Annotated in this window: 112 protein-coding genes (2 of these 112 only partly in view); 64 read left to right on the top strand and 48 right to left on the bottom strand. The window is 72.6% G+C overall.

Going from position 1 to position 110,134, the window contains the following annotated elements; all coding sequences use genetic code 11:
- Together ACIQWX_RS25255 and ACIQWX_RS25250 are read right to left on the bottom strand one after the other, a co-directional pair.
- On the bottom strand, positions 1-87 hold the beginning of the coding sequence (locus tag ACIQWX_RS25255; protein ID WP_400875614.1) for an RluA family pseudouridine synthase. The gene continues 849 nt to the left of window position 1, outside the view; the window shows 87 of its 936 coding nt (coding positions 1-87); its start codon is at positions 85-87; the stop codon falls past the left edge of the window.
- 16 nt (positions 88-103) lie between these two features.
- The gene (locus tag ACIQWX_RS25250; RefSeq protein ID WP_400875908.1) at positions 104-481 is read right to left on the bottom strand and encodes a DUF5313 domain-containing protein; all 378 of its coding nucleotides are present in this window, start codon (positions 479-481) and stop codon (positions 104-106) included.
- A gap of 79 nt (positions 482-560) precedes the next feature.
- Here ACIQWX_RS25250 and ACIQWX_RS25245 point away from each other — a divergent pair, with 79 nt between their 5' ends.
- The 3 genes from ACIQWX_RS25245 (at position 561) to ACIQWX_RS25235 (ending at position 3,935) form a co-directional block, all read left to right on the top strand.
- Complete coding sequence (locus ACIQWX_RS25245) at positions 561-998, top strand: MarR family winged helix-turn-helix transcriptional regulator (RefSeq protein WP_400875611.1); 438 nt, start codon at positions 561-563, stop codon at positions 996-998.
- Between the two features lie 35 nt (positions 999-1,033).
- Entirely contained in the window at positions 1,034-1,915 is an 882-nt protein-coding gene (locus tag ACIQWX_RS25240) for a TIGR03854 family LLM class F420-dependent oxidoreductase (protein WP_400875608.1), read from the top strand.
- Positions 1,916-1,979: 64 nt separating this feature from the next.
- Entirely contained in the window at positions 1,980-3,935 is a 1,956-nt protein-coding gene (locus tag ACIQWX_RS25235) for a HelD family protein (protein ID WP_400875605.1), read from the top strand.
- Here the strand turns inward: ACIQWX_RS25235 and ACIQWX_RS25230 are convergent.
- Positions 3,932-5,449, bottom strand: coding sequence for an MDR family MFS transporter (locus tag ACIQWX_RS25230; protein ID WP_400875602.1), 1,518 nt, complete (start codon positions 5,447-5,449; stop codon positions 3,932-3,934). The two genes, ACIQWX_RS25235 and ACIQWX_RS25230, sit on opposite strands and share 4 nt — an antisense overlap.
- A 125-nt stretch (positions 5,450-5,574) precedes the next feature.
- On the opposite strand from ACIQWX_RS25230, the gene ACIQWX_RS25225 reads away from it, so the two are divergent.
- The gene (locus ACIQWX_RS25225) at positions 5,575-6,735 is read left to right on the top strand and encodes a DUF1015 family protein (RefSeq protein WP_400875599.1); all 1,161 of its coding nucleotides are present in this window, start codon (positions 5,575-5,577) and stop codon (positions 6,733-6,735) included.
- Positions 6,736-6,793: 58 nt separating this feature from the next.
- Here ACIQWX_RS25225 and ACIQWX_RS25220 read toward each other — a convergent pair whose 3' ends face one another.
- Together ACIQWX_RS25220 and ACIQWX_RS25215 are read right to left on the bottom strand one after the other, a co-directional pair.
- On the bottom strand, positions 6,794-7,735 hold the full coding sequence (locus tag ACIQWX_RS25220) for a squalene cyclase (protein WP_400875596.1): 942 nt from the start codon (positions 7,733-7,735) through the stop codon (positions 6,794-6,796).
- Complete coding sequence (locus ACIQWX_RS25215; RefSeq protein ID WP_400875593.1) at positions 7,735-8,241, bottom strand: DinB family protein; 507 nt, start codon at positions 8,239-8,241, stop codon at positions 7,735-7,737. The genes ACIQWX_RS25220 and ACIQWX_RS25215 overlap by 1 nt, the downstream gene beginning before the upstream one ends.
- Before the next feature lie 72 nt (positions 8,242-8,313).
- On the opposite strand from ACIQWX_RS25215, the gene ACIQWX_RS25210 reads away from it, so the two are divergent.
- From ACIQWX_RS25210 to ACIQWX_RS25200, 3 genes are read left to right on the top strand one after another with little or no spacing between them, the layout of a single operon-like run.
- Positions 8,314-9,393 (top strand): ATP-dependent DNA ligase, encoded by a 1,080-nt coding sequence (locus ACIQWX_RS25210; protein ID WP_400875590.1) that lies wholly within the window; start codon positions 8,314-8,316, stop codon positions 9,391-9,393.
- Positions 9,390-10,394: a non-homologous end-joining DNA ligase gene (gene ligD, locus ACIQWX_RS25205; protein WP_400875587.1), complete on the top strand. Its 1,005-nt coding sequence runs from the start codon at positions 9,390-9,392 to the stop codon at positions 10,392-10,394. The genes ACIQWX_RS25210 and ligD (ACIQWX_RS25205) overlap by 4 nt, the downstream gene beginning before the upstream one ends.
- Before the next feature lies 1 nt (position 10,395).
- Positions 10,396-10,842, top strand: coding sequence for a GNAT family N-acetyltransferase (locus ACIQWX_RS25200; RefSeq protein ID WP_400875584.1), 447 nt, complete (start codon positions 10,396-10,398; stop codon positions 10,840-10,842).
- On the opposite strand, the gene ACIQWX_RS25195 is transcribed toward ACIQWX_RS25200, so the two are convergent.
- Complete coding sequence (locus tag ACIQWX_RS25195; protein ID WP_400875582.1) at positions 10,839-11,993, bottom strand: MFS transporter; 1,155 nt, start codon at positions 11,991-11,993, stop codon at positions 10,839-10,841. The genes ACIQWX_RS25200 and ACIQWX_RS25195 overlap by 4 nt on opposite strands.
- A gap of 91 nt (positions 11,994-12,084) precedes the next feature.
- Between ACIQWX_RS25195 and ACIQWX_RS25190 the strand changes: the two genes are divergently transcribed.
- Positions 12,085-12,645: a TetR/AcrR family transcriptional regulator gene (locus tag ACIQWX_RS25190; RefSeq protein WP_400875579.1), complete on the top strand. Its 561-nt coding sequence runs from the start codon at positions 12,085-12,087 to the stop codon at positions 12,643-12,645.
- Here ACIQWX_RS25190 and ACIQWX_RS25185 read toward each other — a convergent pair.
- Positions 12,642-12,923 carry a hypothetical protein gene (locus ACIQWX_RS25185; protein WP_400875577.1) on the bottom strand — a complete coding sequence of 94 codons (282 nt, stop codon included), beginning with the start codon at positions 12,921-12,923 and terminating at the stop codon, positions 12,642-12,644. The genes ACIQWX_RS25190 and ACIQWX_RS25185 overlap by 4 nt on opposite strands.
- A 67-nt stretch (positions 12,924-12,990) precedes the next feature.
- Positions 12,991-13,995 (bottom strand): CobW family GTP-binding protein, encoded by a 1,005-nt coding sequence (locus ACIQWX_RS25180; RefSeq protein ID WP_400875574.1) that lies wholly within the window; start codon positions 13,993-13,995, stop codon positions 12,991-12,993.
- 418 nt (positions 13,996-14,413) lie between these two features.
- Here ACIQWX_RS25180 and ACIQWX_RS25175 point away from each other — a divergent pair, with 418 nt between their 5' ends.
- From ACIQWX_RS25175 to ACIQWX_RS25165, 3 genes are all read left to right on the top strand, one after another.
- On the top strand, positions 14,414-15,565 hold the full coding sequence (locus ACIQWX_RS25175; RefSeq protein WP_400875571.1) for a nitric oxide synthase oxygenase: 1,152 nt from the start codon (positions 14,414-14,416) through the stop codon (positions 15,563-15,565).
- Positions 15,566-15,674: 109 nt separating this feature from the next.
- On the top strand, positions 15,675-16,181 hold the full coding sequence (locus ACIQWX_RS25170) for a flavodoxin domain-containing protein (RefSeq protein WP_400875568.1): 507 nt from the start codon (positions 15,675-15,677) through the stop codon (positions 16,179-16,181).
- A gap of 79 nt (positions 16,182-16,260) precedes the next feature.
- Positions 16,261-17,556, top strand: coding sequence for an MFS transporter (locus ACIQWX_RS25165; protein ID WP_400875565.1), 1,296 nt, complete (start codon positions 16,261-16,263; stop codon positions 17,554-17,556).
- Positions 17,557-17,590: 34 nt separating this feature from the next.
- On the opposite strand, the gene ACIQWX_RS25160 is transcribed toward ACIQWX_RS25165, so the two are convergent.
- From ACIQWX_RS25160 to ACIQWX_RS25150, 3 genes are all read right to left on the bottom strand, one after another.
- Positions 17,591-18,106, bottom strand: coding sequence for an STAS domain-containing protein (locus tag ACIQWX_RS25160; protein ID WP_400875562.1), 516 nt, complete (start codon positions 18,104-18,106; stop codon positions 17,591-17,593).
- A gap of 131 nt (positions 18,107-18,237) precedes the next feature.
- Complete coding sequence (locus ACIQWX_RS25155; RefSeq protein WP_400875559.1) at positions 18,238-19,734, bottom strand: exo-alpha-sialidase; 1,497 nt, start codon at positions 19,732-19,734, stop codon at positions 18,238-18,240.
- Positions 19,735-19,854: 120 nt separating this feature from the next.
- Positions 19,855-20,823 (bottom strand): YeiH family protein, encoded by a 969-nt coding sequence (locus tag ACIQWX_RS25150; RefSeq protein ID WP_400875557.1) that lies wholly within the window; start codon positions 20,821-20,823, stop codon positions 19,855-19,857.
- A 70-nt stretch (positions 20,824-20,893) separates the two neighbouring features.
- Here ACIQWX_RS25150 and ACIQWX_RS25145 point away from each other — a divergent pair, with 70 nt between their 5' ends.
- Both ACIQWX_RS25145 and ACIQWX_RS25140 read left to right on the top strand, forming a co-directional pair.
- On the top strand, positions 20,894-21,778 hold the full coding sequence (locus ACIQWX_RS25145; RefSeq protein ID WP_400875554.1) for a LysR family transcriptional regulator: 885 nt from the start codon (positions 20,894-20,896) through the stop codon (positions 21,776-21,778).
- 126 nt (positions 21,779-21,904) lie between these two features.
- Entirely contained in the window at positions 21,905-22,675 is a 771-nt protein-coding gene (locus ACIQWX_RS25140; protein ID WP_400875551.1) for a PadR family transcriptional regulator, read from the top strand.
- 210 nt (positions 22,676-22,885) lie between these two features.
- Here ACIQWX_RS25140 and ACIQWX_RS25135 read toward each other — a convergent pair whose 3' ends face one another.
- Entirely contained in the window at positions 22,886-24,205 is a 1,320-nt protein-coding gene (locus ACIQWX_RS25135) for a M14 family zinc carboxypeptidase (protein ID WP_400875549.1), read from the bottom strand.
- Positions 24,206-24,358: 153 nt separating this feature from the next.
- Between ACIQWX_RS25135 and ACIQWX_RS25130 the strand changes: the two genes are divergently transcribed.
- A complete protein-coding gene (locus ACIQWX_RS25130) occupies positions 24,359-24,916 on the top strand; it encodes a hypothetical protein (protein ID WP_400875546.1) in 558 nt (185 codons plus the stop codon).
- 62 nt (positions 24,917-24,978) lie between these two features.
- Here ACIQWX_RS25130 and ACIQWX_RS25125 read toward each other — a convergent pair whose 3' ends face one another.
- A complete protein-coding gene (locus tag ACIQWX_RS25125; RefSeq protein WP_400875543.1) occupies positions 24,979-30,453 on the bottom strand; it encodes a biotin carboxylase N-terminal domain-containing protein in 5,475 nt (1,824 codons plus the stop codon).
- Positions 30,454-30,749: 296 nt separating this feature from the next.
- Positions 30,750-30,989: a hypothetical protein gene (locus ACIQWX_RS25120; RefSeq protein ID WP_086684296.1), complete on the bottom strand. Its 240-nt coding sequence runs from the start codon at positions 30,987-30,989 to the stop codon at positions 30,750-30,752.
- Between the two features lie 112 nt (positions 30,990-31,101).
- On the opposite strand from ACIQWX_RS25120, the gene ACIQWX_RS25115 reads away from it, so the two are divergent.
- From ACIQWX_RS25115 to ACIQWX_RS25105, 3 genes are all read left to right on the top strand, one after another.
- Positions 31,102-31,419 (top strand): hypothetical protein, encoded by a 318-nt coding sequence (locus tag ACIQWX_RS25115; RefSeq protein ID WP_400875540.1) that lies wholly within the window; start codon positions 31,102-31,104, stop codon positions 31,417-31,419.
- 81 nt (positions 31,420-31,500) lie between these two features.
- Positions 31,501-33,009: a CehA/McbA family metallohydrolase gene (locus ACIQWX_RS25110; RefSeq protein ID WP_400875537.1), complete on the top strand. Its 1,509-nt coding sequence runs from the start codon at positions 31,501-31,503 to the stop codon at positions 33,007-33,009.
- A 122-nt stretch (positions 33,010-33,131) separates the two neighbouring features.
- Positions 33,132-33,917 (top strand): hypothetical protein, encoded by a 786-nt coding sequence (locus ACIQWX_RS25105; RefSeq protein ID WP_400875905.1) that lies wholly within the window; start codon positions 33,132-33,134, stop codon positions 33,915-33,917.
- Positions 33,918-34,029: 112 nt separating this feature from the next.
- Here ACIQWX_RS25105 and ACIQWX_RS25100 read toward each other — a convergent pair whose 3' ends face one another.
- Genes ACIQWX_RS25100 through ACIQWX_RS25090 form a run of 3 tightly spaced genes read right to left on the bottom strand, consistent with a single transcriptional unit; the run spans position 34,030 to position 36,741 of the window.
- Positions 34,030-35,055, bottom strand: coding sequence for an NAD(P)-dependent alcohol dehydrogenase (locus tag ACIQWX_RS25100; protein ID WP_400875534.1), 1,026 nt, complete (start codon positions 35,053-35,055; stop codon positions 34,030-34,032).
- Positions 35,052-35,726, bottom strand: a complete 675-nt coding sequence (locus ACIQWX_RS25095; RefSeq protein WP_400875531.1) for an iron-sulfur cluster assembly protein — start codon at positions 35,724-35,726, stop codon at positions 35,052-35,054. The genes ACIQWX_RS25100 and ACIQWX_RS25095 overlap by 4 nt, the downstream gene beginning before the upstream one ends.
- A gap of 1 nt (position 35,727) precedes the next feature.
- Positions 35,728-36,741 (bottom strand): amidohydrolase family protein, encoded by a 1,014-nt coding sequence (locus ACIQWX_RS25090; RefSeq protein WP_400875528.1) that lies wholly within the window; start codon positions 36,739-36,741, stop codon positions 35,728-35,730.
- Between the two features lie 162 nt (positions 36,742-36,903).
- On the opposite strand from ACIQWX_RS25090, the gene ACIQWX_RS25085 reads away from it, so the two are divergent.
- Positions 36,904-38,349: a helix-turn-helix domain-containing protein gene (locus tag ACIQWX_RS25085; protein ID WP_400875525.1), complete on the top strand. Its 1,446-nt coding sequence runs from the start codon at positions 36,904-36,906 to the stop codon at positions 38,347-38,349.
- Between the two features lie 557 nt (positions 38,350-38,906).
- Here ACIQWX_RS25085 and ACIQWX_RS25080 read toward each other — a convergent pair.
- Positions 38,907-40,127 (bottom strand): MFS transporter, encoded by a 1,221-nt coding sequence (locus ACIQWX_RS25080; protein WP_400875523.1) that lies wholly within the window; start codon positions 40,125-40,127, stop codon positions 38,907-38,909.
- A gap of 80 nt (positions 40,128-40,207) precedes the next feature.
- Here ACIQWX_RS25080 and ACIQWX_RS25075 point away from each other — a divergent pair, with 80 nt between their 5' ends.
- Positions 40,208-41,611 (top strand): PLP-dependent aminotransferase family protein, encoded by a 1,404-nt coding sequence (locus tag ACIQWX_RS25075; RefSeq protein ID WP_400875521.1) that lies wholly within the window; start codon positions 40,208-40,210, stop codon positions 41,609-41,611.
- Here the strand turns inward: ACIQWX_RS25075 and ACIQWX_RS25070 are convergent.
- Together ACIQWX_RS25070 and ACIQWX_RS25065 are read right to left on the bottom strand one after the other, a co-directional pair.
- Positions 41,539-42,972 (bottom strand): MFS transporter, encoded by a 1,434-nt coding sequence (locus tag ACIQWX_RS25070; protein ID WP_400875518.1) that lies wholly within the window; start codon positions 42,970-42,972, stop codon positions 41,539-41,541. The genes ACIQWX_RS25075 and ACIQWX_RS25070 overlap by 73 nt on opposite strands.
- Positions 42,973-43,520: 548 nt before the next feature.
- Positions 43,521-43,991 (bottom strand): SRPBCC family protein, encoded by a 471-nt coding sequence (locus ACIQWX_RS25065; RefSeq protein ID WP_400875515.1) that lies wholly within the window; start codon positions 43,989-43,991, stop codon positions 43,521-43,523.
- Positions 43,992-44,153: 162 nt separating this feature from the next.
- Between ACIQWX_RS25065 and ACIQWX_RS25060 the strand changes: the two genes are divergently transcribed.
- Genes ACIQWX_RS25060 through ACIQWX_RS25015 form a run of 10 tightly spaced genes read left to right on the top strand, consistent with a single transcriptional unit; the run spans position 44,154 to position 54,067 of the window.
- On the top strand, positions 44,154-44,666 hold the full coding sequence (locus ACIQWX_RS25060; protein WP_400875512.1) for a bifunctional nuclease family protein: 513 nt from the start codon (positions 44,154-44,156) through the stop codon (positions 44,664-44,666).
- Positions 44,667-44,679: 13 nt separating this feature from the next.
- Positions 44,680-45,645 (top strand): sigma-70 family RNA polymerase sigma factor, encoded by a 966-nt coding sequence (locus tag ACIQWX_RS25055; protein WP_400875903.1) that lies wholly within the window; start codon positions 44,680-44,682, stop codon positions 45,643-45,645.
- A gap of 48 nt (positions 45,646-45,693) precedes the next feature.
- A complete protein-coding gene (locus tag ACIQWX_RS25050; protein WP_400875509.1) occupies positions 45,694-46,131 on the top strand; it encodes a MarR family winged helix-turn-helix transcriptional regulator in 438 nt (145 codons plus the stop codon).
- Complete coding sequence (locus ACIQWX_RS25045) at positions 46,128-47,519, top strand: MFS transporter (protein WP_400875506.1); 1,392 nt, start codon at positions 46,128-46,130, stop codon at positions 47,517-47,519. Before ACIQWX_RS25050 ends, ACIQWX_RS25045 begins: the two co-directional genes overlap by 4 nt.
- Positions 47,512-48,096 carry a cysteine hydrolase family protein gene (locus tag ACIQWX_RS25040; protein ID WP_400875503.1) on the top strand — a complete coding sequence of 195 codons (585 nt, stop codon included), beginning with the start codon at positions 47,512-47,514 and terminating at the stop codon, positions 48,094-48,096. The genes ACIQWX_RS25045 and ACIQWX_RS25040 overlap by 8 nt, the downstream gene beginning before the upstream one ends.
- Before the next feature lie 9 nt (positions 48,097-48,105).
- The gene (locus ACIQWX_RS25035; protein ID WP_400875500.1) at positions 48,106-49,749 is read left to right on the top strand and encodes a fatty acyl-AMP ligase; all 1,644 of its coding nucleotides are present in this window, start codon (positions 48,106-48,108) and stop codon (positions 49,747-49,749) included.
- The gene (locus tag ACIQWX_RS25030) at positions 49,742-50,005 is read left to right on the top strand and encodes an acyl carrier protein (protein ID WP_400875497.1); all 264 of its coding nucleotides are present in this window, start codon (positions 49,742-49,744) and stop codon (positions 50,003-50,005) included. Before ACIQWX_RS25035 ends, ACIQWX_RS25030 begins: the two co-directional genes overlap by 8 nt.
- Positions 50,002-50,319 carry a hypothetical protein gene (locus ACIQWX_RS25025; RefSeq protein WP_400875494.1) on the top strand — a complete coding sequence of 106 codons (318 nt, stop codon included), beginning with the start codon at positions 50,002-50,004 and terminating at the stop codon, positions 50,317-50,319. Before ACIQWX_RS25030 ends, ACIQWX_RS25025 begins: the two co-directional genes overlap by 4 nt.
- A complete protein-coding gene (locus ACIQWX_RS25020; RefSeq protein ID WP_400875491.1) occupies positions 50,319-53,663 on the top strand; it encodes a WXG100 family type VII secretion target in 3,345 nt (1,114 codons plus the stop codon). Before ACIQWX_RS25025 ends, ACIQWX_RS25020 begins: the two co-directional genes overlap by 1 nt.
- Positions 53,664-53,671: 8 nt before the next feature.
- A complete protein-coding gene (locus ACIQWX_RS25015; protein ID WP_400875489.1) occupies positions 53,672-54,067 on the top strand; it encodes a hypothetical protein in 396 nt (131 codons plus the stop codon).
- A gap of 57 nt (positions 54,068-54,124) precedes the next feature.
- Here ACIQWX_RS25015 and ACIQWX_RS25010 read toward each other — a convergent pair whose 3' ends face one another.
- Complete coding sequence (locus ACIQWX_RS25010; RefSeq protein WP_400875488.1) at positions 54,125-54,919, bottom strand: class I SAM-dependent methyltransferase; 795 nt, start codon at positions 54,917-54,919, stop codon at positions 54,125-54,127.
- Positions 54,920-54,945: 26 nt separating this feature from the next.
- Between ACIQWX_RS25010 and ACIQWX_RS25005 the strand changes: the two genes are divergently transcribed.
- The 6 genes from ACIQWX_RS25005 to ligD (ACIQWX_RS24980) all read left to right on the top strand — a co-directional run bounded on the left by ACIQWX_RS25005 (position 54,946) and on the right by ligD (ACIQWX_RS24980) (position 59,347).
- Positions 54,946-56,520 (top strand): alpha-amylase family glycosyl hydrolase, encoded by a 1,575-nt coding sequence (locus tag ACIQWX_RS25005; protein ID WP_400875486.1) that lies wholly within the window; start codon positions 54,946-54,948, stop codon positions 56,518-56,520.
- Positions 56,521-56,619: 99 nt separating this feature from the next.
- Positions 56,620-56,808, top strand: coding sequence for a hypothetical protein (locus ACIQWX_RS25000; RefSeq protein ID WP_400875483.1), 189 nt, complete (start codon positions 56,620-56,622; stop codon positions 56,806-56,808).
- A complete protein-coding gene (locus ACIQWX_RS24995) occupies positions 56,808-56,993 on the top strand; it encodes a hypothetical protein (RefSeq protein WP_400875480.1) in 186 nt (61 codons plus the stop codon). Before ACIQWX_RS25000 ends, ACIQWX_RS24995 begins: the two co-directional genes overlap by 1 nt.
- Before the next feature lie 52 nt (positions 56,994-57,045).
- A complete protein-coding gene (locus ACIQWX_RS24990) occupies positions 57,046-57,600 on the top strand; it encodes a hemerythrin domain-containing protein (RefSeq protein WP_400875478.1) in 555 nt (184 codons plus the stop codon).
- A 5-nt stretch (positions 57,601-57,605) separates the two neighbouring features.
- Positions 57,606-57,752 carry a hypothetical protein gene (locus tag ACIQWX_RS24985; RefSeq protein WP_400875475.1) on the top strand — a complete coding sequence of 49 codons (147 nt, stop codon included), beginning with the start codon at positions 57,606-57,608 and terminating at the stop codon, positions 57,750-57,752.
- Positions 57,753-57,769: 17 nt separating this feature from the next.
- Positions 57,770-59,347, top strand: a complete 1,578-nt coding sequence (gene ligD, locus ACIQWX_RS24980; RefSeq protein WP_400875472.1) for a non-homologous end-joining DNA ligase — start codon at positions 57,770-57,772, stop codon at positions 59,345-59,347.
- Between the two features lie 82 nt (positions 59,348-59,429).
- Here ligD (ACIQWX_RS24980) and ACIQWX_RS24975 read toward each other — a convergent pair whose 3' ends face one another.
- Positions 59,430-60,362 carry a PfkB family carbohydrate kinase gene (locus tag ACIQWX_RS24975; protein WP_400875469.1) on the bottom strand — a complete coding sequence of 311 codons (933 nt, stop codon included), beginning with the start codon at positions 60,360-60,362 and terminating at the stop codon, positions 59,430-59,432.
- Positions 60,363-60,584: 222 nt separating this feature from the next.
- Between ACIQWX_RS24975 and ACIQWX_RS24970 the strand changes: the two genes are divergently transcribed.
- Together ACIQWX_RS24970 and ACIQWX_RS24965 are read left to right on the top strand one after the other, a co-directional pair.
- Positions 60,585-61,340 carry an ANTAR domain-containing protein gene (locus tag ACIQWX_RS24970; protein WP_400875466.1) on the top strand — a complete coding sequence of 252 codons (756 nt, stop codon included), beginning with the start codon at positions 60,585-60,587 and terminating at the stop codon, positions 61,338-61,340.
- A gap of 107 nt (positions 61,341-61,447) precedes the next feature.
- Complete coding sequence (locus ACIQWX_RS24965; RefSeq protein ID WP_400875463.1) at positions 61,448-61,834, top strand: anti-sigma factor antagonist; 387 nt, start codon at positions 61,448-61,450, stop codon at positions 61,832-61,834.
- A 93-nt stretch (positions 61,835-61,927) separates the two neighbouring features.
- Here the strand turns inward: ACIQWX_RS24965 and ACIQWX_RS24960 are convergent, their stop codons facing one another.
- Together ACIQWX_RS24960 and ACIQWX_RS24955 are read right to left on the bottom strand one after the other, a co-directional pair.
- A complete protein-coding gene (locus ACIQWX_RS24960) occupies positions 61,928-63,310 on the bottom strand; it encodes a PP2C family protein-serine/threonine phosphatase (protein WP_400875460.1) in 1,383 nt (460 codons plus the stop codon).
- A gap of 7 nt (positions 63,311-63,317) precedes the next feature.
- The gene (locus ACIQWX_RS24955) at positions 63,318-64,049 is read right to left on the bottom strand and encodes a GAF domain-containing protein (protein ID WP_400875458.1); all 732 of its coding nucleotides are present in this window, start codon (positions 64,047-64,049) and stop codon (positions 63,318-63,320) included.
- Between the two features lie 86 nt (positions 64,050-64,135).
- Here ACIQWX_RS24955 and ACIQWX_RS24950 point away from each other — a divergent pair, with 86 nt between their 5' ends.
- Entirely contained in the window at positions 64,136-64,876 is a 741-nt protein-coding gene (locus ACIQWX_RS24950; protein WP_400875455.1) for an ANTAR domain-containing protein, read from the top strand.
- 3 nt (positions 64,877-64,879) lie between these two features.
- On the opposite strand, the gene ACIQWX_RS24945 is transcribed toward ACIQWX_RS24950, so the two are convergent.
- Entirely contained in the window at positions 64,880-66,319 is a 1,440-nt protein-coding gene (locus tag ACIQWX_RS24945) for a non-reducing end alpha-L-arabinofuranosidase family hydrolase (protein WP_400875452.1), read from the bottom strand.
- A 238-nt stretch (positions 66,320-66,557) separates the two neighbouring features.
- Here ACIQWX_RS24945 and ACIQWX_RS24940 point away from each other — a divergent pair, with 238 nt between their 5' ends.
- Positions 66,558-67,574: a LacI family DNA-binding transcriptional regulator gene (locus ACIQWX_RS24940; RefSeq protein ID WP_400875448.1), complete on the top strand. Its 1,017-nt coding sequence runs from the start codon at positions 66,558-66,560 to the stop codon at positions 67,572-67,574.
- A gap of 27 nt (positions 67,575-67,601) precedes the next feature.
- On the opposite strand, the gene ACIQWX_RS24935 is transcribed toward ACIQWX_RS24940, so the two are convergent.
- Entirely contained in the window at positions 67,602-68,513 is a 912-nt protein-coding gene (locus ACIQWX_RS24935; RefSeq protein WP_400875445.1) for an alpha/beta hydrolase, read from the bottom strand.
- A 58-nt stretch (positions 68,514-68,571) separates the two neighbouring features.
- Here ACIQWX_RS24935 and ACIQWX_RS24930 point away from each other — a divergent pair, with 58 nt between their 5' ends.
- Positions 68,572-69,099 (top strand): helix-turn-helix domain-containing protein, encoded by a 528-nt coding sequence (locus ACIQWX_RS24930; RefSeq protein ID WP_400875442.1) that lies wholly within the window; start codon positions 68,572-68,574, stop codon positions 69,097-69,099.
- 7 nt (positions 69,100-69,106) lie between these two features.
- On the opposite strand, the gene ACIQWX_RS24925 is transcribed toward ACIQWX_RS24930, so the two are convergent.
- From ACIQWX_RS24925 to ACIQWX_RS24905, 5 genes are all read right to left on the bottom strand, one after another.
- A complete protein-coding gene (locus ACIQWX_RS24925; RefSeq protein ID WP_400875439.1) occupies positions 69,107-70,768 on the bottom strand; it encodes a phospholipid carrier-dependent glycosyltransferase in 1,662 nt (553 codons plus the stop codon).
- A gap of 74 nt (positions 70,769-70,842) precedes the next feature.
- Complete coding sequence (locus ACIQWX_RS24920) at positions 70,843-71,517, bottom strand: response regulator (RefSeq protein WP_400875436.1); 675 nt, start codon at positions 71,515-71,517, stop codon at positions 70,843-70,845.
- Positions 71,514-72,653 carry a sensor histidine kinase gene (locus ACIQWX_RS24915; protein ID WP_400875433.1) on the bottom strand — a complete coding sequence of 380 codons (1,140 nt, stop codon included), beginning with the start codon at positions 72,651-72,653 and terminating at the stop codon, positions 71,514-71,516. The genes ACIQWX_RS24920 and ACIQWX_RS24915 overlap by 4 nt, the downstream gene beginning before the upstream one ends.
- A gap of 122 nt (positions 72,654-72,775) precedes the next feature.
- A complete protein-coding gene (locus ACIQWX_RS24910; protein ID WP_400875430.1) occupies positions 72,776-74,311 on the bottom strand; it encodes an alpha/beta fold hydrolase in 1,536 nt (511 codons plus the stop codon).
- A 146-nt stretch (positions 74,312-74,457) separates the two neighbouring features.
- Positions 74,458-75,150, bottom strand: coding sequence for a TetR/AcrR family transcriptional regulator (locus ACIQWX_RS24905; protein ID WP_400875427.1), 693 nt, complete (start codon positions 75,148-75,150; stop codon positions 74,458-74,460).
- An 89-nt stretch (positions 75,151-75,239) separates the two neighbouring features.
- On the opposite strand from ACIQWX_RS24905, the gene ACIQWX_RS24900 reads away from it, so the two are divergent.
- Both ACIQWX_RS24900 and ACIQWX_RS24895 read left to right on the top strand, forming a co-directional pair.
- A complete protein-coding gene (locus ACIQWX_RS24900) occupies positions 75,240-76,139 on the top strand; it encodes an SMP-30/gluconolactonase/LRE family protein (RefSeq protein WP_400875424.1) in 900 nt (299 codons plus the stop codon).
- A 26-nt stretch (positions 76,140-76,165) separates the two neighbouring features.
- Positions 76,166-77,155: an LLM class flavin-dependent oxidoreductase gene (locus ACIQWX_RS24895; protein ID WP_400875421.1), complete on the top strand. Its 990-nt coding sequence runs from the start codon at positions 76,166-76,168 to the stop codon at positions 77,153-77,155.
- Positions 77,156-77,166: 11 nt separating this feature from the next.
- On the opposite strand, the gene ACIQWX_RS24890 is transcribed toward ACIQWX_RS24895, so the two are convergent.
- Entirely contained in the window at positions 77,167-77,388 is a 222-nt protein-coding gene (locus ACIQWX_RS24890; RefSeq protein WP_400875418.1) for a hypothetical protein, read from the bottom strand.
- Positions 77,389-77,447: 59 nt separating this feature from the next.
- Between ACIQWX_RS24890 and ligD (ACIQWX_RS24885) the strand changes: the two genes are divergently transcribed.
- From ligD (ACIQWX_RS24885) to ACIQWX_RS24855, 7 genes are all read left to right on the top strand, one after another.
- Positions 77,448-78,368, top strand: a complete 921-nt coding sequence (ligD, locus tag ACIQWX_RS24885) for a non-homologous end-joining DNA ligase (protein ID WP_400875415.1) — start codon at positions 77,448-77,450, stop codon at positions 78,366-78,368.
- A 25-nt stretch (positions 78,369-78,393) separates the two neighbouring features.
- Positions 78,394-78,585, top strand: coding sequence for a hypothetical protein (locus tag ACIQWX_RS24880; protein WP_400875412.1), 192 nt, complete (start codon positions 78,394-78,396; stop codon positions 78,583-78,585).
- Between the two features lie 29 nt (positions 78,586-78,614).
- Positions 78,615-79,019: an STAS domain-containing protein gene (locus ACIQWX_RS24875; RefSeq protein WP_400875409.1), complete on the top strand. Its 405-nt coding sequence runs from the start codon at positions 78,615-78,617 to the stop codon at positions 79,017-79,019.
- Between the two features lie 55 nt (positions 79,020-79,074).
- Positions 79,075-79,494: a DUF6292 family protein gene (locus ACIQWX_RS24870; RefSeq protein ID WP_400875406.1), complete on the top strand. Its 420-nt coding sequence runs from the start codon at positions 79,075-79,077 to the stop codon at positions 79,492-79,494.
- 32 nt (positions 79,495-79,526) lie between these two features.
- Positions 79,527-80,519: a non-homologous end-joining DNA ligase gene (ligD, locus tag ACIQWX_RS24865; RefSeq protein WP_400875404.1), complete on the top strand. Its 993-nt coding sequence runs from the start codon at positions 79,527-79,529 to the stop codon at positions 80,517-80,519.
- On the top strand, positions 80,516-80,980 hold the full coding sequence (locus ACIQWX_RS24860) for a GNAT family N-acetyltransferase (protein ID WP_400875401.1): 465 nt from the start codon (positions 80,516-80,518) through the stop codon (positions 80,978-80,980). The genes ligD (ACIQWX_RS24865) and ACIQWX_RS24860 overlap by 4 nt, the downstream gene beginning before the upstream one ends.
- A gap of 94 nt (positions 80,981-81,074) precedes the next feature.
- On the top strand, positions 81,075-81,416 hold the full coding sequence (locus ACIQWX_RS24855; RefSeq protein WP_400875398.1) for a DoxX family protein: 342 nt from the start codon (positions 81,075-81,077) through the stop codon (positions 81,414-81,416).
- On the opposite strand, the gene ACIQWX_RS24850 is transcribed toward ACIQWX_RS24855, so the two are convergent.
- Positions 81,374-82,231, bottom strand: a complete 858-nt coding sequence (locus ACIQWX_RS24850; protein WP_400875395.1) for an alpha/beta fold hydrolase — start codon at positions 82,229-82,231, stop codon at positions 81,374-81,376. The genes ACIQWX_RS24855 and ACIQWX_RS24850 overlap by 43 nt on opposite strands.
- A complete protein-coding gene (locus ACIQWX_RS24845; RefSeq protein ID WP_400875392.1) occupies positions 82,228-83,250 on the bottom strand; it encodes an alpha/beta hydrolase-fold protein in 1,023 nt (340 codons plus the stop codon). Before ACIQWX_RS24845 ends, ACIQWX_RS24850 begins: the two co-directional genes overlap by 4 nt.
- Positions 83,251-83,385: 135 nt before the next feature.
- Here ACIQWX_RS24845 and ACIQWX_RS24840 point away from each other — a divergent pair, with 135 nt between their 5' ends.
- Genes ACIQWX_RS24840 through ACIQWX_RS24830 form a run of 3 tightly spaced genes read left to right on the top strand, consistent with a single transcriptional unit; the run spans position 83,386 to position 85,053 of the window.
- Positions 83,386-84,069: a hypothetical protein gene (locus ACIQWX_RS24840; RefSeq protein WP_400875389.1), complete on the top strand. Its 684-nt coding sequence runs from the start codon at positions 83,386-83,388 to the stop codon at positions 84,067-84,069.
- Positions 84,069-84,614 (top strand): DUF6529 family protein, encoded by a 546-nt coding sequence (locus tag ACIQWX_RS24835; RefSeq protein ID WP_400875386.1) that lies wholly within the window; start codon positions 84,069-84,071, stop codon positions 84,612-84,614. Before ACIQWX_RS24840 ends, ACIQWX_RS24835 begins: the two co-directional genes overlap by 1 nt.
- Positions 84,615-84,624: 10 nt before the next feature.
- Entirely contained in the window at positions 84,625-85,053 is a 429-nt protein-coding gene (locus ACIQWX_RS24830) for a Rieske (2Fe-2S) protein (RefSeq protein ID WP_400875384.1), read from the top strand.
- Positions 85,054-85,258: 205 nt separating this feature from the next.
- Here ACIQWX_RS24830 and ACIQWX_RS24825 read toward each other — a convergent pair whose 3' ends face one another.
- Entirely contained in the window at positions 85,259-86,728 is a 1,470-nt protein-coding gene (locus ACIQWX_RS24825) for a hypothetical protein (protein WP_400875382.1), read from the bottom strand.
- A gap of 130 nt (positions 86,729-86,858) precedes the next feature.
- Here ACIQWX_RS24825 and ACIQWX_RS24820 point away from each other — a divergent pair, with 130 nt between their 5' ends.
- On the top strand, positions 86,859-87,776 hold the full coding sequence (locus ACIQWX_RS24820) for a DUF3800 domain-containing protein (RefSeq protein ID WP_400875379.1): 918 nt from the start codon (positions 86,859-86,861) through the stop codon (positions 87,774-87,776).
- Here ACIQWX_RS24820 and ACIQWX_RS24815 read toward each other — a convergent pair.
- Positions 87,766-89,211 carry a serine/threonine-protein kinase gene (locus ACIQWX_RS24815; protein ID WP_400875376.1) on the bottom strand — a complete coding sequence of 482 codons (1,446 nt, stop codon included), beginning with the start codon at positions 89,209-89,211 and terminating at the stop codon, positions 87,766-87,768. The two genes, ACIQWX_RS24820 and ACIQWX_RS24815, sit on opposite strands and share 11 nt — an antisense overlap.
- A gap of 81 nt (positions 89,212-89,292) precedes the next feature.
- Between ACIQWX_RS24815 and ACIQWX_RS24810 the strand changes: the two genes are divergently transcribed.
- Complete coding sequence (locus tag ACIQWX_RS24810) at positions 89,293-90,198, top strand: NAD-dependent protein deacetylase (protein WP_400875374.1); 906 nt, start codon at positions 89,293-89,295, stop codon at positions 90,196-90,198.
- Here the strand turns inward: ACIQWX_RS24810 and ACIQWX_RS24805 are convergent.
- From ACIQWX_RS24805 to ACIQWX_RS24795, 3 genes are all read right to left on the bottom strand, one after another.
- On the bottom strand, positions 90,137-90,736 hold the full coding sequence (locus tag ACIQWX_RS24805) for a TIGR03086 family metal-binding protein (RefSeq protein ID WP_400875371.1): 600 nt from the start codon (positions 90,734-90,736) through the stop codon (positions 90,137-90,139). The genes ACIQWX_RS24810 and ACIQWX_RS24805 overlap by 62 nt on opposite strands.
- 161 nt (positions 90,737-90,897) lie before the next feature.
- Positions 90,898-91,353: a group II truncated hemoglobin gene (locus ACIQWX_RS24800; protein WP_400875369.1), complete on the bottom strand. Its 456-nt coding sequence runs from the start codon at positions 91,351-91,353 to the stop codon at positions 90,898-90,900.
- A 40-nt stretch (positions 91,354-91,393) separates the two neighbouring features.
- Positions 91,394-92,326, bottom strand: coding sequence for an NAD(P)/FAD-dependent oxidoreductase (locus ACIQWX_RS24795; RefSeq protein ID WP_400875367.1), 933 nt, complete (start codon positions 92,324-92,326; stop codon positions 91,394-91,396).
- Between the two features lie 77 nt (positions 92,327-92,403).
- Here ACIQWX_RS24795 and ACIQWX_RS24790 point away from each other — a divergent pair, with 77 nt between their 5' ends.
- The gene (locus tag ACIQWX_RS24790) at positions 92,404-92,988 is read left to right on the top strand and encodes an XRE family transcriptional regulator (RefSeq protein WP_364615146.1); all 585 of its coding nucleotides are present in this window, start codon (positions 92,404-92,406) and stop codon (positions 92,986-92,988) included.
- Here the strand turns inward: ACIQWX_RS24790 and ACIQWX_RS24785 are convergent.
- The gene (locus tag ACIQWX_RS24785) at positions 92,985-93,596 is read right to left on the bottom strand and encodes an LUD domain-containing protein (protein ID WP_400875363.1); all 612 of its coding nucleotides are present in this window, start codon (positions 93,594-93,596) and stop codon (positions 92,985-92,987) included. The genes ACIQWX_RS24790 and ACIQWX_RS24785 overlap by 4 nt on opposite strands.
- A 120-nt stretch (positions 93,597-93,716) precedes the next feature.
- On the opposite strand from ACIQWX_RS24785, the gene sigJ reads away from it, so the two are divergent.
- Entirely contained in the window at positions 93,717-94,586 is an 870-nt protein-coding gene (sigJ, locus tag ACIQWX_RS24780; protein ID WP_400875361.1) for an RNA polymerase sigma factor SigJ, read from the top strand.
- Here sigJ and ACIQWX_RS24775 read toward each other — a convergent pair.
- Both ACIQWX_RS24775 and ACIQWX_RS24770 read right to left on the bottom strand, forming a co-directional pair.
- A complete protein-coding gene (locus tag ACIQWX_RS24775) occupies positions 94,583-95,572 on the bottom strand; it encodes a sigma-70 family RNA polymerase sigma factor (protein WP_400875358.1) in 990 nt (329 codons plus the stop codon). The two genes, sigJ and ACIQWX_RS24775, sit on opposite strands and share 4 nt — an antisense overlap.
- A gap of 20 nt (positions 95,573-95,592) precedes the next feature.
- The gene (locus ACIQWX_RS24770; RefSeq protein ID WP_400875355.1) at positions 95,593-96,072 is read right to left on the bottom strand and encodes a GNAT family N-acetyltransferase; all 480 of its coding nucleotides are present in this window, start codon (positions 96,070-96,072) and stop codon (positions 95,593-95,595) included.
- A gap of 18 nt (positions 96,073-96,090) precedes the next feature.
- On the opposite strand from ACIQWX_RS24770, the gene ACIQWX_RS24765 reads away from it, so the two are divergent.
- From ACIQWX_RS24765 to ACIQWX_RS24750, 4 genes are all read left to right on the top strand, one after another.
- Entirely contained in the window at positions 96,091-96,675 is a 585-nt protein-coding gene (locus ACIQWX_RS24765) for a cupin domain-containing protein (protein ID WP_400875353.1), read from the top strand.
- 136 nt (positions 96,676-96,811) lie between these two features.
- Entirely contained in the window at positions 96,812-98,302 is a 1,491-nt protein-coding gene (locus ACIQWX_RS24760) for a glycoside hydrolase family 28 protein (RefSeq protein ID WP_400875900.1), read from the top strand.
- Between the two features lie 139 nt (positions 98,303-98,441).
- A complete protein-coding gene (locus ACIQWX_RS24755; protein ID WP_400875350.1) occupies positions 98,442-98,705 on the top strand; it encodes a hypothetical protein in 264 nt (87 codons plus the stop codon).
- Positions 98,706-98,766: 61 nt separating this feature from the next.
- Entirely contained in the window at positions 98,767-99,168 is a 402-nt protein-coding gene (locus ACIQWX_RS24750) for a hypothetical protein (RefSeq protein ID WP_400875348.1), read from the top strand.
- Position 99,169: 1 nt separating this feature from the next.
- Here the strand turns inward: ACIQWX_RS24750 and ACIQWX_RS24745 are convergent, their stop codons facing one another.
- Positions 99,170-99,364: a hypothetical protein gene (locus tag ACIQWX_RS24745; protein ID WP_400875346.1), complete on the bottom strand. Its 195-nt coding sequence runs from the start codon at positions 99,362-99,364 to the stop codon at positions 99,170-99,172.
- Between the two features lie 159 nt (positions 99,365-99,523).
- Between ACIQWX_RS24745 and ACIQWX_RS24740 the strand changes: the two genes are divergently transcribed.
- Entirely contained in the window at positions 99,524-100,423 is a 900-nt protein-coding gene (locus ACIQWX_RS24740; protein WP_400875344.1) for an acetaldehyde dehydrogenase (acetylating), read from the top strand.
- Entirely contained in the window at positions 100,420-101,445 is a 1,026-nt protein-coding gene (gene dmpG, locus ACIQWX_RS24735) for a 4-hydroxy-2-oxovalerate aldolase (RefSeq protein ID WP_400875342.1), read from the top strand. Before ACIQWX_RS24740 ends, dmpG begins: the two co-directional genes overlap by 4 nt.
- Here dmpG and pip read toward each other — a convergent pair.
- On the bottom strand, positions 101,442-102,359 hold the full coding sequence (gene pip / locus ACIQWX_RS24730) for a prolyl aminopeptidase (protein ID WP_400875340.1): 918 nt from the start codon (positions 102,357-102,359) through the stop codon (positions 101,442-101,444). The two genes, dmpG and pip, sit on opposite strands and share 4 nt — an antisense overlap.
- Positions 102,360-102,476: 117 nt before the next feature.
- Between pip and ACIQWX_RS24725 the strand changes: the two genes are divergently transcribed.
- Positions 102,477-103,496 (top strand): hypothetical protein, encoded by a 1,020-nt coding sequence (locus tag ACIQWX_RS24725; RefSeq protein ID WP_400875338.1) that lies wholly within the window; start codon positions 102,477-102,479, stop codon positions 103,494-103,496.
- 46 nt (positions 103,497-103,542) lie between these two features.
- Here the strand turns inward: ACIQWX_RS24725 and ACIQWX_RS24720 are convergent, their stop codons facing one another.
- Positions 103,543-105,060 carry an FAD-dependent monooxygenase gene (locus tag ACIQWX_RS24720; protein WP_400875336.1) on the bottom strand — a complete coding sequence of 506 codons (1,518 nt, stop codon included), beginning with the start codon at positions 105,058-105,060 and terminating at the stop codon, positions 103,543-103,545.
- Between the two features lie 65 nt (positions 105,061-105,125).
- Between ACIQWX_RS24720 and ACIQWX_RS24715 the strand changes: the two genes are divergently transcribed.
- The gene (locus ACIQWX_RS24715; protein WP_400875334.1) at positions 105,126-105,758 is read left to right on the top strand and encodes a TetR/AcrR family transcriptional regulator; all 633 of its coding nucleotides are present in this window, start codon (positions 105,126-105,128) and stop codon (positions 105,756-105,758) included.
- Between the two features lie 66 nt (positions 105,759-105,824).
- On the opposite strand, the gene ACIQWX_RS24710 is transcribed toward ACIQWX_RS24715, so the two are convergent.
- The 3 genes in view from ACIQWX_RS24710 to ACIQWX_RS24700 are tightly spaced (at most 25 nt apart) and all read right to left on the bottom strand, a layout consistent with a single transcriptional unit that may run on beyond the window.
- Positions 105,825-108,899 carry a helicase HerA domain-containing protein gene (locus tag ACIQWX_RS24710; protein ID WP_400875331.1) on the bottom strand — a complete coding sequence of 1,025 codons (3,075 nt, stop codon included), beginning with the start codon at positions 108,897-108,899 and terminating at the stop codon, positions 105,825-105,827.
- Positions 108,896-109,507, bottom strand: a complete 612-nt coding sequence (locus ACIQWX_RS24705; protein ID WP_400875328.1) for a hypothetical protein — start codon at positions 109,505-109,507, stop codon at positions 108,896-108,898. Before ACIQWX_RS24705 ends, ACIQWX_RS24710 begins: the two co-directional genes overlap by 4 nt.
- A gap of 25 nt (positions 109,508-109,532) precedes the next feature.
- Positions 109,533-110,134, bottom strand: the 3' portion of a protein-coding gene (locus ACIQWX_RS24700; RefSeq protein WP_400875326.1) for a hypothetical protein. It continues 487 nt past the right edge of the window; only the last 602 of its 1,089 coding nucleotides appear in the window; its start codon lies off the right edge, out of view; the stop codon is at positions 109,533-109,535.

Here is a 110,134-nt window from a genome sequence, read left to right as displayed (position 1 = left end):
GGTCGGCCACTCGCCGTCGGGCAGTTTCAGCCGGGCGGGATCCAGCCCGTGGCGGGGCGGGATCGGGGGCCGGAGCTTGCGTCTCATCGTCCCCCGACTGTAGCTAACCCTCCGACGGCGTCCGGTAGCGCGCGACGTAGCGGGCGGTCGCCTCGGCGTTCTTCGCTTCGGCGGCCTCGGCGCGGATGCGGCGGCCGGTGTGGTGCGGGAAGCCCTGCCTGCCCAGCCGGTGCTCGACGCTCTCCTCCATGTACGCGCAGGAGTAGAAGTACGCCACGAGCGCGGCCATCAGGACCAGCGAGAGCCGCAGCCAGATCGAGCCGGGCAGCAGCAGCCACACCGCGCACAGCGGCACGATGCCGACCGAGCGCTGCAGCACGTACCGGGCCCGCCAGTGCTTCGACGTCGCGTCGTGCAGTGCCCAGTCGTTGTAGCGGGCCGGCAGCTTGACCCCGACCGCGTAGCCGAACCAGCGGAGCACACCAGGTCGTTCCATGAGGTCTAGCGTACACTAATGATTAGTGTACTAACTGTCTCGTGGGCCACGTTAGGATCGCGCCATGATCGACCTGGGTGAAGACCCGCTGAAGCTGGACCGGCAAGTGTGCTTCGCGCTGTCGGTGGCTTCGCGCAGCGTGATCGCGATCTACCGGCCGCTGCTGGAGCCGTACGGCCTGACCCACCCGCAGTACCTGGTGATGCTGGCGCTGTGGGAGCGCTCGCCGCGCTCGGTCAAGGATCTCGGGACAACGCTGCGCCACGAGCCGGCGACGCTGTCCCCGCTGCTCAAGCGGGTCGAGGCGCTCGGGTACGTCACGCGCAGCCGGAGCCGCGAAGACGAGCGGCAGCTGACGGTCGAGCTGACTGACAAGGGCCGCGCGCTGCGGGCCGAGGCGGAGAAGATCCCGTACAAGGTGGTCGAGACGCTCGGGATGGACGTCGCCGAACTCGAGGAGCTCCACGGTGTGCTGACCCGGGTCATCGACGCCACGGCCTGAGGAATGCCCCCGCGCCGCGTGGGGTTGAGCACAGTGTGCTGAAGATCAGGCTGGGCGTCGCGCCGGCGGCGGGGACGGGGCCGCCGGCGTTCGCCGGGCTGGCGGAGCGGCTCGAGGACGCCGGCGTCGACTCGCTGTGGCTCTCCGAACTGGTGTACTCATCCGAAGTCGACCCCATGATCGGCATGGCGCACGCACTCGCGCGGACGTCGAAGCTCAAGGTCGGCACCGGCGTCGCGATCCTGCCCGGACGGCACCCGGTGCTCGTCGCCAAGCAGCTGCTGACGCTGGCCGGCCTGGCACCGAAGCGGGTCTTGCCGGTGTTCGGCCTGCGCCCGGCGCGTCCGGCGGAAAACGACCTGTTCCCGGTGCCGGCGGGCAAGCGTGCTGCGGTGTTCGACGAGTCCCTGACCTTGCTACGCCGTCTCCTCGAAGAGGACGAAGTGACCTTCGACGGCGAGTTCTTCCAAGTCTCCGAAGTAAGGCTGGGTCCGCGTCCGGCGAAGCGCCTGGACGTCTGGCTGGGCGGCTCGGCTCCGGCGGCCCTGCGCCGCACCGGCCGGCTGGCCGACGGCTGGCTGGGCAGCTTCCTCACCCCGGCCCAGGCGCGCGACGCTCGGCTGGCGATCCAGGAGGCCGCGGCCGAGGCGGGACGCGAAATCGAGGAAGACCACTTCGGGCTGAGCCTGGCCGTCGCGGAACACGGCCTGCCCGGCGAGCTGACGGCCGCCGCGGCCCGGCGGAATCCGGGCGCGCCACTCGAAGACCTCGTCGCGACGAGCTGGGCCGACGCCCGCAGGCTGGTAGAGCAGCACATCGAGGCCGGCCTGTCGAAGTTCGTGATCCGCCCCGGCCACGGCGACTTCGAGGACTTCCTGGAGAAGTTCCAGGCCGAGCTGGCGCCGCTCCAGAACTGACGGCTGAGGCTGTCAAGAAGAACAAGACTGCACTTCGCGCGAGTTCGCGGGCACCCTCGTCGGCATGCGTGAACTCGCCGCCGAGCAGGACCACCTGAACACCCTGTACGCCCGCCTCGACGCGTTGCGCGCGGAAGCGGCCGCCGCCCTCGCCCGCGGGCACGCGGCAGACGTGTGGCAGGGGGAACTCGCTCGGCTGAAGGTGGTCGAAGACGGGCTCTGCTTCGGGCGGCTCGACCTCACCGGCGGCCGGCGGGTCTACATCGGACGGCTCGGCCTGTTCGAAGACGACGAGGCCCTGCTGGTCGACTGGCGCGCACCCGCGGCCCGGCACTTCTACACCGCCACCGCCGCCGAACCCGGCGACGTCGTGCGCCGGCGGCGGATCAGCACGCGCGGGCGGACCGTCGTCGCCCTCGACGACGAACTGCTCGACCCCGACGCACCCGGTGACGACCTCGTCGGCGAGGCCGCGCTGCTCGCCGCGGTGACGGCCGAGCGCACCGGGCGCATGCGCGACGTCGTCACGACCCTGCGGGCCGAGCAGGACCGGATCGTCCGCGACGGCGCCCGCGGCGTGCTCGTCGTGCAGGGCGGCCCGGGCACCGGCAAGACGGCCGTCGCCCTGCACCGCGTCGCCTACCTGCTCTACACCCACGAGCACCTGCGGACCCGCGGCGTGCTCGTGCTCGGCCCCAGCCGGGTGTTCCTCGACTACATCGGCCAGGTGCTGCCCGGGCTCGGCGAAAATCGCGTGGTGACGGCGACCGTGCCCGACCTCGTCCCCGGCGTAGTCGTGAGCGAGGTGGACTCGGCCGAGGACGCCGTCCGCAAGGGCCGCGCGGACATGGCCGCCGAGCTTTCCAGGCGGGTACGCGCGACCGTCCGGGTGCCGGACGAACCGGTCGACGTCGAGTTCGAGCAGCAGGTGCTGCGGCTGGAAACGGCGGTGGTCCGCCGGGCCGTCCGGAAGGCGCGGGAGACCGGGTTGCCGCACAACCCGGCGCGTCAGGTGTTCCACCGGGAGGTCGTGGGGACGCTCGCCGGGGAGCTGGTCGACCGCATGGAGGCGGTCGTGTTCACCGAAACCGGGGAAGCACTCGACGGCGGCAGCGCCGACGGCCGGCTCAGCGATGCCGACCTCCGGGCGCTGGCCGGTGCGGGCGTGGTCCTCGGCGCCGAGGACGACGGCCCGCGCGTCCTGCTGGATGACGTCGATCGGGAAGCCGTGCGGACGGCGCTGCTCGCCGACCCCGGCGTCCAGGACGTGCTCGACGACCTGTGGCCGCCGCTGACCCCGGCCGACGTCGTCGCGGGGCCGTGGAGCGCCGCGGACGTCCCGTTGCTCGACGAAGCCGCCGCCCTGGTCGGCGCGAGCGTGCCGGTGTTCGGGCACGTGGTGGTCGACGAGGCGCAGGAACTGTCCGAAATGGACTGGCGGATGCTGGCGCGCCGCTGCCCGTCCCGGTCGATGACCGTCGTCGGGGACCTGGCGCAGACCGGGACCGCGGCGGGCGCCACTTCGTGGGACCGCGTGCCGCGGCCGCACCGGCTCGCCGAGCTGACCGTCAACTACCGCACGCCGGCCGAGATCATGGCGGTCGCGGCCGAAGTGCTCGCCGCGCACCACCCGGCGGTGCGGCCGCCGCGGTCGGTGCGCGAGAGCGGGGAACGGCCGTGGCGCGTCGGGACCGCGGACGTGCCCGGGACACTCGCCGCGCTGGCCCGCGCGCACACCGGCGGCAAGCTGGCGATCATCGCGCCGCGGACGGACGAGCTGGCGGCCGCACTCGCGCTGCCGGTGCCGCCCGACCTCACCGACGACGTCGTCCTGCTGACGCCGGCCGAGGCGAAGGGGCTGGAGTTCGACGAAGTCGTCATCGCCGACCCGGCGGCCATCCTGGCCGCCGGCCCCGCCGACCTCTACGTGGCCATGACCCGCGCGACTCGCGGACTCGGCGTCGTGCACCCCGGTCCGGTGCCGGCGGAGCTGCGTTCGCTGGCCGTCCGAAGCGCTTAGAACTCCAGCTGTTCGGTCTTGCGCGGCATGAGCAGCAGCGCGACCACCGAAACCACCGCCACGACCAGCAGCCCGACGAAGACGTAGTGGGTCGCCTCCGCCAAGGCACCCCGCACGAACGTCGCCACCGGGGAGTTGTCCGGGTGGCCGCTCAGCACCGTGCTCGTCGCGTCCACCGAGGGCGGGAGCTTGCCCGCCACCTCGGGCGGCGGCGACGCGAACCGCGAGGCCAGCGTCGCGTTGGCGATCGCGCCGAAGACCGCCGCGCCGACCGCGCTGCCCAGGGAACGGCTGAACAGGTTCGTCGCCGTCACCACGCCGCGGCGGTCCCAGCCGACCACCGACTGGACCGCCACCAGCGTCGGGCTCGACGTCATGCCCAGGCCCAGCCCCAGGACGAACGCCGCCAGCGCCGCCGCCCAGATCGACGACGACGCGTCCAGCAGCGCCACCAGGACGCCGCCGCCGACGACGAACACCGTGCCGATCAGGGCCGTGTCGCGGAAGCCGATGCGCAGGTAGACCTTGCCGGCCAGGGACGCCGAGATCGGCCAGCCGACCGTCAGCGCGGCCACCGCGAACCCGGCGACCAGCGCGCCCGCGCCGAGGACGCCCTGGGCGTACGTCGGCAGGTACGACGTCAGGCCCATCAGGACCGCGCCGACCACCACGGCCAGGAGGTTGCCGCCGACCAGGATCCGGCGGGTGAACACCCACAGCGGCAGCACCGGCTCGACGGCACGCTTCTCGACCAGCACGAACGCGACGAGCAGCAGCGCGCCCGCGGCGAAGATCGCCACGCTCGGCACCGAGCCCCAACCCCACGCGACGCCGCCTTCGAGCAGGCCCAGGATGACCAGCGAGCAGCCGATCGTCAGCAGCGCCGCGCCCGTGTAGTCGACCTTGTGGGCCTTGCGTTCCACCTTCTCGGCGAAGTTGCGGTGCAGCATCAGCGCGGCGATCGCGCCGAGCGGCAGGTTGATGAAGAAGATCCAGCGCCAGTCGAGGTACTCGGCGAACACACCGCCGAGCGTCGGGCCGACGACCGACGCGATGCCCCAGACGCTCGCGACGTAGCCCTGCACCCGGGCGCGCTCCTCGACCGTGTAGAGGTCGCCGATGATCGTCATCGACATCGGCTGGATCGCGCCGGCGCCGATGCCCTGCACCGCGCGCGCCGCGATCAGCACCGGCATGCTCCACGCGGCGCCGCACAGCACCGAGCCGACGAGGAACGCCGCGACTCCGAAGAACATCACCGGGCGGCGGCCGAGGACGTCGGCGAACTTGCCGTAGAGCGGGACGGTGACCGCCTGGGTCAGCAGGTAGATCGAAAACAGCCACGGGAACTGCGAAAACCCGCCGAGGTCGCGCACCACCGACGGGACGGCGGTCGCGATGATCGTGCTGTCCAGCGCGACGAGCGCCGTGCTGAGCATGACCGCGATCAGCACCGGGCCGCGCTCCGACCGGAAACCGACCCCTTTCACGCTGGTGGCGGCGTCGGTCGTCATCGGCGGGCTGCTCCTCGGGAGGGTCATGACCGGGGTCAACTACTTTGCTCTCCTAAGCATTCCATCCGGGTCCCCGGGACCCCAGTGAATTTCCGTCACAGTGCGCATCCCGGAAGATGGGTCGGATGAGCGACTGGATCCGCCCGATCGGGCAGGGGTGGGTGGTGCGCGACGCGGTGCCCGGCCCCGACGTCGACGAGTTCGCCGAGCCCGACCGCGTGGTCGCCGCGCTGGCCGAGCCCGGCGCCGCCGACAGCCTGCTGGCCGTGCAGCACCCGGCCCGGACGCCGGCGGCGCTGGCGCGCGGGCTCGACCTGGCCGCCGCGGTCCCGGTCGCGCGGGCCGTGCTCGAACGGCTCCGCAAGCGGTCCTACCGGCCGGTGCACGAGTTCGTCGCGCCCTACCGGATCGAAGGGCCGGACGGCGTGGCACTCGGCCTGCTGTGCCTGGTCGACCCGGCGGCCGTCACCGACGACGGCGCCGCGCGGGTCCGGCACACCGAAGACGTCTACGCCGACGTCGTGGCCGAACGCGCCGCGGTGCTGGCCGGGCTGGGCTGCGCGACGAGCGCCGCGATGCTCGTCCCGGCCTCGGGCGGCGACCTGCTGACCGAGCAGGTCGAACGCGCCTGCGCCGGCCTCGGTCTGCCCGATCTGTCCACAACGGACGCGGCCGGGCGGCGGCACGAGCTGTGGGTGGTGCCGCCGGGGCCGTTGCAGAACCGGCTGCTGGCCGCGGTCGCGGCGGCCGACCTCCTGGTGGCCGACGGCAACCACCGGGTCGCGGCGGCCGCGGCGGCCGGCCACGGCGCGCTGCTGGCCCTGGTCACGGCGGGCCCGCAACTGCGGATCGGCGCGATCCACCGGGTGCTGACGGGCACCGGGCTCGGCCCGGAGGACCTGGTGACACGCTGGTCGGCGGCCGGCTTGGACGTCCGGTACGACGAGCACGCGGTGCCCGTCCCGGGCGAGGTGGTGGTCCGCGCGGGTGCGGCGGTGCTGCGGATCCCGCTGCCGGTTCCGGACGGGCCGTCGCCGGTGATCGACCACGAGGTCGTCGAGCGGGTCCTGTTCGCCGGCGCGCTGGGCGTGGACCCGGACGGGCCGTGCGTCCGGCCGCTGCCCGCGGGACGTCCGGTGCCGGCCGGCGCGGACGCGGTGGTCCTGCTCGCGCCGGTGCGGTTCGCGGACGTGCTCGCCGTGCACGCGGCGGGGCGGCGGATGCCGCGGAAGGCCACCTACTTCACGCCGAAGCCGCGCAGCGGGCTGGTGCTGGCGGAGCTGTGACGGGTCCGAAATGACGTGAATGACTCATTCATGTCGCCTGACGACATGAATGAGTCATTCACGTCAGGCAGGGGAGCGGCCGGGCGTCCCACCAGCTGAGGACCCGGGTCGCGAACAGCGTCAGCCACTTCGACGGCTGGCCCGCCGGCACGTCCACCTCGAACCACACCCGGCCGGTGTGCCGCTCGGTCTGCAGCCACGTCCCGTCCGGCTGCCGGGCCGCGCGGATCAGGTCGATCGCGTCGGTCAGGCGCGGGTCGGGGCGGTCCGCGTCGCGGAAGTACGAAGCCGCGTTGAGCACGTCGTAGTGCCAGCGGATCGGGTAGGAGAACTCGCCCACACCGGGCACGATCGGTTCGCCCGTCGACAACCGCCGCAGGAGGCGGCGCTCCAGCAGGTACTCCTCGCCGGCGAGGCGGGCTTCGCGCACCGCGTCGGTGCCGCCGGTGGCCTGCTCGAACGCCAGCAGGCCCTTGAGCGAGTTGAGTGTGGAGTGGACGGACGAGCGCGTCGAACCCTCGACCCACTCGCAGTTCCAGCCGCCGTCCGGCAGCCGGTGCGTCACGAACCACTCCGCGATCCCGGCGACGTCCGCGCCGAGCCACACGCCGTTGGCCAGCGTCCACGCGTTGATGCAGCAGTCGACCTCGCCGGCCCAGTAGGGCAAGTTCTCGTACTCCCACCGGCTGTTCTCGGCCAGCCGCGAGGCGGTGTCGCCGAGCACCGAAGCGTCGAGGCCCCATTCGCGCAGGGAGTTCAACGTCCACGTCGTCGCCGTCCAGGGCTGGGCCTCGCCGCCGCGGAAGCCCGCCGGGAAGAACGCGCCGCCCGCCCACTGGCCGTCCGGGTCCTGCAGGGACAGCAGCCGCGCGCCGAAGCCTTCCGTGGCGACCCGGGCGCGCGTCGCCTGCCAGACCTCGGGCGGCTCGCCCGCCAGGTCGCGCTCGACCTGCCAGCGCAGCGCCGGATCGGAGTCGCGCAACCAGGCGAGCACGTCCATCAGGCGCCCGTGACCCCGTCGATGGCCTCGCGCAGGAAGTCGGCGTGACCGTTGTGGCGCGCGTACTCGTGGATCATGTGCAGCATCACCAGCCGCAGCGAGACGTCCTCGCCCCAGCGCGCCTGGTGCCCGGTGACGTCCAGGGACTCGGCCGCTTCTTCGATCTTGCGCGAGTGCTCCACTTCGGCCTGCCACGCTTCAAACGCTTCCGCGCGGGTCGAACCGCTCGCGTCGTAGGCGGCCTGGAAGTCCCCTTCGGGTGACCACCGCAGCGGGACGTCCTCGGCGTTGATCACCCGCCGGAACCAGGTGCGCTCGACCTCGGCCATGTGCCGCACGAGGCCCAGCAGGGACAGCGTCGACGGCGGGCTCGACGCCCGGCGGAGGTCCTCGTCGGACAGCCCGTCGCACTTCATGGCGAGGGTGGCGCGGTGGAAGTCGAGGAACGTGCGCAGCATTTCGCGCTCGCCCCCGGTCAGCGGCGGTTCGGGTCGTTCGGTGGTCACCGGACAGTGTCTATCACGCCGAGCTGCGTCTTTTTCCAAGAAGTGTCGTACCGGTGATTTAAGCTCGCCGACGTGGACTTGCCCGTGATGCCGCCCGTGCGGCCGATGCTCGCGAAAGCCGTGCACGAGGTGCCTCGTGACCCGGGGCTGCTGTACGAGCCCAAGTGGGACGGCTTCCGCTGCGTCGTGTTCCGCGACGGCGACGAGATCGAGCTCGGCTCCCGCAACGACCGCCCGCTGACCCGCTACTTCCCGGAGCTGGTGGAGCTGCTGGCCGCCGCGCTGCCGCCGCGCTGCGTCGTGGACGGCGAGATCGTGCTGGTCACCCCGGCCGGGCTCGACTTCGAGACGCTGCAGCTGCGGCTGCACCCGGCGGCTTCGCGCGTGCGCAAGCTCGCGGAGGAGACGCCGGCCAGCTTCATCGCCTTCGACCTGCTCGCCCTCGGCGACACCGACCTCACCGAGGCGCCCTTCCGCGAGCGGCGCGCGCAGCTGGAAAGCATCCTCCGCACCGACGCCGAAGGCCTCCAGCGCGTCCACCTGACGCCGTTGAGCGAAGATCCCGCCCAGGCCGAGGACTGGTTCACCCGGTTCGAGGGCGCGGGCTTCGACGGCGTCATGGCCAAGCCCGGCGACCTGCCGTACGAGCAGGACAAGCGCGTGATGCTGAAGGTCAAGCACGAGCGCACGGCCGACTGCGTCGTGACGGGGTTCCGCTGGCACAAGGACGGCGCCGGCGTCGGTTCGCTGCTGCTCGGCCTGTTCGACGACGAAGGCGTGCTCCACCACGTCGGGGTGGCCAGCAGCTTCACGAAGACGCGGCGGGCGGAGCTGGTCGAAGAGCTGGCACCCCTGCGGGAGAACGCGCTGGAAGGGCACCCGTGGCGGTCCTGGGCCGAGTACGAGCCCCCGGCCGGCAGGCAACCGGGCGCGAACAGCCGCTGGGCGCCGCAGAAGGACCTGTCCTGGGAGCCGCTGCGTCCGGAGTGGGTCGCGGAGGTCCGTTACGAGCACCTGCAGGGCGGCCGGTTCCGCCACGGCGGGCGGCTGGTCCGGTTCCGGCCCGATCGCACGCCGGAGTCGTGCACGTACGCCCAGCTCGACGAGGCACCGCCCGCCGAGCTCGCGAACCTGTTCGGGGAGGCGAGATGAGCGAGGCGATGCTGCTCGACGTCGACGGCGTCGAGGTCAAGATCAGCAGCCCGGACAAGGTCTACTTCCCGGAGCGGGGGCAGACGAAGCTCGACCTCGTCGAGTACTACCGGGCGGTTTCGGGGCCGTTGCTGGCGCGGCTCGGCGGGCGTCCGCTGCTGCTGGAGCGCTACCCGGACGGCGCGGGCGGCAAGAACTGGTTCCAGAAGCGCGTGCCGAAGGGCGCGCCGCCGTGGCTGAGCACCACGGTCGTCTCGACGCCGAACGGCACGACGAGCGACGCGCTCGTCGCCAAGGACCTGGCCCACATCCTGTGGGCGGTCAACCTGGGGTGCCTCGGTTTCCACGTCTGGCCGTACCTCGCGGACACACCCGAGGTGACCGACGAGCTGCGCGTCGACCTCGACCCGTCGCCGGGGATCGGGTTCGACGAGCTGCGCGAAGCCGCCCTGTTGACCAAGGACTTCTTGGCGGAGCACGGTATCGAGGGCCACCTGAAGACGTCCGGGTCGCGGGGCCTGCACCTGTACGTGATGCTCGAACCGCGCTGGGACGGCTTCCAGGTGCGGGCCGCGGCCGTCGCGCTGGCGCGGGCGCTGGAGCGGCGGCACCCGGAGAAGATCACCGCGCAGTGGTGGAAGGAAGAACGCGGCTCGCGCGTGTTCGTCGACTTCAACCAGAACGCGCCGCACAAGACCGTGTTCGGCACGTGGTGCGTGCGGCCGCGGGTGGGCGGCCAGGTGTCGACGCCGATCGCGTGGGACGAGCTGGACGGCGTCGAGCCGGACGCGTTCACGTTGAGCACGGTGCCGGCGCGGGTGGCCGAGCGCGGCGACCCGTGGGCGGGGGCGGGGGAGCGGCCGCAGTCGATCGAGCCGCTGCTGGCGATGTCCGAAGCGGACCTGGCGAACGGGCTGATGGACGCGCCCTGGCCGCCGGTGTACCCGAAGATGCCGAACGAGCCGCCGCGGGTGGCGCCGAGCCGGGCGAAGAAGGCGTGAGGTGGCGACGGTCGCGGAGTGCCCAGCCGACGACGGGTTCCTGCTGGCGCTGCTGACGGCGATGACGGCCGAACTGGTGGTCGTTTACGACTTGCCTCCGGACGCCCGCCCGCGACCGCTGGCCCCGGCGAGCCGCTTCCTGTTGGCCCGCGAGGGTTCCCGCGCGATCGGCTGCTGCGCGGTCGAGCCGGTCTCGCCGGGCGTATATGAGCTGAAACGGATGTTCGTCGCGCCGGACGCCCGCGGCACGGGCGTGTCGACGGCGCTGATGGCGGAGTCCGAGCGGCTGGCCCGCAGCGGGGGCGGGGTGCGGATTCGCCTCGAGACCGGGGTCCGCCAGCCGGAGGCGATGCGCTTGTACGAGAGGGCGGGGTACCGGCGGGTGCCGAACTTCCCGCCGCACGAGGGTGACCCGGAGTCGGTCTGCTACGAGAAGGAATTGGCCTAGCCGGGGAGTGATTCGACCGGCGGTGCGAGCCGGGGTGAGAGCTGGCTCCAAGCGACCAGAGCCACCAACGCCGTCACCCCGAACACCGCCGCCTGCCCGATCCCGGCCGCCGCGGCGCCCGCCAAGGGAGCCGCGGCCGTCTGGCCCGCGCCCAGTCCCGCGAACGACCACGTCACCCCGCGGGCCGGCCGCTCGGGGAACAGCCGCGCGGCCCACAGGATGCACAGCCCGGTCAGCGCCATGTACGTCAAACCGAACAGCGCGCTCGACACCAGCGCCCCGACCAATCCGAGCTGGGGCAAGGCCAGCAAGCCGATCCCCGCGGCCGCCAGCGTCCACACCGCCACGTTCGCGATCCGCAAGCCCACCCGCGAGGCCCACCGGCCGGCCAGGCCGCCGAACAACCCGGCCAGGCCGATCGCGCACCAGCAGCACGTGACCGCGACCGGACTCAGGCCCGCTTCGGTGAGCCGCGAACTCGAGAAGGTCCAGTACGGCGCGCTGGTCACCCCGATCAGGACCGAGTTGACCACCAGCGGTGCCATGCCACGGGCCGAGCCGGAATCCGGCGCGGCGGCCGGTGTCCGGGGCAGCACCCGCCACGCGAGCAGCGTCACCACCACGCCGAGGGCGGCGAACGCGGCCCAGATCGCGGGCCAGCCGAACGCCAGCAACGGTGTGAACGCCGATGCCGCCAACCCCAGCCCGGTCCCGGTGTTGGCCCAGGTCTGCGCCCGGTCGCGGACGCCCACCCCGACCGTCCGGCCGATCAGCTGGGCGACGCCGGGCGAAACGAGCCCGGCGCCGGCGCCCGCGACGACGATGCCCGCCCCGAACACCACGACCCCCGGGGCCGCCGCCATCAACGCCAGGCCGAGCGTCGCCGACACGCCGGCCAGGACGACCGTGCCGTGCGCGGACCTGCGGGACGTCGACGGCGACAGCAGCAGGCCGAGACCGTACCCGGCGGTGGACAAGCCGCCGAGGACGCCGACGCCGACGGTCGTCAGCCCGAACGTCTCGCTGAACCGCGGCACGAACAGCCCGTACGCGTAGCGCGCGAAGCCGTAGCAAAGGGCGATCACACCAGCTCCGGCCGCGGCGGTCGGCCACCACGCGGCCGTGGGCTTCCGTTCCGTTTCGAGGGCCATGACCTCCACCAAACAGACAGGTCTGTCTGTTGTCAATCGATGGTACAATCAGTGCAGGCCAGAGCCATACCGACCAGTGGGGAGAAACGCCGTGGGTCGCACGCCTCCCGGCGCCGCGCGAGCCAAGGTGCTCGAAGCCGCGTCGACGCTGTTCTACCGCGACGGGATCCACGCCGTGGGTGTCGACACGGTCGCGGCCGAGGCGGGCGTGACGAAAGCGGCCCTCTACGGCAACTTCGGCTCCAAGACCCGGCTCGTCGTCGCCTACCTGCGGGAACGCGACCGGCGGTGGCAGGAGGAGATCGACCGGATCACCGACGGGCACGCCGACCCGCGAAGCCGCGTCCTGGCGGTGTTCGACGCCTACGAAGACTGGCTGGCCCGCGACGACTACCGCGGCTGCGCCTTCCTCAACGCGACCTCGGAGTTCCCCGACCCCGGCGACCCGGTCCGCGAGGTCGTCCGCCACCACAAAACCGCGCTGCACGGCTTCCTGCGTGCCCAGCTCGACCGCGGCGGACGCGCCGACGCCGGAACGCTCGCGGACGAGCTGATGCTGCTGCTCGAAGGCGCCGCGGTCACCGCCGTGGTCGTCCGGACCGCGCAGCCGTTCCGCACGGCGAAGCGGCTCGCGGAGACCTTGACGGCTTAGACCCCCAGGTCCAGCGAGAGCTGGCCGAGGTCATCGCCGGACGGCGCCACGCGAATACCCGCCGGCGGCGCGGGCAGCGTCGCCACGCACGCCGGGCAGGGCGCCACCTCCGACGTCGTCAGGTCCACCGGCTTCCAGCTGCGGGACTCGCGCTCACCACACGCCGAACGCCGGTAGCGCAGGTCGCCGGAGCGGGTCATCAGGTGCGCCAGCGGCACTTCTTCGGGCAGCACACCGACCAGGTACCAGCGTGGTGCGCTCACCGCGGTGGTCGTCATGGCCGTCAGTCTCCGTCGCCGCTCCCGCGACCCGGGCGCATTTGCCGATCTTCGGCGTGGCGGGGTGTCAGGCCTCGTCGGGCAGGTACCGGAGGATATGCAGCAACCCGCGCTCGTCGACCACCGACGGGTCCGGCGCGACGCACGCGGCCAGCTCGGCGAGCACCACACCCGCGTCGATGCCCGCGCCGATCAGCACCAGCTCCGTGCGCCGGGGTTCGCCCGGCGGCCACGCCGAGCGCTCCAGCTGCACGAACCCGCCCACCGTGTGCAGGTGGAAGCGCGCGTCGGCGGCGAAGTCCGCCCGGCCCTTCATCCGGTACAGCCCGGCCGGGCGCCGCTCGAGCCACTCGACGAACGCCTTGGGCGCCAGCGGCGTCTGCGCGGTGAACGTCACCGTCTCGTACGCGGCGTGCAGGTGCTCGCTGTGTTCGTGCTCGCGCAGGTCGTCGAACGACAGCTGGCCGACGCGCTCGCCGCGGGGCTCGGGGTCGAAGAACAGCCGCGGGTCGACGCGCCCGTGCGAGGTGACCAGCAGCGGACGGCCGGGCGCGAGCTCCTCGACCGTCGCGGTGACCTTCGCCAGCTCCTCCGCCGGCACCCGGTCGGCCTTGTTCAGCACCACCAGGTCGGCCAGCCGCACGTGGTCGGCCAGCTCGGGGTGGCGCTCGCGGGCGGACTCGAACTCGGCCGCGTCGACCACTTCCGCCAGCCCGCCGTAGCGGATGTCCGGGTTCTCGCTGGCGATCATCAGCCGGATCAGGTCGCGCGGCTCGGCGATGCCGCTGGCCTCGACGACGATGACGTCGATCCCCGCCTCGGCGCTCGAGAGCCGGCCCAGCATGGCGTCGAGCCCGCTCGCGTCGACCGCGCAACAGAGACACCCGTTGCCGAGCGAGACCATCGTGTCGACCTGGCCGGCCACGGCGAGCGCGTCGACGTTCACGCTGCCGAAGTCGTTGACCACGACGCCGACCCGCGCGCCCTCGCGGTTGGCGAGCAGGTGGTTGAGCAGCGTCGTCTTGCCCGCGCCGAGGAACCCGGCGACGAGGACCACGGGGATCTTGCGCACAAAACGACTCTAGCGCCCGCGCGCGGGCGCGGGCATACACGGGGGACCGGCGCCGGGAAAGACCATTCGGCGAATACCCTCGAACAGCCGAAACTCCTCCGTCGGCAAAGGATCACTCCGGTGCGACTGTCCACAGTGATCGATTCACGGGAAATGCGTTCCGGCATGTCCGGATAACGCTTGGTAGCAGTTATTTTTCCGGCGTTTCCGCTGGCGGGAACGGAATTGCGGGTCATGTCGGAAGGCCGTTCACGTCCGGGGGATTGCGCTGGCGAGAACGTGGGGTACTCTCCCCGGCCTGGCCGGAGGTGCTGCGGTGGCAGCGACTTCCGGCCTGTCCCGTTGCGGCGAACATCGGAGGAACGGTGCACCTTTCGGCCGGAAAGCAGGACACGATTCCGGAGAGTGGGGAAGCGCGATGACGGTTACACCCGAGCGGGTGACGCCCCCGCTGCCTATCTACCAGCGCGTCTCGGGGGAGCAGGACGTCAATTCCGCTGCGGCGGAGGAATTCCTGGACCGGATGTTCGCCGAAGGCGCCGCCGAAGAGGGCGACCGCTTCGAGACCCGGCTCGCGGAGGTCCGTGCGGAAATCGCCGAAACGGGCACCTACCGGCACACCGCGGCCGAACTCGCGTACGGCGCGCGGGTCGCGTGGCGCAACTCCGCCCGCTGCATCGGCCGCCTGTACTGGAACAGCCTGCGGATCCGCGACCGGCGCCGGGTCACCGACGCCGCCGGGATCGCCGGCGAGTGCGTCGCGCACCTGCGCCAGGCCACCCGCGGCGGCCGGATCCGGCCGACGATCACGGTCTTCGCCCCGGACACGCCCGCCGAGCCGGGGCCGCGCATCCACAACGAGCAGCTGATCCGGTACGCCGGGTACCGCCTCGACGACGGTTCGGTCCTCGGCGACCCGCGCTACGCCGAGTTCACCGAGCGGGTGCGAAGACTCGGGTGGCGGCCACCGGAACGCCGAGGCTCCTTCGACGTCCTGCCGCTGCTGATCGAGGCCGCCCCCGGCGAGCCGCGGCTGTTCACGCTCCCCGCCGACGCCGTCCTCGAGGTGCCGCTGACCCACCCTGACCACCGCTGGTTCGCCGGGCTCGGCCTGCGCTGGCACGCCGTGCCGGCGATCAGCAACATGCCCCTCGAGATCGGCGGCGTCACCTACCCCGCCGCGCCGTTCAACGGCTGGTACCTCGGCAGCGAGATCGGCGCGCGGAACCTGGCCGACGAGCAGCGCTACGACCTGCTGCCGGTCGTCGCCGAGCTGATGGGCCTGGAGACGGCGTCCGAGCGGACGCTGTGGCGCGACCGGGCGCTGGTCGAGCTGACGCTCGCCGTGCAGCACTCGTTCGACGCGGCCGGCGTGACGATGGCCGACCACCACACGGAATCGCGGCGCTTCCTGTCCCACCTGGACCGCGAAGAGCGGTCCGGCCGGCGGTGCCCGGCCGACTGGAGCTGGATCGTCCCGCCGCTCTCGGGCGGCCAGACTCCCGTCTTCCACCGGTACTACGACCCGCCCGACCCCGAGGAGCGGCCCGCGTTCCTCTCACCGGACTGAGTTGCGTCGGCGAGCGGGGCGCCACGGAGAGCAACGTCGGAGCGCCCGTATGGCGGATCGTGGGCGGCCCGCGGCGCAAGACCGCGCGGCAGGGCCGACAATGGACCGCATGACCGCAGTCCTCGTCGCCTACGCCGGGCGCCACGGCGGAACCCGGCAGATCGCCGAGGTGATCGCCGCCGAGCTCGGCGAAGCCGGCCTGAGCGTGGACGTGCGCGACGCCGCCGACGTCGCCACGGTCGACCACTACGGCGCGGTCGTCGTCGGCAGCGCCCTGTACTACCACCGCTGGCGGCCCGAAGCCGTCCGGCTGCTGGAGCGCAACGCCCGGGCCCTGTCCGAGCGTCCGGTGTGGCTGTTCCACAGCGGACCGTGCGGCCCGGGCGCCGCCACCCACCAGGTCAGCCTGCCGGCGAACGTGGCGCTGCTCGCCGCGCGCATCGACGCCGAGCGCACCGCGACCTTCGGCGGCCGGCTGGACCCGGCGACCGTGCGCGGGCTGATCCCGCGGCTGATGGCGTCGGGGCAGCGCGCGGGCGACTTCCGCGACTGGGACCGGATCAAGGCGTGGGCCCGCGACGTCGGCCGTCGCGTCCGCACGCGCGTGGCGCTGTAGACCCCTTGCCCGCTCGGGCCGGTGAGTGCTAGACCAGCCCTGAGGTCTTCCGGTGAAGAACCGACGGGACGGGGCAAACGTGACGGAACGGGAAGCGGCACCGGCTCAAGGCAAGAAAGCGCTTACATCCGATCAGCGCAACGCGTTCCTCGCGGCGCTGCTCGGCTGGAGCATGGACTCGTTCGACTACTTCCTCGTCGTCTTCGTCCTCGCGGACATCGCCAAGGACAAGTCGTTCGGCGCGACGGCGACCCAGCTGGCGTTCATCACCACGGCGACGCTGGTGATGCGCCCGGTCGGCGCCCTGCTGTTCGGTCTCTGGGCCGACCGGGTGGGCCGGCGGATCCCGCTGATCGCCGACGTCCTCCTGTACTCGGTGGCCGGTCTGCTCTGCGCGTTCGCGCCGAACTTCACGGTGCTGCTGGTCCTGCGGTTCGTCTACGGCGTCGGCATGGGCGGCGAGTGGGGCCTCGGCGCGGCGCTGGCGATGGAGAAGATCCCGGTCGAGCGGCGCGGGTTCTTCTCCGGCCTGCTGCAGGTCGGCTATTCCATCGGGTACCTGCTGGCCGCGCTCGCGTACCTGCTGTTCCACTCCGCGCTCGGCCTCGAGTGGCGCTGGATCTTCGTGCTGAGCATCTTCCCGGCGCTGATCACGCTGCTGATCCGCGCGCGGGTGCGCGAGTCGGAGGTGTGGGAGGCGACCCGGGAGAAGCTGAAGGTGACGCGGACGTCGGTCAAGGACGTCCTGCTGAACGGGAAGGTGATCCGCCGCTTCGGGTACCTGATCCTGCTGATGACGGCGTTCAACTGGATGAGCCACGGCACCCAGGACGTCTACCCGAGCTTCCTGAAGGCCCACGACAACGGCGGCGCCGGCCTGAGCGCGTCGACGAGCACGTGGATCGCGGTGCTGTACAACGTCGGCGCGATCATCGGCGGCCTCACCTTCGGCACGCTGTCGGAGCGGCTCGGCCGCCGCCGGACGATCGTGACGGCCGCGGTGCTGGGCCTGCCGGTGATCCCGATCTTCGCGTTCGACCACGGCGCCGGGATGCTGGCGCTGGGCTCGTTCCTGATGCAGATCATGGTCCAGGGCGCGTGGGGCGTGATCCCGGCGCACCTGACGGAGATGTCCCCGGACGCGATCCGCGGCTTCTACCCGGGCGTGACCTACCAGCTGGGCAACCTGCTCGCGGCGCTGAACCTGCCGATCCAGCAGGCGATCGCGGAGTCACACGGCTACTCGTCGGCTCTCTTGTGGACAGTCGTGCCGGGGCTGGTGGTGGTCGCGGTCCTGACGGCGATCGGCAAGGAGGCCAAGGGAATCCGGTTCGGCGAGACGGCGGTGACGACGGCCCCGGCCGGATCTCAGTAGACCCGCGCGGCGACGGTCTTCGCGTGGAGCACGGTCACCGGGAGGTCTTCAGCTGCTCCAGCAGCTTGAGCCACTCGATCGCCTCGGCCGTCGTGAAGTGCAGCGAGAGCGCGTCGCCCAGGCCGAGCGCCTCGATGGCGCGGCGGACCACCGGTGCGCAGCCGGCGATGGCGAAGGCGACACCGGCCTCGCGGGCGTCCGCGGTGGCTTCGACGAGCACCGCGACGCCCCGGGCGGAGCAGTGGATGGCGCCGGTCAGGTCCAGGACGAGGACGGCGGGCGCCAGGCCGAGCTCCTCGGTGAGCCGCGAGCGCAGCCGCAAGCTGCCGTCGAAGTCGACGTCCCCGTGCACGGCGAGCACGCTGGCCTCGGCGGTGGCGGTGAGGACGAGGCCCATCCCGGGGTCGCCGCGCAGGCTGTCGTAGTAGCGGGCCATCAGGGCGTCGATGTCCAGGCCGGCGGGGTAGGGGACGGCGTCGATTTCCCGGGCCCAGGCGCGGAGGGCCGCCAGCACCTCGCGGTGCCGGGCGTCGTCCTCGGGCCAGACCATGACGGTTACATCGCTGCCGGGCGTCGAATCGCTACAGGGGCGTCACCCACACGGCGCAATTGAGCCGTTACGGGAGGGTGGTGGACGAATGTCCACGGGCGGCCGGGAAACCCGGCCGCCCCGCGAGCCGCTCAGCTGCAGTGCTCGAACTCGCTGTTGAACGCCTGGCCGTCGACCGCGCCGCCCCACTTGACGCACTTGTCCGCCGCGGCCGCCGCGACCGGGCCGGCGAAGTACGAGTACGCGCCCGAGTCCGTGATCCGCGTCGACCCCTTGACCTCCAGGTAGGCCGACGTCTGCGTCGCCGTCCCCGCGGACGTGCTCTTCATCGCGCTCACGCAGTTCTTGCCGTTCGACGCGTTGTACGACAGGAACACCGTGCCCGCCGTGCCGAGCGGGGCCTGGTCGATCACGCCGTACCCGCCGCCGCACGCCGGGGCGCCGAGCTGGTCGTCCGTCACCGCGGCGTAGCGGATCGTGTCGTTGGCGTGGAACTCCGGGCCCGCCTCGAACAGCACGCCCACCGACGCCTGCGACAGCTGCACCATGTCCGAGTACGCCGCGTCCTGGCCCCACACGAGCAGGCTGCCCGCGGTGCCCGTCCAGTTGGCGCCTTCGTCGAACGACGAGTGGATGCGCAGCTCCTTGCGACGGTCGCAAGTGGACGGTGCGGCGAAGACGACCCGGTTGTACTTGCCGCCGGTGTCGGTCGCGCTCATCCGCGCCGTCGAGCCCTCGACGGTCGGGGTGACGAGGTCGGTCGCGAAGGCGAACTTCGAGCTGAACGTCGCACCGCCGTCCGAGCTGATCGCGAACGCGCGGTTGTGCGTGCCGTCCGCGAGGCATTTGTTGTCGCCATTGGCGTCGTTGCGCGCGGCGGCGTAGATCCGGCCGTCCTTCAGCTCGGTGACGCTGATCTCCTGCGGGTTCATCAGGTCCGAAGTGGACGTGTCGGTCGCCCCGCGGTGCCAGGTCGCGCCCTGGTCGTCGCTGTACACCAGCGAACCGGTGTTCTTGCCGCCGATCGTGTAGCTCATCCCGGCGACGATCCGCCCGGCGTGCGCGCCGCGCGTGAGCACGATGCCGTGCGACGGGCCCGTGGCCAGCCAGCCGGGCGCGCTCGTGAACCCGAGCTCGGTCGTCAGGACCCTCGGGGCACCCCAGGTCTTCCCGTTGTCCTCACTGATCGACACGCGCGGGATCCGCCCGCAGGAGGGGTTGGTGTAGCACTGCATCGTCGACAGCAGCACGATCCGGTTGCTGCCCGGGATGACGATCGGCGCCGGGTTGCCCTTGGTGTCGCCGTTGGCCTTGATGACGGTCTGCAGCGCGCTCCACGTCTTGCCGCCGTCGGTGGAGCGCTTCAGCACGAGGTCGATCTCGCCGAGGTCGGCGCAGTTGGCGGCGCCGCCGTTGCGCCCTTCGGCGAAGGCGAGCAGGTCGCCGTTGTTCCCCTTGACGATGGTCGGGATGCGGTAGCAGTCGTGGCCTTCGGTGTTCTTGTTGAACACCAATGTACTGGCGACGTCGGCCGATGCGGTCGCGGCGCCGACGGCCGCCGGGACGGCGACGGCGGCGCACCCCAGCAGCCCGGCCAGCAGGCCCTGGGCGAGTCGGGTGATCTTCACGGTGAAAGCTCCCTACGGATTCGTTCTACGTCCTACGTCTCGGCGGTAGCGTCGACTCGGCCCGTACAAGACCCGTACAACCCGGCGCATAACGAACTATTCATGGCCGGGTGGAAAACATCAGGTGAACGCGGTCAGCGTCCCGAAACCGGTCGCCAACACGAGCAGCGTCGACAGGAGACCCAGGAGCAGCGCCCGGCCGCCGCCGCGGAGCAGCGAACCGAGCCGGACAGCGCAGCCGAGGCCGAACAGCGCGCCGGCGAGCAGGAGCGTCGACGCCGTCTTCGCGACGTCGAGCGCGAACGCGGGAACGAGCCCGGTGCCGCGGATCGCGACCATCGCGAGGAACCCGAGGACGAACAGCGGGACCAGGGGGGTGTGGCCGCCGCGGCGGGTGCGTTCGGCGGCGCCGACGAGCGCGACCACCGGCGCCAGCAGGACGACGCGGCTCAGCTTGACCACGATCGCGATCGCGACCGCCGCGGCGCCCGCGGGCCCGGCCGCCGCGACGACCTGCGCGACTTCGTGCACCGAGATCCCGGCCCAGCTGCCGGTGCGGGTCGCGTCGAGGCCGAAGACGTGGGCGAGCAGCGGGAGCACGCCGAGGGCGAGGCTGCCGTAGCAGGTGACGAGCGCGACGGCCGTCGCGACGTCTTCGTCCTCGCGCTCGACGACGCCCTCCATCGCCGCGATCGCCGACGCGCCGCAGATCGAGAACCCGGTGGCGACCAGCACGGCGAGGCCGCGCCGGACCCCGACCAGCCGGCCGAGGATGAGTGTGCCGAGGAAGGTGACCGCGACCGTCACCACAACGGCGGCGAGGGTGCCGGCGCCGAGCGCGAGCACGGCCGGGACCGCGAGCTGCAGCCCGAGCAGGACGACGCCGGCGCGCAACAGGCGTTTCGTGAGCCGGGCGACGGCTTGGCGGTGCTCGTCGGTGAGCAGCGGGGTGCTCCCGGCGACGATGCCGAGCACGACGGCGACCGTCAGCGCGCCCGCCACCGGCCAGAGCGAGCTCAGCGCGTATGCCGCGGCCACCCCGGCTCCGGTGATCGCGAAACCGGAGATCTTCGTCGACGTCATGGCCATGCTCCCAGCGTCGCCGCGTTCGCGTGCGCGCGGTAGCCGCCGGTCGGTGAGGAGGTCATAGACTGAGGCTATGACCGGACCGGATCTGGACTCGTTGCGCCTGCTGGTGCTCGTCGACGACCTCGGCAGCATCGGCCAGGCGGCCGCGGCACTCGGCATCGCCCAGCCGTCGGCGAGCAAGCGTTTGTCCACTTTGGAGAGACAATTAGGATTGTCGCTAGTGGATCGGACTCGACGCGGTTCCGCGTTGACCCCGGACGGCCGGGTGATCGCGGGCTGGGCGCACCGCGTCCTGACCGAAGTGGACGGACTGCGCACGGGCGCGGAGGCCCTGCGTACGCAGCGCGGCGCGAAGCTGCGGGTCGCGGCGAGCATGACGCTGGCCGAGCACTTCGTCCCGGCGTGGATCGGCGAGGTGAAGCGGACCGGGCCGGACACGTACGTCGGGCTCGAGGTGGTGAATTCGGAGCACGTCGCCGACCTGGTGGCGCACGGACGCGTGGACTTGGGGTTCGTCGAGTCGCCGGGGCCGTGGCCGGGCTTGGCGACGCGCCGGGTGGCGACGGACCGCCTGGTGGTCGTGGTCCCGGCGGGCCACCCGTGGGCGCGCCGGCGCCGCCCGCTGACGGCGGCGGAGCTGGCGGCGACGCCGTTGGTGGTGAGGGAGCCGGGTTCGGGCACGCGCGACACCGTGGAGGCGGCGTTGCGCCGGGCGGGGGCGGGGCCGGTGACGCCGTTGCTGGAGCTGGGGTCGGCATCGGCCGTGCGGAACGCGGTGATCGCGGGGGCGGGGCCGGCGGTGATCAGCGAGCTGGACGTGGTGCGGGAAGTGGCGGGGCGGCGGTTGGTTCCGGTCGCGGTGGCGGGGGTGGAGCTGGGCCGGGTGCTGCGGGCGGTGTGGCCGGCCGGGCGGCGGTTGACCGGGCCGTCGGCGGAGCTGTTGACCTGGCGGTGAAGTCGGGGGTGGCCTGACCAGGTGTTTTCGAGGGGGTCGGCTTCGGCTCGAAGGGCTTCCTTGCGGCCGATCGGACGGCGATATATCGTCGTAGTGTCGGCGATACGGCGAACTGAGGAGGCAACCATGGAGATGAGCGCAGGCGCGAACCGGATGTTCGGCGGCTTCGGGGGTGCGGTGTTCGGCGGGCACGGTCACCCCGGTCACGGGCGTGACCACGGCTTCCCCGGCCACGAGGACTTCGACCCCGGCCCCGACCTGGCCCGCGGCGGCTTCCCGCCCCACCCACCGCACCCACCCCAGCAGCCGGGGCCGCCTGGAGCGCCGGGGTTCCCCAGCTTCCCCGGTGGTCCCGGCTCCTTCGGTGGTCCCGGGGGCTGGTTCGGCGGCGCGGGTCCGTTCCAGCGAGTCCAGGAGTTCCGCGGCGGCGGGCGCGGTCCGAGCCGTCCCGTGCGGCCCGCCGTGCTCGCGTTGCTCGCCGAAGAACCCATGCACGGCTACCAGCTCATGCAGGAGATCCGGCGCCGCACCCACGATCGGTGGCGACCCAGCCCCGGTTCGGTCTACCCGATCCTGCAGCAGCTGGAAGACGAAGGCCTGGTGCGCACGGCCGAGACCGGCGGCCGCCGCGTCGCGGAGCTGACCGACGCCGGGCGGGAGCACGTCGCCGGGCGGGAAGCCGAGTTCGCCGCCCTCTGGGAGGAACCCGAGGAGGCGCCCAACGCCGACCGCTTCGCCGCCCTGTGGCACGCGCTGGGCGAACTGTCCGGCGCGACCGCCCAGGTCGGCCAAAGCGGCACGGAAGCGCAGGTCGCCGAGGTCAAGAAGATCCTCGCCGACGCGCGGCGCCGCGTCTACGCGGTGCTCGCCGACGCCGGCCTGGAGGACGAGGACTGACCGGGGCCGGGCGGACGGCCCGAGCGGGGGCTCGACCGGTCCGCGGCTCGGTCGGCTGGAGCCGCCGGGTCGTCCGCGTCGCGCCGGACGGATCGTCCACTTCGGACGGTCCGCCCGGCGGACAGGCTTCTGCCGCATGGAGGAAAAGGACTTCGCGGTGACCCTGACCGGCAGCGCCCTGACCGTGCGTCTACGTCTGCCGGCCGTGACTCACTGCTGGTACGGCGCCGCCGCGGCCTTCGCGGCGGTGATCAGCGCGCCCTTGTTCTTCGGCCAGAACGTGCTGTCCACACACGTGTACCTCGGCAGGAAGCCGCCGCAAGTCCCGCTCGAACCGCCGACCTCGAACGTCACGCTCGCGACACCCAGTTCGCCGTACGTGAAGTCGTCCGTCGTGCCGCTCGTGTCGTAGCCGACCGTCTCCTCGTTGGTGCCGACCAGGTACCCGTTCGACGCCGCGTACTTCGCTCCCAGCCTGCGGTACTGCGCGTCGTTCGGCGACGTCGCCGGGGTGAAGCCCCACGGGATGATGATGTCGTTGCCGTAGCTGTGCAGCGTGATCATCGTCCCCTTCGCGGTCGACGGCGCGGGATCGTTGTTGCCCGTGCCGCGCTGGTCCGGGAAGATCGCGCGGGCCAGCTTCTCCAGCGCTTGGACCTCGGGCTCGGAGCCGGCGCTCACGCCCTGGTAGGTCTCGGAGCAGGCGGAGTTCGAGTCGCCGCCCCACTTGAACGTGGAGTTGCGGTTGAGGTCGATGCCGATGTTCGTGCCCGTGCAGCTACCCCGGGAGTTGTTCGCGTTCTTGCGCTGCAGCTTCGGCGAGTTGCCGCCGGAGGCGACGATGTCGACGCCGTCGGGGTTCGCGATCGGGACCACCCACACCTCGGTCGTGTCCAAAATGGACTTCGCGGTGGCGTCGGTGGCGTAACCATCGGCCAGGTAGTCGATCCAGCGCCAGGCGAGCTCACCCGTCGACAGCTCGCGCGCGTGGATCTGGGCCATCAGGAAGAACTTCGGCTTCGGCGACGTCGTCGAGAGCGAGCAGTCGCCCGCCTGCTTCTTGGTGAGGCAGAGGGCCTGGACATCGTGCCCGCCCTGGCCCTTCGTCTTCTTCCACGACTGGCCGATCGTGTACTTCGTGGCCAGGTCGGGGTGCGCGGCGGCGACGGCGGTGAGGTGGTTCTCGTGCGCGGTGACCGTGCGGTACCCGCCGTAATACGTGTCCGCCGCCAGGGAGTTCGACTGCGCGGGGAGTTCTTTGTAGACGGTGTCGTGGAACGACGGCGCGAAGCCGCGGGCCCGCAGCTGGTTCGCGACGGCCTGCCCGCCGACGACGAGGACCGCGCCCGCGTCCCCTTCCTCGACGTCGAACCCGGCCGCCTCGAGGGCCTGCGCCTGGGCGGCGGTGGCCGGGACGCGCCAGAAGACCGGCGTGTCGGCCGCCTGAGCGGTGGCGGTACCGCCGAGCAGGGACGCGAGCAGGACACCGGTCGCCGCCAGGGCGAGCCGGGACAGGGACCTCGACGCCATCAGGATCTCCTCACGCCGCACGGATGGAGGCTCGGCCGGCACCCGTGGTCACCGTACCGGCACGCACAGTGTGTCGGCGCGGACAAAACCGCCATACCCCCGAAAGTCGCGAAGCGCCGGAATGCCGAAGGGCCGGGCTCTACGCTGGTCGTCGTGCAGACGGTGCTGATCAGCGTGCTCACATCGGCTCTCGTCACGCTGCTGATCGAGTACTTCGCCAAACCGAGCCTCGAGGTGCGCAAAGATCGGCTGCTGGCGCGTGCACGGGTCCAACGTGAATGTCTGGTGACGATCGAGCTGCTCTCGACGACCGCGGGCAACATTCGGGCCCACGGCGAATCACATCAGCTTCTCGAGGTCAAGGAAATCCTCGCGAAGGAACTGGACGAGCAGTCGATCGAGTTGATCCGGCAGCTCACGCACCTCGGAGTGCAGATGCCCAAGTCCGTGCGTCCGACCCTTGATTGGGTCAGCGAGTACGTCGACCGCTTGCGCTTGTCCATACGACGGGAGATGGACGAGGTTGACGCGGCCGAGGACGTTCCACCGCGATTGATCCTCGACGCCCGGTTCCTCGTGGACTGCTTGACGAGGATCACCGTCGTCTTCACCGGCCTGCCCCGTTGGATTCCGTTCCGCATCCGGTTCGGCGCGCAGTACGCCCTGGAAGACCTGCTTGAGATCGAAGAGAAATTTCGGGCTGAACGCTGATCGGGGGTTTCCGCCGCCGAGCGGCGACGGAAACCCCCGATCAGGTCATCGGAACCCCGCTGCTAGCGCTTCAGGCCGTGTTCGATGGCCTCGATGATGCGCGGCCGCAGTTCGGCCGTCGAGATGATCGCGTCCACCGAGCCGACCTCCACCGCTCGCTGGATGCTGTGGACCTTGTCGAACTCCGCCGCGATCTCGCTGACCTTCTCCGCTCGGACCGACGACTGGACCTCCGCCAGCTTGGCGCTCAACGCCGCTCGCGAGGCCGCGTCGGCCGCCGTGACCTGGGTCTGCAGCTCCGTCACCCGCGGGTCGTTCGCCGTGCGCTTGGCCACCTCGCCGGCGAACACCACCGCCGCCGCCGGGGCGCCGCCCAGCACCGAGGCGAACGAGCCCTCCAGGGCCAGCACCGTCATGTTCGGGTTCAGCGCCTTGGAGAACACCACGAACGCGCCGCCGTGGTAGCGGGAGATCACGGTGAACACGATCGGGCCCTCGAAGTTGACGATCGCCCGGCCGATCTCCGCGCCGTACTCCAGCTGCAGCTTGCGCAGCGACTCCGGCGAGCCGTCGAAGCCGGACAGGTTCGCCAGCACGACCAGGGGCCGGTTGCCCGAAGCCGCGTTGATCGCCCGCGCCGTCTTCTTCGACGACCGCGGGAACAGCGTGCCCGCCGTGTAGGTGTCCGGCCCGTCGGTGGGCGGGAAGCCGCGACGGGGGACCGACCGCGACTCGATGCCGACCAGGCAGACCGGGCGGCCGCCGATGTGCACGTCCTGCACCGCCGCGGTGTCCGCGTCGGCCATGCCCGCCCAGCGCTCCAGCACCGGGTGGTCCTGGTCGGACAGCGCGCGCATCACCGTGCGGATGTCGAACGGCTTCTTGCGGTCCGGGTTGTGCTCGGCCGAGAAGATCTCCCCGACCGTGCGGAAGTCGCTGTCGGCGATCGCGTGCGGGAACGGCGAGACGTCGCGGTCGACCGGGTCGTTCGTGCCCACCTTGCGCGGCCCGGCCTCGCCCGGCACCACGTACGTGTGGTCGTAGTGCGCCATCAGCACTTCCCGCGCGGCGGGCAGGTTCGGCGCCCAGTACTGCGCCTGGCCGTTCGGGCCCATCACGCGGTCGTAGCCGCCGATGCCGAAGTTGTCCTCGGCCGACACGCCACCGGAGAAGTCGAGCGCCTGCTTGCCGGTCAGCACCATGGCCGAGTCCGGCGTCATGATGAGAACGCCCTTGGTGTGCATGAGCATCGTGGCTTCGGCGTTCCAGTACGGCTGGGCGCCGACGTTGATCCCGTTGACCACGATGTTGATCTCGCCGCCGTCCTGGGTGAACGTGACGATCCGCTTGAGCGCCGCGGCGACCCAGTCCATGTTCTCGGTGCCCGAGGACATCGAGATCCGCGCGCCCGAGGACAGCGCGAACCACTCCAGCGGCACCTGCATGCGCTCGGCCAGGTCGAGCGCCGCGATGACGCGCGAACACTCCGGCTCCGACAGCGCGCCCAGCGACTTCGTCGGGTCGCCGAGCAGCACGACCCGGGTGACGCCCTCGGGGTGCCGCTCACTCGGTGTCGTGACGACGCCGGCGACGATCGCCGCGGTGTTCCCGCCCTTCGGCCGGTCGACCGGCACCAGCGCCCCGGCCTCCAGGTCGTGCTCGACGAACGTGCCGGCCGGCCCGGCGAGCAGGTCGGTCAGCTCGTAGGGGTAGACGTTGCCGCGCCGCGCCGCGCGCAGCACCTTCAGGCGGTAGTCGTCGAGGGGCTTGACCGGCTCGGTCGACGGCGGCCCGACGTGCAGCCGCGCGCCCTGGCTCGGGTCGAACGTGATCCGGACGGCGAGCTCGGTCAGCTTGCCCGCGTCGGTGCGCCGGCGGGCCAGGAACTGGACCTCCTCGAGACCGGCGCCCACCGAGGTCGGCAGGATGCGCTGGACGAGCGTGTTCAGCTCTTCGGTCGTCAGGTCCGTCTGCGGCCAGACGTACATCATGATCCGGTTGGTGTCGAACCGCTTGTTCTGCGGCCGCTGCGCCTGGATGTTGCGGATGGCGTCGAGGCACGCGGTGACGGCGTCCTCGAGCGCGGGCAGCGCGACCAGCCGGCCGTCGGCCTCGCGCAGCGGCGTCAGGTCGCGGACCTGGCCCATCGCGATGAGCCGCTCGTCGGCCGGGTTGCTCTTCGCCACGGCCTTGAAGAGGTAGATCTCCTCGTCCGCCGACGGCAGCCGGGTGAGGTCGAACTCGTGCAGCCGCTGCAGCTGCAGGCGCTGCGCGATCTGCGGGTGCAGGCCGCGGATCAGCCGGTCCTCGGCGAAGCCGGTCAAGCCACTGTCGTCGCGGCGGAAGGTGAAGTGGTGGTGCATGACCGCGCCGCCGGTGCCGGCCACGGTGACCACGATCCGGCGGACGCTCGCCGGCACCACGTGCTCGGCGAGCAGCGCGCCGAGCCGCTCCGCGGTCGCGTCGACGTCCGGCTGGTCCTCCCAGCGCAGGTACAGGTCGGCGACGACGCCGTCGGTGGCCACCTCGCCGAGCGCGCGCAACGCGTCGGGCAGGGCGGCGAAGTCGACGGCCGTGGTGACCAGCGGCAGCGCGCCGTCCGGGGTGTCGAGCGCGGCGGTCAGCCACCGGGAGCCACCCGCGTCGCGCACGGCGACGCCGGACAGCCGGCGGTTGCCGTAGTAGCGGCGGGTCAGGACCTCCAGCAGCGGCGCGTGGTCGCGGCCCGGCCGGCCGATCCGCTGCCCGATCAGCCGAACCAGGGGCTGGGAGCCGGTGATCATGGCCTGGATCCGGTCGGCGCGGTCCGCGGCGTCCGGGTGCTGGTCGAGGTAGCGCAGCTCGGTGCGGACGGCCGCGTAGACCTCGGCGCGGTTGCGGCGCAGCAGCGGCTGGGCGAACCAGCGGAAGACCACGCCGCGGGCCAGGTCGGACACCGCGGGGAAGCGGACCTGCGTGGCCTCGACGACGTGTTCGAGCGTCCGGCCGGCGCGGTCGCTCAGCGCTTCGGTGGGCGGCGGCCCGGTCAGCCACTGCCGCAGCAGCTCGGAGACGACGGCGACGTCGGCCGAAGTCCGTTGCTGCGCCAGGAAGATCCGGAAGACCGCGGCCTCCAGCTCCGGCGTGCGCTCCAGGTCGGCGACGCCGTAGTGGGCGAGGACCTTGGTCAGCTTGGCCTGGAAGCCCTCGGTGACGCCGGCGCGTTCGACGTCGAGGCTCTGCAGGTAGCTGTGGAAGAACTCGCGCGGGCTGTGCACCGCGCCGTTCGGGACGGTGTCCTCGCCGCCCGGGGTGTTGCGGCTCAGCTCGGACAGGTCGGCGAAGACGGTGAGCAGCTCCAGCTCGCCTTCCACCGGACGGCCGCCCAGCTCGGCCCGCGCGGCGGAGTACGCCGAGAGGACGCGCTTGCGTTCCGCCGGGTCGACGTCGTAGCCGAGTAGGAGGCTGCGCAGGTCCTGCAGGCCGCGCTCGACGCGGTCGGCCGCGGAGACGTCCGCCGCCTCGGCGGGCAGGTCGATCTCGACGGTCTCGGTCTCCTCGGCGACCTCGTCCTCGGCGCCGTCGGCCAAGGGCTCCAGGCGCATCAGCGGCGCACCGGTCTCGACCTGGCTGCCGACCGACACCGGGCATTCGCGGACGCGGGCGCGGAACGGCGCGCGCAGCACCGTTTCCATCTTCATGCTCTCCAGCACGAGGATCGGCGCGTTCGCCTCGACCTCGTCGCCGACGGCCAGGGGGGTCGCGACGACCAGCGCGGGCGCGGGGGAGCGGACGACGCCGCCTTCGTCGCGGCTGACGCGGTGGGTGACGCCGTCGACCTCGACGAGGTGGATCGGGCCGTGCGTGGCCGCGACCAGGCGGAAGCCCTGGCCGTTGACGCGGATCCGGCCGCTGTGGGCGTCGAAGCGGTCGATCTCGACGTCGGCGTGGTGCACCTCCGACGTCCCGGCCGAAACGCCGACGCGGAAGCGCTTCTGGCCGATGCGCGCGACGCTGACGCGGTAGCCGACGCCGCGGAGCTTGAGGTCGAGCGGGCGGCCGGTTTCGTGCTGGACCTGCGGGCGCCCGCCGTGCGCGGTGGACAGCAGCCGCTGGACGGAGACCTCTTCTTCGTCTTCGTAGGCCTCGATGGCGGCCGCGGCGAGCGCGACCGCGGAGTGCCGGTGGGTGACCAGGCGGCCTTCGGCGCGGACGCGGTCGATCCAGCCGGTGTCGGCGCTCGCGTCGATCACCTCGGGCTGGTCGAGCAGCTCGAGCACGAAGCTCTTGTTGGTCGCGCCGCCCTCGATGATGACGGTGGTCTCGCCCATGGCGCGGCGCAGGCGGCCGAGCGCCTCGTCGCGGTCGCGGCCGTAGGCGATGATCTTGGCGATCATCGAGTCGAAGTCGGCGGGGATGGTGTCGCCCTCGCTGACGCCGGTGTCGACGCGGATGCCCGGGCCGGCGGGCAGCGCCAGCCGCGCGATGCGGCCCGGGGAGGGCGCGAAGTCGCGGTCGGGGTCTTCGGCGTTCAGGCGCGCTTCGACGGCGTGGCCGAGCTCGGCCGGCTGGGCGCCGTCGAGCTTGCCGCCGCCGGCGACGTGCAGCTGCAGCCGGACCAGGTCGGTGCCGGTGGTGATCTCGGTGATCGGGTGCTCGACCTGCAGGCGCGTGTTGACCTCGAGGAAGGCGAACAGCTTCTCGCCCGGGTGGTAGAGGAACTCGACGGTGCACGCGCCGCGGTAGCCGACCTTCACCGCGAGCCGCTCGGCCGACGCCTTCAGCTCGGCGGTCTGCTCCGGCGCGAGGACGGGGGAGGCCGACTCCTCGATGATCTTCTGGTTGCGCCGCTGCACCGAGCAGTCGCGGACGCCGAGCGCCCACGCCGTCTCGCCGTCGGAGATCACCTGGACCTCGACGTGCCGGGCGCCGGTGACCAGGCGCTCGAGGAACACGACGCCGGACCCGAAGGCGCGCAACGCTTCCTGGCTGGTGCGCTCGTAGGCGTCGGCGAGGTCCTCGCCGGAGGCGACCATGCGGATGCCGCGCCCGCCGCCGCCCGCGGTGGCCTTGAGCATCAGCGGGTAGCCGATCCGCTCGCCGGCCTTCAGCGCGTCTTCGAGGGTGGCGACCTCGCCGCGGCTCCACGGCGCGACCGGCACGCCGACCTCTTCGGCGATCAGCTTGGCGCCGATCTTGTCGCCGAGCTTGCGCATCGCGTCGGCGCTCGGCCCGACGAAGGTGATGCCGACCTTCTCGCACAGTTCCGCGAAAGCCGGGTCTTCGGCGACGAAGCCCCAGCCGACCCACGCGGCGTCGGCCTTCGTCTCGACGAGGGCCTGTTCGAGCTTGGCCAGGTCGAGGTAGGGGCGGGCCGAAGCGGGCCCCAGGTCGTAGGCCAGGTCGGCCTCACGGACGAAGGTGGCGGTGCGGTCGGCGTCGGTGTAGAGGGCGACCGTCTCGATCTTCGTGCCGGTTTCCGCCGACAGATCCCGGACGGCGTGGATGAGCCGCATCGCGGCCTCTCCGCGGTTGACGATGGCGACACGATTGAACACCGGCTGAGCCTCCCAAGTACCCACGCACAGAAGGCGACGCACCTGTCCTGGGGCGTCGCCTGCACCTGTCTACACCCTGCTGGATGACGGAGGGGTAGACCAATGTCCGCCATGGCGCATGCCGAGGCGGCTGCGTTGTGGAGACCCCACAAAAAGCGACCCGCGCCACACCGCGGGGGCCGCATTTCTCGCGAGGACTCTCACAAAGCACGCTGCGCAGCTTACGGCGGCGACGGGTGGGGAAACATCCGGTGACGCGGAAGTACGGGCCCCTGTTCGCGGGCCCGCGGCAGGGGTCAGGAAGCCAGCAGGACGTCCGGGCCGAGGACCTGGCCCAGCTCACGCCGTTCCGCTTCCGAGAGGGGAACGGCCGCGACGCTGCACCGGCCGTCCGGGCCGGGGGCCGTCGTGATGGCCAGCACCGGCTGCCCGTCGATCTCGCGCAAGGTCACCCGGCCGCCGCAGGAGAGGTCGACGCTGATGCCCGGGCGGTCGCGATGCCTGCCCAGCCAGCGGCCGACGAAGTCGAACGTCATCGCGGTCTCCCCTCGGTACGCACTCCCCGTGAAGCACAGGTGTCCCTGGTTGATGCCCCGGATACACCGGGTTTACACCCGATGGTGGAGAAAAGTCCGCCATGATGGCCTGATGAAGCTGGGGCAACTGGCCGCCACCGCGCGGGAGCTGTTCACCGCCAAGCTGGTCTACGGCGATCCGGTGGAGCGCGACGGGGTCGTCGTCATCCCGGCCGCCGCGGTGTTCGGTGGCGGCGGTGGGGGCGCGGACGACACGGCCGCGCTGCCCGTCCGGGAAGGGGCCGGGTTCGGGGTCTTCGCCCGGCCCGCCGGTGCGTTCGTCGTCCGCCGCGACGCCGTGACCTGGGTGCCCGCCGTCGACCGGACCCGGCTGGGGCTCGCCGCGGCCGTCACCGTCGTCGCGCTCGCCAAGATCCTTTCGCGGCGCTGACGCCGGAAGTTCACCGCCGGTTCGCGCCCGCGTTCGTGTAGCTCACTTAGCGTCGGGGCGTCTTTCGATGCGGAGGTACGCATGAGTACTGGGGACTTCAGCCGGCGCACGCTGCTGCGCGCGAGCGGGGTGGCGGCCGCAGCGGGACTGCTTCCGGGCGTCGCGTTCGCCGACCAGCCGGGCGGCACCGGCAGCCAGACCCGGACCGTGACCGGCACGCTGAAGCCGGACGTCCCGGACTGGTACTACCTGCCCGTCGACGTCCCGCGCGGGGTGCGGCAGATCGACGTCGTCTACTCCTACGACAAGCCGTCGGTGCCCGCCGGGACCCGCGGGAACGCCTGCGACATCGGGATGTTCGGGCCGGAAGGCCACGACCTCGGCAACGCGCGCGGCTTCCGCGGCTGGTCGGGCGGCTTCCGCGACCGGTTCTCGATCAGCGCGTCCGAAGCCACGCCGGGCTACCTCGCCGGGCCGATCAAGCCGGGCCGCTGGCACGTCATCCTCGGGCCGTACACGGTCGCGCCGCAGGGCCTGAACTACCAGGTGGACATCACGCTGACGTTCGGGGCGGACGCGGCGCCGTTCGTGCCGAAGCCGGCGCCGGAGTTCGCGCCCGCCCGCGAGCGCGGCCGGGCCTGGTACCGCGGCGACGGGCACCTGCACACCGTCCACTCCGACGGCCGCCGCACCCCGGACCAGCTGGTCGCCGACGCGCGCGCCGCCGGGCTGGACTTCATCGTCTCCACCGACCACAACACGTCCAGCTCGCAGCTCGTCTGGGGCGACTACGCCACCGACGACCTGCTGATCCTCAACGGCGAGGAGGTGACGACGCGGTCCGGGCACTGGCCCGCGATCGGCCTGCCCGCCGGCACGTGGATCGACTGGCGCTACCGCGCGGCCGACCCGCGGGACTTCCGCCGCTTCACCGACCAGGTGCACCGCGCGGGCGGCCTGGTCACCGCGGCGCACCCGTTCGCCAACTGCTTCGGCTGCACCTACGAGTTCGCGTACGAGATCGCCGACCTGGTCGAGGTCTGGAACGGCCCGTGGACCCAGGACGACGAGGCGAGCGTGATCCACTGGGACGGGCTTCTCCGCGGCGGCCGGTTCATCCCGGCGATCGGCGACTCCGACGCGCACAACCCGGACCAGCGCGTCGCTTTGCCGCACACGGTCGTCCTCGCCGACCGCTTGAGCCGAAAGGAGCTCCTCGAAGGGCTGAAGGCGGGCCGGTCGTGGCTGGCCGAGTCGTCGGCGGTCCAGCTGGACTTCACGGCGTCGGGCGGCGGCCGCACGGCGGGCATCGGCGACCGGCTGCCGGCGGGTACGGGCACGCCGGTGACGGTGCGCGCGGTGGTGGGCGGCGTCCCGGGCACGACGGTGACGTTCCTCGACCAGCTCGGCCCGGAGCACGTGGAGACGATCGGCGACGGCGGCGCGGCGACGGTCACGTGGACGACCTACCCGAGGTACTCGCGGTGGGTGCGGGTGGAGGTCCGTCGCCCGTCCGGAGGGCCGAACACCACCCAGCCGAACGCGATGGTGGCGATGTCGAACCCGATCTTCCTCGGCACGGACCACTGACGCACGCTCTGCCCGGCCGACAACCTTCACCGAACCTCCACACCTCGCGCCGCGTCCTTTGGCAGACTGGTGCGAACGGGTGAAAGCGGGGCAGGGTGCGCGGATGTGGTCTGAAGGTGGCGATCTTCCTGGGGGCGGTCGTCGTGCTGACCGCGGGGATCGTCGTGGTGGTCGTGCTGACGCGCAGCCCGGTGCGGACGCCGGGCTGCACCGTGGCCCTGCCCGGGCAGACGTCGTACACCTTCACGCCCGAGCAGATGGACAGCGCCGCGACGATCGCCGGCGTCGGGACGAAGCTCGGCCTCCCGCCGCACGCCGCCACGGTCGCGCTGGCCACCGCGCTGCAGGAGTCCAAGCTGCGCAACCTCGAAGGCGGTGACCGCGACTCGGTCGGGCTGTTCCAGCAGCGGCCCAGCCAGGGCTGGGGCACGGTGGCCCAGCTGCGCGACCCGGTCTACGCGGCGACGGCGTTCTACGAGAAGCTCGAGAAGCTGCCGGGCTGGGAGACGCTGCCGATCACCGAGGCGGCCCAGGAGATCCAGCGCTCGGGCGTCCCGGACGCGTACGCGCAGTGGGAACCGCAGGCGCGCGCCATGGCGGCGGCGTTCACCGGCCAGTTCCCGGCCGCGATGACGTGCCGGAACCTGACCCTGGCGGCCCCGGCCGACCTGGCTTCCTCGGCGACGGACGAGCTGGGCACGGCCCGCTTGAGCGGCGCCCACCCGGCGGCGCAGGGGTGGGCGTACGCGAGCTGGCTGGTCGGCCGCGCGGAAGCGCTGGGCGTCGACAAGGTGAGCTTCGCCGGCCAGACGTGGACGGCGGAGTCCGGGGCCTGGACCCAGGACTCCGCCGCCGGCCCGAACCTCTCGCTGCACCAGGCCGCGGCGGCGGCCCAGCCCAGCGAGTAGTGCCACTTTCCCTACGAAAGTGATCCGGAGTACGCGCTCCGGGTCACTTTCACGTGAAAGTGACCCGGAGTGGGCACTCCGGGTAGCTTTCACGTGAAAGCTCCGCCTTGGGTTAGGGGACGAGGATCGCGCGGCCTCGGATGCGGCCCGCGTCGAGGTCGTCGAGTGCCGACTGGAACTCTTCCAGCCGGTAGCGGGCCGTGTGCAGCTTCACCCGGCCCTGGGCCGCCAGCACCATCAGCTCGCACAGGTCGTTGTACGACCCCACCAGGTTGCCGATCAGGTTGATCTCCGTCGAGATGATGTCGATCGTCGGGACGTCGATGTTCTCGCCGTAGCCGACGACGTGGTAGTCGCCCGCCCGCCGCAGCATCGCGATCCCGTCGCGCGTCGCCCCGCCCTCGCCGACGAAGTCGAGCACCGCTTCCGCGCCGTGGCCGCCCGTCAGTTCGAGCACCTGCGAAATCTGCGAGCCGTCGCCGACGACGCCGTGGTCCGCGCCGATCGACACCGCCAGCTTCACCGCGTCCGGGTTGCGGTCGACGACGATCAGCTCCGCCGCCGAGATCGCCTTCAGCACCTGGATCCCGATGTGCCCGAGCCCGCCCGCGCCGATGACGACGCACTTGTCGCCCGGACGCAGGCGCCGCGCCGCCTTCGCCGCCGCGTGGTACGCCGTCAGTCCCGCGTCCGCCAGCGCCGCGACGTCCGCCGGCTCCAGGGCGTCGTCGATCTTGACGACGCTGCGAGCCGACGTCTTCAGGTACTCCGCGTACCCGCCCGCGGTGTCGATGCCGGGGAACTGCGACTGCTCGCAGTGGACGTCGTCGCCGAAGCGGCACGCCCGGCACAGCCCGCACGTGATCAGCGGGTGCACGATCACCTTGTCGCCCTCGGCGACGTTCGTGACGGCGCTGCCGACCGCGTGCACCCAGCCCGCGTTCTCGTGCCCGATCGTGTAGGGCAGCGTGACGCCGGACTTCTCCTTCCACTGCCCTTCCAGGATGTGCAGATCGGTGCGGCAGACGCCGGCGCCGCCGATCCGGACGACCACGTCGTACGGCCCGGTCACCTCCGGCGCAGGGACCTCGGTCATCCGCAACGGCGAGTCGTACCCGACGACCTGGACCGCTTTCATGCTGAAACCTCCACAGTGGACTCGGGGTAGCGGGTGCGGAGCAGGCCGCGGCAGAAGTGCGAATTGCCTTCGATGGAAATGCGGACCGAGCGGGCGAACCGCAGCCGCAACGGGATTTCCTCGCGGGGGAACGGGGTCCCCTCGTGGTCGACCAGTACGGGCGACGCCGGGGCGGAAGGCAGCCCGAGAGCCTCGCGACGCCGCAGCAAAGCCGCCGACGCGGGCACGTCCGGCAGGTCCGCGAGGGTGACGCCGTGCAGGTCGACGCCCTCGTCGGCGCGCAGCAGGACCGTCAACGCGCGTTCCATCGCGGCCTGGTGGGCCTTGCGGCGGAAGGTTTCCCGCAGCTCTTCGAGGTCCTGGTCGGCTTCGTGACCGAACGTCCCGCGGTAACCCGCGTCCGCGGCGAGACCGGCGTTGATGAGGTCCGAGTCGTGGTGGTCGTCCAGCTCCACCACGACTTCGGTCGTCCACGGCAGCGCCGTCAGCACGTCCTTGGCGTCCGACGCCATGAGGTAGGCGAAGTTCGGCGCGCAGAACGACGTCGGAAGTCGCAAGTGGACGGTCACCCGCCCGCCGTCGACGTCGAGGGACTTGACGAAGCCGAGGTCGGTGATGGGCTCGTCGAGCTCGGGGTCGAGTACCGCGTCCAGCGCGGTGTAGGCGTCCACGTCAGGCCACCGACACGGCCTGGGTCTCGATCGGCGCGAGCTGCAGCTCGGAAGGGACCGGGATGTCGTACATCGCCGCCGCGTTGAGGCCGAGGATCTTCTTCTTCTGGTCCACGGTCAGCGGCGCGTACTCGGGCATGTCCTCCGGGATCTGGAAGTCGACGAACCGCTCGATCAGCCAGCGCGGCGTCCAGAGCGCGTAGTCGCTGGAGAACTGGATGCGGTCCTCGTCCAGCCAGTACAGCAGCTCGCCGATGATCTGCGCGAAGTACCGTGGCCGCGTGTGGATGAACGGGATGGCGACCGCGAGTCCCGCGTGGACGTTCGGCTCCTGCGTCGCGATCCAGCAGAAGTCCTCCAGCCGGGGCAGGCCGCAGTGCTCGACGACGAAGTTGAGGTCGGTGAAGTCGGTCGCGGCGTGGTCGACGTCGGCGACGTCGAAGGCGTCGCGGTCGAGGGGCCGGATCGTCGGTCCTTTGTGGACGTGGATGTTCTTGATCCCGAGTTCCTGGCAGGCCTCGAAGTACTTGTACGTCCACTTGTCGTCGAGCTTGTAGCCGCGCGAGTCGCCCTGCCACTCGGCCGTGTAGAGCTTGACGCCCTTGAGGTTGAACCGCTCCGCGTCACGGCGAAGCTGGTCGATGCCGGCCTGCTCGAAGCGCGGGTCGAAGAAGTGGTTGTACGTCAGCTTTCCTTCGTGCTTCTGCGTAAGCGCGAACGCTTCTTCGGTCTGCCCGAAACCGTTTTCGTAGAACGCGCCGAGGTGCGCGGGCTGGAAGATCGCGTGGTCGACGTACCCGTTCTCGAACAGGTCGCGCATCAGCCGCTCGCCGCCCTGGTAGAGGTAGTCCTCGTAGGGCCAGACCTCGGACTCGGGGCTGAGGTTGCGGTGGTAGTCGTAGAAGCAGTCGATGAACTGCTTGCCGTGGATGTTGCGCTGGTTCTCCGGGCGCGCGTCCCACAGCGCCACGTGGGCGTCCACGATGAAGTACGTCTCGCCGTCCTTGGTGTACATGCGGTCCTCCACTGTCGGCTCGGTGCAGGCGACGCTAGGGACGTCCGGGCTGGTCAGGGACCCGTCGGGTGTCTCGATATGAGACAGCTCGAGCCGCCGTCACCCGGCGGGCGAACGTAGGGTGGGGGAGTCCGACGCAACGGCGCGTCCCGGGAGGTCGAGGTGGAGCACCCGCAGGTGCAGGTCATGCGGTCGTTCGACGCGGCCCGGCTGCGGGCGTCGTGGCAGCGCAGCGAGCGCTACGGCGTCCCCGAGGACGAGGTCCTGCCGGTGTTCTCGGGCGCGGTCGACACCGGGTCGCTGCTCTACGAGTGCGGCACCGAGGTGCTGCGCGGCCTGCAGGCGACGCTGGCCAACGAGCCGATCAGCCTGATGATCACCGACAGCGAGGGCCTGGTGCTGAGCCGGCTGTGCACGGACGCGTCCATCAACCGGTCGCTGGACCGCGTGCACTTGGCGCCGGGGTTCTACTTCGCGGAGAGCAACGCGGGCACCAACGGCCTCGGGCTGGCGCTCGCCGACCGGGCGCCGTCGCTGGTCCGGGCGAGTGAGCACTACTGCACCGACCTGCGCGGGTACACGTGCGCGGCGGTGCCGGTGCTCGACCCGCTGACCGGGTCGCTGGCCGGCAGCGTCAACCTGACCACCTGGTCTGAGCAGTCGTCGGAGCTGCTGCTGGCGCTCGCGCAGGCCGCGGCGGGCAACACGGCGGCGCTGATGTTGGCCCGCGCGTCCGGCCGCACCGCCCGGCCGACCCCGCGCGGCGAGGTCTTCCGCGTGTACGCCGACCGTGTCGACCCCGGCGACCTGCCGCGGCTGTCACCCGCCTGGACCAGCGCGGTCGGTGCGGCGCAGACGGCGTTCGGGGCGGGGCAGGTGGTCGCGGTCGTCGGCGAGCCGGGTGCGGGCAAGACGGCGCTGGCGTCGCTGGCGCGGCGGCAGCTGCGACCGCGCGAGCGGGTGCTGAACGCGCGCCCGCCGGCGCCGGACGACGTCGACACGTGGCTGACGCTGTGGACGCCGGAGCTGGCCAAGGACGGCACGTGCGTGATCGTGTCCGGCGTCGAGGCCCTGCCGGCGTGGGCGGCGGAGGAACTGGCGCGGCGGTTCGCCGAGGTCCGCGGGGACGTGCCGCCGTTCGTGTTGACGGCCGCGGACGCCGGTTCACTGCCCGCGGCGCTGCGGCCGCTGGTCGACCGGGTGGTCGAGGTCCCGGCGCTGCGGTTCCGGCCGGACGACGTCTTGCCGCTGGCCCACCACTTCGCCCGCCGCGACCGCGGCCGCGAAGTCACGTTCACTTCGGCGGCTTCGCGCGCGTTGGCGGCTTACGACTGGCCGGAGAACGCGAAGCAGCTACGGCGGGTTGTGCGCGAAGCGGCTTCGCGGTCTGGGGTGGTCGATGTGGGGCATCTGCCGGCGGAGGTGTTCAGTGCGGTGGGACACCGGTTGAGCCGGTTGCAGGCGTTGGAGAGGGACGAGATCGTGCGCTGCCTGTCCGAGCCGGGGGCGACGGTGGTGCAGGCGGCGGAGAAGCTCGGCATGGGCCGGGCGACGCTGTACCGGAAGATGGCGCAGTACGGCCTCAACGCGCGAAAGCTGAAGTCTTAGGCGGGGCCGCGGCGGCCGGTGAGGTGGGCGGCGCGGGCGAGGCGCGGCATGGGATGGCGCGCGGGATTGGCGGCGCTGCGGGCGATCGTCCGGCGGCCGGTGGCTGAGCAGCGTGGGTTGGCGGGCGCCGGCGGGGTGGGCGGCGTGGGTTGGCGCGCTGCGGGTGATCGCTTGGCGGCCGGTGGTGGGCCGCGCGGGGTTGGCGGGCGCCGGCGGGGTGGGCGGCGTGGGTTGGCGCGCTGCGGGTGATCGCTTGGCGGCCGGTGGGTGGGCCGCGCGGGGTTGGCGGGCGCCGGCGGGGTGGGCGGCGTGGGTTGGCGCGGGCGGCGTGCTTCGGGTGCGCGGGTCAGCGCGCGGGATTGGCGGCGCTGCGGGCGATCGCTCGGCGGCCGGTGGCTGAGCGGTGTGGGTTGGCCGGCGCCGGCGGGGTGGGCGGCGTGGGTTGGCGCGCTGCGGGTGATCGCCCGGCGGCCGGTGGGTGGGCCGCGCGGGATCAGCGGGCGCCGGCGGTTGGGCAGCGTGGGTTGGGCGCGGGCGGCGTGCTTCGGGTGCGCGGGTCAGCGCGCGGCGGCCGTGGTGCCGGCCGTGGACCGAGCCGCCTGGGCCCAGCGGACCGCCGTGCCCATCGCCACCCCCGCGGCCAGGAACACCGCGCCCAGCAGGAGCCACCCCGGCAGGCCCCACCCGATCACCACCGTGCTCAGCAGTACCGGCCCCACCGCGCGCGCCACCGACACCCCCGTGCCGAAGAACCCCTGGTACTGCCCCTGCCGGTCCGCCGGGGCCAGCGCGAAGCCGATCTCCCACGTGCCCGCCGACTGCAGCATCTCGCCGAACACCTGGACCACCGCGCCCGCCACCAGCACCGCGAACGCCGTCCACGGCGACGTTCCGGCCGCCGCCAGCGCGAACGCCACGCACGACGCCAGCAGCAGCACCCCCGACCGGCGGACCATCCGCGCCGCCGCGCCGATGCTCGCCAGCCGTCCCGCCACGCGGACCTGCAGCAGCACCACCACGACCGTGTTGAGCACGAACAGTGCGGACACCGTCCAGCCCGGCGCGGCGGTCCGCTCGACGATCCACAGCGGGATCGCGACGCTCAGCAACGGCATCCGCAACAGCAGCACCGCGTTCAGCACCGTCACCACCGCGTACGGCCGGTCGCGCAGCACGGCCCATTTCGGCTCGCCCGCCCGCGGGGCCGACGCCGCCACCGGCGGGAGCTTGACCATGAGCACCGCCGTCACGATGAAAGCCGCGGCGTCGAGCGCGAAGACCGTGACGTACGCCGACTTCGTGTCGGCCGAGAGGGCGAGCCCGCCCAGTCCGGCGCCGACGGCGAGCCCCGCGTTGCCCGCCGACTGCAGCTGCGCCCGGATGCGCGTCCGGCGTTCCGGGTCGGCGAGCGCGGCCAGCAGGGCTTGGCGGACGGCGGCCAGGCCGGTCTGGCAGCTGCCGTAGAGGCACGCGGCCAGCACGAACAGCAGCGGCGAGCGGACGAACGGGAACACCAGGATCGACGCGCTCGTCGCCAGCGCCAGCAGGATCGCGCAGCCTCGGGCGCCGTGGCGGTCGGCGAGGTGGCCGAGCGGCACGCCCGCGACCGAGCCGACCGCCCAGCCGAGCGTCAGGCCCAGCCCGACCTGCGCCGGCGTCAGCCCGGCGACCCGTGTGAAGAACAGGACCGAGCAGGTCAGGAAGGCGCCGTCGCCGAGCGAGCCGGCCAGCTGGGCGGCGGCGAGCAGCCGCGCGGGGCGGTCCTGGGTCAGCGTCATGGATCTACCGTAGATCGCCACTTGGCCCGATCCCAGATCCAATTCTCTGGAATCGGATTGGGCCAATGTAGGGTCGCCGGATGGACTTCCACGTCAGCCTGGCCGGGCGCGGGGACCTGTCCGTCCGGATCTACCGGCAGCTTCGGGACGCCGTGCTGGACGGCCGGCTGCGGGCAGGGGAGCGGCTGCCGCCGACGCGGGAGCTGGCGCGGCGCCTGGCCGTCTCGCGCAACACCGTCGCGGTCGCCTACGACCGGCTGACCGCCGACGGCTTCCTCACCGGCCGCGTCGGCGCCGGGACGTACGTCAGCGGTTCGCTGCCCGCGCCCAAGCCGCGCAAGGCGCCTTCGCCGCACGGGCCGCGGCCGAAGGCGATCTGGAACTCGCTGCCGCCGCCGGCCGCCGCGGTGGCGGAGACGCCGGAGTTCGACTTCCGCGTCGGCGTGCCCGACGCGTCGCTGTTCCCCCTCGAAACCTGGCGACGGCTGCTCGGCCGGGAACTGCGGGCGAGCGTCGCGCACTACGCCGACCCGGGCGGCCACGCGGGGCTGCGCGCGGCGATCGCCCGGCACGTCGGCGTCTCCCGCTCGGTGCGCGCCGACGCGGACGACGTGCTCGTCACGCAGGGCGCGCAGCAGGCCCTCGACCTGCTGTGCCGCGTGCTGCTCTCGCCGGGCGACCGCGTCGCCGTCGAAGAACCCGGCTACCGGCAGGCGAGGCTGCTGTTCGCCTCGCACGGCGCCGAAGTCGTCGGCGTGCCGGTGGACGGCGAAGGCCTCGACGTCGACGCGCTGCCGTCGCGGACGAAGCTGGTGTACGTCACGCCGTCGCACCAGTTCCCGCTCGGCACGCCGATGTCCCTGGCTCGCCGCACGGCGCTGCTGGCGTGGGCCGGGCGGGCGGACGCGGTCGTCGTCGAGGACGACTACGACAGCGAGTTCCGGTTCTCCGACCGGCCCCTCGAACCGTTGCAGAGCCTGGACCGCGGTGGGCGCGTCGCGTACGTCGGGTCGTTCTCGAAGACGCTGCTTCCCCTGCTGCGCCTGGGTTTCCTGGTGGCACCCGCGTCGTTGCGCGACGCCTTGCGGACCGCGCGTCAGCTTTCGGACTGGCACGGCGACGTCCCGGCCCAGGCGGCGCTGGCCCGATTCGTCGACGAGGGGTTGTTCGCCCGCCACATCCGCCGCGCGACGAAGGTGTACGCGGAGCGCCACGAGCGTCTGGTGTCCACAGTGGACCGGCTGTTCGCGGGCCGGCTCCGGGTGGTGCCGTCGGCGGCGGGGCTGCACGTGTGCGCGCTGGCCGACGTCGACTTGGAGCCGATCGCCGCGCGGGCGTGGAACGCGGGGGTGGCGGTGCAGACGCTTTCCGACCTGTGCGGCGGGTCGCCGTCACCGGGACTGGTACTGGGCTACGGCTCGATCCCGGTCGAGAGGATCGGCGACGGGCTAGCGGCGCTGGACCGGGCCTGGGCCTCGACGTAGTGGTCGGCCCGGCGGCGCGCGGCGATGAGCAGCCCGCCCGCCGACGTCGCCACCGCGGTGGCCAGGACGAGGAGCCAGCCGTGGCGGAAGTCCGTCAGGTCCGGCGTTCCGGCGAAGATCGCCACCAGGACCGCCGTTCCCAGGACCGTGCCGATCTGGCGCGTCGTGTTGACCATCGACGAGCCCGCGCCCCAGCGAGCCGGGGGCAGGACCGTGCCGACCACGCCGGACAGGCTCGGCAGGATCAGGCCGACCCCGATGCCCGTGAGGAGCTGGCCGGGCAGCATCGAAGCGGCGTAGTCGGGCGTCGAACCCATGCGCAGCAACCAGATCAGCGTGCCGGCGCCGAACGAGACGCCGCCGAGGGCGACCAGCAGGCCCGGGCCGAAGCGGTGCACGAACCGGCCGCCGAGGATCGACACCGGCACGACCATCAGCGGTCCCGGGGCCAGTGACAGGCCGGCCACCAGGATCGAGTCGTGCCAGACCGACGTCAGGAACAGGACGTTGCCGAACAGCATCGCGGCGAACCCGGCCGCGAACACGCCGGTCGTGACGCAGGCCAGCCACAGCGTCGGGACGCGCAGGGCGGGCAGGTCCAGCACCGGCACCGCGTGCCGCGCCGAGCGCAGCGGCACCCAGGCCAGCGCGACGACCGCGATCGCGAAGGCGAGCAGGACGGGCCCCGCCGTCCAGCCGCGGTCGGGTGCTTCGACGAGCGCGTAGGCGAGGGCGCCGACGCCGGCGAGCAGGCCGGCCGCGCCGAGCAGGTCCGGGACGCCGGTGGTGGTGTCCCGCGTCTCGCGCAGCACGCGCGGGCCGGCGAGCAGCGTCAGCGCGCAGATCGGCAGGTTCACCAGGAACACCCAGCGCCAGGAAGCCTCGACGAGCAGCCCGCCGACGGGCGGCCCGAGCGCGGCGGCCGCGGCGCCGACGGACGCCCACACACCGACCGCCATCGGCCGCCGGTGCGCGGGGAACGCGGTGAGCAGCAGGGCCAGCGACGTCGGCATGACGAGCGCGGCGCCGACGGCCTGCACCGCGCGGAAGGCGACGAGCAGGGGGATGGACGGCGCGGCGGCGCAGGCGGCGGAGGCGAGCGTGAAGACGGCGACGCCGAGCAGGAAGAGCCGCTTCCGGCCGTACCGGTCGGCGAGCCGCCCGGCGGGCGCGAGGCAGGCGGCGAACAGGACGGTGTAGCCGTTGAGGACCCAGGAGAGCGTGGCGAGGTCGTCGCCGGCGAAGGCGGCCCGGATGCCGGGGAAGGCGATGGTGACGATGAACGTGTCGAGGCTGGCGAGGAACGCCGCCGTCGAGACGACCAGCAGCACGAGGCCGGGCTTCGGCGCGGTGGTGGTCATGGTCCTCCTAGGTTTGAAAAAGCAACCTAGTCGGCAGGGGTGGGTTTCAACAAGAGACTGAGCTGTTCGGAGCGAGGTAGGTCACGTGGAGGCGGGGAGGGGTGCGAGGTGGAGGGGCTCGAGGGGCTCGGGTGGCCGGGTGTCCCGGGGCCGGGGTGGGCGGTGCTCGGCCGGAGGTGCCGCGAATGACGCATTCGGGACCTCCGGCGCCGCGAATGCGCCATTCGCGGCACTTCGTGGGCCTGGGGGCGGGGGGTACCGAGGCGGCCGCGCTGCGCGAGGCGGAAGTGATCAGGAGCCGTTGCTGGGCGGGCGGACCAGCCCGGCGGTCGCGTTCAAGCGAGGCGGAAGTGGGCCAGGAACCCTTGCCGGGCGGGCGGACCAGCCCGGCGGCCACGCTCGCGCGAGTGGGCTGCCCCTCCACGCTCGGCCGGCTGCCGCACGCCGGTGCCGAGAGTCGGCGACCGCGCTGGGCCGAACTGCCGCGAATGACGCATTCGGGACCTCCGGCGCCGCGAATGCGACTTTCGCGGCGTTCCAGGGGCGGCTCAAGCGGCCGCGGCCCGCTCCTCCGCCCGCGCCTTGATCGCCGCCAATGTGTGCTCGATCGACCGCACGTTGTACCCCGGCCGATCCGCCCGCCCCGTCACCCGCGGCCCCATGAACTTCCGGACCACCCAGCTGCCGATCCGGTACCAGTTCTCCTCGACCCGGCAGCCGGCCGCCGTCGGGGTCAGCACGTACTCCCACCTCGACACCCGCGATCCGATCGGCGTCCGCACGTCGAACGCGAACCGGTGCCGCTCCTCGAACGCCACCACCCGCACCCGCGTCCACCACTGGAGGTCGCCGTTGCGGTTGCGGCCGCGGAACCGGGCTCCGAGCCCGGGCTCGTCCAGCCACTCGCCGCCGATGTTCTCCGGGCTCAGCTCGCCCATGCGGGGCAGGTCGGTGACCCACGACCACACCGTGCCCGCGTCGGCCGGGACGTCGATGGCGCGCGAAATCGTCGGTTCCACGACCCGACGGTGACAGTGCCCCTGCCGGCCCGGCAAGGGGTTCCCGCGGACTCCGCAGCGGAGGAGAGTCGGCGGTGAAAAAACTCCCGCGCGGAACCGGGTTGCCGACCGCGGGTTCTGGGTATCTCGCGCGCGGAGGAGTGTCCCTACACGGAGGGTGCGGTGGTCAGCGTGATCCCGATCGAGGTCGTGGGCATGGCCGTCCCGGTGCCCGGCGAAGCGCCGCTGATGCTGCTGCGGGAACCGGACGGGGCCCGCCGCTGGCTGGCGATCATGATCGGGTACGGCGAGGCCGAGGCCCTCGTGCGGGCGCGCGAGCAGATCGCGCAGCCGCGCCCGGGGACCATCGAGCTGCTCGGGGACGTGCTCGCCGCGTTCGGCCAGGGCGTCGCCGCGGTCGAGCTCACCGAGGTGCGGGACGGGATCTTCTACGCCGATCTCGTGCTCGCTTCCGGCACGCGCGTGTCGGCCCGGCCGAGCGACGCCGTCGCGCTCGGCCTGCGCCAGGGCGCGCCGATCAGCGTCGCCGAAGAGGTGCTCGACGTCGCGTCGGTGCAGCTCGAGGTCGAGCAGGAAGCCGAAGGCCCCGCCACCGACGTGCTGGACACCGAGGCCGAGGTCGCCCGGTTCCGCGCCGAACTCGACGGGCTGCGTCCCGAGGACTTCGACCTGTAGCAGAATCGGCTCCCTGGCCGCGGGCGACGGGGGTGCGATGCCGGACTTCGCGACGGACACCGAGCCGCACCGGCGTGAGCTCCTGGTGCACTGCTACCGCATGCTGGGTTCGGTGCACGAGGCCGAGGACCTGGTCCAGGAGACCCTGGTCCGCGCCTGGAAGGCGTGGGACGGCTACGACCCGGCCCGCGCGTCGGTGCGCACCTGGCTCTACCGGATCGCGACCAACGCCTGCCTGACGGCGCTGGAGACCCGGACCCGGCGGCCGCTGCCCTCGGGCCTCGGCCGGCCGAGTGACGACCCGGCCGCGCCGCTGACGCCGTCGTTCGAAATCCCGTGGCTGCACCCGTTCCCGGACGCGCGCCTCGACGACCCCGGCCTGCGCCTCGCCCGGCGCGGCACCCTGCGGCTGGCACTGCTCGCGGCGATGCAGACGCTGCCGCCGAAGCAGCGCGCGGTCCTGATCCTGCGCGACGTCCTGGAGTTCAGTGCGGCGGAGGTGGCCGGCTTCCTGGAGACGACGCCGGCCGCCGTCAACAGCGCCCTGCAACGCGCCCGCGCCGGTCTCGGCGGCCTCACCGCGGACGACGTGCCCGAACCGGACGACCCGGCGGTGGAAGCGATCCTGGACCGCTACGTACGCGCCTTCGAGTCGGCTGACGTCGCGGGCCTGGTCGGGCTGCTGACCGAGGACGTCGTGCTGGAGATGCCGCCGGTGCCGCTGTGGTACCTCGGCCCGGACGGCTACGGCCGGTTCCTGGAGCGGCTGTTCGCGATGCGCGGCCGCGAGTGGCGCATGACGCGGGCGGCGGCGAACGGGCAGCCCGCGCTGGTCGCCTACTGCCGCGACGACACCGGGGTGTTCCGGCTGCACACCCTGCAGGTGTTCACGGTGGCCGGCGCGCGCGTGGCGCGCAACGTGGTCTTCGCCGACCCCGCCGTGCTGGCGTTGTTCGACCTCCCGGCCGTGCTGCCCTGAGTCCACAATAGATTCGACAGGGTTACCTGTTCAGCCTACCCTGTCGATATGACTTCGAAGAAGGCCGAGGCCGTCGCGGCCGCGCAGACCCTGCGCGTGCTCGTCGGCAGGCTGCGGCGGCAGATGATGGACGCGACGGCGGTCGGCGGCCTCACCTCCGCGCAGGCCTCGGCGCTCGCCCGGCTCGCGAAGATGGAGCCGGCCACGGCGAGCGTGCTGGCCGGCGCGGAACGCGTGCGCCCGCAGTCGATGGCCGCGACGGTGGCCGCACTGGAGAAGCTGGGCTTGGTCCGCCGCGAGGACGACCCCGAGGACGGCCGCCGCCAGCTGATCTTCTTCACCCCGGAGGGCCGCGCCTACGGCCAGGGCGCCCGCGCCTCGCGGCAGGAATGGCTGGCCCAGACGCTCGCCGAACGGCTCACCGACGACGAACTGGCCGTGGTCACCGAGGCGCTCGCCCTGCTCGGCCGCGTCGTCGAGCCGTGACCACGCGCGATCGGGCGCGGGACGGGTTCGACCGGAAGCTGCTGGCCCCGCTCGTCTCGGGCGCGGTGCTGAACCCGGTCAACTCGACCATCATCGCGGTCGCGCTGGTGCCGATCGGCGTCGCGTTCGGCGCGCCCGCCTCGGCGACCGCGTGGCTGATCTCCGCGCTGTACCTCGCCACCGCCGTCGGGCAGCCGGTCGCCGGGCGGCTCATCGACCGCTTCGGCCCGCGCCCGGTGTTCCTGCCGGCGACCGCGCTGGTCGGCCTGGCCGGCGTGCTCGGCACCCTCGCCCCGAACCTGGGGTGGCTGATCGCCGCCCGGGTCGTGCTCGGCTTCGGCACGTGCGCCGGCTACCCGGCGGCGATGCGGCTGATCCGCGACGAAAGCGACCGCACCGGCCGCGACAGTCCCGCGTCCGTGCTCACCGTGCTGGCCATCTCCACGCAGACGATCTCGGTGATCGGCCCGGCGCTGGGCGGTCTGCTGATCGGCGTCGGCGGCTGGCGCACGACCTTCGCCCTCAACATCCCCATCGCGCTGGCCGCGTTCGTCCTCGGCGCACGCCGCTTCCCCAGGACACCCAAGCCGGCGGCGAAGGGCTCGTTGGACCTCGACCTGCCCGGCATGGCGCTGTTCGCGGGCTCGCTCGTCGCGGTGCTGCTGTTCCTGATGCACCCCGGCGCGGGGGACTGGTACCTGGCGGTCGTCGCCGTCGCGGGTGCGGCGGGCTTCGCCGTGCGCGAGCTGACCTGCGCCCACCCGTTCATCGACCTGCGGCTGCTCGGCCGCAACGGCCCGCTGCTGCTGACCTACGGGCGCTCGTTGCTGGCCTACGTCGTCGCGTACAGCTTCCTCTACAGCTACACCCAGTGGCTCGAACACGGGCGCGGCCTGTCGGCGGCCGAAGCCGGCCTCGCCACGCTGCCGCTGTTCGCGACCGGGATCCTCGTGTCGCTGGTCAGCGGCCGCCGCGAGCAGGTGCGCGGCAAGCTGGTCGTCGCCGCGCTCGGGCAGCTCGCCGGCTGCGCGCTGCTGCTGACCCTGGACTCCTCCGCCGCCGTCTGGCTGCTCGTCGTGGTCGCGCTCGTGGCCGGGATCCCGCAGGGGCTCAACAGCCTCGCGCTGCAGAACTCCGTGTACCGCCAGGCGAACCCCGCCGACATCGGCGCGTCGGCCGGGCTGCTCCGCACCTCCGGCTACCTCGGCGCGATCGTCTCCTCCGCGCTGCAGGGCGCTTTCTACGGCCCCGCCGCCGAAACCGGCGGGCTGCACGACCTCGCACTGCTGCTGCTCGGCATCGGCGCGGTCTTCCTCGCCGTCACCGTGTTCGACCGTTCGCTCACCAGGAGCACCACCCCGCCCGGGAAGGACGACCCCGATGCTTGACCCGAACCGCACCGCCCTGCTGGTGATGGACTACCAGGAGGGGATCGTCGGGCAGCTGCCCGACACCGGCCCGCTGCTCGACCGCGTCGCGAGCGTGGTCGACGACGTCCGCGCCCGCGGCGGGCACGTCGGCTGGGTGCGCGTCGCGTTCGAAGACGCCGAGTTCGACGCCATCCCCGAGACGAGCATGTTCGCCCCGATCGCCGCGTCGCCCGACCTGCGCGCGGCGATGCACGCGGACGGGCCCGGCACGCGGATCCACGCCCGGCTCGCGCCGGAGCCGGACGACATCCGGGTCCGCAAGACCCGCGTCGGCGCGTTCTCCACCACCGATCTCGGGCCGCAGCTGGAGAAGCGCGGGATCACCACGCTCGTCCTCGCCGGGCTCAGCACGAGCGGCGTCGTGCTGAGCACCGTCCGCGAGGCGATGGACCGCGACTACCGGCTCGTCGTCCTGCGCGACGCCTGCGGCGACCGCGAGCGGGCCACGCACGACTTCCTGACCGGCGGGGTGTTCCCGCGCACCGCCACCGTCGTGGACGTGGCCGGGCTCGGTGCCCTGTGGGACGTCCAGTAGGTTCGCTGCGTGCCCCGTCCGCCCGCGACCGTGCCCGACGAGGTGCTGCGCGTCTCGATCGTGGAGCGGTTGTTTGCCCGCGCGGACGACGAGCGCCCGCTGTTCACCCACCAGGACCACAGCCACGACGCCGAGCACACGGTGACGTGGGCCGAGTTCGCCGCGCGGGTCCGCGTCGTCGCGGGCGGGCTGCGCCGGGTCGCCGAGCCGGGGGAGCGGGTCGCCGTCCTCGCCGGGCAGGAACTCGCCTACCCGCTCGCGTTCTTCGGCGCCCTCGCCGCGGGGCTGGTCGCCGTCCCGCTGATGCCGCCGGGGAACACCGCGCAGGCCGAGCGGCTCGGCGGCGTACTGGCCGACTCCGGAGCGCGGGTGTGGCTGACGTCGTCGGCCGCGGCGGCGCGGGTCCGCGAGTTCGGCGACCCCGGCGAGCTGCTGTTGGTGGACGAGCTGAGCGGGCCGGGCGCCGACCCGGTGCCGGTCGCGCCGGACAGCCCCGCGTACCTGCAGTACACCTCGGGCTCGACGCGGGAGCCGGCCGGCGCGGTGATCCCGCACCGGGCGATCGTCGCGGCCTGCTGGCAGGGCAGCCGGGCCTACGCCGTGGACGAGGGCACGACCTGCGCGGGCTGGATCCCGTTCTTCCACGACATGGGCCTGATCCAGTTGCTGTGCCTGCCCGTCTTCGCCGGCGGCCGCGCGGTGTTCATGGCGCCGGCCGAGTTCGTGCACCGGCCGCGGCGCTGGCTGCGGCAGCTCGCGGACTACCCGGCCGTGTTCACCGCGGCGCCGAACTTCGCCTACGACCTCGCTGTCGAGGCCGGCCCCGAAGAGGGCCTCGACCTGTCGGACGTGCGGGTGGCGCTCAACGGCGCGGAGCCCGTCCGCCCGCGCACGGTGGAGCGCTTTCTCGAGGTATTCGGCCCCTACGGCTTCCGGCGCGCGGCGTACCGGCCGTCGTACGGGCTCGCCGAAGCCACGGTCTACGTCGCGAGCGCGGGGCCGGAAGGGCCGACGGGGGCGGTGTTCGACCGCGAAACGCTCGCGCAGGGCCGGGTCGTCGAAACCGTCGACGGCCAGGAACTGGTGTCCGTCGGCCGCCCGGTCGGGCAGGACGTGCGGATCGTCCACGAAGGACAGGAGCAGCCTGAGGGCCTGGTGGGCGAGATCTGGCTTCGCGGCCCCAACGTGGCCACCGGCTATTGGGGCCGGGGCGACGCGGCCGCGTTCGACGCCACGCTGGACGGCACCGGCGGCTGGCTGCGCACCGGCGACCTCGGCGTCGTGCACCGCGGCGACCTCTACGTCACCGGACGGCTCAAGGACCTCATCGTCGTCGACGGCCGCAACTTCCACCCGCAGGACATCGAGGCCGCGGCCGGCGAGGCCCACCCGGCGGTCCGCCGCGACCGCGTCGCCGCGTTCGGCGTCGCCGACGAGGACGGCGAGGGCGCGGTGGTGGTGGCCGAATGGGCCCGCGGTGCCGACGCCGACCTCAAAGAGGTGACCCGGGCGGTGCTGCGCGCGGTGTCGCGCGAGCACGATCTCACGCTCCGTGCGGTACATCTGGTCCCTTCCGGCGGACTTCCGCGCACATCGAGTGGCAAGGTCGCCCGGTCGGCGGCGAAGGCACGTTATGGTGGCGGCCGTGGGTGATCACCGCGCCGAGGTCACGAAGGTCGTCAGCGACACCTTCCGGCTGGACCCGGCCCTCGTCGAGCCCGACGCACCGCTGGAGGAGCTGGGCATCGACTCGAAGGGCCGGATCAAGCTCCTCGCGGCGCTGGAGGTCTACTACGGCGTGACGATCGACCTGGACCAGCTCGATCGGTTCACCGACGTGGGTTCGGTGGCCGCCGTGCTCGCGGAAGCCCTGGGAACTGGCGGACCTACAGGAGAGGCTCGGAAATGAGCGGCGGGGGGTACACCGCGACGACGGAAGCGTTGTCGACGGCGTCCAAGACCATCGGGGACCTGGCGGAACACCTGCTGGACGACAACCCGGACCTGCAGACGCCACAGGTGACCGCGGAGGGGTTCGGCAAGGCGCACAACGCGCACGCGGCGAAGTACACCGCCGGCGCGCAGGCGCTGTGGGCCGCGGTCTCCGGCTACAGCAGCACGCTCGGCTCCTTCGGCACCAACCTCGGCACCGCCGGGTCGAGCTACAGCGCCAACGAGGACAACCAGGCCGGCGCGATCACGAACGCCGGGGGCTCGCTCTGATGGCCGACGAAAACAAGAAGAAGTGGTCCGACGTCAAGGCGCTGCTGGACGACCCGAGCGTCCCCGCCCAGCAGAAGAGCGCGCTGATCAGCAGCTGGCTGCGGGAAAACCCGCCGCCCCCGCCGTTCCTGTCCGACCAGGAACCGGACGACATCAAGCAGAAGCGGCAGGAAGCCGAAAAGTACGCGAACGCGTACAACGCCAACCCGCTCTTCGCCGGGCAGTCGGTCGACGAGGCCTTCGACAAGGCCAAGCAGAGCGGTGACCAGAACTCCTACAACGAAGACCAGGAAAAGAAGGCCGTCGACGAGGGCAAGACCAAGCTCGACGGCACCCAGCCGCCCGCGGCCGCCGACGGCGGCACCACCACCGGGACGAAGACGTCCGACGAGATCTTCGACGCCGCCGCGCCCGCGCTGAAGCTGTTCGAGACCTTCGGGTCGCTGCTGGCGAAGATCCCGGCCGACTGCCGCGGCAACACGCGCGCGCTCGACCTCGACAAGGACATCCGCGCGCCGTTCGACGAGCAGCGCGGGATCAGCTTCGAGCACTTCGTCCAGGACGCCGCGCACTTCAAGACCGGCTCGGAAACGGTGGACCGGACGCTCGAGGACACCGGCTCGCAGCTGGGCACGCTGTACCAGACGTGGAGCGGCGCGGGTGCGGACGCCGCGTCCGACACGTACAACGACAAGATCCAGCCGAAGGCGGCCAAGCTCGCCCAGACGCTCGGCAACGTCGGCGAAGCGACGAACACCACCGCGACCACGGTGTTCCAGCTGTGCAAGGGCAAGGCCGACGCGGTCATCGGCATGTACACCGACCTGGTCGGCAAGGCCGACTACACGATGGCGCAGAAGGTCGTCGCGGTCGCCAGCGGCGAGCACGGCAACGAACAGGACCTGGCCCAGATCGCGGGCTGGATGGACCTCAACTTCGGCACCAACCTCGTCAAGACGCTCAACGACCAGGGCTGCTGCGACGGCGACGAGATCAAGAAGCACGGCCAGGACCTGGCCAAGCAGTGGATCCAGAACCAGTTCAACCCCGACATGTGGGACCGGCTCTACAAGGGCTTCGAGAAGACCTGCAAGGACACGAAGGACCTCGTCGACCAGGCCTACGACGCGCTCGACAAGGTCATGGGCGCGGTCAAGAACGAGTTCGAGGGCGTTTCGATGCCCGGCGGGTCCGGTACCGGCGGGGCCGGTGGCCCGGGTACCGGTGGCACCGGTGGTGGTGCCGGGGGCGGGGCCGGCGGCGGTTTCGGGACCGGGAACGGGTCTGGGACCGGGACCGGGAGCGGTTCCGGGGCCGGCGGCTTCGGGTCCGGTGAGGGTTCCGGGGCCGGTGGCGGTTCCGGGTCCGGTTCGGGAGCGGGCAGCGGTTCGGGAGCGGGCAGCGGTTCGGGGATCCCCGGCGACGGTTCGGGTACCGGTGGCTCCGGGACCGGCGGTTCGGGCATTCCGGGCGGTGGATCCGGTTCGGGCTCGGGCTCGGGTTCCGGTGGGTCGGGTGCCGGGGGTGGCGGTTCCGTGCCGCCGATCCCGGACACGGACACACCCTCGGGGGCCGGGTCGGCCGGTGGCGGCTCCGGGTCGGCCGGTGGTGGCTCCGGTTCGTCGGGAGACGACCAGGAGGCCGCCGCGGCGGCGGCCAAGCAGAAGGCGGCCGAGGCCGCGGAAGCCGCCAAGCAGCAGGCTTCGGAAGCGTTGAGTTCGCTCGACGGCGGCGGGAGCGGGGGTGCCGGCCTCGGCGGTGGCGAAGGCCTGGGCGGTGGCTCCGGTTCGGGCGGTGGCGAAGGGCTGGGCGGCGGTTCCGGTTCGGGCAGTGGTTCCGGCTCGGGCTCGGGTTCCGATGACACGTCGCCGTCGTCGGTGCCGCCGCCTTCGTCCAGCGGGCAGGACGCCGCGGCCGCGGCCGCCGAAGAGGCCAAGAAGAAGGCCGCCGACGCGTTGAAGGAGTTCAGCGGACCCGGGATCGAGACCGAGTCCGGTGACGGCGCCGGTTTGGGTTCCGGTTCCGGCTCCGGCTCCGGGGGCAGCGGCCTCGGCGGCGAAGGCCTGGGCGGCGGCTCCGGCTCCGGCTCGGGTGGCGGCTCGGGCTCGGGTGGCTCCGGCGACGACGGCAAGGCGGCGGCCGAGCAGGCCGCGGAAGAGGCCAAGCAGAAGGCGGCCGACGCGCTGAAGGAGTTCAGCGGCGAGGGCATCAAGACCGACTCCGGCGAGGGCGCGGGGCTCGGCGACACCGGCGCGGACACCGATGGCGACGGCAAGCCGGACGGCCTCGACACCGATGGCGACGGCAAGCCCGACGGCAAGGACGTCGACGGGGACGGCAAGCCGGACGGCCTCGACACCGATGGCGACGGCAAGCCCGACAGCAAGGACACCGACGGCGACGGCAAGCCCGACGGCCTGCTCGACGAGGACGGCAAGGACGCCGACGGCAAGGACGGCGACGACAACCCCGACACCCTGAAGGTCAAGCAGGGCGACAAGACCTTCGAGATGACCGAACCCGACCACGACGGGAAGATGGACATCAAGGTCGGCGAGGGGACCGACGCCGTCAAGGACTTCAAGCTCGACTGGTCGAAGGACGCCGACGGGCAGAGTCCACAAGGGACGGACGACACGTACTGCCCCGGCCCCGACGGCAAGATCCACATCGAGGACGGCGACCTCAAGATCACCGCCGAGCGGCCGGACGGTCCGGACGGGCCGACCGTCGTCACCGTCGACGACGGCAGCGGCACCCCCACGACCTACACGCTCGGGGAGGACGACAAGCCCTCGGACGTCCTCGGGGACACGCCCGACAAGAAGGTCGACGACCTGCCCTCCCACCGCGGCACGCTCGACGACCTCGGGTCTTCGTCGTCCGACGGCGGTTCGGGAGCGCACCACGGTGGCGGCCCGGACGACAGCGGCGCCGGCGCGCACCACGGCGGCGGCGGAGCGGGGGCCGGGATCGGCGGCGGTTCGCACGGCGGCGCCGGGTTGTCTTCGGCCGGATTCGACTCGCACGCCGGGCTCGGCGATACACCGGTGTCCGGCGGCGCGCACACGGGAGCGGGCGTCGGCGTCGGGCAGGCGCAGCCCGCGGCCGCGTTCGCGCCGGCGGGGGCGTCGGCCGGGACCGGCGGCCAGTCGATGTCCGGGATGCCCGGCATGGGCGCGATGGGCGGGGCCCACGGCGGTGGTGGCGGCGACACCGAGCGGCGCTCGCCCGCGTACCGGATCGAAGGCGCGGTGTTCGACAACCTCGGTGAGCCGGGCCGCCGGATCATCGGCTCCCTGAACGACGACGAAGACCCGCCGACCGCTCGCCGGACCTGGTAGGAGGACCCATGACCGACATCGCCGCGATGAAGGCCGAGCTGGCCGGCCTGGTGCGCGAACAGTCCGAGCGGCGCGCGCTGCGCGAGCAGCGGGGCGAGGAGATCAAGGCCCGGTCGCAGGAGTACATGACCAAGCAGGTCCAGGCGGCCGAGCGGTACGTCCAGCACGTGCGCGAGGTGGCGCAGCGCAAGACGAAGTCGGGCTGGAGCACGGACCGGCAGGGCACGGAACCGCCGTCGGCGTTCGACACGGACGCCTTCGGCGGCGAGCCGGGTGGCGCGTCGCCGTTCGCGCCGTCGGGCCCGCCCCCGTCGGCGTCGCCGGCCCGGGACGAGGCCCCGCGGCGGGGACGCCGTGCCCGGGCGGCGGAGGCCGAGGACGACTTCGACAACAACCCCTGGTGAGCCGGTCGGCCGCGCCGCCGGAAGCCCGCGGCGCGGCCTCGAAGCCGGGCCCGGCCGTCACGGCATCCAGAGGTCGACCGCGATCTCCCGCAGCCGCTCGGTGAACACCCCGGCCGGGCTCGCGCGCTCCAGCAGCTCGCGCAGCCCGGCCTCGAACTCCGCGCGGCGCTCACCGAACAAGTGCGGCGCCGAGCTGGACAGCGAGAACACCCCCGCCACCACGTCGTCCACCGTCCGCGTCACCACCCGACCCGGCACCGTGAACCGCCGCGGGCCGCGGAAGCCGGCCGCCCGGTAGATCTCCGACTCGCCGCTCGCCGTCCCCTGCGGCAGCGTTCCCCGTCCGGCCCGGCGCACCGGTCCCAGGTACTCCTGTACCAGCGCGGCGATCTCCGGCCGCGGCACCGATCCTTCGGCACCCTCGTGCGTCGTCGCGTGGACGTGGGCGCAGACCCCGCCCGGCACCAGCATCCCGTGCACCGCCGCGGCGACCTTCTCCCGGTCGAACCAGTGGAACGACTGGGCGAACGTCACCAGCCGGAACCGGCCCAGCCCGGCCGGCAGTTCCTCCGCGCGCCTGAGCACCCAGCGGCAGTCCGCGGAAAGCTGCCGCGCTTCCGCGAGCATGTCCTCGTCCGCGTCGAGCCCGACCGCCTCCTCGAACCACCCGGCCAGCAGCAGGGTGAGCGACCCCGGCCCGCAGCCGACGTCGAGCAGGCGCCCCGATCCGTCCAGCCCCAGCTCGGCCACGAACGCCTCGGCCAGCGACGGCGGATACGCGGCACGGCCCCGCGCGTAGTACCCGGCACTGCCCGAATAGAGGGACGGATCCCACTCCCACACCTCAGCCACGCCGCCAGCGTAGATACTCGGGTGTCATGGACTCCGCGAACTGGTGGCGCGACGCCGTCGTCTACGAGGTCTACGTCCGCAGCTTCGCCGACGCCGACGGGGACGGCACCGGGGATCTCGCGGGCCTGCGCTCGCGGCTGGGCTTCCTCGCCGGCCTCGGCGTCGACGCCGTGTGGACCACCCCCTGGTACCGCTCGCCGATGGTCGACGGCGGCTACGACGTCGAGGACCACCGGACCCCCGACCCGCTCTTCGGCACCGATCCCGACGTCCTGGACCTGGTCGCCGAGGCGCACCGGGTGGGCCTGCGGCTGCTGATCGACGTCGTCCCGAACCACACCTCCGACCGCCACCCCTGGTTCCGGGCCGCACTGGCCGGCGGGCCCGAGCGCGCCCGCTACCACTTCCGGCCCGGCCGCGGCGAAGACGGCGAACTGCCGCCGACCGACTGGCGCAGCGTCTTCGGCGGCCCCGCCTGGACGCGCGCCTCCGACGGCGACTGGTACCTGCACCTGTTCGCCCCGGAGCAGCCCGACCTCAACTGGGACAACCCGGAAGTCCGGGCGGACTTCGAGGACCTGCTGCGGTTCTGGTTCTCCCGCGGGGTCGACGGCGTCCGCATCGACGTCGCCCACGGCCTGCTCAAGGACCCGGCCTTCCCCGACCTCGGCGCCGACGACGAGGAGATCGCGCGGCCGCCGGATCGCGCCGCGCACCCGCACTGGGACCTTGACGGCGTCCACGAGATCTACCGCACCTGGCGCAAGATCGCCGGCGAGTTCGGCCCGGACCGCGTGTTCGTCGCCGAGGCGTGGGTCGACCGGCCGGACCGCCTCGCCCGGTACGTGCGCCCGGACGAGCTGCACACCGCCTTCAACTTCGACTACCTGCGCTGCGACTGGGACGCGGTCGCGCTGCGCGAGGTCGTCGACCGGACGCTGGAAGCCCTGCACGCGGTCGGCGCGCCGGCGACGTGGGTGCTGTCGAACCACGACGTCGTCCGGCACGTGACGCGGTTCGCCCCCGGAGGCGACCTCGCGCGCGGCCGGCAGCGGGCCCGGGCGGCGCTGCTGCTCATGCTCGCGCTGCCCGGCGGCGCGTACCTGTACCAGGGCGAGGAGCTGGGCCTCGAGGAGGTCGAGGACTTGCCGGAGGAGGTGCTCGCCGACCCGACATGGGAACGGTCGGGCCACACCCGCCGCGGCCGCGACGGCTGCCGGGTCCCGCTGCCGTGGTCGGGCACCGAGCCGCCGTTCGGCTTCGCGCCCGAGGGCGTGCGGACGTGGCTGCCGCAGCCGGCCCACTGGCGCACGGCGACGGCCGAGGCGCAGGCGGCCGATCCCGCGTCGATGCTCGCCCTCTACCGGGCCGCGCTGGCCGAGCGCCGGGCGAACCCGGCGCTGGGGGACGGGACGCTGACGTGGGCGCCCTCGTCTCCCGGCGTGCTGTCCTTCACGCGGGAACCGGGGTTCGCGTGCGTGGTCAACCTTTCGGCGGAACCGGCCGAACTTCCGGGCGGCGACCGGGTTCTGCTCTCCAGCGTGCCCCTCGACGAGGGCAGGCTCCCGTCCGACGCCGCGGTGTGGCTCGCCAGGAGGTGACCTGACGTCACCCGGCCGGGTTGATTCGGTGGTGTGAAAGCGGGAGCGGCGGGGTACCCGGTCGCGTTCGCTGCCGCCGTCCGAGCCGGAGGTCGTCCGATGCCCGTCCGATCCGCTGCCCCGCCCGCCACCGACGTCGTCGGCCTGGCGCTGGAAGTCCTTGCGGCGCAAGGCATGAGCCGCCCCGCCGCGCACACCGCGCTGAAGGCGATGGCCCAGGAGAGAGGCCTGACGGTGCCGCGCTGCGCGGCGCTGGTCGTGGCCGCGGTCGACGGGAGGATGGCCTGATGGCCCTCGCCGGCGGGTTTTCCCGCGCGGGCAACGACGACGCGGCGTCGGTCGGCGGGGGCGTGCTGCTCGCCGTCGGGCTGGTCGTCGCGTTCTTCACGTGGTGGTCGTGGTGGACGGCCGCGGGGATCGCGCTGACCGCCGCCGGCGTGCTGTGGCTCACCGTCGGCAACCGGCACGAGTAACCCGCCCGTCACGGGGAAAGCCCTCCGCACACCAGTGACGAGGAGGCTTTCCGTGCCCGACCACGACGAGGACGTCATCGAACTGCTGCAGCGCCAGCACCGCGAAATCCGGGAACTGTTCGCCGCGCTGGAAACCGCCGGGGACGACCGGCGGCGAGAGGTGTTCGCCGATCTCGTGCGGCTGCTCGCCGTGCACGAGACGGCGGAAGAACTCGTGGTGCACCCGGAGATCCGGGACCTCGAGCCCGCGGCCGGACCGGTCGTCGACGCGCGGCTCGGCGAGGAGCACCGCGCCAAGGAACTGCTGACCACCCTGCAGAAGATGGGACCCGGCGCCGACGGGTTCGACACGCTGCTGGTCCAGCTGCGCGACGACGTGCTCGCGCACGCCGACCACGAAGAGCGCGAGGAGTTCCCGCTGCTGCGCGCCCACCGGCCGCCGGAGCGCCTGCGCGCCATGGCCGCGACCGCCAAGCTGGCCGAAGCCGTCGGTCCGACCCGGCCGCACCCCGGCGTCGAGAGCGCGACGGCGAACCTGGTGCTGGGCCCGCCCGCGGCGATCATGGACCGGGCGCGCGACCTCATCCGCGGCGCCCTGGGGAGGTGAGCGCGGTGACGTCCGAAGAACCTCGAGAACCCCGAGAACCCCGGGACCCCGAAGAGTTCGCGGAGGAAGCCGGGCTGGATCCGACCCCGCAGGAGGTCGAGGAGTACCAGGAGCTGGCGAAGAAGAACCCACCCTGGTCGGCGCCGGACTGAGTGGGTACCCCGTCGGCATGGCAGACGGCTCGGCCCGCAAACTGCGGCGCTACCAGGAGATGCGTGACTTCGGCCGGACCGCCGAGCCGGCCGGCGGGGCCGCCGGCGGGCCGGCTGGGCACCGGTTCGTGGTGCAGCGGCACCGCGCCCGCCGCCTGCACTACGACTTCCGGCTGGAGCTGGACGGTGTCCTGGTCAGCTGGGCGGTGCCGAAGGGCCCGACGCTGGACCCGAAGGCCCGCCGGCTGGCCGTGCACGTCGAAGATCACCCGATCGAGTACGCCGACTTCGAAGGCGTGATCCCGCGCGGCGAATACGGCGGCGGGGACGTCATCGTCTGGGACCGCGGCCAGTGGCGGCCGGTCGACGAGGACCCGGCGAAGGCGATCGAGGACGGCACCCTGCACTTCGACCTCGACGGCGAGAAGCTGGCCGGCCGGTTCGTGCTCGTCCGCACGAACCGCGGCGAGAAGGACCAGTGGTTCCTCCTGCACAAGGAGGACGAGCACGCCGAAGCCGGCTGGGACGCCGAGGACCACCCGCGTTCGGTGAAGAGCGGCCGCACCAACGACGAGGTGGCGGCCGCGCCCGGCGCGTTGTGGCACGGCGACCGGCCGGCCGCGCAGGCGGAGGAAACCGTCGGGTTCACCGCCGCCACCGCCGACGAGCTGGCGGCCCTCGACGACCTCGGCGCCAAGGGCAGGTGGTCGGTCGCCGGCCGCGAGCTCTCCTTGACCAACCTGGACAAGGTCCTCTTCCCGCCGGCCGGGGACGGCGAGCCGGTGACCAAGCGGGACCTGATCCGCTACTACGTCACCGCCGGCCCGGTCATGCTGCCGTACCTGGCGGGCCGTCCCCTCAACACGCACCGCTTCCCGCAGGGCGTCACCGAACCCGGCTTCTGGCAGAAGGAAGTCCCGAAGCACGCGCCGGACTGGCTGACGACGTGGCGCAACGAGCGCGCCGAAGCGGGGGAGAGCCAGCGGTACGTCGTGGCGGACAGCGTCGCGACGCTGGCGTGGCTCGCGAACTACGGCGCCCTGGAGCTGCACGCGTGGACGTCGCGCGCGGCCGACGTCGACCACCCGACGTGGGTGCTGTTCGACATCGACCCGGGCCCGCGGACGTCGTTCGCCGAGGTCCTGGAGCTGGCGCGGCTGCACCGCACGGCCCTGGAGCACCTCGGCCTGACCGGGCGGCCGAAGGTGACCGGGCAGCGCGGGATCCAGGTGTGGGTGCCGATCGCGCCGCACTGCACGTTCGAGCAGACGCGCGCGTGGGCGGAGACCGTCTCGAAGACGATCGGGCGGGTCCTGCCGGACCTGGTGAGCTGGGCGTGGTCGAAGGACAAGCGCCAGGGCCGCGCCCGGCTCGACTACACGCAGAACGTGCTGAACAAGACGCTGGTGGCGCCGTACAGCGTGCGCCCGCGGCCGGGGGCGCCGGTGTCGGTGCCGCTGGAGTGGGAGGAGCTGGACGACGACGGCCTCACCCCGGACCGCTGGACGATCCGGGACGTCCCGAAGCGGCTGGCGGAGCACGGTGACCCGTTCGCGGCGCTGCTCGGGGTCGAGCAGAAGCTGCCGGGCCTGTGAGCTGAAGGGCACCTTCCTCACATCCGACGCGCTGAAGGGCACCTTTCTCTCGTCACATGCACGGAAGGTGCCCTTCAGCCCGTCAGGCGTGGACGGTCTCCAGCTTGCGGGGTTGCAGCCGGTCGAGGTCGGGGCGGGACAGGTGGGGCCGGCCGCCCGCGTGCTCGGTCGTCGCCGCGGCTGCCGCCACTGCCAGGCACGCCGCCGTCTCCAGCGGGCGGCGGCGGGTCAGGGCCGCCGTCAGCGTCGCCACCAGGGCGTCGCCCGCGCCAGTCGGGTCGACCACCTCGGTCTCCACGTGCGGCACGAACCACGACTCCGCCGGGCCCGCGAACAGGTTCCCCTGCCCGGCCACCTCCAGCACGACCAGCGACGGCCCGCGCTCCCGCAGGTCCGCCGCCGCGCGGGCCGCGCTCGCGACGTCGTCCACGGGCCGGCCCGTGAGCAGCTCGGCTTCGTGCCCGTCGGCGCGCACGACGTCGGCCAGGGCGAGCAGCTCGCCCGTCCGGTCCTGCGGTGCCCCGTCCAGCACGACCCGCGTGCCCGCCGTGTGCGCGAGCCGCGCCGCCAGCAGCGCGGCCGGGGCCGGCTGCTGCAGCTGGACGATCAGCGAGCTCGCCGCCGAGATCGGCGCCGACGCGGCGAAGACGTCGGTCTCGGTCAGCAGGGTCCCCTCCGGGACGTGCTCAAGGTAGCGGCGGCGGCCGTGGGCGTCGACGACGTCGATCAGCAGCGCCGTCTCGGTGCCCGGCCGGCGGACCACGTGCGAGGTGCCGATCCGGTCGGCGCGGGCTTGCGCGCGCAGGGCGTCGCCGGTGCGGTCCCGGCCGACGACGCCGACCAGCGACACGGCCACGCCGAGCTGGCTCAGCGCGACGGCCTGGTTGGCGCCCTTCCCGCCGAGCATCTCCTTGCGGTGCGTCACCGGCGCCGAGGAGTCGGCGTCGGGCGCGTCCGGGACCTCGACCACCAGGTCGCGGGCGATCTGCCCGACGACCACGACTTCGCTGTACATCACCGGTACCGCCGGTCGGTCATGGCGCCTCCTCGGTTGGCGAAGATCGGCTACCCGGTTCCGGGTGGGCGGTAAACCGCACGTTCGGGTCGCGGCCGGGCGTCACCGGGTGATCCGCCGTTGCCCCGGACGGCCGCACCGGTTCGTCCGCACCCGGGATGTGGATCACCTCGTCTTCGGGTAAATCAGGGAGACGAGGACACGGGTGAAAGTGAGGTTCGGGTGACCGAGACGTTGATGAACGCCGCGGACCGGTGGAGACCGCTGACCGAGCTGCTGGGCGCGCTGCTCGAGCGGATCACCGGCGAGCTGCCGGGCTGCCTCGGCGCGGGGCTCACGGTGGGCCGGGGCGGCCGTCCGCCGCAGGTGCTGGCGGCCGCCGGCGTCGCGGCCGGGTTGCTGCCGGTTTCGCTGGCGCACGGCGGCCCGGTCGCCGTCGCGGCCGCCACGGGCGAGCCGGTGACGACCGACGACCTCTTCGCCGACGGGCGCTGGCCCGGGCTCTCCGGTGCCGTCGCCGGCCCGGAGCTCGCCGCGATCCGCGGCGCGGCCGCCCTGCCCGGCCTCTGGGAAGACACCAGTGCGTTCGTGCTGTCGGCGGTGTTCGACCGGCCGCTCGACGCCGGTGTGCTGAGCGTCCTGCGGCGGTACGAGAAGCTGACCGAGACGACGCTGGTGGTCGCCGAGGCCGCGACCGCGGGCGACCCGGACCAGACACTGGACCTGCTGGCTTCGCGCGCCGCCATCGAGCAGGCGAAAGGCGTGGTCATGGCGGTCCGGCGGTGCGCACCGGACGAGGCATGGCAGACGCTGCGCCGGGGCAGCCAGGAGTTCAACGTGAAGGTCCGCGAGCTGGCCGTCGCGCTGGTCGAGCACGTCGGCGGCGGGCACGCGCCCGACGGCGCCCGGGAGATCCGGCCCGGCGCCCCGGCCCGGCACGCGGCCGAGCGGCTCTGGTCGGCGTTCACCGCGGAATAGGGCGTTTCCGTTCCGGCGGTTTGGGTATCAAGACCCCGACCTTGATCACCCCACCCGCGACGCCGGCCGGACGCCGGCGCGGAAGGCCTGCCGAACCCGTGTCCCCCATGTCCCCGGTCCCGAGCCGGTCCGCGCCCTTGACGGCGCGCCGGACGGAGTACCGCCCCGGTCTGCTGGTGCTGACCTTCGCCGGCGAGATCGACGCGCTGACCCTGCCGATCCTGGAACGCGAGCTGGCGGCGTCCCCACCGGGGACGACGGTGGTCGACCTCACGCAGGTGGCGTTCCTCGGCCTGGCGGGCGCCCGGGCACTGGCGGCCGCCGCCCGGCTCGCGAGCGCGGAGGGCGGCCGGTTCGGGGTGGTGGCGAACAGCCGGACCCTGGCGCGGCTGTTCCGGATCACGGGGCTGGCGGCGGTGGTCCCGATGTTCGCGTCGCTGTCGGACGCGCTGCGAGAGTTGCTGGCGGCGGGGGTGCGGGACACGGCCTGCTGAACCCGCCGGTTCCGCTGTAGTGAATGACTCATTCCAGTCGCCAGGCGACAGGAATGAGTCATTCACTACAGCAGTTCGCGTCCCCCGCGCCGCTCAGCGCGGGACCCAGCGGGTCACCAGGACCCCCGCGTCGGACCTCAACTCGCCACCCGCGTGCGCGACGACCGTCTGCGTCACCATGCGCGCGGACTCCGGCGGCAGCGTCCCGCCCGCCAGGCACGCCGCCACCCGGTCCCGCCCGAACGGCGTCCCCGCCCGGTCGGTCGCCCCGGCCACACCGTGCGAGTACAGCGCGAGCACGTCGCCGGGACGGAGCCGGGCCTCCGTGACCCGCGGCGGCCGCTCGAACCCGCCCGCCACCGCGCCCGTTTCCGGCAGCACCGCCCCGCCGCGGAGGATCAGCGGGGCCGGGTGCCCGGCATCCAGCCACCGCACGGCACCGGTCACCAGGTCCAGCTCCGCGAGCACCCCCGTGACCGCCGCGCCCGAACCGGCGACCGCCGTGTACTGCTCCTCCAGCGACGCCCCGTCGCGCCGGGCCGCGCGGTAGGCCGCCAGCGCGTTCACCACCGCGTAGCTCGCGCCGCCCGTGCGCGGGCCCGCGTCGAACATCGCCAGCCGCGCCCACCGTTCCGAGAGCGCGTAGTCGAACACCACCCCGCACAGGTCGTACGCCGGCTGGACGCTCGCGCCGACCACCACGCTCTCGGTCGCGCCCGTGAGCGGCGGCAGGCTCTGCCACAGCAACTCGGCGGGGGACGCGCGGTGGCGCCGCCGGCGGCGCACGTCGAGACCGTCGCCGTACTGGGTCGTGACCGTCACCAGGTGCCCGAGCAGCGTGCTCAGCCACCGGCACTGCTCGCGCAGGACGGGGTCGTCGGGGTCGGCGTCGTCGGTCGGGACGATCTCCAGCACGCCGAGCCGCTCGACGCCGTCGAGCAGCACCGTCCACAGCGTGGGACCGGGGCCGTCCCGCGTCACCGCGGTGCCGGCGCGGCGGAAGACGTCGCCGGCGACGGTGGTGTCGATGTCCAGTTCCACGGCGGAGTCCGCGCGCACGAGCGTCCTCTGGTCGTAGTCGGCGAGGTAGACGCCGATCGACAGGTCGAGCGCGCGGCCCGCCGCCGCGACGACGGCGGGCAGCCGCTCGGGCGGTGCCCGGTGGGCACCTTCGAGGAGGTCGACAAGCGCCTTCAGCGGGCCGTGCAACGGCTTCCCGTCGCGCACCGAATGGCTGTAGGGCGCGCGGGGCGGGCCGGCCAGCTCGTCGAGCCGCTCGTTGACGGCGTGGGCGAGCATGTCGCGGTCGACGCGGGGCAGCGTGGTCAGGCCGTTGAGGTAGGCGTCCAGCTCCAGCAGGCTCTGGCTGCCGCCGAGCGCGAAGTAGCGCATCCACAGCTGTTCCGGGCTCAGGTCGCTGCGGGCGAAGCAGGCGGCGAGCAGCCGTTGCTGTTCCTCCGCGGGCAGGAAGCGCATCGGCGGCTCACCTTCCCCGCGGCGCCGGCGCGAGCAGCCCGGTCGCGGCTTCGGCCGGGGTGAGGCCGTCCGCGCGGGCCAGCGACAGCAGGCGGTCGAACGCGGTGTCCTCGTCGAGGCCGTCGCGGCCCATCAAGAAGCCCTTCGCCATGGTGATCACGTCGCGGTCGCGCAGGGTGTGCTTGAACTGCTCGCTGAAGCGGCTCGCCCGCTCGTAGGCGCGGGCGTTGGCGACCAGCGTCGCGGCGCGGGCGGCGAACGAAGCCAGCGTCCGCTCCTCGGCCTCACCGAACGCGCCGGCGGTCGTCGCGTAGATCTTGATGGCGCCGTGGCAGCCGTCCTCGGCGACGAGCGGCGTGGTGAGCACCGACCGCAGACCCGAGCCGGTGACCGCGGCGCACCACCGCGGCCAGCGCCGTTCGGTCGTGACGTCGTCGATCCGCATCGGCGAGCACTCCGCGAGCGCGGCCATGCACGGACCCTCGCCGAGCCGGTACTGCAGGGTGTCGGCTTCGCGCACCAGCGGGCCCGACGCGCTCGTGGTGGCGGGGTGGCCTTCGCCGTCGATGAGCGTCACCCCGGCGCCGGCCGCGGTGGCGATCGTCTTGCCCGCCAGCGAGACGACCAGCTCGAGCACCGAGTCGACGGTTTCGCGCGACAGCAGCAACCCCGACATGCGTGCGGCGACCGCCGCCAGCTCCCCGTCCAGCGGCAGCCCGGCCGCCTTCTCCGTCGCCATGGCCGCTGAATACCAAAGGGTGGCCGTGGTCAAACCTGCGCGAAGTGGGTACCCGAGCGGTTCGGTGCCCAGCGGGAGGAGAGGACATGGAACTGCCGGAGCGCACCGCGACGGCTTCACCGCTGCTCGACGACGTCACCGGGGCTTTGGAGGCCCTCACCGCCGTCCTGCGGCAGGAAGACGACTTCCGGATCCTGCTGCAGCACGTGTGCCTGCAGGTGCGGCACGCCGTGCCAGGCGTCGCCGAAGCGTCCGTCACGCTGGTGCGCGCGGACGAGCCGCACACGGCGTCCGCGACCGCCGCCGTCGTGAGCGAGCTCGACGCCGACCAGTACCGCCTCGGCGACGGGCCGTGCCTGGAGGCCGTCCGCAGCGGCAAGATCGTCCGCACCTCGGTCGCCGACGCGATGGAGCGCTGGCCGGCGTTCGCGAGCGGGGCCACGGAAGCGGGCTTCGGCAGTTTCCTCGCCGCGCCGCTGGTGGCGGACGAGGAGTACACGGGCGCGGTGAACTGCTACGGCAGGCAGGACGACGGCTTCGAGGAGATCGAAGCGCAGCTGCTCGAGCTGTACACGACCGCGGTGGAAGCGGTCTTCCGCGTGTACCACCGGTACGTGGCGGCCCGCGAGACCGCCGAGCACCTGCGAACGGCGCTGACGTCGCGCGCGGTCATCGACCAGGCCAAGGGCATGCTGATGGCGATCCGCCGGATCGGCGCCGACGACGCCTTCGCCCTCCTCGTCGAGCAGTCCCAGCGGGAGAACGTGAAACTGCGCGAGGTCGCCGAACAGTTCGTCGAGCGGGTCGTTTCCAGCGGCGTCGTCTGACGATCACCGCTGCAGCGTCAGGAGGCCCGGGCGCCACGGCAGCTGGTCGTAGGGGCCGGTCGCGTTCGGCGACTTGCCTTGGTAGAGCAGCTGCAGGTTGCAGGGGTCGACGGTCATGGTCTGGTCGGGGTTGGTGCGGACCAGGTCACCGTGGCTGATGTCGTTGGTCCAGCCGGCGCCGCTGTTGGCCTTGCCCGCGAAGGGGTTGCTTTCGCTCGCCGCCTGCGGTGTCCACGAACCGTTCAGGCTGCTCGCGGTGAACGAGCGGAAGTAGCGCCCGTTCGCGCCCATCGCCTCGACGATCATCAGGTACTGGTTCCGGCCCTGGACCTTGTAGACCTGCACCGCTTCGAACAGGTTGGCCTGCGTGTCGCTCATGATCGTCGTGTAGCTGGAGCCGAAGCTGCCGGGGAAGTTGCCGATCGGCATGCTCGCCCGGTAGATCTTGCCGTTGTCACCGGCGAAGAACAGGTACACGGTCGAGCCGTCGGCGATCAGGGTCTGGTCGATCGGGCCCGTGCCGGAGCCGGAGATGCTGCCGGTGAACAGCGGCTGCGGCGACGACCAGCCGTTGGGGTTGGTGGGGTCGCTGGACGTGCGGTAGATGAAGGGCCAGGCACCCCACTGGTACGCCAGCACCCAGATGTTCTTCGGCGCGAAGTAGAACAGCGTCGGTGCCACTGCGGCCTGGCTCATCCCGTTCTGACCGGCCGACGCCATGTCGGACCAGCTGGTGAAGGGGCTGAAGGCCATCGAGCCGTACGACGAGCCGGCGACGTTCGACGCGTAGACGAGGTGCTTGCCGTTGTGGACGACGCTGGTGAAGTCCTTGAGCGAGACCCACCCGTTCTTCGGGGTCGCCAGCACGCCCGTCGACGACCAGCGGTACGTCGAAGGGAGCGAGCAGCCGCCGCTCCCGCCGGTCGTGGTCGTCGGGGGCGTGCCCGACAGGCCCGTCCACTTCTGGTTGCCGGCACCGGTGCACGTCCAGAGCCCCACCGAGGTGCCGTTGGCCGTGCCGGCGCCGGTGACGTCCAGGCAGAGCCCGGACTGCGTCGCGACCACCGTGCCGTCGGAGTTCACCCGCCACTGCTGGTTGGCGCCGCCGTGGCAGGTCCAGATCTGCACCCGCGTGCCGGGGGCCGGCGCGCTGCCGGGCACGTCGAGGCACTTGCCGCCGAACACCGTCAGCAGGCCGGCGGTGGTCGACGTCCACTGCTGGCCGGCGCCGTTCCAGCAGTCGTAGATCTGCAGGGAGGTGCCGTCGGTCTGGGTGGCGTTCGGGACGTCCAGGCAGCGTCCCGAACCGACGCCGCGCAGGCTGCCGGTGACGTCGGCCAGTGCCGGCCCCGCCCCGAGCGTCACGGCCGACACGACCGCCGCCGCGACCGTGGCCGCGGCGGCGAGCGCGGCGACCCTGCGGCTGGTGCTTCCTCTGTTCATGACGACCTTCTCCCGGTCGGCTGTTATCGCTAACATTGGTGCGCCAGCCTGGGCTCGCCGTCGGACGGTTGTCAATCGACGCGGCCGGCGGCCCGGCGATGCGGACGCCGGGGCCGGTGATCCCGCACCTCAGGGCTGTCATCGGAGTCCACAGAGGACAGAGAGGGCGTGAAACTTACACGACCGGGCCGCGGGGCCGACCGGCCCGCGAAGACGACGACGTCTGGGGAGAGCGACCGTGTCCTCCGCCGAGCCACCCGAGCCCCGCCCGACCCTGGCCGACGTCGCCCGGGCGGCCGGGGTGTCGACCGCCACCGCGTCCCGGGTGCTCAACGGCTTCGCCCGGGTGCGGCCGGAAACGCGCGAGCAGGTCGAGTCGGCGATGGCGGCGCTCGGCTACGCCCGGCAGCGGGCCGCGCGCGCGACGGGCGGGCCCACCGGATCGGTCGCCCTGGTCGTGTGCGAAGAGGTCCTCCGGTTGTTCGCCGACCCGTTCTTCGCCCGCATCGCCGCCGGCGCGGGCCGGGAGCTGACCGCGGCCGGCCTGCAGCTCGTCCTGCTCACCGTGCCCGCGACGGAGGACTACCAGGCGCCGGTGGTGCGCTACCTCGACGGCGGCCACGTCGACGGGGCGCTCGTCGTCGGGATGCACGGCCGCCGCCCGCTCGAGCTGGGCTGGCTCGGGATCCCGGTGGTGTTCGGCGGCCGTCCGGTCTGCGCGGGCCGGTTCTCCTACGTCGACGTGGACAACCGCGGCGGCGCACGGCGCGCCACCCAGCGGCTCGTCGACGCCGGACGTCACCGCGTGGCGACGATCGCCGGCCCTCAGGACATGACCGCCGGCGTGGACCGGCTGCTCGGCTACCGGCAGGCGGTGGCGCGCGCCGGCTGCGGCGACCGCGGGCTGGTCGTGTTCGGGGACTTCGGCCAGGCGTCGGGCGAGCGGGCCACCGCGCGCCTGCTGGACCGACGGCCGGACGTCGACGCGATTTTCGCCGCATCGGACCTGATGGCGATCGGCGCGCTGCGAGCCTTGCACCGCGCGGGGCGGCGGGTACCGGGTGACGTGGCCGTCATCGGGTTCGACGACCTGCCGATCGGCCGTCGCACGGACCCGCCGCTCACAACCGTGCGCCAGCCGATCGAAGAGATGGGTGCGCGGATGACGGGGGAGCTGCTGGCGATGCTGGGCGGTTCGGCCTCGCCGCGTTGCGCGGTGCTGGAGACGGAGCTGGTCCTGCGTGCGTCGGCTTGATCGCGTTGACGCCAGCGCGCACGGGCGTCAGCCGAGTCGTTCGGCGAGCCACTGCGCGACCCCGGTCATCAGGTCGTCCTCGACGGGCCGGCGGAGCAGCTCCCGGTACGCGAACACGGTTCCGGGCCCGTCGGTGCGGCGAAGGAGGTGCGTCAGGCCCGGAATCCGGTGGACACGAGCCCCGGGCACCAGGCCCGCGATCACGTCGAGGTCGGCGGGATCGACCTGGACGTCCTTCTCGCCGGTGACCGCCAGCACGGGAACCCGGATGCGGCTCAGGTCCGCCCGCGGGTCGTACGCGAGCTGCTCCCGCCACCACTTCGCGTTGACGCGCACGCCGCCGACGCGCGTGGCGTCGGTCGTGGACGCGGCCAGCCGGGCCAGTTGCTTCGAAGCCGCGCGGCGCAGCACCGGCAGCAGCGGGCGGACCAGTCTCGGCGCCGCCGCGGCGAGCCGGGTGCCCTGCCACCGCACCGCCGCCTCGCCGGGGCGCGCGTACCCGGCCAGCAGGACCGCGGCCGTCGCCTGCGCGTGGGCGGCCAGCCACATGGCGTGGACCGCGCCTTCGCTGTGGCCCAGCACGCCGACCGGGCGTCCGTGCACCGCCGGGTGCGTGCGCACCGCCTGCAGCGCGGCGGCCGCGTCGGCGCGGTTGTCCAGGAAGCCGACCGTGTGCCAGTCGCCGGGTGTCGCGCCCACGCCGCGGCGGTCGTAGCGGAACGAGGCGAGGCCGTGCCGGGCCAGCTTCTCGGCCAGCGGGCGCCCCAGGTCCATCCGCAGCTTGGCGGTGTCGGAGTTCCGGTCGAGCTTGCCGGAGCCGGGCAGGCACAGCACCGCGGCGTGCGGTCCCGGCCCGGCGGGCAGGGTGAGGGTGCCCGCGAGCGGCACGCCGTCCGCCGCCGGTGCGGCCAGCTCGATCTCCGTCAGGGTCTCGTACACGTCGACCTCCATCATTATCAGTTTTGATAAAGGTACCAGAACGGGTAATGATGCGTCCATGACGACGCTCGACCTCCTGCTGCACCCGGTCCGCCTCCGGATCCTGCGCACGTTCCTGGACGGCCACCCCGCGACGACCGCGCAGCTGCGCGAACGGCTGCCGGACATCCCGCCGGCCACCATGTACCGGCACGTCGCGGCCCTGGCGGCGGCCGGCGTGCTCGAGGTCCTCGACGAGAAGCGCGTCCGCGGCGCGGTCGAGCGCACCTACCGGGTGTCGTGGCAGCACACCGAGATCGCCCCCGAGGTCCGCGCCACGATGACCACCGAAGACCACCGGCGCGCGTTCACCGCGTTCGTGGGCGGGCTGCTCGCCGACTTCGACCGGTACCTGGCCACGGAGGCACCGGACCCGTCCGCGGACGGCGTCACCTACCAGCAGGCGGCGCTGTGGCTGACCGACGCCGAGATGGCCGAGCTGGGTGCCGAGATCCGCGAGGCAGTCTCCGCCCGGCTCGGCCGCGAAGCCGGCGCGGGCCGCACCCGCCGGATGATCAGCTTGATCGGCATGCCGGTCGAGCCGTGAGTGCGGGCTAGGGCCGGTGGTAGATCGTGATGGAGTGGCCGATGTCGTCGATCGGGGTGCTGCCGGCGATCAGCGCCGTGAGGCGGTCGTCGGCTTTGGCGATCGCGGAGTCCGACACCGCGAGCAGCCCGTGCACGTCCTCCGGGCGCACACCGCGCGGGTCGGCGGCCTCGATGCCGTAGGCAGACGGCACGCCGCTGCCCTTGTAGACGAGCCAGATCCGCTCGCCGCGGTACCGGTCGGCCAGCCGGCCGAGGTCCTGGCCCCAGTCGACGTTCGAATCGTGCAGCCGGAGGTGGGTCCGCGGCGGTCCGCCGAAAGCCTCGTTGGAGTACGGCAGGTAGTAGGGGAACGTCCGCAGGGAGCTGACCGCCGCGAAGACGACCAGCGCCGCCACCGCGGCGGGCGCCCACCGGCGGCGGACGAGGACGAGACCGGCCGCCGCGACCGCCAGGAACATCGGTACGAAGATCGCGTACCGGACGCCGAGGTCGCGGGCGCCGGTCATCGCCGCGGCGAGCAGCACGACCGCGGGCACGAGCACGTAGGGCGCCGCCGGGCGCAGCCGGCGGATCGTGACCAGTGCGACGGTCCCGGCCGACCCGAGGGTCAGCGCCCCCAGTGGCAGCTTCACCAGAAGCGCGGCCGGGAGGTAGTACCAGACCGCGCCGACGTGGTACCGGCCGAGCAGGAAGGTGCTCCACACCCGGTCCTCGAAACCGAACTGGACGCGCATCCCGTCGAGGTACGGCCGGGGCAGCGGCAGCAGGTCGGCCAAGGCGCGCGGGCCGTCGAGGCCCGGCAGGCCCGGCGGCGCCGTCCAGCGCAGCCGCGGGTCCACGGCGAGGTAAGCGGCCCACACGACGCCGATCGCGATCACGGCCACCGCGACCGCCGCCGCCACGCCGAAGCCGAGCCGCCGGAGAGTCCTTTGTGGACGTAGATGGTGCCACACGGAAAGCGCCACCAGGACCAGCAGCACCGGAACCGCGGCCAGCGCACTCATCTTCGTCGCCACGGCCGCCCCGAGGGCGAGTCCCGCCAACGGGAGGTACCGGACCGGGCGCCGCCGGGCCCGCCACGCCAGCCAGACCGACGTCAGCACGAAGCCGGCCACCGGCACGTCGAGAGTGGCCAGCGAGCCGTGCGCGATGAGGTCCGGCGAGAACGCGTACAGCGCGAGCGCGGTCAGCCCGCCGGCCGGGCCGGCCAGGTCGCGCGCGAAGGCGAAGACGACCAGGCCGAAGAGCAGCGTCAGCACGATCACCGGCAGCCGCGCCAGGAACAGCAGCCGTCCCGGGTCGTTGCCCGACTCGTAGAGCACATGCCGGCCGAGCTGGGTCTGGTCGCCGGTGAACGCCGGGTCGAGGTGGACGTCGGCGAAGGCCAGGCCGGTCGCCATCAGCAGTTTGCCCAGCGGCGGGTGCTCCGGGTTGTACCGCAGGCTGTGCTGCTCCAGGTAGACCACCGCCGTGCCCACGTAGACCGGCTCGTCGATCGTCGGGGACTGCGCCACCGCCGTGGTGATCATCGCGATCGCCATCTCGGTGAGCAGCGCGGCCACCGCGAGCGCGACCAGCCACCGGCGGCCCCGTGGACGTGCGCGAGGTTCCGGCGGCACGTCCTCCGAGGTCACCGAGGTCGGCGGCAGGCTCGTGGAGACGGACAACCCGCGGTTCCTTCCGGCTGGGCAGCGGGGTCACCTCCAGGGACGTCCGGCGGGCGCGCCGGTTCCCACGCGGCTCATCCCGCGGCGCTGACCAGCCCGGTCCGGTAGGCCAGCACCACCGCCTGGACCCGGTCGCGCAGGTCGAGCTTGGTGAGGATCCGCGAGACGTACGTCTTCACCGTTTCCACGCCCAGCACCAGTTCCGCCGCGATCTCGGCGTTCGAGAGCCCGCCGGCGATCAGCGCCAGCACCTCCCGCTCCCGGGGCGCGAGCCGGTCCAGCGGGCCGCCGTCGGGCGCCGGCGGCTGGACGCGGTCGGCGTAGCGCCCGATCAGCGTCCGGGTCACCGCGGGCGACAGCAGCGACTCGCCGCGCGCGATCGTGCGCACGGCGTCGGCGAGCTCGTCCAGCGGCGCGTCCTTCAAAAGGAACCCGCTCGCCCCGGCGCGCAGCGCGTCGTAGACGTACTGGCCGACGTTGAACGTCGTGACGACCAGGACCTTCGCCGGGTCCGCCGCGTCGGGGCCGGCGATCCGGCGGGTCACCTCGATCCCGTCCAGCAGCGGCATCCGGATGTCCATCACGACGACGTCCGGGTGCAGCCGGCCGGCCTCGGCGAGGGCTTCGCGGCCGTTGGCGGCCTGCCCCACGACCTCCAGGTCCGGCTGGGCGCCGAGCACCGCCACGTACCCCGCGCGGATGAGTTCCTGGTCCTCGCAGATCAGCACCCGGATCGGCCCGCCGGTCACCGGACGCTCCCCACCGGGACCGTCGGGAATTCGGCGCTGACCCGGAATCCCTCGCCGGCCGGACCGGCGGTGAACCGGCCGCCGAGCGCGTCGACGCGGTCGCGGAGCCCGGCCAGCCCGCGGCCGCCGGAGCCGAGCGCGCCGGCTCCGGTCGCTGGGCCCCGGGTGGTCACCTCGATCTCGAGGCGGTCCTCGCCGTAGCCGACGCGCACCGTCGCGGGCCGTCCGGCGGCGTACTTGGCCGCGTTGGTCAGCGCTTCCTGCACGATCCGGTACGCGGTGAGCTCGGTTTCCGCCGGCAACGCCGTGCGCTCGCCCGACTCGACCAGCTCGACCGTCCGGCCCGGCTGCTCGACGAGGCCGCGCAGCGCGCTGAGGCCCGGCGTGCGTGCGCCGGTCGCTTCGAGCACGCCGAGCAGGAACCGCAGTTCGGTGAGGGCGTCGCGGCCCGAGCCGGTGATGGTGGCGAACACGTCGGGGAAGCGGTCGGGCGGCAGGAACCGGGCGGCGTCGGCCTGGACCACCATGGCGGTCACGTGGTGGGTGACGACGTCGTGCAGCTCGCGCGCCAGCCGTGCCCGCTCGTCCGCCGCCGCGGCCCGGGCGGTGAGCCGCCGCCGCTCGGCCTCCTGCCGCCGGCGCTGCCGGACGAGGACCCCCAGCGACCAGAAGAGCACCAGCACCGCGTAGTAGACGACGAAGACCGGCAAGTCCGACGGCGAACCGCGCCCGACGACCAGGAGCGCGAAGACGACGTACCCCGCGGACATCGTCACGGGCAGCGCCCGGCGGAACCGCTCCTCGCGCGCCCCGGCCGAATAGAGCGCGAAGTAGAGCGCGAGGCTGGCGATGGTGGGGGAGTACGCGAGCACTTCGTGCGCGGCGAAACAGGTCGCGATGATGGCCAGGGTCGCCGCGGGCCACCGGCCGCGCACGGCCAGCGGGAGCGTCTGGCCGAGCACGAGCAGCACCGCCGGCAGGCCGCCGTCGTGCCGCGGCAGGTCGCCGAACTGGGCCCCGAGCATCGAGAGGCCCGGTACGAACGCGGCAGCCGTGGAAGCCGCGGCGAGCGCCAGGTCCCGGACCTCCGGAGTCACGCGCGCCCAGCGGTTGCGGAGACGTCCCAGCGTCGGCATGGCCGGGAGCCTAGCGAGGCCGGGTCCGTCACGGTGGCCGCGGCGTCACCAAACGTCTTGAATGAGTCATTCAGGTCTTCGGAGGTCCTGAATGACTCGTTCAAGACACCCGGTCCGGGCCGTCAGCGCCGGGCGACGTCGGTGCAGTCGAGGTCCTTCTCGGGTAGCCGGCCGGTGTTGAGGAAGGCCGCGGTCGCGTTGTCGGCGCACGCCGAACCTTCGTGGTGGACGTAGTGCCCGCCGTTGTCGACGCCGACCAGCGCGGCGCGCCCGCCCAGGATCCGGCGCAGTCCCACGCCGGAGTCCCACGTGGTCGCGTGGTCGCGGCGGTTCTGCAGGATCAACGTGTTGCGCGGGCCCTGGTCCGTCACCGCGACCGGCTTCTCGACCGGCCGCGGCCAGAACGCGCAGGGCCAGATGTTCGCCGGCATGCCCGCGGTCAGCGGCCACGTCGCCCGGTCGGCGGCGGTGCGCCGGGCGTAGTCGCCGACGTCGTGCGACCACTCGGCGTCCCCGCACGTGAGGGCCAGGAACATGGTCGCCTGGTTGTCCGCGGGCACGCCCGGGGCGGCCGGGCTGTCGGCGAACACCTGCTCCAGCACCTGGCCGTCGGCCTCGGTGAGGCGGCCGTCGGCGAGGTCCCCGGCGGCCTTCCAGACCTGCGCGAGCACCGGCAAGGTGTCGTTGTGCAGCAGCAGCGCGTACGTGACGCCGCGCAGCAGGGCCCCGCTCAGCGCCTGGGGCGTGCCCGGCACGGGCGCCGGCCGGCGGTCGAGCCGGTCGGCGAGCGCGAGGTAGGTGCGCGTGACGTCTTCGGCGGTCGCACCGAGCCCGAGGGCGGCGTTCTGCCCGGCGGCGACGGCGGCCGCGTCGGGGAACCGTTCGGCCATGCCCTTGCCCCAGCTCGCCGCTTCCCCGGCCCACACGTGGGCGGGATCGACGTTGCCCTCCAGGATCACGCGGTCGGCGCGGTCGGGGAACAGTGCGTTGTAGACGGTCCCGAGGTAGGTGCCGTAGGACTGGCCCCAGTACGAGATCTTGGCTTCGCCGAGCGCTTCGCGGACGCGGTCGAGGTCGCGGGCGGTGTTGGCGGTGGTGAAGTACCGCAGGTCGTCCCCGCCCTTCGCGGCGCACTTCGCGGCGGTGGCGCGGGCGGACCGGACGTTCGCGTCGATCGACCCGTCGGCGGCCGGGTAGGGGAAGAGCGCGGCGACGCCCGGGTCGTCGAGACCGCAGCTCTGCGGGGTGCTGGTCCCGACGCCGCGCGGGTCGAAGCCGATCAGGTCGTAGCCGTCCAGGACGGTCTTCGGCAGCGTCGGCGCCATCGCGCCCGGGGTGTCGAGACCCGGCAACGCCGGACCACCCGGGTTCAGCAGGAGAACGCCGTGGCGCTTCGCGGGATCGGCGGCGCCCAGCCGGGAGATCGTGACGTCGACCGACTTGCCGTCCGGGCGGCCGTAGTCGAGGGGGACCTTGACCTTCGCGCAGGTGAGCCGCGGATCGCGGGTCGTGCCCGGCGCCGGGGCCGGGCACGGCCCCCAGGCGAGCGCCGCGGCCGCCGGCCGGTCTTCGTCGTCCGCGCTGTCACAAGCGGCCACGCCGAGCGCGGTCAGCGTGGTGACCGCCAGGACCGCGGTGAACCCGCGTGTGTTCCTCATGCTGCTCGCCCTCCGTTTTCGTTGCCGCGGCCCGGTTTCCGGGTCGCGTCGATGGCGACGAAGCTAGCGAGGAACGCACCGCGCGGACGTCACCCCGGAGCGAGCAGTCCGGGTAGCTCGCACGGGGGACACGCGATGTCGCGGTCCTAAGTGGACGGACCGGCGGCGCCCAGCATCCGGGCGGCCAGCTCGGCGTAGGACTCGCCGAGTGCGTCGGGGGAGTCCGCGCCGTCGAGGCGGTACCAGCGCACCAGGTCGATGCCCAGCGACAGGATCGCGCGCACCGTCCGGTCGATGTCGGCGACGTCGAACACGCCTTCCCGGGCACCCTGTTCCACGGTGGTCCGCACGACCGCGGAGAACCGCTGCCGGAGGTCGAGGACTTCGGCCGCGTGCTCCGGCTCGAGCGCGGCCAGCTCGTACTGGCAGACCCTCGCGACGGTGTGGTGGCGGGCGTGCCACGACACGTGGGCGGCCACCAGCCGCCGGATGTGCTGCCGGCAATCACCGTCGTCGGGCTGGGCGGTCAGCGCGGCGAGGGCGCGCTCGTGACCGGTCCGGGTGATGTGGAACAGCACGGCCTCCTTCGAGGCGAAGTGCACGTACAGCGAACCGGGGCTCAGGCCGACGACGGCGGTGATGTCGCGGGTGGTGGTGGCGTGGAAACCCTGGCGGGCGAAGCACTGCACGGCGGAGGACAGCAGCGCGCGGGCCACCGGGGAGGTGTGCTCTCCCCAGAACTCGTCCGGGACGGTCTCGGGCCCGAGCTTGGTCGTGAGCTCCACCGCGGCCGCCACCGGGTACCGCCCGCCGCCGCGCCGGCGTTCCTTACCTGCCATCGCCGCTCTCCTCCGGCCTTGACACCGCCCGGTGCCGGAGTCATGGTAACTGGGCGCTCAGTCAGTCGACGACGACGAGGAGAGCCGCGATGGGATCGACCGCGTCCAGGCAGCCGGCCGTCGTCCTCGACGGGTTCTCCTACCTCGAATGCCCGCGGTGGCGCGACGGCCGGCTGTGGGTGTCGGACTTCTACACCGAGAAGGTCGTGGCCATCGACGAGCGCGGCGGCAGCGAGGTCGTCGCCGACGTTCCCGGACAGCCGTCGGGCCTCGGGTTCCTGCCCGACGGGCGCCTGCTCGTCGTGTCGATGCGCGACCACCGCGTCCTCGTGCGCGACGAAGACGGGAAGCTCACGGAGCACGCCGACCTCTCCGGCGTGGTGTCCGGGGTGCTCAACGACATGGTCGTCGACGGCCGCGGCCGCGCCTGGGTCGGCAACTTCGGCTTCGACCTCATGGGCGGCGCACCCCTGCGCTACACCACGCTCACCCGCGTCGACCCGGACGGCGGCGTGGCCGTCGCCGCCGAAGACCTCGGCTTCCCCAACGGCATGGTGATCCTCGGCGACGTGCTGGTGGTCGCCGAGACCTTCGCCGGGCGGCTCACCGCCTTCGACATCGGCGCCGGCGGCGAGCTGAGCGGCCGGCGCGTCTGGGCGCGGTTCGGGGAAACGCCGGGGACTCAGGACGTCGGTGAGGCCGTGGCGGCCCTCGAAGTGGCCCCCGACGGCATCTGCGCCGACGCCGAGGGCGCGATCTGGGTGGCCGACGCCGTCCACAACCGCGTCCTGCGGGTCGAGGAGGGCGGCCGGATCCTCGAAGAGGTCGACGCCGGCACCGGGGTTTTCGCGTGCATGCTCGGCGGCGGCGACGGCCGGACGCTGTTCCTCTGCGCGGCGCCGTCCTTCGCCGAGCACGAACGCCGTCCGGTCCGGGAAGCGCAGCTGCTCGCGGTCCGCGTGGAGGTTCCGCACGCCGGCCTGCCCTGACCCCGACGACCGGACGGAGGGACGTCGTGGACGTCTCGTGCGCTTTCCCGACCGCGCTGGACTCCCCGGAGAACATCGCCGTGGCCGAAGAGCTGGGCTACGCGCGGGCGTGGGTCTACGACACGCCGCAGCAGAGCCCCGACGTGTGGATGACCCTCGCGCTGGCCGCCGCGCGGACCGAGCGGATCGGGCTCGGCCCCGGCGTGCTGGTGCCCAGCCTGCGGCACCCGATGGTCAACGCCGCGGCGACCGCGACCCTCGCCGCGCTGGCGCCGGGCCGGGTCGCGGTCTCCTTCGGCACCGGGTTCACCGGCCGCCGCGCCATGGGCCACCGCGCGCTCACCTGGTCCTTCATGGACTCCTACATCCGCGCGTACCGCGGTCTCCTGCGCGGCGACGTCGTCGAGTGGGAAGGGGCGCGGATGCAGATGCTGCACCCCGGCGGGCACGCCCCCGACCGGCCGGTCGACGTCCCCGTCCTGATCGGGGCGCTCGGGCCGAAGGGGCACCGGGTGGCCAAGGAACTCGGCGACGGGCTTTACGTGACGTTGCAGCTGCCGGAGTTCGCGACCGAATACTCGTGGGTGCCCTATCTCGTGTGGGGCACGGTGCTCGACGACTTGGAACCCACCGACACCGAGCACGCCCGCCAGGCCGCCGGGCCCGGCTGGGCGCTGGCCTACCACGGCGCCTACGAGTTCGGCGGCCCTGCCGCCGTGCGCGAACTGCCGGGCGGCGCCGAGTGGCTGGAGGTGGTGGAGCGGACCCCGCCGGAGCGGCGCCACCTCGCGGTCCACCGCGGCCACTGCGTCGAACTCGGGGAAGCCGACCAGGCGGCGTGGCAGGCGGGCGGCCACACGATGCTGCGGGACGTGACGTTGACCGGCACCCGCGACGAGATCCGGCGGCGGCTGGCCGACGTCGCCGCCCGCGGCGTCACCGAGATCGTGGTCCAGCCGACCGGACCGGACGTCCGGACCGAGCTCGAACGGTTCCTCGACGCGGCGACCGCCTGACCGGCGGGGACTTACTTCCGCCGCCCCAGCGCCTTCGCGCGGTCGTGCGCCCAGCCGGCCAGCACGACCCCCACCGCCGTCACCACCAGGTAGCAGACCAGCGTCCCGGCGAACCCCGCTCCCAGCCAGCCCAGCAGGCCGGTGTTCCCGTGGTCCAGCAGCAGCCGGATCGCGCCCTGGGCGCCCAGGACCGTCAGGACCGCTCCCACGATCTGCAGCACGTCGAACTTCACGCTGTCCCCTCCCGTTGGTGGTACAAGTGCATCATAACCATGGGTGATACCGTGGCGCCGTGGCGGGGAGCCGGATCACGGTGCGGGTGGGCGAGCGGCAGCTCACGCTCTCGAACCTCGAAAAGGTGCTCTACCCGCGGCACGGCTTCACCAAGGGCGAGGTGCTCGACTACTACACGCGCATCGCGCCGGTGCTGCTGCCGCACATCCGCGACCGCGCCATGACCTTCGTGCGCTTCCCGGACGGCGTCGCCGGCGGCTCCTTCTTCGAGAAGGACGTCTCGCGCCACGCGCCCGACTGGGTCCGCACCGCCCGCCTCACCGTCGGCGGCCGCGGGAAGGACCCCGAAGTCGTGGCCTACCCGTTGATCAACGACCTGCCCGAGCTCGTCTGGGCGGCCAACCTCGCCGCGCTCGAACTGCACGTCCACCAGTGGACCGTCGACGACGGCGACGAGCGGAGCACGCCCGACCGGCTCGTGTTCGACCTCGATCCCGGGCCCGGCGCGACGGTCGTCGACTGCTGCCGCGTCGCCGAGCGGCTGCACGACGTGCTCACCGCCGACGGGCTCACCCCCGTCGCGAAGACCAGCGGCTCCAAGGGGATGCAGCTGTACGCGGGCGTCGTGACGACGGACCCCGGCGAGACGTCGCAGTACGCGAAAGCGCTCGCGGAGCGGCTCGCCGCCGAGACGCCGGACCTCGTCGTGGCGCGGATGACGAAGACCCTGCGGCCGGGCAAGGTCTTCATCGACTGGAGCCAGAACAACCCGTTCAAGACGACGGTCGCGCCGTACTCGCTGCGCGGGCGCGACGAGCCGACCGTGTCGACCCCGGTCACGTGGGACGAGGTACGCGCCTGTCGGCACGTCTCGCACCTGCGCTTCACCGCCGAAGCGGTGCTCGACCGCGTCGACGACGCCGGCGACCTCTTCGCGGACCTGGGCCGGACGCGCGCCGCGATTCCCGCATTCGGCTGAATTCCGAAACCGCAATTCTCCCGGTGTGGACGCTCCGGTTCCGCGAGTGCCGCCGACCGTTTCGGCGGAATTGTCGAACCCCGGAGCCGACCAGGCGATTTCGATCGTCCTTTGTGGACTACTGCACGTGCAGACGGCCGTGTCGCTGCACGGCCCGGCCGGCGGGAAGATCTTGCGGTGCGGCAAGGTGGACGAGGTGGGTACGGTCTACCCGTAATCGTTCGTCCCGAGCCGCCGGAGCCGGTCATGAAGATCCAGAAACCGCCGCGGCTTTCGCGAGCTTTCGGCCGTTCGTCGCCGGGAGCGTTGTGCGAGCCGTTCTCGGTCACCACGACGTTCCCGGGTGAACGGTGCACGCTTCTCGCGGTGGTCGGTGACATCGATTTGGCGACCGTCGCCACTTTTGTCGAATGCGCGGAAATCGCGCTCGGGCGCGGCGGCGCGCTCGTCGTGGACCTCGGCGGGACCACGTTCTGCTCCGGCGTCGGCGTCCGGGCGCTGCACCGCGTGCAGCACCGCGCGGACGCGGCGGCGGTCCCGGTCGCGTGGGTGGTGCGCACCCCGGCGGTTCGGCGGCTGCTGCAGGGGACCGGCGTCGCCGGCTTCTCCTGCTACCGGGATCGGGCCGACGCGCTGGCGGCGGCCGGCTGATCCGCTTCGCCCCGCCGGGCAGGGTGCCCGGCGGGTCCGGGAAGAAGGGAAACGGGTGTCCGTCCTGATCGACACCGACCTCGAGTTCTGGTTCCAGCGCGGCCTGCGCGCCTACCTCGGCGAGGTGGCGGGCGCGCTCGGCTTCGGCTTCGAGTCCTGCACCGTGGACGTCGACGTCCCGGTGTCGGCCTACGTCGCGGTGGACTGGCGTCTGCGCCGCTACCCCGAGCGCGACGTGGCGCTGCTGTGGGACGAGGTGCACGGCTGGGCCGTCGCGGTCGAGGCGGCGTGCGGGGAGGAGATGATCGTGCTCGCCTACCTCGGCGGGGCCGACATCCTCCCGCCGCCGCGGGTGATCGTGCGGTTCCTGGCCGCGCTGCGCGCCGGGGACCTCGGACCGGACGGGCCCGGATCACCCGTGCTGCGCCGCGCGGGCAGCCACCAGGACCTGCTGCCGTTGCTGCCGGCGGGGTGACGCGGGCGCGGCCGATCCTCCACACTGGAGCGATGGGGACGGTGCCGGACGCGGTGGCGCCGATGCTGGCCGTCGACGGGACCCTCCCGGACGACGACCTGCACGGCTACGAGTGGAAGTGGGACGGCTTTCGCGGCTGCGCCCGCGTCGCGGGCACCGGCGAAGCCCGGATCACCGCCCGCAGCGGCAGCGACCACACCCACCGCTACCCCGAGCTGCAGGACGTCTTCGCGCCCGCGCTCGGCGGCCGCCCGGCGGTGCTCGACGGCGAGGTCGTCGCGCTGAACGCGGCCGGCCGCCCGGAGTTCGAGCTGATGCAGCGCCGCGCCATGCACGAGCCGACGGCGAAACTGCGCGCCGAGGTCCCGGTCGTCTACTTCGCCTTCGACCTGCTGCGCATCGGCGCCGAGTCGCTGCTGGACCGGCCGTACGAACGGCGTCGCGAGCTCCTGTCCGAGCTGGTCCGGCCCGCCGACGGCCGGCTCGTCGTGCCGCCCTGGTACACCCGCGCCGACATCGCGCCGGACCAGCTGCTGGCGACGGCGGCCCAGCACGGCATCGAGGGCGTCGTCGCGAAGCGGCTGGACGCGCCTTACCTGCCCGGCACCCGCTCGCCGGCGTGGACCAAGCACGCGCTGACCCAGACGCGCGAAGTGGTCGTCGGCGGCTGGCGGACCGGCGCCGGCCGCCGCGCGGGCACCCTCGGCGCGTTGCTGCTCGGCGGCTTCGACGACGACGGCACGCTCGTCTACATCGGCGACGTCGGCACCGGGTTCACCGACGACGCGCTCGACCACCTCCGCGACGTTCTGGCGCCGCTGGCCCGCACGCGGTGCCCGTTCGGCACCGAGGTGCCGCGCGACCGCGCCCGAGGCGCGCACTGGGTCGAGCCGGACCTCGTCGGCGAGGTCGTCCACCGCCGGGTCACCCCCGACCTGCGGCTGCGCCACACGTCGTGGCGCGGCCTGCGCCCGGACCGGACACCCGGCGAGGTGCGCGTGCCCACCCCGACGGGAGCGCTGTGACCACCTCGATCCGCCTGGTCGAAATCACCGACGCCAACCGCGAGGCGGTGTGCGCCCTGCGCGTGCGGCCCGGCCAGGAGCGGTTCGTCGCGTCGGTGGCGAAGTCCCTCGACGACGCCGCGGCGACGCCCGAAGCCGAGCCCTGGTACCGGGCCGTCTACGCGGACGGCGAGCCGGTCGCGTTCGTGATGCTCAGCTGGAACGTCCCGCCCGGCCGGGATGGCATCCTCGGGCCGTACTTCCTGTGGCGGCTGCTCGTCGACGGGCGGCACCAGGGCCGCGGGATCGGCCGCGCGGTGCTGGACGAGGTCGTCGCGCTGGTGCGGGCCGGCGGCGCGACCGAGCTGCTCACGAGCCACCAGCCCGGCGACGACGGGCCCGGCGCGTTCTACCGGAAGTACGGGTTCGCGCCGACCGGCGAGGTCGACCACGGGGAGATCGTGCTGCGGCTCGATTTGTGACGGTCGTCACGGCCGGTCACATCGTCGCGGCCGGCGGAGTCGTGGGGGTGACGGACACCGAATCCCGGCGTCCGCGCCCCTCGAAGGAGTTCCGATGTCCCTCGCTTACGTGATCGTCACCCTGTTCGCCGCCGCGTTCGTCGGTTTCTCGGCCGTCTCGGTCTTCACCCGCGCGGAGTGGGTCGTCGAGCCGATCACCTCCTACGGCGTGCCGCAGGCGTGGTGGAACTGGCTCGGCGCGGCGAAGGCCGCCGGCGCGGCCGGCCTGGTCGCCGGCTTGTTCTGGACGCCGATCGGGATCGCCGCGGCGATCGGGCTGGTGCTGTACTTCCTCGGCGCGCTGGTCACGGTGGCCCGCGCGCGGTCGTACGGGCACCTGGCCTTCCCGGCGCTCTACCTGGCGCCGGTCGTCGCGTCGCTGTCGCTGCTGTCCTGACCGGCGAGCCAGGTGAGCGCGTCGGCGGCGTGGCTCAGGACGGAGATGTGCCCGTCGCCGGGGGAGAGCCGGAGCTCGGCGCCGGGGATCGCTCCGGCGAGCCACTTGCCGTGCGTGGCGGGGATCATCCGGTCGTCCTCGCCGTGCACCAGCAGGACGGGTGCGGTGATGGCGGCGGGATCGCAGCCCCACGGCGTGACGTAGGCGAGGTCGTCGTCGATCAGCCCGACGGCCCCGAGCGCGGGCCGGACGACGTCGTTGAGCCAGGACCACGACCCGTTGAGAGCGGCGAAGTCGGCTTCGGTGAAGACCTCGGGATCGAACTCGGCGGAGGCTTCGTGCTTTTCCTTGGCGTCCCGGCCGTCGGCGGCAGCCCGCAGGGAAGCGGCACTGGCGGCGGCCATCCCGTCGAACCAGCCCTCGGCCCCGAAGGGGGCAACGGCGGCGAGGCTCGCGACGGCTTCGACGCGGTCCGGCAGCAGGGCGGCGGTGGCGAGGGCGTGCGAGCTGCCCCCGGAGTGACCCATGACGGCGAAGCGATCGACGTGGAGGGCATCGGCGACGGCGGCCGCGCACCCGGCGGCGTCCCCGACGGTCCGGGTGGGCACGGGCGTGGAGGAGCCGTAACCGGGCCGGTCGTAGGAGATCCACCGGACGCCGAGGGATTCGGAGAGCGGGAGAAGCGGTCCGGGCGGGGCGCCGAGGTTGGGCGTGCCGTGGTGCCAGAGGACGGTGAGCCGGGCGGGGTTGCCCGTGTCGTAGACGTGCAGGGTGCGCCCGCCGGGCAGGGCGAGGTCGGTTTCGGTGACGTTCACCGCGCCAGCTTTCCGGCCAGCCAGGCCAAGGACAACGGGTACCGGTAGTCGATCGCGGCGTGGCCCGCCTCGAACAGCTCGAAGTGGATCCGGTCCTCCGGCAGCCCCGCCTTGAGGATCTCCGCCCGGAACGCCTCCGCGCCCACGTCGAGGAAGTACTCGTCGCTCGTGCCCGCGTCGATCCACACCGCTCGCCACGAACTCACCGCCGAAGCCCGCGACGGCACCATGCGGACCGGGTCCCAGTCCAGCCAGCGCTGCCACACCTCCGGGCGGATCACCCCCGTCGCCGGGTCGAACGGCAGTTCCGGGGTGCCGTCCGCACCCGCCGAGAAGCATGCCGAGACCCCGAGCAGCTGCAGCAGCGTCGGGTCGTCGGGGGACGTGAACGCCGGACGGGACCGGAAGTCCGCCCACCACTGCCGGATGTCGCCTCCGTGGTGCCGCAGCGCGCGGACCGCCTTGCCGAAGTCCGGGACGTAGCACAGCTCGTACAGCGAGTCGCCCGCGTGCGTCGCCAGCGCGCCGAACAGGTCCGGGCGCAGCATCGGCGTGATCATCGCGCCGAAGCCGCCCGAGGACTTGCCCGCGATCGCGCGGGACTCGCGGTCCGGGATCGTCCGGTAGTGCTCGTCCACCCACGGGACGATCTCGTCGCACAGGTACGAGTGGTACCGGCCCGTGCCCGGCGAGTCGACGAACTGCGAGCCGCCGTAGGCCGTCCACGCGTCGACGTACACCACGACGCAACCCGGTGCGCCGTTCGCGAACACCGCGTCCGCCGTCTCCACGAACGGCTGGCGGAACGGCGTCCGGTTGGCCCACATCGACAGGTGCCCGGTGTAGCCCTGGATGACGTACACCGCCGGGTACCGCCCGTCGCCGTCGTCGTAGCCCGGCGGGACGTACACCCACAGCGGCCGCTCGTGCGGGTCGCCGAGCGGGTTGCCGCGCAGCAGTGCGGAAGTGACGGTGTGCCGGTCGAGCCGGCCGGCGAGGTCGCCGTCCCAGGGCAGCATGCCGCCAGTCAACCACGGCCCAACCGGTTGCGGGGGCTAAGCGATACCTCTTTTCCGCGCGTAGCGTTTGAGCCGTTTCGCCCCGACTTCCGTGTTATGGGCACGGTGGTGGGTTAGGGGAATGCGGGGAAGACCATGAAACATCCGGGGCCGTTGTTCACACTGCTCGCCGGTGTCGTGCTCGCCGGCGGGATCGGGATCGTCAACCTGGCTACCGGGACGGGCGTCGCGCCGGTCGCCGGAGCCGCCAACGCGGCCGCCACGGCGGCGCCGTCCGAAACGGCGGAAGCTCCGAAGGCCGGAGCGCCGAAAACCGAAGCACCCCAAGCGAATGCGCCCGCGCGGGCCGACTACGCGGGACGCGTCACCGGCGGCGGCGCGTCCGTTGCGGTGTCGGTGCGCGACGGCCACGCCATCGCCTACCTCTGCGACGGCAAGAAGGTCGAAGCCTGGCTGCAGGGCGTGACGGTCGGCGGGAAGCTCGACCTCAAAGGGGCGAAGGACGCCACCTTGACGGGCAGCTTCGACGCGGCCGCGGTCACCGGGACCGTGACGGCGTCCGGCAGGACCTTCCAGTTCACCGCGCCCACGGCGAAGAAGCCGGCGGGGCTCTACCGCGCGGCACCCAAGGTCAAGGGCAAGCCGGCGAAGGTCGGCTGGATCGTGCAGCCCGACGGCAGCCAGGTCGGCGTCCTCACCACGGACGAGGACTCGGCGGCCGCCCCCGCGCTCGACGCGGCGGCCGGCACCGCGACCGTCGACGGTGCGCCCGTGACCGCCGAGCCGGTCAGCGGCCTCACCGGGAACGGTGACTTCTGATGACCACGGCGGGCAACCGCGCCGCGGCCGCGCTCCTCGTGCCACTCGTCGTCGGCGCCGTCGTCTCGGTGGTGCTCGGCGTCTACGGCAGTCTGCACACGCCGACCGGCGTCGCGGTGAACGTCGCCGGGTTCTCGAGCCCGATGTCGGTGAAGGCGTGGCTCGCGACGGTCGTCGTCGTGCTGGCGGTCGTGCAATTGCTGTCGGCGCTGGCGATGTACGGCAAGCTCGGCCGGACCGTCCCGGCGTGGGTGTCGCCGGTGCACCGCTGGTCGGGGCGGCTGGCGTTCCTCGTCTCGATCCCGGTGGCGCTGCACTGCCTCTACGCGCTGGGGTTCCAGTCGTTCGACACGCGCGTGCTGCTGCATTCGCTGCTGGGCTGCTTCTTCTACGGCGCGTTCGTCGCGAAGATGCTGCTGCTGCGCAAGCACGGCGCGCCCGGCTGGTCGCTCCCGGTCCTCGGCGGGCTCGTGTTCACCGGGCTCGTCGGGCTCTGGCTGACCGCGTCGCTGTGGTTCTTCACCCAATCCGGCTTGACCTTCTAAGGGGGCGATCGTGGGCAACGACGACACGGACCCGGCGGTCACCCGCCGGACGGCGATCGCGGCGGCCGGCGCGGGCCTGGTGGCGGGCTGCAGCACCTACGGCGGCAGTACAGCCCCGCCGCCGGCCGCCCCGACACCCGCGGCACCGGGCGGCACGGAGCTGGGCGCGGCCGCCGACGTCCCGGTCGGCGGCGGCAAGGTGTTCGCCGACAAGCAGGTGGTGGTGACCCAGCCGGCGGCGGGCAGGTTCGCGGCCTTCTCGGCGGTCTGCACGCACCAGGGCTGCACGGTGGACGCCGTCGCGGACGGCACCATCAACTGCCCCTGCCACGGCAGCAAGTTCAAGATCGCCGACGGCTCGGTCGCGAACGGCCCGGCGTCGAAGGCGCTCGACAAGAAGACGGTCACCGTCGCCAACGGCAAGATCAAGCTGACCTAGGTGTGATGTCCGGGGACGTCGTCCCGAGTCGAGGTGACCGGCCGCAGCGGCCAAGACGCTCATGATCGCCGCCAAGCGGGCCCAGCCCCACCGCGGCCGCACGATCGACCGGACCAGGTGCGGGTCGGGCTGTGCTGCGGACGGCAACTGCGGTCAGCCATCCCGGCCGCGCCGTCGGCGCGGTAGCGCTCCCCGGACAGCACACCTAGGTGTACGCCTTCGCGACGGTCAACCCGCCGATCGTCCACAATGGACCCGAAGTGTCCAGTGCGCCGGACAGGACGGTCCCGTCCGCGCAGGCGAACCGGGCGGCGTCCGCGACCGCCGCGCACTGCCGGCCGTCCGCCAGCGTCAGCAGGAACACCTCGGCCGTCCCGCCGGGCTCCGGCGGGGCGGGCAGCCCGGCGGTGTAGGTCAGCAGCACGGCCTTCACCGCCGAGACCGGGCAGACGACCCGCGTTCCCGGCACGGCGAAGCACGGGTCGTACGTCGTGCCGGCGCTCGTGCAGCGGTACGCGTCGTGGCGGCCGGTCACCGCGGACACCGCGCCGCAGGTCCCGGCAGCCCGGGTCGTCGTGGCGCGCGGCCGATATTCGACGGTCTGGGTGAAGCGTTCGGCACGGCTCGTCGTGACCGGGACCTCGAACGCGGGGCCGGCGGCGAGCCCGCCGGTCACCGGCCCGATCCCGGGCGCGAGGAACCGGCGCACCACGTCACCGCCGGCCGGGTGGCACGCCGGGAGCGCGGCCCAGACGGCGGCTTCCGGCCGGTCCGCGGAGAAGTGCGCCGCGCCGGCGTCCGCGGCGCAGGCCACCACCTCCGGAGCGGGCCCGGCGGCGTCGGTCATGCCGAACAGGGCCGCGAGGCGGTGGGTGGCCGCGGCGAGCGCGGTGCCGATCGCGGGACCGGGCTCGGCCTGGCCGCGGAGGGTGCCGGGAAGCCGGCCGAACGGGACGTCGTAGGTCACGGCGCCGCCCGGCCAAAGCAGGTCGCGCTGCCGCGGGCGGCCGGACGGCTGGCCCGTGGTGGTCATCCGGGCGGCCGGGTCGGGCCAGCCCCGCGGCGGGGTGATCCGGTAGGGCACGCGGGCGTTCGACGTCAACGTGACGCTCGCGCGGCCACCACCGGCGGTGACGCAGGGGACCAGCGGTGCCGCCGGAGCCGGGTCGCCGAGGGCGATCACCACGCCGTCGGAACCGGCCGAGCGGCCCGTGCAGGCCGGCCGGGCCGCCGGTTCCGGCCGGACCTCGCGGCCCAGCGCGGCGAAGTCGAGCAGCCCGCCCCAGAACGGACCACCCCGGGCCAGGTCCGCGACGATGCTCCCGGCGTCGTAGACCGCGGGGACGAGCGTCCGCCCGCCGATGACGACCGGCGCGAACCCGGCCGGCGGCGCCGCGGGCACGGCGATCCGGACCCGCACCGGCCCCGGACCGTCGAAAGCCAGGTCCGCGCCACCGCCGATCCGGCGCGTCAACGGCGCGACGGCCGGTTCCGGCGCGGGTCGCACCGAGACGCGGGTGCCGGCGGGTGCGTCGACCTCGATCCCGGCGACCGTTCCAGCCGGACTCGCCGACGCGGAAAACCGGTGCTGCACCAGCACTCCGGCCCCACCGAGCAGCAGCACGAGCACCGCCGCGGTCAGTGCGAGCCGGGCCGGCCGGTCGTTCGTGGCCATCGGCGCCTCCCCGGGAACCCCTACCACCGGCAAGTCACCGGACCCGGCATGGTCGTTAGCCACCGTGGCCCAACCGTGACAGCCGGGTAATCGGTCGCCGCCGCGCTGCCCTTCTGGCACCATCGGACCGGTGAGCCCGGTCGAGATCGCCTGCGACGAGTCGGGCTCCGAGGGCGAGAACCTCGTCGGCGGCGAAACGGACGTCTTCGCCCACGCCGGCGTCCGGCTGACGCCCGAGGCCGCCTCCGCCTGCGTGGCCGAGATCCGCGCCCGGATCGGTTCGCCCGCCGAGGAGTACAAGGCCAACCACCTGCTGCGCGCCAAGCACCGGCCGGTGCTCGAGTGGCTGCTCGACCCCGGCGGCCCGCTCGCCGGCCGCGGGCACGTCCACCTGACCGACAAGACGTTCTTCGCCGTGCGGGCCGCCGTCACGCTGCTGGCCGAGGACGGCACCGACGCGATGGCACGCACCCTCCACCGCGCCGGCCCGGCCGCGTTCGGCGCCGAGCGCTGGCCGTACTTCCTGGCCGCGTTCACCAGTGTGCTGCGGCTCCGGCCGCGGCGCGGCGTGACGACGTCACCCGCCGAATTCTTCGCGCTCGCCGGCGAACTCGCCGCCGTCCCCGGCGAAGCCGGCGAAATCCTGGGGCGCCTCAAGGACGGCGGCGAGCGCGTGGCCGACTACCGCGTCCGGCTGGCGACCGACCCCGGCCTGGTCCCGGTGCTGGATCCGCTGGTGCCCGCGGTCAGCCACACCGTCCGGCACTTCAGCACCGGCGGCACCCCGGTCGCCCTGGTCCACGACGAACAGCTGGCCCTGACCGCCGAGCGCGTGCTGCAGCTCAAGGCCACGCTCGGGCACCGGCTGGCCGGCGTCCGGTTCGTCGACTCGCGGTCCGACGCCCGCGTGCAGGTCGCGGACTTCCTCGCCGGGGTCGCCCGCCGGATCGCCTCCGACGCGCTCAACGGGCGCGGCGACCCGCGGCTGACCGCGCTGCTCAAGTCCTTTGTGGACGCCGAATCCGTGTGGAACGCGGTCAGCAGTTGACGACCTGCGCCGACGACGTCGTGTTGTCCAGCCGCTTGACGTACGCGCCGCCGCTGCGGTGGGCGCACGCCGCGTCCTTGGTGCCGTACGGTCCACTGTAGACGGCGTACACGTCGGCGCCGTTCACCTCGTGCCGCAGCGAGCCGCACCCCGTGCTCGGCGCGTGCAGGTACCCGGCGCCCGGGTGGGCGTCGAGGAACCGCTGGACGTCGGCGCGGTAGCGGGCCGGGGTGATGGCCGAACCGAGGATCACGACGAACGAGCCGTCGCACGCCGGGGTGCTCAGTGCCGTCGCCAGGCCGAGGTCCGCGCTGCTCGCGACGCTGGTGGCGACGGACGTCCGGACGCTCGTCCGCGTCGTGGTGACCGGCGGGGCGGTCACCGACGGCGCCGGGGACGACGTCGTCGACGGCGGTGTCGAAGGTGGTGTCGAGCCGGAAGCGGCCGGCGACGACGGCTTCAGGACGGTGAACCACCCGACGACGGCCACGAGCGCGAGCAGCGCCACCCCGGCGACCAGCCACGGCGCCTTCGACGGCCGCTTCGGCGCCGGGGCCGTCGGGGGTGGCGCCAGCCGGGTGCCCTGGCGGGTCGGCGGCGCGGCGGCGTGCACCGGGCTGGTGCCGCCGAGCGCGCCGCGGGCGGCGTCCGCCAGCTCCGTCACGCTGCCGAAGCGCGCTGCGGGGTCCTTCGCCATGCCCCGCGCGATCACGCCGTCGAACGCGGCGGGCAGCCCGGGCCGCAGCGCGCTGGGCAGCGGCGGCGGCTGGTGCAGGTGCGCGCCGATCAGCGACGCGGCCGTCGTCGCCGTGAACGGCTTGCTGCCGGTCAGGCACTGGTGCAGCACGCAGGCGAGCGAGTAGACGTCGACGCGGTGGTCGGCGGGCGCGTCGGTGAAACGCTCGGGCGCCATGTAGTCGAGGGTGCCGACCGCGCCGCCGGTCGCCGTGATCCCGGTGGCGGGCCCGGCCGCGCGGGCGATGCCGAAGTCGACGAGGTAGGCGAACCCGGTGGCGCCGACCAGCACGTTCGACGGTTTGACGTCCCGGTGCACCAGGCCTTCGGCGTGCGCGGCCGCCAGCGCCTGCGCGACCTGCCCGACGACGTCGACCGCCTCGGCCGGGGCGAGTGCGCCACCGGCGGCCAGCCGGCTGCCGAGGTCGTCGCCGTCGACCAGGCGCATGTCGAGGTAGAGGCGCCCGTCGATCTCGCCGTAGGCGTGGATCGGGATCACGTGCGGCTCGCGCAGCCGCGCCACGGCGTGCGCCTCCCGCCGGAACCGCTCCTGGAAGTCGCGGTCGGCCGCGAACTCCGGGGCCAGCAGCTTCAGGGCCACGACCCGGTCGTGGCGGGAGTCGTAGGCGCGCACGACCTCGCCCATGCCACCCCTGGCGATCAGCGACTCGACGCGGTACGGGCCGAACTGCCAGCTCACGCGCTTCCTTCCCGCAGGGCACCCCGACACCGGGAAGTCTGCCGCACGCGGCGTCGCGTTACACCCACGTACCCTGGATTGGTGCGGACCCGCCCCACCCTGACCTGGACGTCCCCGGACGCGCCGCTGCCCCGGACCTCGAGCCTCGACGAGCTCGCCGACGTCGTGGCGCGGCGCGAGGTCGCCGTGCTCAGCGGGGCCGGGCTCTCGACGGAGTCCGGGATCCCCGACTACCGCGGCGAGTCCGGCAGCCTGCGCAAGCACACGCCGATGACCTACGACGAGTTCGTCACCAGCGCCGACGGGCGGCAGCGGTACTGGGCGCGCAGCCACCTCGGCTGGCGCACCATCGCCCGCGCCGACCCGAACGACGGCCACCGCGCGGTCGCCGCCCTGCGTGACGGCGGGTACCTCGGCGGCGTCATCACGCAGAACGTCGACGGCCTGCACCAGGCGGCCGGCACGGCGGACGCGATCGAGCTGCACGGCAGCCTCGACCGGGTGATCTGCCTGGACTGCCGCCGCACGAGCCCGCGCGCCGAGCTGGACCGGCGGCTGCGCGCGGCGAACCCGGACTTCGGGGGCGCGGCCACCCGCATCAACCCGGACGGCGACGTCGAGCTGCCCGAGGACGTCGTCCGCCGGTTCACGCCGGTGCCGTGCGTCGCGTGCGGGGGAGTGCTCAAGCCGGACGTGGTGTTCTTCGGCGAGAACGTGCCGCGGCCGCGTGTCGAGCAGTGCTACCGGCTGGTCGACGAGGCCGGCGCGCTGCTGGTGCTGGGCTCGTCCCTGACGGTGATGTCCGGCCTGAGGTTCGTCCGCCACGCGGCGGCCGCGGGCAAGCCGGTGGTGATCGTCAACCGCGGCGAGACGCGCGGCGATCGTCACGCGTCGCTGCGCGTGGACCTGCCGCTGGGGCAGGCGCTCACCGAGCTGGCGGCGCGGCTGGGGTGCGCGGCCGGCGGGGATCGCGACCGAAGCGCGTGAGCAGCCGGTCCTGCCGGGACGCCGTGGGCGCGCCGGCCGGCGGGTCGGCGAAGACGCGGGAGTTGAGCGCCAGGCCCGCGAAGATGTCGTCGTAGCTCTCGTCGATCCACGCGACGAGGCCGTGGTCGAGGGTTTCGTCGGCGCCGAGGGCGCGGGCGAGGTCCCAGGTGTGCACGGTGCTGTCGGCGGTGCGGACGGCCAGCGCCCGCCGTCCGGTCAGCTCGCCCAGCGGGTAGTCGACGACCCGGTCCAGCGCACCCTCTTCGGCGAACGCCCGCGCGCAGGCCCGCACCGACTCGGTGAACGCGGTCACGGGGTCGTCGCCGAGGGCGTCGGCGTCGCGCAGCGCCAGGAACTCCTCGCGGGTGGCGCCGTGGAGCAACCCGATGTAGTTGAGGTTGCCGCGCGTCATGTGGTTCACCAGCGCGCGGACGTCCCAGTCGGTGCAGGGCGTCGGCGCGTGCCAGCCGGCGGGCGGCACCGCGCGGAGGTGGTGTTCGAAACCCTTGGCGGCGAGCAGAAAACGATCGAGGAGCATGCCCGCCAGTCTGGCCCGGCGCCGGGGGAGGCGCAGGCGGGTTTCGGACGCCGTGGACGAGCCGGCCCGGGGCGGGCTGGGGGAAACGCGCCCGGGGCCGGCTCTGCGACGGACCTCCACAGCCGGTCGTTGCCTGCAAGACGTCGCCGCCGGCCCGGGCGTTACACCGGCTGCAAGCCCGTCCACGACCAGCGCGGCATCGCCAGCCCGCCGGGGACTTCCGTCGCCGGGCCGGGGTAGGTGAGCACCTCCGCCACCGCCCATTCCATGTAGGACCGCAGCGCGGCGCGGAACTCCGGATCGGCGGGCAGGCCGGCGTCGTCCGCGGCGCGCACGAAGCAGTCGACGAACCGGCGGCCGAGGTCGCTCATGTCGCCGTTGCCGGCGTGCATCCGCAGCATCGCCGAGTGGTCGTTGCACTGGGCGGAGAACCGCGGCGGGCCGCCCATGACCTCGGCCCAGTACCAGGCCAGCCGCTCCACGTGCCGGGGATGCTGCCCCGGGTGCGAGAACGGGTGGTTCAGCTCGGGATCGGCCAGGCACCGCTCGTGGTGGGCGGTGGCCAGCGCGAGGAACGCGGGGTCGCCGCCGGCGAAGTCGTACAGGGTCGGACGCACCGGCCGAGCCTGGCACGTCCGGCCGCCGGACGCCAGGAGGTCAGCGCGCCGCCGCGGCCGCGCGCTCGGCTTCCGGGGTGAAGCCGCCGAACGCGTTCACCGCCCGCTCGACGTCCTCTGCCACCAGGTCGTGGTTCAGCGCGCCCGCGGCGGCCGCGCCCTGGGCCGCGGCGATGATCACCGTTGCCCGCGCGTCGACGACGTTGCCTGCCGCCCACACGCCCGGCACGTTCGTCTTGCCCATCGCGTCGGTCTCTTCGTAGCCGAGGCCGCGCAGCAGGTCGTCGTGCGGCACCGTCCGCGTGCGGATGAACAACGCCACCCGCGGGACGAACCGCGCGCCCAGCTCGACCCCGTCGAGGTGCCCGTCCGAGCGCCGCACCGCCGTGACGGTGCCGTCGACGATCCGGATACCTCGCGCGTCGAGCCGGGTGCGGTCCTCTTCGGACAGCGGCACGGTGTGCGGGAAGTACACGACGTCCGGCGACCACTGGCGCACCAGCAGCGCGTGCTCGACGCTCAGCGGCTCGGTGCCGAGGACGCCGAGCGGCTGGTCGCGGACCTCGTAACCGTGGCAGTACGGGCAGGTCACCGCGTCGGTGCCCCAGCTCTCGCGCAGGCCGGGCAGGTCCGGCAGGTCGTCGTGGACGCCGGTCGCGACCAGGACGCGCCGGGCGGTCAGCTCGCGGCCGCTCGCCAGCCCGGCCGTGAAGCCCGCGTCGAGCCGGGTCACCCGGTCGTCGAGGACCTCGACGCCGTAGCCGGCGAGCTCCTCGCGGCCGATCTTGAGCAGTTCGGACGGCCGCAGGCCGTCGCGGGACAGGAATCCGTGCATGTGCTGGGCGGGCGCGTTGCGCGGCGAGCCGCCGTCGACGACCGCGACGCGCCGCCGCGCCCGGCCCAGCATCAGGGCGGCGCTCAGACCCGCCGCGCCGCCACCCACCACCAGGACGTCATAGCTGTTTTCGGTCATGCCGCCACCATGAGCCCGGCTTCGCGAATCCGACAACAAATGTTGCCGTTTTCGCAACGAGCGCGTTTCCTGGAGGCATGACCGACGCGATCACCCAGGCCCTGTCCGAGGTCGGCCCCCGCCTCAAGCGGGTCCGCACGCAGCGGCGGGTCACGCTGGCCGACCTCTCGGCCGCGACGGGCATCTCGAAGAGCACGCTCTCCCGCCTGGAGTCCGGGCAGCGCAAACCGAGCCTCGAGCTGCTGCTGCCGATCGCGCAGGCCCACCAGGTACCCCTCGACGAGCTGGTCGGCGCCCCGGAGGTCGGCGACCCGCGGGTCCGGCTGACCGCCCGCCGCCTCCCGCGCAGCAACGGCGCGACGATGACCGTCCTGCCGCTGACCCGCCAGCCCGGCGCGCCCCAGGCGTTCAAGATGATCCTGGAACCGGAGACCGGCGAGCCCGACCCGCAGGTCCACGAGGGCTACGAGTGGCTCTACGTCCTGTCGGGCCGGCTGCGCCTGATCCTGGCCGACCGCGACATGACGCTGGGGCCGGGCGAGGCGGCCGAGTTCGACACGCGCCTGCCGCACTGGTTCGGCGCGGTCGGGCGGCCGGCGGAGATCCTCAGCCTGTTCGGCAAACAGGGCGAGCGGCTCCACCTGCGCGCCAAGTCCCGCTAGAACCCGATCGCCTCACGCAGCAACAGCACGGTGGCGCGTCCCGGCCGCGGTTCCCCGTTGAGCACCAGCAGGCGGTTGACGGCGCTCGGCCACCCGTAAGCCTCCCGCGTGCGGACGCTTTCCAGCGGCAGGCAGTGCTCCTCGACGCGGCGCAGCGCGGTCTCCAGGTCGGGCACGATCTTCTGCGCACCGACGATCCAGATCGCCTGGGCCGCGCCCCCGGCGTACGCGGGCAGCTGGCTTCCGCTGCCCGAAGCGGCCACGAGCGAACCGGTTTCGGTGACCGCCGCGACGCTGCCCACGACGACGTCCGGGCTCGCGAGCAGCCGCCGGATCTCGTCGGCGCCGGTCGCGCGGTCGATGGCCAGCACCCGCGGCCGGATGGCCTCGTAGCTCCCGGTCGCGTTGAGGTCGTCCTCGATGCCGGACCGGCGGAGGGTCTCGCTGGACCCGGTGAACACGGCGGCCCCCGCCGGGACCAGCTCCTTGACGCGGATGCGCGCGGCGGCGGCGTCGTCGAGGATCTCCACGGCGAACCCGTGTGCGGTCAACGCGGCGGCCGCGCGCTCCAGGGTTCCGGCGGGGGCGGGCTCGGCGAAGGTGGTCATGCTGGCTCCAGAACGTGGTCGGATCGGTTTCGGAGGGTTCGACAACGCAGCCGGCCGAAACGTGAGGCCTCACATTCCGGGGCGCTGCCCGGTCGTACCGGTGACGACGAAGGGAGCACGATGACCACTCCGGACCCGGTCATGGGCGAGCGGCGCGCGTTGCTCAACATCGCCTACCGGCTCCTGGGCAGCTTGGCCGAGGCCGAGGACGCCGTCCAGGAGGCCTACGCCCGCTGGTTCGCGCTGGCGCCGGACCGGCGGGACGCGATCGTGTCGCCGGGCGCGTGGCTGACGACGGTGACCGGCCGCGTCTGCCTGAACGTCCTCGGCTCGGCCCGGGCCCGGCGCGAGACCTACGTCGGCGACTGGCTTCCCGAGCCGGTGCCCGAGGACCAGGGCGGCGACCCGGCCGACCGGGTCACCCTCGACGAGTCGGTCGGCATGGCCTTCCTGGTCGTGCTCGAGTCGATGACGCCGGCCGAGCGCGTCGCGTTCGTCCTGCACGACGTCTTCTGCCACTCGTTCGCGGAGGTCGCCGAGATCGTCGGCCGGACGCCGGCGGCGTGCCGTCAGCTGGCGTCCTCGGCCCGCCGCCGGGTCCGCGCGGCCCGGGGCACGGCGACCCCGGCCGCACGGCAGGCGGTGATCGTCCGGGACTTCAAGCAGGCGTGGGAGGCCAAGGACATCGACGCCCTGATCGGCCTGCTCGACCCCGCCGCCACCGCGACCGCGGACGGCGGCGGTCTCGCCACGACGTTCCTGCACCCCCTCGAAGGTGCCGAGCGGATCGCGGCCGCCTGGGTCGAGCTGGCCCGGCGCCGGCCCCCCGCCACGGCGTTCGTGGAGCGCACGGTGAACGGGCGCCCCGGGCTGGTGGCCGTGGAGGACGGCGTGACCGTGACGGTGTTCGCGTTCGACGTCGCGGACGACCGGATCCGGCACATCTGGGTCGTCCGGAACCCCGAGAAACTGCGTCTCTGGACGAGCTAGGGGAGCGTCTCCGGCAGGCCGAAGCCCGCGTACATCTTCGGGTCGAGGAAGCCGATGATCTCCGCGATCTTGTCACCGCGCAGCGTCAGCACGTTCACGCAGCCGATGCGGAAGACGCCGTCGGGGTGGCGCTGGTAGCAGGCGAACGCGAGCTGGCCGGCGGCCCGGACCGGCACCAGCCGCCACGGCGTCGCGAACACGCTGCCGGAAAGGAAGCGGGCGACGTCGTCGCGGCCGTCGAACCAGGCGGGCAGCGGCGGCATCGTGAAGCGGGCGTCCTCGGCGAGCAGGTGCAGCAGCGCCGGGACGTCCGCGCGTTCCCAGGCCGCGACGAAGTCCGCCACCAGCGTGCGTTGCGCGTCCTCGCCGAGGGCGCGCAACGTCGCCTGCTGGCTCTGCGAAGGCGCGTGCTCGTCGAGGGTCCTGCGCGCCCGCTGCAGCGCGCTGTTGACCGAAGCGACCGACGTGCCCAGCGCGTCGGCGACTTCCGCCGCGGAGAACGCGAGCACCTCGCGCAGGATCAGCACGGCCCGCTGGGTGCCGGGCAGGTGCTGCAGTGCCGCGATGAACGCCAGTTCCACGCTTTCGCGGAGTTCGAAGCGGCGTTGCGGGTCCCAGTCGTCTTCGGGGTAGGGCTCGACGAACACCTCGCCGTCGACCGGGTCGGCCAGCGGGTCGCCGGGGCTCGCCGCAGGGTGGAAGTCGCGCGGCATCAGGCGTTTCGGACGCTGCTTGATCAGCCGCAGGCAGGCGTTCGTGGCGATCCGGTAGAGCCACGCGCGCACCGAGCTGCGCCCCTCGAACCCGGCCAGCCCGCGCCACGCGCCGAGCAGGGCCTCCTGCAGCGCGTCTTCGGCGTCGTGCAGGGCACCGAGCATCCGGTAGCAGTGGGCGCGCAGCTCGCTCTGGTAGGGCCGCACGAGCCGGTCGAACGCGCCGCGGTCCGCGCGTCGCGCCGCTTCGAGGAGGTCGGCTTCGGTGTCCATGCGCGCATCCTGCCCGACGGTCAGCCGAGTTCGCGCTGCATCAGGAGGGTGTCGAGCCACCGGCCGTGCTTGAACCCGACGCGCCGGAGCACGCCGACGTCGGTGAAGCCGGCCGCGCGGTGCAGGTTCCGCGACGCGGGGTTGCCGGAGTCGACGACGACCGCGATCGCCTGCCGGGCGCCGGCTTTCGCGCACCGCTCGAGCAGTTCGTCCAGCAGCCGGCGGCCGTGCCCGTGCCCGGCGGCTTCGGGCGCGAGGTAGATCGTGGTCTCGACCGTGTGCCGGTAGGCGGGCTTCGGGCGCCACGGCGAGGCGTACGCGAAGCCGTCGACCTTCGTGCCGCGCAGGACGAGGAACGGCAGTTCGCTGATCTTCGCGCGCCACTGGTCCGCGGTGGGCGGTGTCGTCTCGAACGTGAAGACCGAATCGGTGACGTAGGGCGCGAAGACCGCCGCGATGCCTTCGGCGTCGGCGTCACTGGCTTCCTCGATAGTGGACATAATGGGTATCATAGGGGAATGATCGACCCCGTCGCCCTCGGCCGCCGCCTGCACGACCTGCGGGCCGACCGCGGCCGGGCGTTGAGCGCGCTGGCCGCGCGGGCGGCGGTGAGCGTGAGCATGCTGTCGGCGATCGAACGCGGCGAGAAGACGCCGACGGTGGTGGTGCTGTCCCGCGTAGCCGACGGCTTGGGCCTGTCGCTGTCGCGGCTGCTCGCCGACCTGGAGGCGGACCGGGTGATCGTCCGCCGCGCGGCGGAGCAGGACCACGTCGCGGAACCGGGCGGCTGGCACCGCACGGTCCTGACGCCGGTAGTCCCCGGCGTCAACTTCGAATGGATCCGGACCACGCTGCCGCCGGGGTGCGACGCGGGCAGTTTCCCGGCGTACGCGGCGGGTTCGCACGAGTTCGTCGTGGTCGAGGCGGGGACGTTGTGGCTGGGCGTCGGCTCGGCGGAGTACGTCCTGGCGGCGGGGGATTCGCTCTACTTCCCGGCCGACGCAACGCATTCGTACGCCAACCGCGGTGCGGAGCCGTGTTCCTACCACGTCGCGGCGCTGGTGATGCGCTCACGCTTGACTCATCCGATCACTTCCTCTTAGCCTGATTTGGCGCATTCCCGATCCGCCGTCGGAGCACCGCGTGGTGTTTCCGCCGCGGCTAGGAAAGGGAGCTTTCGTGAGCAGACCGTTGAGCCGTCGTCGTGCGGTCACGTGGGGAGCGGCGGCCGGGGCCGCGCTGCCATTCATCGGATCTCCGGCTTTCGGGGCGGAGGAGAACGAGCCGGGCCGCGTCTTCGACGTCACCAAGTTCGGCGCCAAGGGCGACGGCCGCACCCTCGACACCGCGGCGATCAACCGCGCGATCGACGCGGCCGCGACCCGCGGCGGGACCGTGTACTTCCCGGCCGGGACGTACGCGAGCTATTCGATCCACCTCAAGAGCAACGTGGCGCTGTACCTGGCGGCGAACGCGACGATCCTCGCGGCCACCCCGGCCGGCGGCAAGGGGTACGACCCCGCCGAACCGGGCGCGGGCAACCCGTACCAGGACTTCGGGCACAGCCACTGGCACAACAGCCTGATCTGGGGCGAGAACCTGGAGAACGTCACCATCGAGGGGCCGGGCAAGATCGATGGCAAGGGTCTCGTCGCGGGCGGCAGCGCGGAGTCCGCGCCGCTCAACGGGAACAAGGCGATCGCGCTCAAGCTGTGCCGCAACGTGGCGATCCGCGACATCACGATCGTCAACGGCGGGCACTTCGGCATCCTGCCGACCGGCGTCGACAACTTCCGCATCGACGGTCTCGTGATCGACACCAACCGCGACGGCATCAACATCGACTGCTGCAAGAACGTCCGGATCGCGAACACGACGGTGAACTCGCCGAACGACGACGCGATCGTGCTGAAGAGCTCGTACGCGCTGAACCGGGTGCGGGACACGGAAAACGTCACGATCGACAACTGTTTCGTGAGCGGCTACGACCTTGGCACGCTGATCGACGGCACGTTCAAGACGTCGTCGTACGGCCGGACCGGCCGGGTCAAGTTCGGCACCGAGGCCAACGGCGGGTTCCGCAACATCGCGATTTCGAACGTGGTCTTCGAGTACTGCCGCGGCCTGGCACTGGAAACCGTCGACGGCGGTTGGCTGGAGGACGTGACGATCAGCAACCTGACGATGCGCAACGTCCAGATGCCGCTGTTCCTGAGGCTGGGCGCGCGGATGCGCGGGCCGGCGGGCATCCCGGTCGGCTTCCTGCGGCGGGTGAGCATCAGCGACGTCACGACGTTCGCCGCGGACCCGAGGTATCCGTCGTGCTTCGCGGGGATCCCGGGCCACCCGATCGAAGACGTCAAGCTGAGCAACATCCGCCACCACCTGGCGGGCGGCTTGACCCCAGGCGACGCGGTCCAGAACCCGCCGGAGCTGGAGACGGCGTACCCGGAGCCGTCGATGTTCGGCACGCTGCCGGCGTACGGGTTCTTCATCCGGCACGCGCGCGGGATCGGTCTGGACAATGTGGACGTCCGATTCGGAGCGCCGGACACGCGCCCGGCGTTCGTGGCGCGCGACGTCGCGGATCTGGACGTGCACCACTGCCGCGCGGACAAGGTGGCGGGGACCCCGACGTTCGTCCTGGACGACGTGGACGACTTCCGGGTGAGCGACGGCCGCCCGGTCCCGGAGGCGAAGGTGGCGCACGCGGACCACGAGGAGCTGTAGAGAACGTCCGGCCGGGCCCCGGCGCCGCCGCGGGACCCGGCCGGTTTCGCCCTCGCCGGCGGCTCGCCGCTGCTAACGTCCGGCGGGTGAAGGTGTGGTGGTGCGGTGCCGTGGTGGGGGTGGGTCTGCTGGTGGCGGCGTGCACGGGAGGCGGCTCGGGCACCGGCGTGGTGGTCCCGCGGACACCGTCCACGTCGGACACCCCGGCCCCGGCGACGACGACCGAACCACCGACGGTGACGACGACGCCGGCCCTCACGACGACTCCGGCAACGAGGGCGCACCCGCCGACGGCGACAACGAAGAAGCCGACGACTCCCCACCGCACGACGACCCGCCGCCGGCCGCGCTGACCTCAGCGGCCGCGCATTGCGATCCGGCGACGACGACCGGACGGCTGTAACCGCCGCCGCCCCTTCGGCGACCTCACCGCTGTCCGATTCGAACTCGTCGAAGGTGTACCGGTGAAGTCTTGGTGGTGCGGGCTGCTGCTCGCCACGGGCGTGGCGACGGCCGCCTGCGGTGCGTCTCCGCAAGCTCCGCGTGCTCCGGACCCGCCTCCCGCCAGCGAATCGATCCTCACCATCGAGCCGACACCCGTCGTGACCGTCACGGTGCCGGCGACGTCGAGCGCCGCGGCGACGACGTCCGCGACGGTCCCGGCGACCACGAAGAAGGCGCCGGTCCGCAAGACACCGACCCGGAAGCCGCCGCAATACGGGTACCAGTGCCGGGACGGCGACGAGACGAAATTCGAGGTCTGCGCCGGCCACAAAGCGTGGATCGACGGACAGCGCGAGTTCACCGACTGCCTGAACGGCGGCGGCACCTGGGACATCGACACCCAGCGCTGCGTACGTCCCTGACTCAGCGGCCGCGCAGGTCCGGCCGGGCCAGTCCGACGCCCGCCAAGGCGATCAGCGCCACCGCCACCACCGCGACGATCACTTCCAGAACCGGCACCCTCGCCGCCGCCGTCGTCAAGGTGATGATGCTCGACACCAGGAGCAACACTCCCGCCGCCAGGCTGAGCCAGCACAGCGGGGCCGTCCTCGGGATCACGTGCCAACGGGGTCTGCCCGGCCATCGCGCCTCCTCGTTCGGTTGCCTTCCGAAGCTGCCCCGATCGCGGGGTGATCAAACCGGCGCCCGACATGCACGTTCCGCTGGTCGGAACACAAGACTGTCCTCGCCGACGCGCCCGGTGCGACGGTCGGGGGCATGGCACCCGTGAAAGCGGCGATCGTCGGCCCCGGCAACATCGGCACCGATTTGCTGGCGAAGCTGCGACGCAGCGAAGTGATCGAAGTCGGATACATGGTCGGCGTAGTCGAGTCCGACGGGCTCCAGCGCGCCCGCGCGCAGGGGATCGAAGCGTCCGCCGAGGGCGTCGACTGGCTGCTGCGCCAGGAGGAGCTGCCGGAGCTGGTGTTCGAGGCGACGTCGGCGAAGGCGCACGCCGCCAACGCCCCTCGCTACGAAGAGGCCGGCATCCAGGCGGTCGACCTCACCCCGGCGCACCTCGGCCCGATGGTGTGCCCGCCGGTGAACCTCGGCGCGCACCTCGACGCGCCGAACGTCTCGATGATCACCTGCGGCGGCCAGGCCACGATCCCCATGGTGCACGCGGTTTCCCGGGTGACGCCGGTGCCGTACGCGGAGATCGTCGCGTCGGTCGCCTCACGCGGCGCGGGACCTGGTACCCGCGCGAACATCGACGAGTTCACGCGCACGACGTCCAGCGCGGTCGCCGAAGTGGGCGGCGCGGGGCGCGGCAAGGCGATCATCATCCTCAACCCGGTCGAGCCGCCGATGATCATGCGCGACACCGTGTTCTGCGCGATCGGGCCCGACGCCGACCGCGACGCGATCACCGCGTCCATCCACGAAATGGCCGAAGAAGTCCGAAAGTATGTCCCCGGCTACACGTTGCGCGCGGACCCCCAGTTCGACGACGCGCGCGAGGAGTGGGACGGCAACGCCCGCGTCGGCATCTTCCTCGAAGTCCGCGGCAACGGCGACTACCTGCCGGAGTACGCCGGGAACCTCGACATCATGACCGCCGCGGCCGCCCGCGTCGGCGAGCTCATGGCGCGCGCGAAGCAGGAGGTCCCGGCGTGACCCGGCCAGCACTGAAGCACGACGTCCGGATCGTCGACACGACGCTGCGCGACGGCAGCCACGCGATGGCCCACCGCTTCACCGAACAGCACGTGCGCGACACCGTGCGCGCGCTGGACCGCGCCGGCGTCGAGGTGATCGAGGTGACCCACGGCGACGGCCTCGGCGGCTCGTCGTTCACCTACGGCTTCTCCGCCGTCGACGAGCTGAAGCTGATCGCCGCGGCCCGCGAAGAGGCGAAGCAGGCGAAGATCGCCGTGCTGCTCGTGCCGGGAATCGGGACGGCGGAAGACCTCCAGCGCGCGTTCGACGCGGGCGCGGAGATGGTGCGCGTGGCGACGCACTGCACGGAGGCCGATGTCTCGCCGCAGCACTTCGGGCTGGCGCGCGAGCTCGGCATGGAGACCGCCGGGTTCCTGATGATGGCGCACCGGACGCCGCCGGAGGACCTCGCGAAGCAGGCGCGGATCATGGTCGACGCGGGCTGCCAGGCGGCGTACGTGACTGACTCGGCCGGCGCGCTGCTGATGCACGAAGCCCGCGCGCGGTTCGAGGCGCTGGTCGCGGAGGTCGGCGACACGGCGTGGGTCGGCTACCACGGCCACCAGAACCTGAGCCTCGGCGTCGCGAACTCCGTGCTGGCGTACGAGGCCGGCGTCCGCTACATCGACGGGTCGCTCTGCGCGCTCGGCGCGGGCGCCGGCAACTCGCCGACCGAGGTGCTCGCGGCGGTGTTCGACCGCCTGGACATCGACACGGGCCTCGACGTCGGCGGGCTCCTCGACGCGGCCGAAGAGGTCGTCCGCCCGTACCTGAACCGCTGGCCGAAAATGGACCGCAACGCGATCGTCCAGGGCTGGGCCGGGGTCTATTCGAGCTTCCTGCTGCATGCCGAGCGTGCGGCCGAACGGTACGGCGTGCCGGCACAGGCGATCCTGCGCCGCTGCGGCGAACTCGCGCTCGTCGGCGGCCAGGAGGACATGATCATCGACGTGGCGGTGACGCTGGCCGCCGAGGGCTAACCCGCGAACCGGTCGAGCGCCGCGAGCGTCCAGGCGCGCTTGACGTCGCTGGCCCGGTGCCCGGAGTGGTCGTCGACCAGCAGCTCCGCACCGGGCCACGCCTCGGCCAGCTCGACCGCCGTCGTCACCGGGCAGCTCAGGTCGAGGCGGCCGTGGATGAGCACGCCCGGGATGCCGGCGAGCCGGCCGGCATCCCGGATCACCGCGCCCTCCTCCAGCCAGCCCGCGTTCGCGTAGTAGTGCGTTGTGAGGCGGACGAACGCGAGGGTCGCGTCGTCCACCGGTTCGTCTCGCACCGGGGGAGCGCCGGGCTCGAGCGACAGCACGACGTCCTCCCACCGCGACCACGCGGCGGCCGCCCGGTCGCGGACCGCCGGGTCGGGGTCGGCCAGCAGCCGCGCGTACGCGGCGACGTCGTTTTCGGTGCCCAAGCTGAACCGCGCCCATTCCTCGGGGAAGAACCGGCGCACCCCGCGGTAGAGCCAGTCGATCTCGCAGCGGCGCGTGGTGCTGATCGCGCTGAGCACCAGTTCCGAAACGCGCTCCGGGAACCGCTCGGCGTACACCAGCGCGAGCGTCGTGCCCCACGACCCGCCGGTGACCAGCCACCGCTCGATGCCGAGGTGCTGCCGCAGCTTTTCCAGATCGGCGACGAGGTGGCCGGTGGTGTTGTCCCGCACCGAATCGACGGCGTTCGGGGTGCTCCGGCCGCAGCCGCGCTGGTCGAGCAGCACCACCCGGTAGCGCGCGGGGTCGAACATCCGCCGCATCCCCGGAACGCAGCCCTGGCCGGGCCCGCCGTGCAGCACGACCGCGGGCTTGCCGGCCGGGTTCCCGCTGGTCTCCCAGTGGATCCGGTGCCCGTCGCCGACGTCGAGGAGCCCCTGGTCGTAGGGCTCGATCGGCGGGTGCATCGGCGTCTCCTCGGTGTCCGCAGGCGGTCAACGTCCGGTCTTGACCGGTTCGCGGCACGCTCTCCGCCAGCAGAATCGGTCCCGATCGATCATTCCACTTCCGCTGAGGGGACTTCGATGAAACGCAGGATCTTCGCCGCGGCCGTGGCCTGCGCGGCCACGTTCGCGGGGCTGCTCGGCGCCGCTCCGGCGGCGCAGGCGGCGACGTCGGTGACGTTCACCCCGCGCACGGTGACCTCGCCGCACGAGACCCAGTACATCGCGGCGCTGGGTTCGGTGCAGCTGGCGATGACGGCGAACCAGACCGCGTACGTCTACTCGACGCTGCGCGCGAACAACGCGTCCAACACGACGCTGATCGACAACGAGGTCCGCTGCTCGAGCACGAGCGGCTGGACGAAGAACGAGGTGCTCGGCCAGAACGTCATCATCGCGAGCGCCACCGGCACCCCGGCGTCGCTGCGGGACATCAACGTCACGACCCGGTTCCTGGTGCACCCGGGCGCGGCGGGCACCGTCACGTGCACGACGTACCTGCGCAGCGCCAACCTCGGGCTGGGCAACTCGACCGTGCGGCTGGCGAGCGGCGAGCTGAAGTTCGCGGACACCAGCGTCGCGAACACGACGGCCGGCACGCCGCCGCAGGCCGACGACGGTGACACGCCGCCGGGCCGCGTCATCGGCCTCGGCTCCGCGGCCCCGACGGTCCGCGAGCCGGCCACCGGCATCTTCGAGATGGCGCCGGTGACCGGGCTGAGCGTGTTCGGCGACATGGAACTGATGGCGTGCTACCCCGAGCCGAAGGACGGCTGCCCGGTGAACAGCATGACCGCCCGGGTGACGCTGTTCGTCAACCAGTGGAAGGCCGACGGCACGCTGTGCAAGTCGGACGCCTCCTCGAGCGTGACGGCGTTGGTCCGCCGCGACGTCCACCACTACGTGGTCCCGCTGAACACGCGCTTCACGGCGGCGACGGGCAACGGCTGCGTGCCGAAGTTCAACTTCTACGTGAAGACCGACTGGGTGAGCGGCTCGACGGGCGCGGTTCAGATGGCGTCGGGCGGCCTGCCCGACGCGATCGGTTCGACGGCGAAGCACTACGACGCGATGAGCCACGCTTTCGCGGTCGCTTACTGAATTCCTTGGGGCGCGCCGGTTTCCCGGCGCGCCCCTTTCTTCGTTGTCAGGCGGGTTCGCCGAACCAGCGGTGCAGCGAGTCCGCCAGGCCGGTCGTCGTGCCGTCCTCACGGGCCCAGGCGATGTAGCCGTCCGGCCGGACCAGGACCCCGGTGAGGGACGGGTCGCTGACGCACTTCGCCGTCAGCGTCGTCACGTGGTCGGTCCAGCCGCTCGCCGTCTCGCGCAGTTCGGCGTTCTCGGCGAGGTCGAGCAGGAGCGCCTTGCCGTCCTGGAGGTGCTCGCCGAGCCGGGTGCCGTCGGCGAACGCGAAGTCGGGCGCGCCGCGGCCGGTGAGGTCGTGCTCGCCGTCGATCGGGTACCGGTGCAGGACCCCGGAGAGCTTCTTGGCCAGGTAGGTGGCGCCGTCGTCGGTGAGCAGCAGGTCGGTGACGACCTGGCGCAGCGCCTTCGTCCGGACGTCGCTGCGCATCAACGCGACCTGCGCCCGGGTCCACTCGAGGACCCACTCGCCGATCGGGTGCCGTTCGGTCGTGTAGGTGTCGAGCAGGCCGTCCGGCGCGGTGCCGTGGATGGTCGCGGCGAGCTTCCAGCCGAGGTTGACGGCGTCGCCGATGCCGAGGTTGAGCCCTTGCCCGCCGAAGGGGGAGTGGACGTGCGCGGCGTCGCCGGCCAGCAGCACGCGGCCCTGGCGGTAGGTGCTCGCCTGCCGCGCGTTGTCGGTGAAGCGCGTCGCGCTGTGGATCTTCTTGATCCGGATGTCGGCGCCGGACACGCGTCGGAAGCTTTCTTCCAGCTCCTCGGCGGTGACCGGGGTGGTCCGGTCCGCGGGCGGCCCGTCGAACTCGACGGTCAGCATCCGGCCGGGCATCGGCCCGTGGACGTAGAGGCCGCCGTTGCCGTGTTGCCAGCCGGCGGGGAGTGCGTCGGCGCCGGTCAGCTCGGCGAGCGCCTGCCGCCCGGTGATGGCGGGGTCGGTCCCGGGGAACTCGAACCCGGCGTGCTTGCGCACGAAGCTGCGGCCGCCGTCGGCCCCGACGAGCCAGGCCGCGCCGACCTCGGTGCCGTCGTCGAGCCGCACGGTGACGCCGTCGTCGCCGGCGTCGAACCCGATTACCTCGACCCCGCGCCGGATCTCGGCCCCGAGTTCGACGGCGCGCGCGGCGAGTACCGCCTCGACGGCCTGCTGCTGGATCACGACGACGCGCGAGGCGGGCCCGACCTCGCGGAAGGCGGGGTCGTCGAAGTGGACCCCGCCCGAAGCGATCATGATCCCGGCGAAGTGCCCCACCGGGATCGCGGCTTTCGGTCCTCCCGCGCCGCGTGACTTCAGGAACGCCTCGATCTGCTTGGCGTTCTGCTGCACGACTTCCTCCACCGCGGGCAGCAGGCCACGGCGGTAGAAGGCCTCGGCGGTCGTCAAGTTGACCGCTCCGGCCTTGATGGTCGTGTCCGGCTCGCTCAGCCGCTCGACGACCAGCACGTCCACGTTCTTCAGCCGGAGTTCGCAGGCCAGCATCAACCCGACCGGTCCGCCCCCGGAGATCACCACATCCCTGTTCATGGCTCCGATGATGCCGCGAAACTTTTACCGAGTCAAACTTTGTGCTCGGTCTATACTCTCGGTTCATGGCGGATCACGGACTGCGCGAGCGCAAGAAGCGGGCCACGCGCGAGCTGATCTCGAACGTGGCGACGGGCCTGTTCATCCAGCGCGGCTTCGAGGAGGTGACGGTGGCCGAGATCGCCGAGGCGGCGGGCGTCTCGAAGATGACGGTGTTCAACTACTTCCCGCGCAAGGAGGATCTGTTCCTCGACCGCCACGCGGACCGGCTGGCGGAGTTGACCGAAGTGGTCCGTTCCCGCCCGGCCGGGGAGTCCCCGGTGGCGGCGTTGCGCGCCCACCAGCACGCACTGTTGGCTTCGGGGCATCCCCTGTCGGGCGCGATCACCGGCGGCCCGGGGTTCTGGTGGGTGCTGACGTCGAGCCCGGCGTTGACGGCCCGGTGGTACGAGCAGGAGCGGGAGATCGCCGCGGCGATCGCGGAGGTGCTGGTTTCCGAGACGGGCGAGGTGTTCCGGTCCCGGATGGTGGCGGGCTTGCTGACGACGGCGATCACGACGGTGTTTTCGCACGCGATGGGGCGCATCGTGGCGGGCGGGGACGCGGAGGTGGTCCGGGGGGACCAGGTCGCGGTGATCGACCAGGCGTTTGACCTGGTGGAACGCGGAGTGGGCGACTTCCCGGCTGCGTCGAGCTGATTGAGGTCAGCGCGCCCCGATGCGACCGGGACACTGCATCCGGTACTCCGTCCCGCCGGCGAGCGCTCAGGTGCGGCGGGCGCGTTCGACGACCTCCTCCTCGTGCAGGGGGCCGGTGTGGTGGCTGAGGCAGATCGGTACCTCGATCTTGCTGAAGCCGGTCCCTTCTCCCGCGGCATAGAAGGTTCCGCGGCCAAGCCTGCCGAGATCGTCCACAACCGAGGTTCGCGAGGCCGCCATGGCCTTGGCTGCGTCAATCTGGGCCTGCGCCGTCAACCGGCCGAGGAACTGGTTTGCCGTGTTCCCGACAGTCTGGTGGTGAATGGACCTGGGTGCCTGCGAGGCGAGCACGATACCGAGACCGTACTTCCGGATCTGGCGGATGAGCTCGACCGTGCTTTCGGTACTGGGATTCGCGCTGCCCGACGGAACGAAGTTCTGTGCCTCGTCCATGACCAGCAAGCCACCCAACGGACTGTCGCCCGCGGGATGCGCCCTGAACCAGGAAAACAGTGCGGCTTGCAAACGGCTGACGAACCGGGCCGGCGCGTCGCCTGAAAGCCCGACGAAGCTGATGACCGATATCCGAGATTTCTTTCCCGTCGACGGCGTCAAGAGCAGCCCCGGATCGGCCGGTGCGCCGGACTCCCCGAACAGGGGGTCGGTCTCCATCGAAGCCTCGAGGGTGTCCGCCATCTCGACGGCCAGCCGGGTCATCCTGCTGTTGACGGTGTCGGGTGGTGGCTCGCCGAGCAACTCGACGAATCCGGCCAGTTTCTGCCCTCCGTCGCGTACGTAGTGATTCAGCACTCGTTTGAGGATTCCCAGCTGCCTCGTCGCGCGCGGGCCATTGCCGCGGACGCCTGCGGGCGGCGCGAGCGTCGCGACTGTGGAGGCAAGCAGGCGCGTGAAGTCGTCGCTATCGCCCAGCACCGGGCCGAAATCGGGAAGCGGGTGAAAAGACAGCGGGCGGCCGCGGTTCAAGCCCGGGGTCCAGACCATCACCTCGGTGTCGGAGAAGTAGCGCCGAGCATCGGCCTCGTGTTCCTCTGTCCATTCGTCCGGTGTGCTCGGCCATCGGTCACCGAGACGACCGAGGTCGTCGTTCGGGTCGAGGACGATGGCCGAGACGCCTTGCAGCGCGCACTGTTCAACGATCCGTTTGATCAAAACCGTCTTTCCAGAACCGGCGGCGCCGATCACGGCAGTGTGCATGCGCAGCTGCCGCGCGGCCACGGTGAAGGGGCGGGTACCTCGCTTCGTCACGCCGATGGTGATCTGGGACCGGGGCGGCGTGCTGTCGTTCTCCGAATGGTCGGGTGATCGAGAACCGCCGAGATGACGTCGCAACTCGCTCTGCACGCCGGCAAGCACCTCGCTCCGCGATGCCGGACGCGCTTGCTTCAGCCAGGCGCCGAGACCGGGTGGACTGGTGGCGAGGAGCTCCCGCAGCGCGGTGAACGTTCTGACGTCGTCGGCGCCGAACGGCACCGATGATCCGCCACGAGCCAAGAAGTCGTCCTTCATTTCGTCGCTCTTGGGGCCTCCTGGATAGGGGGTGTTCCGCAGCAGGGTCAGGTGTCGATCCGATGAGCCCGCGGTCAGTTCGGCTTCGTTCATCGCGTTTCGCATGCGCGCTTGGGTCGCGACCGCCTTTTCCGCGGAGATGGCCCGGAAGGACCAACGAATGTCGTCGTCGATGTCTTCGGCGATGGAATAGTGTAGCGTCGCGTGCAACGCCGGATTGCGGCCGAAGTCAATCTCGACTTGGCAGCGGGAGTCGCCGTCGAGCTCCAGCACCAGACTTTTCAGGCCGGCGCCGATCAGGCCGGGCATGAGCCGATCTTCGGTTTCCTTGGCGAACGGCGAAGCGATGTCGGCTTCCCTCCGCAGGTCTTCGAACCGTTCGGTCAGGGTGTCGTCTCCGGCTTCTGGTGCCAGCGTGACCTTTATAGCGGGCTGTTCGGGGGCCAGCGAGGTCAGCTCTACGACCGCCCCGGAGTCCAAACAACTCTTGACGTGTTCGGCGATTCGGCTGAGCAGCCGCCGTACGGTGTAGCGATGCGGTGCCTCGGCGAGCGCGGCGGCGCCGATCGGCCAGGTCGGGCTCGGTGGCGCGAAGCCGGCCGCTGCGTAGGCAGCCTGGAAACGCCTGGCCACGATCTGCTCGGCGGTCGATCGATCAGGAATCGCTCCAAGCTCGGGCAGAAGATCGATGCGGTCCAGAGCGGAACCCAGTGCCACCTTCGAGATCTTTTGCCAAGTATCCGACTGGCAGGCGACCACCATGAGGGTGCGGCGAGTCTCCTCCCGTAGCTCCATGAGCCCCGCGGCGATGTCCAGGCTCAAGCGTCTCGCCGCGCTGCGCTCGGCGGATGAGGGTGAGTTCTCGGACGTCTCCGAGATTTCGACGAGATGGTCGAGCTGGTCGAACGCGAAGACCAGCGGTCCGACCAGGGCGAAGAGGCGGGTGAGGTCTCGAAGAACGAGCTGAGCCGACCGCGCGCGTGACGGCAGTCCCCACGCAGTGCGCTGCTCCAGTTCGTCGTCGTTGAGAGCAAAGTAGGAAGTACCTGCCTCGACGGCCATGCCTGCGGACGCGACGAGCGCCAGCGCGCGGGCCGTGTAGCCCGCTTCGTTGCCGACCTGCCGGTCCAGGCGCCTGATACCGCTTACGAACGAGTCCAGATGAGCTCGGGTCAACTCGCGTTCACCGATGACGGCGGCGCGGACGTCGTTGTCGAGACCGGCTCGCCGGGCGAGTTCATCGAGCAGGAGAAGTAGCTGTTCGTGGCCACCGTCGTCTTTGCGGTACAAGCTGTCGACCAGGCTGCCGGTGGCACTCTCCCAAAAATCACGGCCCGTGACCAGCTTGATGTAGAAGAAGAAGCCGCTCCGCGACTGAATCTGTTGGCGAGTCCAGCCGAGGAGGTGGGTTTTGCCGGCTCCTTTATCGCCTCGTACCACGGATATGGTGGGAGTGCGATGGTCGCTCACCACGTCCATCGCGGCGAGGAGGCGCCGGGACACGTCGGGGTGAAGGCTCGCGACGTGGTAAGAAGACTGCGACGTCCACACCTCATCCGGTGTCGGCGCGGTGGTTATGGACAATCGCTCCAGCGCCTCGAGTTGCGGGTTCATGCCGCACCGATCTTCAGCAAATGGCGCGCTTCGCCACCGATCTCGACCGCAGCCCGCCGGTCATCGTCGGTCAGCGTCTTCCGGTTGAGTTCGGCCGTCAGGCGCACGTCGGGCTGTTCGATCATCCGGTCGAGCTCGGCGTCGACGACGTCGCGGGGAACGTCCTCCAACCAGGGACGCAGCGCTGACAACTTGACCGGACTGCCGGGGGAACGGCGGACGGTCAGCTCGGCGTATGCCGCGCGGATCCAAGTCTCGATGTCGGGCCGGAAGAATTCGCCGAGCTTCGTATCGGAGCGCGACAGGTAGGCACCGACGCTGTCCAGTACGGCGTAAAGGGCTCCAGCCGGGAACTTGGCACCGTCCGGGCAGCCGGCTACGAGTGCGGTGTCGCACCAGCTCAGCCCGTCAGGGGTGAGCCGGTGGGTGTTGACTCTGCCGCGCCTCGTCGTCGTGACCAGCTTGGCCTCGCGGTTCACGCTTCTCCGCACCTCAGCGGTGATTTCCAGACCTGCCAGGTCACGCAATTCGCGATTGGTCACCGGCCGCGCCACGACCATGAGAGCGAACAACGATACCTGGTCTCGCACGGTCAATCCGGTCGCCACGTGAGCCTCCTGGAATCGGTTCGGTTCAGATTTCGAGCCTCCGCCCGGGCACCAGCTCCACCCGGCCGGTCGTGCTGGACAACGCGCCGGACACGGTGACTCGGCGCCTTTCACGATGGGCGGTGATGGCCCGGTCGTAGGTGACTTGATCGGCCAGCCGAACCCACACCGTCGCCCGACGCGACTGCTCGGCGCGCTCGGTGTGCAGGTCGCCACGGATTTTGATCCGCCAGCGGTCGCCGGTCGCGGAATCGTCCTCGAGCCCCGACACCACGCCGGTTACCGTCGCTGCTCCGGAAGCGTCGAGCCCCCGCAACCGCGATGCTGCAGCATGAAGCAGGGACGCCGAGGTGGGCGGGAATACGAGCACGTGCGATGGTTTGTCGAGCGGCCGTGCGCGGGCCCAGCGGAAGGTGATCTCGAACGGTTCGTCGCGGCCGCGAGCGGACAGATCGCCGAGGGCCCGGCACAGGTCTCCTGAGACGCCGGTGGTGACGGATTCGTCGAAGGCCTCAGGATAACCGGCAAGTACCGCGTTGCGAGCAGCGCTGATCGCTTCCAGCATCTGCGTGACGATCGTCCGTCCGGCCGGCGGGTTCGTGGTCCGGGCGCCGGAGGGTTCGTTCA

Source organism: Amycolatopsis sp. NPDC098790, assembly GCF_044759945.1.
Taxonomy (GTDB): Bacteria; Actinomycetota; Actinomycetes; order Mycobacteriales; family Pseudonocardiaceae; genus Amycolatopsis.
The sequence above is the reverse complement of the archived record's forward strand: the minus strand, read 5'-3'. Positions and strand labels throughout refer to the sequence as shown.

Bases quoted from the DNA above. Each gene is read 5' to 3' on its own strand.
- ACIQWX_RS25245 (WP_400875611.1), top strand. From the start codon at position 561: ATGATCGACCTGGGTGAAGACCCGCTGAAGCTGGACCGGCAAGTGTGC.
- ACIQWX_RS25235 (WP_400875605.1), top strand. From the start codon at position 1,980: ATGCGTGAACTCGCCGCCGAGCAGGACCACCTGAACACCCTGTACGCC.
- ACIQWX_RS25230 (WP_400875602.1), bottom strand. From the start codon at position 5,449: ATGACGACCGACGCCGCCACCAGCGTGAAAGGGGTCGGTTTCCGGTCG.
- ACIQWX_RS25225 (WP_400875599.1), top strand. From the start codon at position 5,575: ATGAGCGACTGGATCCGCCCGATCGGGCAGGGGTGGGTGGTGCGCGAC.
- ACIQWX_RS25220 (WP_400875596.1), bottom strand. From the start codon at position 7,735: ATGGACGTGCTCGCCTGGTTGCGCGACTCCGATCCGGCGCTGCGCTGG.
- ligD (WP_400875587.1), top strand. From the start codon at position 9,390: ATGAGCGAGGCGATGCTGCTCGACGTCGACGGCGTCGAGGTCAAGATC.
- ACIQWX_RS25195 (WP_400875582.1), bottom strand. From the start codon at position 11,993: ATGGCCCTCGAAACGGAACGGAAGCCCACGGCCGCGTGGTGGCCGACC.
- ACIQWX_RS25185 (WP_400875577.1), bottom strand. From the start codon at position 12,923: ATGACGACCACCGCGGTGAGCGCACCACGCTGGTACCTGGTCGGTGTG.
- ACIQWX_RS25175 (WP_400875571.1), top strand. From the start codon at position 14,414: ATGACGGTTACACCCGAGCGGGTGACGCCCCCGCTGCCTATCTACCAG.
- ACIQWX_RS25170 (WP_400875568.1), top strand. From the start codon at position 15,675: ATGACCGCAGTCCTCGTCGCCTACGCCGGGCGCCACGGCGGAACCCGG.
- ACIQWX_RS25160 (WP_400875562.1), bottom strand. From the start codon at position 18,106: ATGGTCTGGCCCGAGGACGACGCCCGGCACCGCGAGGTGCTGGCGGCC.
- ACIQWX_RS25150 (WP_400875557.1), bottom strand. From the start codon at position 20,823: ATGGCCATGACGTCGACGAAGATCTCCGGTTTCGCGATCACCGGAGCC.
- ACIQWX_RS25145 (WP_400875554.1), top strand. From the start codon at position 20,894: ATGACCGGACCGGATCTGGACTCGTTGCGCCTGCTGGTGCTCGTCGAC.
- ACIQWX_RS25140 (WP_400875551.1), top strand. From the start codon at position 21,905: ATGGAGATGAGCGCAGGCGCGAACCGGATGTTCGGCGGCTTCGGGGGT.
- ACIQWX_RS25135 (WP_400875549.1), bottom strand. From the start codon at position 24,205: ATGGCGTCGAGGTCCCTGTCCCGGCTCGCCCTGGCGGCGACCGGTGTC.
- ACIQWX_RS25120 (WP_086684296.1), bottom strand. From the start codon at position 30,989: ATGACGTTCGACTTCGTCGGCCGCTGGCTGGGCAGGCATCGCGACCGC.
- ACIQWX_RS25115 (WP_400875540.1), top strand. From the start codon at position 31,102: ATGAAGCTGGGGCAACTGGCCGCCACCGCGCGGGAGCTGTTCACCGCC.
- ACIQWX_RS25110 (WP_400875537.1), top strand. From the start codon at position 31,501: ATGAGTACTGGGGACTTCAGCCGGCGCACGCTGCTGCGCGCGAGCGGG.
- ACIQWX_RS25100 (WP_400875534.1), bottom strand. From the start codon at position 35,055: ATGAAAGCGGTCCAGGTCGTCGGGTACGACTCGCCGTTGCGGATGACC.
- ACIQWX_RS25090 (WP_400875528.1), bottom strand. From the start codon at position 36,741: ATGTACACCAAGGACGGCGAGACGTACTTCATCGTGGACGCCCACGTG.
- ACIQWX_RS25080 (WP_400875523.1), bottom strand. From the start codon at position 40,127: ATGACGCTGACCCAGGACCGCCCCGCGCGGCTGCTCGCCGCCGCCCAG.
- ACIQWX_RS25075 (WP_400875521.1), top strand. From the start codon at position 40,208: ATGGACTTCCACGTCAGCCTGGCCGGGCGCGGGGACCTGTCCGTCCGG.
- ACIQWX_RS25070 (WP_400875518.1), bottom strand. From the start codon at position 42,972: ATGACCACCACCGCGCCGAAGCCCGGCCTCGTGCTGCTGGTCGTCTCG.
- ACIQWX_RS25050 (WP_400875509.1), top strand. From the start codon at position 45,694: ATGACTTCGAAGAAGGCCGAGGCCGTCGCGGCCGCGCAGACCCTGCGC.
- ACIQWX_RS25040 (WP_400875503.1), top strand. From the start codon at position 47,512: ATGCTTGACCCGAACCGCACCGCCCTGCTGGTGATGGACTACCAGGAG.
- ACIQWX_RS25025 (WP_400875494.1), top strand. From the start codon at position 50,002: ATGAGCGGCGGGGGGTACACCGCGACGACGGAAGCGTTGTCGACGGCG.
- ACIQWX_RS25020 (WP_400875491.1), top strand. From the start codon at position 50,319: ATGGCCGACGAAAACAAGAAGAAGTGGTCCGACGTCAAGGCGCTGCTG.
- ACIQWX_RS25015 (WP_400875489.1), top strand. From the start codon at position 53,672: ATGACCGACATCGCCGCGATGAAGGCCGAGCTGGCCGGCCTGGTGCGC.
- ACIQWX_RS25005 (WP_400875486.1), top strand. From the start codon at position 54,946: ATGGACTCCGCGAACTGGTGGCGCGACGCCGTCGTCTACGAGGTCTAC.
- ACIQWX_RS25000 (WP_400875483.1), top strand. From the start codon at position 56,620: ATGCCCGTCCGATCCGCTGCCCCGCCCGCCACCGACGTCGTCGGCCTG.
- ACIQWX_RS24995 (WP_400875480.1), top strand. From the start codon at position 56,808: ATGGCCCTCGCCGGCGGGTTTTCCCGCGCGGGCAACGACGACGCGGCG.
- ligD (WP_400875472.1), top strand. From the start codon at position 57,770: ATGGCAGACGGCTCGGCCCGCAAACTGCGGCGCTACCAGGAGATGCGT.
- ACIQWX_RS24975 (WP_400875469.1), bottom strand. From the start codon at position 60,362: ATGTACAGCGAAGTCGTGGTCGTCGGGCAGATCGCCCGCGACCTGGTG.
- ACIQWX_RS24965 (WP_400875463.1), top strand. From the start codon at position 61,448: ATGTCCCCGGTCCCGAGCCGGTCCGCGCCCTTGACGGCGCGCCGGACG.
- ACIQWX_RS24960 (WP_400875460.1), bottom strand. From the start codon at position 63,310: ATGCGCTTCCTGCCCGCGGAGGAACAGCAACGGCTGCTCGCCGCCTGC.
- ACIQWX_RS24955 (WP_400875458.1), bottom strand. From the start codon at position 64,049: ATGGCGACGGAGAAGGCGGCCGGGCTGCCGCTGGACGGGGAGCTGGCG.
- ACIQWX_RS24950 (WP_400875455.1), top strand. From the start codon at position 64,136: ATGGAACTGCCGGAGCGCACCGCGACGGCTTCACCGCTGCTCGACGAC.
- ACIQWX_RS24945 (WP_400875452.1), bottom strand. From the start codon at position 66,319: ATGAACAGAGGAAGCACCAGCCGCAGGGTCGCCGCGCTCGCCGCCGCG.
- ACIQWX_RS24930 (WP_400875442.1), top strand. From the start codon at position 68,572: ATGACGACGCTCGACCTCCTGCTGCACCCGGTCCGCCTCCGGATCCTG.
- ACIQWX_RS24915 (WP_400875433.1), bottom strand. From the start codon at position 72,653: ATGCCGACGCTGGGACGTCTCCGCAACCGCTGGGCGCGCGTGACTCCG.
- ACIQWX_RS24910 (WP_400875430.1), bottom strand. From the start codon at position 74,311: ATGAGGAACACACGCGGGTTCACCGCGGTCCTGGCGGTCACCACGCTG.
- ACIQWX_RS24905 (WP_400875427.1), bottom strand. From the start codon at position 75,150: ATGGCAGGTAAGGAACGCCGGCGCGGCGGCGGGCGGTACCCGGTGGCG.
- ACIQWX_RS24900 (WP_400875424.1), top strand. From the start codon at position 75,240: ATGGGATCGACCGCGTCCAGGCAGCCGGCCGTCGTCCTCGACGGGTTC.
- ACIQWX_RS24875 (WP_400875409.1), top strand. From the start codon at position 78,615: ATGAAGATCCAGAAACCGCCGCGGCTTTCGCGAGCTTTCGGCCGTTCG.
- ligD (WP_400875404.1), top strand. From the start codon at position 79,527: ATGGGGACGGTGCCGGACGCGGTGGCGCCGATGCTGGCCGTCGACGGG.
- ACIQWX_RS24855 (WP_400875398.1), top strand. From the start codon at position 81,075: ATGTCCCTCGCTTACGTGATCGTCACCCTGTTCGCCGCCGCGTTCGTC.
- ACIQWX_RS24845 (WP_400875392.1), bottom strand. From the start codon at position 83,250: ATGCTGCCCTGGGACGGCGACCTCGCCGGCCGGCTCGACCGGCACACC.
- ACIQWX_RS24840 (WP_400875389.1), top strand. From the start codon at position 83,386: ATGAAACATCCGGGGCCGTTGTTCACACTGCTCGCCGGTGTCGTGCTC.
- ACIQWX_RS24835 (WP_400875386.1), top strand. From the start codon at position 84,069: ATGACCACGGCGGGCAACCGCGCCGCGGCCGCGCTCCTCGTGCCACTC.
- ACIQWX_RS24825 (WP_400875382.1), bottom strand. From the start codon at position 86,728: ATGGCCACGAACGACCGGCCGGCCCGGCTCGCACTGACCGCGGCGGTG.
- ACIQWX_RS24805 (WP_400875371.1), bottom strand. From the start codon at position 90,736: ATGCTCCTCGATCGTTTTCTGCTCGCCGCCAAGGGTTTCGAACACCAC.
- ACIQWX_RS24795 (WP_400875367.1), bottom strand. From the start codon at position 92,326: ATGACCGAAAACAGCTATGACGTCCTGGTGGTGGGTGGCGGCGCGGCG.
- ACIQWX_RS24790 (WP_364615146.1), top strand. From the start codon at position 92,404: ATGACCGACGCGATCACCCAGGCCCTGTCCGAGGTCGGCCCCCGCCTC.
- ACIQWX_RS24785 (WP_400875363.1), bottom strand. From the start codon at position 93,596: ATGACCACCTTCGCCGAGCCCGCCCCCGCCGGAACCCTGGAGCGCGCG.
- sigJ (WP_400875361.1), top strand. From the start codon at position 93,717: ATGACCACTCCGGACCCGGTCATGGGCGAGCGGCGCGCGTTGCTCAAC.
- ACIQWX_RS24775 (WP_400875358.1), bottom strand. From the start codon at position 95,572: ATGGACACCGAAGCCGACCTCCTCGAAGCGGCGCGACGCGCGGACCGC.
- ACIQWX_RS24770 (WP_400875355.1), bottom strand. From the start codon at position 96,072: ATGTCCACTATCGAGGAAGCCAGTGACGCCGACGCCGAAGGCATCGCG.
- ACIQWX_RS24765 (WP_400875353.1), top strand. From the start codon at position 96,091: ATGATCGACCCCGTCGCCCTCGGCCGCCGCCTGCACGACCTGCGGGCC.
- ACIQWX_RS24740 (WP_400875344.1), top strand. From the start codon at position 99,524: ATGGCACCCGTGAAAGCGGCGATCGTCGGCCCCGGCAACATCGGCACC.
- pip (WP_400875340.1), bottom strand. From the start codon at position 102,359: ATGCACCCGCCGATCGAGCCCTACGACCAGGGGCTCCTCGACGTCGGC.
- ACIQWX_RS24725 (WP_400875338.1), top strand. From the start codon at position 102,477: ATGAAACGCAGGATCTTCGCCGCGGCCGTGGCCTGCGCGGCCACGTTC.
- ACIQWX_RS24720 (WP_400875336.1), bottom strand. From the start codon at position 105,060: ATGAACAGGGATGTGGTGATCTCCGGGGGCGGACCGGTCGGGTTGATG.
- ACIQWX_RS24715 (WP_400875334.1), top strand. From the start codon at position 105,126: ATGGCGGATCACGGACTGCGCGAGCGCAAGAAGCGGGCCACGCGCGAG.
- ACIQWX_RS24710 (WP_400875331.1), bottom strand. From the start codon at position 108,899: ATGAACCCGCAACTCGAGGCGCTGGAGCGATTGTCCATAACCACCGCG.